We start from the raw sequence: 95,976 nt of genomic DNA, 5'->3' as shown, positions 1-95,976 counted from the left end.
CGGGTCCGCGGGCCCGGCGGCCGACCGCGCACCCGTCCGGACGCGGTCGCCGGGGACAAGGCCTACTCGTCCCGCGGCAACCGGGTCCACCTGCGGAAACGCCACATCAAGGCAGTCATCCCGGAGAAGTCGGATCAGGCCGCCAACCGGAGGAAGAAGGGCTCCCGGGGCGGCCGGCCCGTCAGCCACGACGCCGACCTGTACAAGGAGAGGAACACCGTCGAGCGCCTGATCAACAAGCTCAAGGCCTGGCGAGGCATCGCCACTCGGTACGACAAGACCCCAGACAGCTACCTCGCCGGCCTCCACCTGCGCGCCTCAATGATCTGGCTCAAGGACCTCACCCGGACGACCTGTTGATCACAACCAAATACGCGCCCTAGTTGGTGTTGACGGTGATCTTGCCGTCGATGATGTCCTGCTTGGCCTTCTCGACCGCCGCGACGACGTCCTTCATCGCCTGGTACTTCGGGTTGGTGTCCGCGAAGCCGACACCGCCGGACTTGAGGTCGCCGCGCTGCTCACCGGTCAGCGGCTTGCCGTCGACGACGGATTTGGCCAGGTCGTAGACCGCACCGCCGACGTTCTTCAGGGCCGAGCCGAGGATGTAGTCCTTGTACTTGGCCAGCGCGCTCTGCTCGTACTGGTCCGAGTCCACGCCGATCGCCCAGACCTTGTGCTCGGCGGCGGACTGGATCACGCCCTGACCGGAGAGGCCGGCCGCGTGGTAGATCACGTCGGCGCCCGCCGCGATCTGGCCGTTGGCCGCCTCCTTGCCCTTGTCGGGGCTGGAGAAGCCGCCCTCCTGGGGCGTCTGGGTCAGGTACTGCGACTCGATCTTGATCTTCGGGTTGACGGACTTGGCGCCCTGGTCGAAGCCCGCCTCGAACTTGTGGATGAGCGGGATGTCCACACCGCCGATGAAGCCGATGTGGTTCTTCTTGGTCGTCTTCGCCGCGGCGACACCGGCCAGGTACGAGGACTGCTCCTCGTGGAAGACCAGGTCGGCCACGTTCGACGCCTGGACCGTGTTGTCGTCGATGATACCGAAGGTGATCTTCGGGTACTTGGCCGCGACCTCCTTGACGGCCGGCCCGTAGACGAAGCCGACACCGATGATCGGGTTGTAGCCCGCCTTGGCGAGCTGCTCGAGTCGCTGCACCTTGTCGGCGTCCGACTCGTTGTCGTTCGGCTCGACGTCCCGCCCGCCGATCTTGAAGTCCTGCTCGGCCTTCTGGAAGCCGGCGAAGGCGGCGTCGTTGAAGGACTGGTCGCCCTTGCCGCCGATGTCGTAGGCCAGACCGATGCCCTTGCCCGTGTAACCGGACGAGCTCTTGCCAGAGTCGGAGTTGCTGTTCGACTCCGTGCTGGACTTGCCGCACCCAGCGGCCGCGAGGGCGATGACCGCCACGGTCACCGCAGCTTGGGAGAACCTCGTCCTCCGAGAGATCACACGCACAGCAAGCCACCCCTTCGTCCCCACGGCACCGTGACCGGCCCGCTTCCCCAATGCGCCGCCACAGCAGCGATTCCGGCGCACAGTAACGCGCGTAGAAGGGGAGGGGAACGGGGTTCCTCGCGGCCGTTATCGATTCGTGCCGCCACCGGGTCACGTTTGAGCGACGGCCGTTACCGAGGAGTGTCACAAGGGGGCGAAAGCCGCGGATCGGGAGCCGGTTCCGGCCACCTCCGTGGGTGCCCCGAGGGACACCCCGACGGCGCCCCGCGGCACCGCCCTGATGTCCCTCGGGCCCACCGCTCCGGAACCCGGGGACGCGCGGTCGGCGCCCCCGGAACCGCCCGCTCCCGTACGGTCTACCGCTCCGCGTCCAGCAGTGCCGCCGCCGTCATCAGCTCGACGCCCACGGTGATGGCGTGCTCGTCCACGTCGAAGTCGCCCTGATGGAGATCGCGGATCAGGCGGTCCCCGGGCCGGCGGACACCGAGGCGGGCCATGGCACCCGGCACGTGCTCCAGGTACCAGGAGAAGTCCTCGCCGCCGAGGCTCTGCTCGGTGTCCTCGACGGAGTGGACGCCGCGGCGCGCGACCATGGCCTCGCGCAGCAGCTCGGTCACGATGGGGTCGTTGACGACGGGCGGCACCCCGCGGATGTAGTTGATCTCGGACTTGGCCCGGTACAGGTTGGCGATCTCGTCGATCGCCGCGTGCACGAGGTCGGGCGCCTGCCGCCAGGCGTCGAGGTCCAGACAGCGCACGGTCCCGGACAGCTCCGCGTGCTGCGGGATGACGTTGGGTGCGTGGCCCGACTCGATCCGGCCCCAGGTGACGCCGAGTCCGCTCCGGGCGTCGACGCGGCGCGCGACCAGCGCCGGCACCTCGGTGGCGACACGCGCGGCGGCCGTGACGAGGTCGGTGGTGAGGTGGGGGCGCGCGGTGTGGCCGCCGGGGCCGTTCAGCGCGATCTCCAGCCGGTCGCAGGCGGAGGTGATGGGGCCGTGCCGCAGCCCGATGCGTCCCGCGTCGACCCTGGGGTCGCAGTGCACGGCGATGATGCGCCCCACACCGTCCAGGACACCGGACACGATGGCGTCGGCGGCGCCGCCCGGGAGGACCTCCTCGGCGGGCTGGAAGACCAGCCGCACGGGCTGCGGCAGCCTGCCCTCGCGGTGCAGTGCGGCGAGGACGAGTCCGGCGCCGAGGACGACCGTGGTGTGCACGTCGTGCCCGCAGGCGTGCGCGCGGTCGGGCACGGTGGAGCGGTAGGCGCAGTCGGTCTTGGTGTCGGGGATGGGGAGCGCGTCGATGTCGGCGCGCAGGGCGAGCATGGGGCGTACGCCGTCCCCGTCGCCGATGTCGCAGAAGAGCCCGGTACCGGCGTCGAGCACACGCGGCGCAAGTCCGGCCTTCTCGAGGCGTTCCTTGATCGCGGCAGTCGTGCGGAACTCCTGATTGCCGAGTTCCGGGTGCATGTGCAGGTCGCGGCGGAAGGCGACAAGTTCAGCGCGCAGTGCCTCGGGCAGCGCGCCGGGGAGCAGGGCGTCCCCGGGGTGATCGGCCTCGGACTCTCTGGACATCAAATGGTTCACCCTTTGAAGGGTAGGGCGACCGAGCGGTCGACCGGCCCTCGATGGCGAAACTTCAGCCCCTCAGGCGAAGAAAAGTCGGCCGCCCGCCGCATATCCGGCGGTTGGGATGGGTACACTCACCCGGCTTTTCCGGGCGGTGGGATCAACGGATGTCGACCGGGTCCGTCGGGGTGGCCGCGGAGCCGTCCGGCGCCGCGGAGGGCGCCCCGTGATCCCTGCACGGGACCGCTCCCGAGTCCGAGCGTCCCGTCGCGGGGAACGTCCGGAGGACCGGGCTCCATTCCCGCGTACCCCACGGATACCACGCCACGCCCCCGTTCCTCTCCCTTAAGCACCGCTCCATACGCCGGTTCGGCTTCCAAGGCCGAGACCGACGTCCACATGGCGGGACGGTGAACCCTCGAAAGCCCGCCCCCGGTCCCCCGTCCGGCCGAGTAGCGTGCGCCAGCGTGAACGCCCAGGAACCGGACTTCATACGCGCCACACGGGTCTCGTACGACGCCATGGCCCCCCACTACGCCGCCCGTTTCCCCGACGGTCTCGCCACCCGCCCGGTGGACCGTGCCCTGGTCACCGGGTTCGCGGACCTGGTGCGGGAACACGGTCCCGCCCCGGTGGCCGATCTGGGCTGCGGCGCCGGTCATCTCACGGCGAGACTCCACGCCCTCGGGGTGCCCGTGTTCGGGGTCGACGTGTCCCCCCGCATGGTGGCCCTGGCCCGGCGCACGCACCCGGATGTCCGCTTCCATGTGGGCACGATGACGGCCCTGGACCTGCCTCCCCGGACCCTCGGCGGCATCGCCGCGCTGCACTCGATCATCCATGTGCCGCAGGAGTACCTGCCCACGGTCCTCGCCGAGTTCCACCGGGTCCTGACCCCCGGCGGGCACGCCCTTGTGGCGTTCGAGACAGGTGACGATGAACACGTAGCGGCGACGGAGGGCCTCGGGCACCAGATGGCCCTGGACCACCACTGGCACGCCCCCGACACGATCGCGGCACATCTCGCGAAGGCCGATCTGCCCGTCCGGGCGTACACGCTGCTGGAGCCGGAGGCGGACGGGAAGCGGCAACGTGCCTTCCTGCTGGCCGGCAAGCAGCAGGACGCTCAGGACGACGGGGCCTGAGGAGCCCCTGAAGGCTCCGGCGGGGCGCCACGGGCCCCGGAACGGGGCCGCCCGGCCGGTCGGCGAGAAGCGCCGAGGGGCCGGGCGGAGGCGTACGGAGTCGGCGGCTGGTCCGCCCCTCGGGCTCAGTGCCGGCGGCCGGTCCGCACCTGCGGCTTGGCAACGGCGACGGGCGCGCAGACGCCGGCGGCCGGTCCGCGGCACCGGCTCAGCATCGCGTCGGACGCCGGCGGCCGGGCCGCGCCTCCGGCTCAGCGACGGCGACGCGCGCGGAGACACCGGCGGCCGGTCCACACCACCGGCTCAGCGACGGTGACGGGCGTGGCCGGGCCAGCGGTCGGTTCGCGCCTCCGGATCGACGACGGCGACGGGCGCGCAGACGCCGGCGGCCGGTCCACACCACCGGCTCAGCGACGGCGACGGGCGTGGCCGAGCCGGCGGTCGGTTCGCGTCTCCGGCTCAGCGACGGCGACGGGCGTGGCCGAGCCGGCGGTCGGTTCGCGCCTCCGGCTCAGCGACGGCGACGGGCGTGGCCGGGCCGGCGGTCGGTTCGCGCCTCCGGATCGACGACGGCGACGGGCGCGCAGGCGCCGGCGGCCGACCCGCCGTTCGCGCACCGTCGCTCTCTCCCGCGGCGGGCACGCGCCGACTGTCGCGGTCTATGTTCCTCGACCGGGCAACGGAGCGCGAGCCGCCGGGATGTCGTCCGGACCTGCGCCGCCGGAGCGGTCCGTCAGCCGAAGCGGCCCTCCACGTAGTCGGCGGTCCGGGGGTCCGTCGGGTTGGAGAACATCGCCGGTGTCGGTCCGTGCTCCACGATGGCGCCGGGGGTGTTCTGTTCGGCCAGGAAGAAGGCGCACTGGTCGGAGACGCGAGCGGCCTGCTGCATGTTGTGGGTGACGATCACAATGGTCACCTCATGGGCCAGTTCGCGGATGGTCTCCTCGATACGGCGCGTGGAGGTGGGGTCCAGGGCCGAGCAGGGTTCGTCCATCAGCAGGACCTGCGGGCGCACGGCGAGAGAGCGGGCGATGCACAGACGCTGCTGCTGGCCGCCGGAGAGCGCGCCACCCGGCTGGCGGAGGCGGTCCCTGACCTCCTTCCACAGGCCTGCCTTGGTCAGGCACTCCTCCACCAGGTCGTCCTTGGCGTCGCCGCTCACCCGGGTGCCGGTCAGCTTCAGACCGGAGGTGACGTTGTCGTAGATCGACATCGCGGGGAACGGGTTCGGCTTCTGGAAGACCATGCCGACCTTCCGCCGCGCCTCGGTCAGCCGCTGCCCGTGGGCGTAGATGTCCTGGCCGTCGACCAGGACCTCGCCGGCCAGCGAGGCGGACGGGACGAGTTCGTGCATCCGGTTGAGGATGCGCAGGAACGTCGACTTGCCGCAGCCGGAGGGGCCGATGAGTGCCGTGACCAGGCCGGACGGCATGGTCAGCGACACGCGGTCGAGGACTTTGTGGTCGCCGAACCAGGCCGAGATCTTGCGGGCTTCGAGAGACGCTCCGGTCACTTCGGCCGCCGCGACCGGGGGCAGGGGCAGCGTGGTCTCGGTCTGGATTGTCTGGTCGGTCACGGCTTGTCCTTCATCAGCTTCAGCGGTGGGGTACTCGGTCACGGCAAGGGGTCACAGCAGGTTGGGCAGGAGCAGCATCGCCTGGTCGGCGACCATCAGGCCCAGCGCGCCCAGCAGCGGGACACCGACCACCCAGGTGTGCGGCCGGCCCCAGCGGGCGTGCGCCCAGGCGAGGGCCGCGGCGGCCAGGACGAGGGCCTGACCCCACAGCACGAGCGGCAGCCAGGCCGTCTGCTGGGATGCCATCGGCTTCTCGTCGTCCGGCAGGGAACCGGAGGCGACGGCGGGCGCGGGGGTGGGCTGGGCGGTGGAGACCAGGTCCGCGTCCACCCGCAGGATGCCCCGGGGCACGAAGGGGGTGCCGTCGGCCGTGATGAGCGTGAGGCGCCCGTGGCCCTCGGCCGGTGCGGGCGGCTGGGGGTCGCCGGACCGGCGCGGCCCGATGACCCGGTAGGTGTGCTTGCCCTGCCCCGTCGTGAGGGTGAGGGTGTCGCCGGTGCTCAGCTCGCCCAGCCGGCGGAAGGGTCCCCCGTACGTCGCCTGACGGCCCATGATCACGCTGACCCCGGACTGACCGGGCAGCGGCGTGTCCCGGCGGTGACCGGGGCCACGGGACAGGTCGTCGGCGGTGGTGCCCTCGCGGACCACCTCACGCAGGTGGAGCGCGGGGATCTCCAGGAGCGCCACGGGCTCACCGGGGTTCGGCGCGCGACCGCCGCCGGTGGACCGGCCCACCGGAGCGACCCCATTGGCCAGGGCGGAGCGGAAGCCGGCGTAGTCGACCTGGCGGTCGCGGGCGTGCCGCAGATCGCTGACCAGGCCGGCGTCGGCGACAAAGCCGAGCAGCAGCGCGGCGAGGATGCTCAACGCGGCGCTGAGAATACGCAGTCCGGGCCCGGCGGCCGGGCGTGCCGGACGGGGGGGCCGGACCCGGCCGGGCCCGGCAGCCGACGTGTTGTCGGCTGCCAGGGTCCCGGACGGGGAGGCGGTCGGTGCCGTCATCCGATCTTCACCGACGCCGTGGTTGCGGTGCCCTTGCTGTACCCGGTGCGCTTCGCCGTGATCGTCACGGTGAGCTTGTGACCGCGGTCCGAGCGGGTGGCGGTGTACGTCGAGTGCGTCGCACCGCTGATCGTCCAGCCGTCACGCTTCCAGACGTAGCTGTACGACGTGGCTGACGGGGACCAGGACCCGGGACGGGCCGTCTGCCGGTAGCCGACCCGGTGGGTGCCGGCGATCGAGGGCTTGGCCACGTTCTTCAGGGCGGGGCCGACGGCCACGGTCACGGACGGGCTGGTCGAGGCCGTGCTGCCCGTGGTGTTCGTGGCGGTCGCCCGGCAGGCGATCTTGTGCGCGTAGTCGGTCGAGGTCAGCCCATGGGTGCGAGCGGTGGCGCCGCTGACCGTCTTGCCGTCACGGAGCCAGGCGTACTTGGTGGACGACGCGCCGCTGAACGACACCGAGCAGGTCACCGTGGAAGCGACCCGCACCGTGCCGGTCACCTTCGCGGCCGTGACGACCGCCGGGGGCTTGATCTTGACCGTGTACGAGAGCGGAGCGGACGCCGAGGCGCCGTACACCGCCGGGTCGGACGGGGTGAACGCGGCCTTCAGCGTGTGGGTGCCGACGGCCAGGGCGCTGGTGGTCAGGGTGGCCGTTCCACCGGACACGGCGACCGGGGTGCCGAGCTGGGTCGTCCCGTCGAGGAAGCGCACCGTGCCGACCGCGGCAGCCGGGGCGACGGTCGCCGTCAGCTTCACGGCCGTCCCCTGCACGGCCGAGCTCGCCGGGCCGGCCGCGAGCGTGGTGGTCGTGGCGGTGACGGGCGCGGTGTTCTGGTACGTGGTGTTCGAGGTGAACCAGATCGGCGCCGTGAAGTCGCCGAGGCTGGTGCCGTTGAACGCCGTGCGGCAGGTCAGCGTGAAGTCGTAACGGCCCTCGAGCGTGGTGAAGCCGGCCACGTTGGCGTAGTCGCGCATCGTGAACGTGAGCGGCACCTCCATGCCACCGTTCGGCGCGGTGTTGTAGATGGTGGTCGGCGCGTTGCCCACCACGTTCTGGCCACCGTCCGGGAAGCCCTTGCCCTTCACCGTGACGATGATGTTGGTTGCGGTGTCCGGGCAGGCGCCCGAGGTGGTGAGGAGGATCCCCTGGGTGTCCGTGCCGGTGGCCGGGGTCACTTCCATCGAACCGATGACGTCGGCCTCAGCACCGCCGGTGCCCAGCACGAACGCTCCGGCGGCGAGCACGGACACGAGCGTGGCCGCCAACGAGCGGCGTACAGCCTTGACATGCATGATGTGTCGTTATCTCCCAGTCTTTTCCAGCTCAGCTGTTCGAGGTGTCGGCGGTGGGGAAGTCCTCACGCGCACGGGCGCGGCGGACGACGACGACACCCGCGAGGACCAGCGCGGCCGACAGGGTGCCGAGCACGCCCGCGTTGACGCCGGTGGCCGCCAGGGAACCGCCGTTGCCCGAGCCGCCGGACGCACCACCGTTGACGTTGGTCGAGATGTCCTGGGACCCGTCGCCCGTCGAGGTGTCCGTCGGGGTGGCGGTGTCGGTGGGCACACCCGTGTCGGTGGGCACACCCGTGTCGGTGGGCACACCCGTGTCGGTGGGCTCACCCGTGTCGGTGGGAGTCGCGGTGTCCGTCGGCGTAGCCGTGTCCGTGGGGGTCGCGGACGTGCTGGACGTGTTCGTCGGCGAGCTGGTCGGACCGGCCGGGTCGGTGGCCTGGTACGCGGTGTTCGAGGTGAACCAGATCGGCGCCGTGAAGTCGCCGAGGCTGGTGCCGTTGAACGCCGTGCGGCAGGTCAGCGTGAAGTCGTAACGGCCCTCGAGCGTGGTGAAGCCGGCGACGTTGGCGTAGTCGCGCATCGTGAACGTGAGCGGCACCTCCATGCCACCGTTCGGCGCGGTGTGGTACGTGGTGATCGGCGAGTTGCCCACCACGTTCTGGCCACCGTCCGGGAAGCCCTTGCCCTTCACCGACATGATGATGTACGACGCGGTGTCCGGGCAGGCGCCCGACGTGGTCAGCGACATGCTTTGCGTGTCGGTGCCGGTCGGCGGGGTGACCTCCATCGAACCGGCGTCCGCGGCCGAGGCCTGGACAGCGGTCACCGCGGTGACGAGCAGCCCCGCCACGCCGCAGGCCGCGATCAGCGAGCCGACGCGGACGGCGGCCGCCCGGGACATCCGGGAACTGTGGGGTGTGAAGGACACGGTGTATCTCTCCCTTGGCAATGGGTCAGGACGTGGTGGCGGTGGTGTTCACTCGCCGGTGTCGGTGTTCGGTTGCTCGGTCCGGGCTCGGCGGCCGCGCACCCACAGGGCGAAGCCCGTCAGGAGCGCGAGGAGGAAGACGGTGAATCCGCCGACCGACCATGCGGTGAGCGCGGTGCGGGAGCCCTGGTCGGCGCTCGACTGCACTCCGTTCAGGGACGCGGCGCCCGGACTCCCCGGGCCGCCCGGCACGGCCGACGGTGCGGTCTGCCCCGGCTGTCCGGCCCCCGGTGCCGCCTGGGACGACGGAGCCGTCCCACCCGGAGCCGGTGCCTCGGAGGCAGGACTCTGCGGGACCGCCGCCTTGGGGAGCGTGACCTTGGTCCCGTCCTTGTACGAGGTGTTCGTGGCGAACTGCAGCGATCCCGTGAAGTCCCGCGTGCTCCGCAGGTCGAAGGGGCCCTTCAGGCAGCTCACGGTGAAGGTGTAGGTGCCGCGCAGGGTCGTGAACCCCACCATGGTGGCGTAGTCCCGCATGGTGAACGTCAGCGGAATCGCGAGGCCGCCGGCCGGCACCTCCGGATACGTGGTGAGCGGCGCGTTGCCGACGACGATCTTTCCGCCGCGCGGAAAACCCGCTCCGGTGACACGGGCGATGACGTTGGTGGTCTTCGCGGGGCAGGGCGCGTCGGCGGTGAGGGTGATGGGCTGGGTGTCGGTGCCCTTCGCCGGGGCGACCGCGAGCTTCCCCGCGTCCGCGGCCCGTGCGTCTCCCGGTGTGCCCGCCACGACAGCGCCGGCGGTCAGCAACGCGACCGCCGCCAGGCCGACCGCCTGCTTCGCACCGGACTTCTTGCCGATCGTGCGCGTGGACTTGGTGGCGGTCCCGGTCGGGGGGTTCCGGCGACGTCGGCGGCGTACCAGCCACACCGTGGCGGCGCCGGCGAGGACGAGCAGCACGGCGAGCAGCGCCCAGGGCACGGCGGAGAAGGCCACGGTGCGGGTGACACGGGGGAGGATGCGGAACTTGACGTCGCCGCGCACAGGCTGGGGGTCGACCATGACCGTCGCGGTGTCGCGGAACGCCGGGAAAACGCCGGTGGCCGTCGTCGTCATCGTCACGGCGTCGCCCGGAAGCAGTTCGGGGAGATCACGGAGCTTCGCCACCTTCGCCGTGCCGCCGAAGGCGTCGCGGACGCTGACCGCCTGATGGGCCGCCAGCCGCACGTTGCCGGTGTTGCGGACGGTGTACGTCACGGTCGCAGAGCCGCCGCCGAAGGGGTTGGCGGTGCCGTGGTACTCGGTGTGCAGGTTCTCGACGGCGAGCCGGGACGTGATCTCACCGGAGACACGGAGGTAGATACGCGCGCCGACCCGCTGGTCGACGGCGACCTTGTTGCCCTTCTTGTCGGTGGCCGAGGCCGCGAGCGAGGCGACGATGCCGCCGGTGTGATCTCCGGGGGTCGCCTTCGTCGGGACGGTCAGGGTGAAGGGCACGATGACTCGGGAGCGGGCGGGTATCTTCACCCGGTTCTTGGCCAGCTTGACCCAGGCACCGGCGTCAGTGGGCTTGCGCTTGGCGGCGTAGAGGTCGAAGCCACCGTCGGCGGTGGTGAAGGCGTCCTGTGCGTACACCTTCAACATGAGGGGCTTCGTGCCGTAGTTGAAGACGGCGATGTGGTCCTTGACGATGGCGCCCGGGGTGGCGCCGTACGAGAAGTTCGGCCGCGCGTCGGGCTTCTTCGCGGCCGCGGGCTGGACGCCGAACGTCGTACGTCCCGTACCCCCGTGCCCCGCGTCGCTCCGTTGCGTGGCCGGTGCGGTGGCCGAAGCGGCCGCGGCCGGAAGGACGGCGAGAAGGCAGGCGGCCAGGAGGGCGGCGATGCGGCGGGCTGAGGTGGTGATCATGTCGGGTCGTCCGTTCGGGCGCGGGCGGTACCTGGTGTGCGGAGGGGCGGAGGTGGCCGGGACGGGCATCACTGCCCGTCCCGGCCCGGGGCGGATCCTCAAAGGGGCTGAGGTTCTGCCCCGTCACCCAGCGGCCCGGATCAGATGGCCGTCAGGGTCAGCGTGGCGGTGTAGGTGCCGGCCACAGTCGAGGTCGGCACGTTGAAGGCCAGGTCGGCGCCGAGGTGCGCGGTGCCCAGACCGGTGCCGTTGGCCAGGGAGTGGGAGGCCTTGAGGCCGGCCGCACCCGAGTCGGAGGGAGCGACACCGTGGGCCGCGTCCACCGACGAACCGGCGGTGACCGTCTGGGACGTGCCCTTGTCGATCACCTTCGGGGACCAGCCGAGGTTCTGGCCGTTGATCTGGTGCGAGCCACCGTCGGAGAAGTCGGTCACCTGACCGCTGACGGACCAGCCCGGGTTACCGGCGCGGGTGTCGGTCAGCGTGACCGGGTTGATCGCGCCCGCGGTGGTGAGCAGGTCGCCGTCGGCGTTCAGCTGCGGAGAGGGCAGCGTGACGTGCGGGTTGTCGACGCTGATGACCAGGGCACCGGACTGCACGGTGGTGGTGATGTCCTCGGAGGCGGTGACGCCCTTGAAGGCACCGATCACGTACGGGACGGCACCGGAGGTGGATCCGGCGTACGCGTCGGGGTTCGTCGGGACGAAGACCGCCGTGAAGGAGTGGTCACCCTCCGGCAGGCTGCTGGTGCTGAAGGACGCCTGGCCGGCCGCGACCGGCACGGTGCCCAGCGTGGTGGTGGTGCCGCCCACGGTGTCCTGGAACTTGATGGAGCCGGCCGCCGAGGCGGGCGACACCGAGGCCGTCATGTTGACGGGGCTGAACTTGTCCGCCGAGCCCTCGGGGGAGACGGCCAGCGCGGTGGTGGTCGGGGTCGCCGGGGCGGCCTCGACGGTGTAGTCGACAGCGCTGGACGTGGAGCCGTTGAAGGCGGTGCTGGTCGGGGTGAACACCGCGGTCAGCGAGTGGTTGCCGGCACCGAGGGCGCTCGTGGTGAGCTGCGCCTGGCCGCCGGAGACGGTCACCGGGTTGCCCAGAGCCGCGCCGTTGTCCTTGAACTGGACCTGGCCGGCGGCGCCCGCGGGCGCGACGGACGCGGTCAGCGTCACCGGGCTGCCCGCGGTGACCGGGGAGTTCGGGGACACCGCGAGGGAGGTGGTGGTGTCGGTCTTCACGGCCGGGTCGGTGTCCTGGTACGTCGTGTTGGACGTGAACCAGATCGCGGACGTGAAGTCACCCTGGCTGGTGCCGTTGAACGCCGTGCGGCAGGTGATGGTGAAGGTGTACTTGCCCTGGAGCGTGGTGAAGCCGGCAACGTTGGCGTAGTCGCGCATCGTGAACGTCAGCGGGATGATCATCCCGCCGTTCGGGTCCGTGTTGTAGGTGGTGATCGGCGAGTTGCCGACCACGTTCTGGCCGCCGGCCGGGAAGCCCGAACCCTGCACCGTGGCGATGATGTTGGTCGCGGTGTCCGGGCAGGCGCCCGACGTGGTCAGCGACATGCTCTGCGTGTCGGTGCCGGTCGACGGGGTGACCGTGGCCGTACCGATCTCGGCGGCCTGCGCGGTGTTGGCCATGACCAGGCCACCCGCCATCGCGGCGACCAGGCTCGCGAGACCGCCCACCAAGGCCCGCGAGAGAGTTTTCTTCAGCACTGTCGTGCTCTCCTTCTAAGAGGATCTAGTGAAGAAATGGGAAGGTCAGGGGGTCTGCTTGCTGGTGTCGCCGCAGTTCGGGTTGGCCGCGAAGCCGTAGGTGTTGATCACCGAGGTCTGCTGGCAGATCGCGGAGTTGGGGCCAACGAAGACGGCGTTGTACGGCGCCGTACCGATCTTGCTGGTCGGAATGACGTTGTAGACGTCGCGCTTCACGCCGAAGTTGCTGTTGAGGACGTTCGGCGCGAGACCGTCGATCGTGCCGAGGATGGCCCGGCCGCGGAGGTCGGGGATGGTCTGCGAGGCCTGCGCGTTGTACTGGGCGATGGAGAACGGGGCGATCGAGGTGTCGTCGATGATGCGGCCGTCGTGCTCCTCGACGATGGAACCGTTCTTGTGGTCCTTGATGCAGGGGTAGACGCCGGCGACCACGTCGGCGTCCGTGATGCCCATCTGGGACTCCCAGAAGCTACGGGTGCCGGAGCCCGCCTGCGGCAGGTACGGCGTGAGGCTGTAGTTGGGGCCGGTGCCCACGAAGTTGGGGTCGCAGTGGTAAATGGCCTTGAGGTCGGCCAGGCTGAGCTTGCGCGGCACCACGCCGGTGGCCGTGATCGCGTAGGTCACGGCGTCCACGGCGAACGGCACATAGGTCAGGCCCGGGCTGGCGGCGGCCAGGTTGAGGCTGGAGGAACGCGCGAAGTCCACGCAGCCGTCGCCGGCTCCACCGTTCGCCTGCAGCGAGTTCAGCAGGGCGGTGCGGCCCGCGCCGGAACCGTTCGGACGGGCGAGGGTGCAGCCCGGCTTGGTGGCGGGGTCCTTGGTGGTGATCTGGGCCGTGCCGACGGCGTTGTACGAGCCGAGGACCTTGGTGCCGTTGATGGTGATCTGGCCGGCCATGGCGTTCATCACGTCCTGCGTGGTGTCGGAGCCGACACCCGCGAGCTGACGGTAGGTGGGCGTGCCGGACGGGTCGGCGGACGCCTGCTGGGCGCCGATGGCACCCGTAAGCAGACCGGCGATGCCCACGGCGGTGACGGCTGCCATTCTCTTGTTCACGTGCGATACCTCTCGGGTTAGGCTTTTGCCGGGTGATGCCCGGCGCGGTGTTCGGACAGTTCGTTGGCGCGGACCTGTCGGTGTTTCGGGTTCGGGCATCACCTCTCTTGTTTCGGGGACGTCTTGTCCCTGGTGCGCCAGGCCGCGACGCCGGCCGCGAGGCGCGGCACGACCGTCGGAAGGACGGGGCCGCAGATCGCAGCGGCGATGCCGGTGACCAGGGCGATCAGTAGGGCGTAGCGCACGGCGCCGAGCGCCCAGTGCGGGGTCCGGAGCAGCGGGCTGCCGGAGGCGGCAGCGGGCGCGGTGGACGGCGATCCGGACGGTATGGAGGAAGCTGACGGGGAAGCCGCGGTGCTGCTGGCCGCGCTTGAGGGCTCGCCGGACGTTCCGGCACCGCCGCCCGAGCCCGTGGTCCCGCTGTTGCCCGTTCCGCCCGTGCCGTTGCCGCCCGTCCCGCCGTCGGTCGACGGGGTGGACGGCTTGGTGCCGGCCCGGGTGGCGATGGCGTCGGCAGCCGCGCGGGTCTGGGCGCGGACTGCCGCAGGCAGCGGGACGTAGCCCGCGGGCAGGGTTCCCGACGACACACCGGGCCGCTGCCCGTTGCCCACCGCGTACCGCAGCAGGGCCGCGTAGTCCTGGCCCTCCGCCTTGGTGAGCTTCTCCGGCACGGTCGCGCCGTAGGTGAGCAGCGTGAGCGGGTAGGCGTCAGGACTCTTCGTGGCCGGGTCGGGGCTGAGCACCCCACTGACCCCACTCGGCTTCATCGCCGCCTGCGCGGCGAGCAGTCCCCGGGTGTCGGGGGCGACGAAGCGGCCGGCGGCGTTCTGCAGCTTCGCCGTCACCAGGCCGTAGCGCGCCGCGGTCGCGGTGTCGGTGAGGGCGAGGACGGCCCGCTTGCCTGCGGCCTGGGGCGGGTCCTTCTTGTAGGCGGGGGGCGTGAGCGTGTTGTCCCAGGAGGTGCGGGCCTGCGTGTCTCCGCGTGCGGCGCCCCGGGCGGCCGAGTGCAGGTCGGAGGCGTACGGGTGCTTGTCCTGGATGCACAGCGGGTTGTCGGGATGGTCGTCGAACGTCTGGCAGAACGGGTCGCTCTTCGGGAACTCCTCCCGGGGCAGCGCCATCTTCCGGTAGTTCGGGTTGACCTTCATGCCCGAGAAGGCGGGGTCGCCGTACCGCCCCTCGTTGTCGGGAGTGCCGTTCAGGAACTCCCGGGCCGCCGGGTCCTGGCCCAGCCAGGTCCACAGGTCCCATGCCGCGTCGGACAGGGCCTCGGGCACGAGCACGTCGCCCATGCGGCCGGGGAAGTCGAGGTCCTTGTAATCGGGGTTGTACTTGAGGAACTCCGGGTCGCGGCCCAGGTTGAAGGGATTGCTCTCGGTGCTCTTCGCGAAGCGCGAGTTGCCGTCCTGGTACGACTCCGTGAGCAGCTTGGCGACCAGGCGCGGGGTGAGGTTGAGCGAGGTCAGCCGTGCACCCTCGCGCGCCCTGACCTCGGCGGACGCATTGAATCCCGCCTGGCTCTCGATGAAGAAGCCGATGGTCAGACCCGACAGCGAGACGGGCGCGTACACCGGTTTCTGGTCGAACGGAACCTGGTCGCCTGTGGCCGGGCGGCCGAGGAAGACCATCCCGGGCGTGCCGGAGACCAGCTTGGCGCGGGCGGTGTCGTCGGTGACCTGTGCGTAGCCGTAGATCGTCTTGCTCGAGGACTGGCACAGGGTCGGCTGCCAGCGGGTGATCGCCTCGGCGACCATCTCGTTGCCGAGCGTGCTGCGCTCGTCGGCGCCGATCGGGCAGAAGCTGCCCATCGGTTCGAATCTCAGCGGAACGACGAGGCGGTGCGCCCAGTTGCTCGCGCTGAGCGGCGACGACTGGAGCATTCCGCTGGGCTGCGAGGTGTACACGCTGCCGTCCACCTCGGTGTCACCCCGGGGCACGATGACCAGCCAGCACTTCCGCCCGGAAGTCGCTCCGGACTTCCCGGCGGGTACCTCGCCGCAGCCGAGGCCGGGTGCCTCGAGTCCCGTCTGGGCCTCGAAGTAGACCTCGCCCTTGCCGTTGGGGCCGGTACGGGCGTAGGGGACCTCGTTGGTGGTGTTGACGTCGTAGAACTCGTTCCAGTTACCGAACTTGATCAACTTGCCGGCGACCGGTTGGAAGGGGACGTACGAGATGCCGGTGCTGCTCGGCGGCGGCATCTTGTCCTTCTGCGCCTCGTCCACCAACTTGCTGCCGTAGTTCAGCTGCCGGGTGTTGGTGTACGCGCCCGCGCCCTGCTGTCCCGCGACCGGGCCGGGCCCCCCTGCGGAGGAGCCGCCGAACTGGCACTGCTCGGGGTCGGGTCCGTTCTTGCCGTCGCCCCAGCACTGCATGATCTGCAGGTAGTTCGCGGCGTAGGTGGTGTCCGTGGTGGTGGGGGAGGCACCCTTCCACGTGATCTTGAGGACCTGGTTGACCAGGTTGCGGGTCTGACTGACCGTCACCTTCAGGTCGGCGTACGGGCCCTGACCGGAGACGGTCACGGGCGACGCGGAGTCGGCCGCCACGGCGGGCGAGGGAGCCGAGACCAGCACGGCGGTGCCGATCACCGAGAGCAGGGCGACCGCGACGGCGGCGGACGTGGCGACGAAGCGGCGGAGCGCAGCGATCATGACTTGCCCCGCTTCAGTCGCCGGTTGAGCAGCGGAGGCCCTACCGTGACCGCGAGCAGCAGCACGCCGGCCATGGCCATCAACGCGGTCCGGGAGCCGCTGCTGATGCTCCGGGAGGTGCTGACGGGCTGGGCGAACGCGTCGACTCCCGTGTCGCCGGCCGCGGCGCCGTCCGTCCCGACGACCTGGCCGGTGTCCGGGTCCACGGTGGCGCCGGCGCCCGCGGTGGGGGTTCCTGAGGCGCCGCCGCTGCCCTTGCCCGTGCCTGAGGACGGACCACTCGAGCCGGCGCCCGTCGTACCCGTGGTGCCGGTGCCCGAGCCGCCCGTACCGCCGGAGGAGCCTGAGTTGTTCGATCCGCCGGCGACGTTGGTCGGGGTCTTGGCCCCGCCGGTGCCGGTGGCGCACTGGCTCTGGCCCTGCTTGTCACAGGCAGGCGGGTAAGGGGCCGTGTTGGCCAGGGTGTTGGTGCCGTCGGTGGAGAAGGTGGGGTTGTGGCAGCTCTTGATGTCGATGCTCTGGACGTCGACGCCGGGAATCCTGCGGACCTGCTTGAGGCCGGCCTCCACGAGGTTCCTCGGCAGCGGCGAGTAGCCCAGGTTGTCCACGTGCTGCTGCCCCTGGCAGAGGAAGTAGTACGCGAAGGCGCCGAGCGTCTTGCCCTTCTGGTTGTTGAAGTTCGACTCCAGCTTGGTCGGGATGATCATGTAGCTGTAGCTGGAGAGCGGATAGGCGCGCGGGTCGCTGTCGTTGTAGACGTCGTCGAGGATCTGCGTCAGATAGGCGGGCGAGGAGCTGTCCTCGTTGATCCGCGCCTTCAGCAGCGCGACCGCCACGTTCTTCGCGGTCGGCTCGGTGTAGTACCCGGCCTTGTTGAGCACCTTGGCCACCGGGAAGCCGGTGGTGTAGACCGCGTACGAGTACTCGACGTACGTGATGGTGCCCACGTTGCCGGCCTGCGCCACATAGCCGGAGACACCGTTCGAGCCCGCCTGGCTCACCATGCGGCTGCCCGGGATGACCGGGTAGTTCGAGGTCGTACCGCACGGGGTGCTGCGGCCCGCGCGACGGCAGTAGTCGTCCCACAGCGACGGGTACTGCTTGCTCATCCAGGTGGTGAGCTGGGCCGTGGTGCCGGAGCCGTCGGAGCGCACCACCGGGACGACCTGGCGGGCGGGCAGGGCGTTCTTGAGCGCGGGGTTGTCGGCCTTGATGGCGGGGTCGTTCCAGAGCTTGATCTGGCCGGTGAAGATCTTGGCGATGACCGGCCCGGACAGCCGCAGGTTGGTCACCCGCTTGCCGCCGATGGTGAGGTTGTACATGAACGACGTACCACCGGCCACGATCGGCATGTACGCGTACTTGCGGGACGGCGCCGAGTCGACGACGCCCGAGTCCTTGACGCCGTAGGGGATCTCGGAGACGGCGTAGTCCACGGTTCCGTTGCGGAACTGGTTGCGGCCGTCCGACGAGCCCGTGCCGTTGTAGTTCACGGTCATGCCGTACTGCTTGACGTTGGCCCGCCACTGGTCGAGAGCGTTCTGGCTCCAGGTGGAGCCGGCACCCGAGATCGGCACGTAGGTCGCGGCGGTTGCTGGGGCGGCGCCGAACAGGAGGGCGGCCAAGAGGAAGAGAGCAGTGACGGCTCTCAGGCGTGCGAAGGGTGCCGGAGGCGATCCGGGCATGGCTGGTGACTCCTGGTCAGTGTGGGTGAGTGCGGGCCGTGGTGGTGGAGCGCGGCTATTCGGTGTCCGGGGTGCTGGCGGGGGTCCTGAGGTGGACGCGCCTGCTCATGCGTTCGGCGTCCCGGCGCGAGGCCAGCACACGCCGGTGCCGCTGGTTGCGGGTCAGCTCGCCGGGGCCGCGCCCGCCGATCACTCGGGCCAGCACGAACAGCAGCAGGACGAGAGCCATCAGCAGGGCGGCGGTGCCGAACCCCCGGACGATGTAGTTGGGCTGAGGCGAGCGCACCAGATCGAAGGTGGCCAGCGGCAGCGAGATCTGCGGCCCGTGGAGCGGGTCGGCGTTCATTCCGGCGTTGATCCCGGAGGTGAGCAGCACGGGCGAGGTCTCACCGATGCCGCGGGCGGTGCCCAGGATCACCGCGGTGGTCAGACCGGAGCGCGCGGTGGGCAGGATCACCGTCCACACCGTGCGCCACCGGCTCGCGCCCAGGGCGTACGAGGCCTCGCGCAGCGAGCCCGGCACCAGCCGGATGACCACGTCGGAGGCGCGGATGATGATCGGAAGCATCATCACACTGAGCGCCAGCGCGGCGGCGAACCCGGACTTGTCGACACCGAGGATGAGGATCACGGTGGCGTAGATGAACAGACCGGCCACGATCGACGGCAGCGCCGTCATCGCCTCGACGATGGTGCGCACGAAACGCGCGTAGCGTCCGGGCACTTCGTTGAGGAACACCGCACAGGCGAGCCCGAGCGGCACGGTGATGGTCAGGGAGATGGAGATCTGCTCCAGGGTGCCGACGATCGCGTGCAGCAGGCCGCCGTCGCTGAGCGGCTGGAGCGGTCCCGTGCTCGACATGTCCTCGGTGAAGAAGTTGAGGTGCACGAGAGCGGACTTGCCGCGCCACAGTGTGTAGACCACCACCATGACCAGTGCGCCCACCAGGAGCGCGGCCAGGCTGTGCCACAGGACGGCGGCGACCTTGTCCCGCACCGCCGTGCTGTTCTCGTCGAAGGAGACCAGCACGGCGTACAGGGCGATGAAGAGCAGGTACGCGACGACGACGAAGCCCAGGAACGCGTCGAACGGGGCGATCCAGACGAACAGCAACGTGGTCAGCGAGAGCGAGCCCACCGCCGCGCCCACCAGGGCGAACAGGTCCGAACCCTTGAAGGACGTGGTGTTGCGGCGGACTTCGGGCGTGTTGTCACGGCCGGCGGCGGTCGGCAGTACGGTCTGCCCCGCCGGCTCTTTGAGGACTTCGGTGGTCATGGTCAGGCCTCCGTTCCCACACCCGACCGGCTGCGGGCCGCGATCGTGGACGCGATGAAGTTCACGACGAGGGTCATGAGGAAGAGTGCGAGGCCGGCGGCCATCAGGGCCGACATGCCGAACTGGCTCGCGGAGCCGTAGCGCAGTGCGATCAGCGCGGAGACGGAGTTGGCACCGTTCTGCAGGATGTGCCACTGCACGGCGAAGACGGGCGAGATGATCATGTAGATGGCGATGGTCTCGCCCAGGGCCCGTCCGAGGCCGAGCATGGTGCCACCGATGATGCCGCCCCGCCCGTACGGCAGGACGACCGCGCGGATCATTCCCCAGCGGGTCGCGCCCAGCGCCAGGGCGCCCTCACGCTCTCCGGCCGGCGCCTGCGAGAAGGTCTCCCGCATCACCGAGCAGGTGATCGGCGTGACCATGAGCGCCACGACGATTCCCGCGATGAAGGTCGAGGACGTGTAGACCGTCGTCGCCTGCAGCGGGTCGCTCGGGTCGGCCCCGTCGACCTTGAAGATCGGGATCCAGGAGAAGTACGTGGAGATCCAGCGGGAGAGCCCGACCACATGCCCCTGGAGGAAGAAGGCGCCCCAGAGGCCGAACACCACGCTCGGCACGGCGGCCATCAGGTCCACCAGGCTGACCAGAGTCCGCTTCAGCCTCCGCGGCGCGTACTCCGAGATGTAGAGCGCGGTGCCGAGCGCCAGCGGCACGGCGATGGTGATCGCCGTCAGGCCGATGAGCACCGTGCCGGTGAGGACAGCGGCGATACCGAAGTGATGGGAGTCCGGCTCCCATGCGGAGGTGGTGAGGAACGACCACTTGGCGACCTTCAGCGCCTGGAACGCGCGGAAGGTGAGGAAGACACCCACCAGCAGCATGATCGCCAACACGATGGCGCCGCTGCCGCGGAGCAACCCGCGGAAGGCGAGGTCCACCGGTTCGGGTTTCCCGCGCGAGGCACGTCTCGCCTCGTCCGAGTGACCGGGTTCCGGATCGGGTTCCGCCGGTCTCCCGAGTCGGGGTATGACCACGCTCATCTCACACTCACTCCAGCCCGGTCAGGGGCATCGGTACCGTCGTCCTCGCCGGAACGGGCGCGCCCTGCGCCATCCGACTCTGCTCGGGAGAGGCCCGCCTTGGCCGGACCGGACCGGTCGCCGGAGGCCTGGCCGGACTCGTGCGGACGCGAGCCACCGATCCCCCGCGGCGCGTGCGCCGTCGGCTCCGTCAGCTCGGCGACCGGGACCGCGTTCAAGAACTGACCCACGTTGTACTGGCAGTCCCGCTGGCGCTGATACGGCCGCCCTGCGACCGCGACCGCCTGGCCGTCGATCTCCAGGCGCCAGCTCCAGCCCCCCGCCCCCTCCGACGTGGTCAGCAGCATCCTGGCGTCCGCGATCCGTTCCCGGAGCCGCTGCACGGCGGCCCGGCACTCTTCGAATCCAGCGAACGTTTCCGCGCTGCGCCCCAGTTCACGGTGGTTGGATCCGATGAGCCGCCAACCGACCGACGGTTCACCCCCCACGGGTCTTCGCTGCGCCCCGCGAACTACGTACAAGAACCGCGACGGAACCATGGAAACCACCCCCTCTCCCCTTCACCGCATTGAGCAGTTTTTCGCCAGCGGCGGAATCACCACCCAAAGCGAACCGAGAGTCGCCGAGTTCTGTACGAGCTGTGCCCACAGATGGGTAAAGGCCGAACGCAGGGGAGATGAACGAAAGAGTTCGAGGGCTTGGGGGAGATGTGGGGGAGATGTGGGGGCTTCCCGTACCGGGCGCGCACATGGCGATCACGGCCCAACGGAGGTGCACGGCAACGGGATCGAACCGAAGCGGAGTCCGTTCGGGGAGGGCGCCCCGATGACATCACCGCAGCGGCGCCAAGACGGTTGGCAGAGCGAACTCGATCACTTTTGAACGATGCCGCGCAGGCAGATGAGCATCCCGGCGACGGCCCGCCGGCGGCCGCCATGACGGCCGCCGCCGTGGCCGCCGGCCGGAAGCGGAAGACGCGGGCAGCGAAGCGACACCCGGCATGACGCCGGGCCGGCCGGGCCCGGATCAGGCGAGGAATCCGCCCTTCCGGAGCCCGGTTCGCCCTGATCCGGTCGGGCCAAGTCCCTACCGCGGGCTCCCTGTCCACGGTGCCCGCGGGGGAAACGACTCTCCCCGCGCGGCGCCTGTCGGCTCCACGCGGGGAGAGTGAATGGCCGGAGCGCGCCGGTGCGACGCGCGGCCTGGGGGGATCCTGAGGGCTCGGCGGCGCTAACCCGCCGCGACATCCTGTCCGGCGGACACATCCCGCTCCGCCGTCGAGGGCAGCCGGTCCACGTCCCGCGCCGCACCCGTGACTCCCGACAGGAAGCCCTGGGCCCGCGGCGACGCCCCGTTGGTCAGCCATGCCGGGTCGATGTCGCACACCGCCACCCGCACCTCCGTGCCGGCCAGGGCCAGCGGCAGGGTGTGGACGACCGTGGACGGGAAGCTGAGAACCGTACGGCCGATGGGACCGCGACGCGCGATCAGTTCCAGCGGCAGATCGGGGCGGACCACCTCGAGGCCGGTCCGCACCGCCAAGTTGTGCAGTTTCTCCGGACTTTCACGGCGGTGGGCGAAGTAGCGCCGCGCGCCGTGTGCCTGCGCGAGTGCCATCACCGCCTCCAGGTAGCGCTCGCCGTCCACCACGCCCGTCTCGACGAGGGAGGTGCCGACCAGGTCCGCGCCCTTGGTGATGCGCGGCGGCCCGAAGCGGGCGCGGGTGAAGGAGAAGTCGTTCGCCGTGACCGTGACCCCGGCGGGTACCTCCTCGATCGGCATCGCCGAGAAGACCTCCACCGTGCGCCGGGCGCTCGGCGTCAGACGGCGCCGCGCCGACGACGACACCGGTGCGAAGAGCAGGTCACGTGGGCCCCGGCGGCCGCCCTTGCGGTGCCAGCGCACCAGACGCTCGCCGCGGGCGAGTTGGGCGACGAACTCCATGGTCGCCGTGCCGTCGTCCACCACCACCAGTTCGCGCGCCCTGGTGATCGTCAGCAGCAGCTGGACGTAGCGGGAGAAGGGGTCTCCCATCACCACCCGGTGCGCCCGGCGCAGCAGCCGGGTGAGGCCGCCGATCGTCTGGAACGGCGCGGCCGTACCGCCCCGCGCCTCCTCCCAGCGGACCACGTAGCCCTCGTCGCGGGCCAGCTCCGCCATCCGGCGGAGCTGGCCACGGGTCATCGGGTCGGTCGGGGACAGCACCACGAGGGTGAGTCCCCCCGGCGCCGGATGTCCGGCCGCCCCCGCGTCGTCCGCCGATGTACGCCCCTCGCCGGACCGCGGGCCACCCTGTGCGGGGATCGCCGCAGGGCGCCCGGGCGCACCGCTCCCCGCCGTGCGGAGCGCGTGTGCGTGCGCCCACTCCAGCACGTTCAGGAGCTGCACGGGGCTCTCGACGAAGGCCAGCGTGTGGTGGCCGGCGGATCCGGCGCGGGGGCTCATCGGCGTACGACCGTCCCGTAAGGTGCTCAGACCGACATCGGCTCGCCGGCGGCCGCGGCGATCTCCGCCTCGGCGACGACGCCGGCCACGCGGCGCAGCTTCTTCATCGGGCCGAGCTCGGAGTCGTAGACCTTCTTCACACCGTCGCCCAGCGAGGCCTCGATGGTGCGGATGTCACGCACGAGGCGCTGCAGGCCCTGCGGCTCGACGGAGGCGGCCTGGTCGGAGCCCCACATCGCGCGGTCGAGGGTGATGTGACGCTCGACGAAGGTGGCGCCCAGGGCGACCGCGGCGAGCGTGGTCTGCAGACCGGTCTCGTGGCCGGAGTAGCCGATCGGGACGTTCGGGTACTCCCGCTCCAGGGTGTTGATGACGCGCAGGTTCAGCTCCTCGGCCTTCGCCGGGTAGGTGGACGTGGCGTGGCAGAGCAGGATGTTGTCCGAGCCGAGGACCTCGACCGCGTGGCGGATCTGCTTCGGGGTCGACATACCGGTGGACAGGATCACGGTGCGGCCGGTGGCGCGCAGGGCGCGGAGCAGCTCGTCGTCGGTCAGGGAGGCGGAGGCCACCTTGTGCGCCGGGACGTCGAACTTCTCCAGGAAGGCGACGGCCTCGGTGTCCCACGGGGACGCGAACCAGTCGATGCCCTTCTCCTTGCAGTACTCGTCGATCTGACGGTACTCGTCCTCGCCGAACTCCACGCGGTGGCGGTAGTCGATGTAGGTCATCCGGCCCCAGGGGGTGTCGCGCTCGATGTCCCACTGGTCGCGCGGGGTGCAGATCTCCGGGGTGCGCTTCTGGAACTTGACGGCGTCGCAGCCGGCCTCGGCGGCCACGTCGATCAGCTTGAAGGCGTTCTCCAGCTCACCGTTGTGGTTGATGCCGATCTCACCGCAGATGTACACGGGCTGACCGGGACCGGCGGTACGCGTACCGAACTGACGCAGACGGGAGTTGGTGCTCATGGCAGGGAGATTCCTTACTTGTCGAGGGAGTCGAGAGAGGGGCCGAGGATCCAGCTGGCGATCTCTCGGATCGCGCCGTCGCCGCCGGGTACGGTGGTGACCGCGCGTGCGGCGCCGCGCACGACGTCGTGGGCGCTCGCGACCGCCACGGGCCAGCCGACGAGGGCGAAGCACGGGAGGTCGTTGACGTCGTTGCCGACGTAGAGCACGCGCTCAGGCGCGATGCCCTGCTCCTCGCACCACTGCTTCAGTGCGAGGTCCTTACGGTCGATGCCGTGCAGGACCGGGATCTGCAGTTTTCGGCCTCTGGCGGCGACGACCGGGTTCTTCTCCGTGGACAGGATGAGCATCGTCAGACCGCTCTTGCGCAGCGCGGCGATGCCGAGGCCGTCCCCGCGGTGCACGGAGACGAACTCACGTCCGTCGGAGTCGATCAGCACCCTGTCGTCGGTCTGGGTGCCGTCGAAGTCGAGTACGACCGCGTCGATGTCGGCGCGGGTCGGCAGCGCACCGGGACGGTTCGAGTCGAAGAGCGGCGCGAGGGCCCGGGCGCGGGCCAGGTCGTGCGGATCGTCGATCTCCAGCACACGGGCCGGGTCGGTGCGCACGAGTTCGGTGTGGCCGAAGAAGCGGTGCCGGTGCTCACGCAGCCCGGCCGCGTCCATGGCGTACGCGGCGCCGGTCTCCAGCAGGTCCTGCGGGCGGTCCTGGCGGCGCGGGCGGAACGACTTGTCGTGGTTGACGCCGTACCCGCCATGGGTGCCCGTGGAGCCGGCGACCTTGGTGCTGCCGCCCATTTCGCCGGTGCGCTGCGATCCGATGACCGGAGCCGGCTCGTCCGCCGCGTCGCGCCAGATGAAGCCGTGGAACGGGGCCACGGTCAGCGCCGTGTCCGCACCGTTCTCGACGACCGCGGCGGCGACCCCGTCGATGTCCTCGCGGACGATGAACGGGCTCGTGCACTGGACCAGCAGCACCACGTCGACCGGCGAGCCGTGCAGCGCCTCGTGGGCGTCCATGGCGTGCAGGACCGCGTCCTCGGAGGTGGCGGTGTCGCCGGCGATGGCGGCGGGACGCAGCACGATCTCGGCGCCGGCCTCACGGGCGGCGGCGGCGATCGCCTGGTCGTCGGTGGAGACCACGACATCGGTGACGAGGCGGGCGGCGCGGCACTCGCGCACCGCACGGGCCACCAGCGGCGCCCCGCCGACCGGGGCGAGGTTCTTCGCGGGCACGCCCTTGGAACCGCCGCGCGCGGGAATCACCGCGAGCACACGGCGCACCGGCGCCGGGTGTCCCGCTTCCGGGTTGGACATGGGCACTACTCCTAGGGGTCCTTGGCGTGGGATGCGCTCGCTCACAGCTCCCCCATCCGCCGGATCACGGGCGCGACGCGCTGCACTCCGTGGCGGTAGGCGCCACGGGCGGCGCGGCGGACGATCTGGCGCACCGGGCCGGGCGCCTTGTCGGCGGCGGGCGCGCCGGGCAGCGGGCTGCCGTCCGGGGCGAGGTGGTGGCGGGCGAGAACGCCGGGCAGATAGCCGGGCGCGGTGACGGGCGTGTAGTAGGGCTTCAGCGGCGGAAGCTCATCGGTGGCGAGCAGCTCGCTGATGCGCCTGCGCGCCTCGTCGAAGGCGGTCGCGTACGACCCGTCGGCGGCGACACCCTGGCGGGCGACCCAGCCGGGGTCGGGCGCCGGCTCGTACCCGGCGTCGAGCTGATCCCAGGAGGCGAGGCAGCCGGAGCCTACGAAGTGGTGGTTGCCGAGTCCCTCGCGCACCCCGAGGTCGGTCAGGACGACGGTGGGGATGCGGCGGTGCAGGGACTCCAGGGCCGCCGTGGAGCTGACGGTGACCAGCAGGTCGGTGCGGTCGAGGACCTCGCCCATGTTCCCGTACACCAGACGGAAGTTGGCCGGCAGGTCGTGCTTCTGGGCCAGCTTCTGGTAGGGCAGTTCCTCGATGTGCGTGGTGTGCTCGCCCGGCCTGGAGCGGAGCTTGAGCAGCACCTCGCGCTCGGGGTGCCGGCGGGCGTGCTGGATCAGCCGGTCCAGCAGGTACGTACGGTCCTTGCGGTTCTCCGGTACGGAGGGCTGCGCGGCGAAGACGACCGTGTAGGGGTCCCTCTTCTCGTACGGGGCGCCACCGAGGAAGGGCAGCGCCACCTCGGTCACCGACGAGGCGTCGGCGCCCACCCCCTCGTACACCGCGCGGAAGCGCTCGGCGTCCTGCCGCGAGTTCGCGAGGACGAGGTCCGCGCCGTGCCGCAGCAGCAGGCCGTCGGCGAGCTTCTCGTACACGACACCGACATAGCCGGTGACGACCAGGGGACGCCGGATGCGCCCCTGCCAGGCGTGGGCGAGGCCGTGCAGCATGGCCTGGACCCCACCGCCGACGAGAGCGAGGACGAGGACGTCGTACGTCTCCTTCGTCATCTCGCGCAGGAACTCGACGGCCGTGACCTCGCGCAGAGAGTCCGCGCGGACACCGACTTCTTCGAGCTGGCGCACGGTGGGTGTGGCACGACCGCGCAACAGAAAGCCGGCCATGAGAGGGGCGGCTTGCGCGTCACCGCCCGACCCGGCTTCCATGGACGGGCCCGCAGCGATGCGGCTCGCGGTCAGCGCACCCCATTTCCAGCGGGTGTCGGAGTCCGCGAGTACGGCAATCCGAAGGGGCTTCGTAGTACTTGCTGGCACACCACAGACGCTAGGAAGCAAATCCAAGGCTTCACCCAACCGTGACTAACCAAAAGGTTAACAGCAGCTCACCGAGAGCCGAACTGGCTCGTCAAAGCCCTGAAAGCGCACGGGATGCACCGTTCCGACACATTGAGTTCACCCCCCGTATCCGTACCGGAAAGTTCACTTGGCGGGCAGCACCCTACGCTTTCGCAGGTGCCAAAGCTTTCCGTGATCGTGCCGTTCTACAACGTGCAGCAATACGCCCCGGACACTCTGCGGAGTCTCCGGCTCAACGCCCGACCCGAATTCGAGTTCATCCTCGTCGACGACCATTCCAGAGACGACACGCCGGCCATTCTCGAACGCGCGGCCGAAGAGCTCTCGGACGTCGCGAGCGTGCGTTTCATCCGCCGGGAGGAGAACGGCGGGCTCGCCACCGCGCGCAACACCGGCCTGGACGCCGCGCAGGGCGAGTACCTGACATTCCTGGACGGCGACGACTGGCTCGCCCCGGGCTACCTCGGGGAGCTCGTGTCCGCCCTGGAGGATCTGGGCTGCGACTTCGTCCGTACGGATCATGTCCAGGCCACCGCGCGGGCCCGTGCCGTGTTCCGCGCCCCGCACGGACGCCGCTGGGAAGTCATGAACCCGCGTGACGCGATCCTGCCCGCCACCCGCTCCACCTCTGTCGACTACCCCTACGCCTGGGCCGGCGCCTATCACCGCCGTCTGCTCGACAAGGGCCTGCTGCACTTCACCGACGGGCTGCGCACGGCCGAGGACCGGCCGTGGATCTGGAAGCTGCACCGTCAGGCGGAGTCGTTCGCCGTGGTGAGCCTGATGGGTGTCTTCTACCGCCGCGGCGTGGCCGGCTCGCTCACCCAGATCGGCGATGTGCGCCAACTCGACTTCATCCGCGCGTTCGACCAGGTGATCGAGGAGACCGCGACCGACCCCGACGCCGACCGGCTGCTGCCGAAGGCGGTGCGCACCTACTGCGCGATCATCGCCCACCACCTGTCGGAGATCGACAAGTTCGAGCCGGGGGTGGCCAGGCAGCTGCGCGCGATGAGTGCCGCGGCGATCAAGCGCATGCCCCAGGAACTGGTCACCGACGTCCTCGACACCATGGACCTGAACCGTTCGTCCAGGCTGCGACGACTGCGCCGCCGGGTGACCACACCGAAGGCGGCCGCCTGATGCCCCGCACCACTCAGATCTTCTGCGCCTCGACGCTGTACGGCGCAGCGACCCTGGCCGCCGCGATCGAGGCCGACAGCTTCCCCGAGGCCGATCGCCGGGTGCTGCTGGTGTGCAACAACGCCGGCATGCCCGAGACCACCCCCGCCGTCGACGAGATGCCGGGCTTCGCACCGCTGCGCGATCACTTCGACGCCGTCCTGTCCTGGAACGACGCCATCCGCCCGTTCCACCCCGGCGCCTGGTCGCCGCGCCCCGACGACATCCCGCTGTTCGAACGCTATCTGCGAATGCTGTGGGACCTGGGCGACGACCGGGTGTCCCTGGTCCTGGAGTCCATCCAGGTCAACCCGGCCCTGGCCATCGCCCAGATGTTCACGGACGCGCCCATCGACGTCTACGCCGACGGGCTGATGAGCTACGGCCCCACCCGCAACAAGATCGACCCGCTGGTCGGCACGCGGGTGCGGCGGCTGCTCCACCTGGACCTGGTCCCCGGGCTGACCCCGCTGCTGCTGACCGAGTTCGGCGTGCCCGCCCAGATCGTGCCGACCAGCGCGTTCCTGAAGGTGCTGAGCCGGCTCGGCGACGCCGTTCCGCAGCTTCCGGCCCTGCCCGAGAACGCCGCGGTCCTGCTCGGCCAGTACCTGTCCGCGCTCGACATCCTCTCCCCGCAGGAGGAGGAGGACCTGCATGTGCGGATGATGCGGGGCGCGGTCGCCCGCGGGCACCGCTCGATCGTCTTCAAGCCGCACCCGACCGCACCGGCCCGCTATAGCCGGGCCCTGGAGACCGAGGCCGAAAAGCTCGGCGTGAACCTCAGCGTCATCGACCTGCCGGTGCTCGCCGAGACCCTGTTCGAGAAGGTGCGGCCCGGCCTGGTGGTCGGATGCTTCTCGACCGCGCTGTTCACCGCCTCGACCTTCTACGACCTGCCGGTCGCCCGGATCGGCACCGAGCCGCTGCTGGACCGCCTCACGCCGTACCAGAACAGCAACCGCGTCCCCCTCAGCCTGGCCGACGCCGTGCTGCCGGAGCTGGAGGACAAGCGCGGGCCCGACACCGTCCTGGCCGATACGCTGACCGATCTGGTCACCGCGATCGGCTTCGTCATGCAGCCGCAGATCTACCCGGAGCTGCGGCCGGCAGCCGAACGCTTCCTCTCCGAGCACTTCGGCCCGCGCACACAGCGCTACTTCAAGCGCCGCCGGCTGACTTCGCTGGGGCTGCCGGGCGGCATCCCCGAGCGGCTCGCGTTCCTGCCGCGCAACGCCACGGCGCGCAGGGTAGTCCGGCGGGCCCGGGCACTGCGCAAGGCGGTACGCCGCTGAACGCGTCCCTTCGGCGCCGCCGGAAAGCGGGTGGATCACCGGGTGATCCACCCGCTTTGTGTTTCCCTGCCCCCCGGCGGTGGGACATCGAAGAAGTCAGCGAAGATCGCACAATCCGAATACCCGAAGAGAAACGGGGACGACGATTCCTGGACGCGGTCTGTTTGGCTGCGGTTCACGCATCTTCTTTAGTTTCCGACAATGCGTCATTCAGGTATTGCTTACACAGCGTTCGGACAGGCGGGCAGACTGGGATGACCCAGCAGGACATCCGCCCCTCCGTGGAGACCGTCGCCTCCGTCCCGCTCGCACAGCGCGAGTCCCCGGCCGGCCGACGGCCGCTGATCTCTTACGTGCTCCCGGTCTACAACGAGCAGGAAGGTATATCCGCCTTCCATGCCGCGCTGACCGCCGCCCTCGCGGAGCGCAAGGACCTCGACTACGAGCTGGTCTACATCAACGACGGCTCCGCCGACGGCTCGCTCGCCCTGCTCGAGGCACTCGCGAAGAACGACAGCCGCGTCCGGGTGATCGACTTCGCCCGCAACTTCGGGCACCAGATCGCCATCACGGCGGGCCTGGACATCGCCAAGGGCGATGCGGTGATCGTCATGGACACCGACCTCCAGGACCCGCCACAGGTCAGCCTGGAGCTGGTGGACGCGTGGCGCGAAGGCGCCGAGATCGTGCACGCGCGCCGTCGCTCCCGGCAGGACACCGCGTTCAAGCGGACCACCGCGCACATGTTCTACCGGCTCCTGCGGTCCTGGACCGACGTGGACATCCCGGTGGACACCGGCGACTTCCGGCTGCTGGACCGGCGGGTCGCCGACGAACTGCGCAGGTACCGCGAGCGCAGCCGGTTCGTGCGCGGCATCGTGGCCTCGATGGGCTACCGGCAGAAGGAGATCTCCTTCGACCGCGACGAGCGGTTCGCCGGCGAGACGAAGTACCCGCTGCGCAAGATGGCCCGCCTCGCGATCGACGGCGTGACCAGTTTCTCCACCACCCCGCTGAAGCTGATCACGCGGCTCGGCTTCGTGGTGCTGATGCTCTCGCTCGTCGGCATCGTGTACGCGCTCGCGATGAAGTTCTTCCGGCCCGACATCACCGTCTCCGGCTGGACGATGCTGATGGTCGTGGTGCTCTTCCTGGGCGGCACCCAGATGCTGTCGCTGGGCGTGCTGGGCAGCTACATCGGCCGCATCTACAGCGAGGCGCAGCGACGCCCGCTGTACCTGGTGCGCGAGGTCATCGGTGGGGACGACGACGGGCGGGACGGTCGTCGTGGCGTCTGAGACCGCGGCCGAGGAGGCGTCCGCGACCGGCTCCGGTGACACGGTCACCGAGAGCCGGTCGCAGATGCTGCGCCAGCTGGTCCGTTACACCGTGATCGGCGGCAGCGGCGTCGCGCTGGACATGGTCGTCTTCCTGCTGCTGCACAACTGGGCGGGAATGAACGAGCAGACCGCCAACGTGCTCAGCACGACGCTCGCCATCACCAACAACTTCATCCTGAACGCCCTGTTCACCTTCGAACGGCGCGACCGGCTCGTGATGCGCTTCCTGCGCTTCTACGCCGTCGGTCTGACCGGGATCGTCTTCACGGACCTGCTCTTCCTCGTCTTCACCGACGCACTGGGGATCGACGCCAACCTCGTCAAGGCGGGCTCGCTGCCGCTGGTCCTGGCGCTCCAGTTCGTGCTCAACAGAAAGTGGAGCTTCGCATGAACCTCGGCATCATCGGCGCCGGCGCCACCGGCCTGACCGCCGGCTGGGACGCCGTACGCGCCGGCCACCAGGTCACCATCCTGGAGGCGGCCGGAGAACTGGGCGGCCTCGCCGCCTCGCTGGACGTGGGCGGTGTGCCGCTGGAGCGCTACTACCACCACATCTTCCGCAGCGACCGGGCCATGATCGCCCTGATCGAGGAGCTGGGGCTCGGCGACGCACTGCGCTTCCACAAGCCGACCACGGGAATCTACCGGAGCGGCAAGCTGATCGACTTCACCTCGCCGGTCGACATGCTGCGCTTCCCGGAGTTCTCGCCGGTGGACGCCGTGCGTTTCGCGGGCTCCTCGGCGGTGCTCAAGGCCGTGCGCAACGGAGAGCGCTACAACGACCTCACCGCTCTGGCCTGGCTGCGCAAGCGGGCCGGCAAGAAGGCGACGGCGGCGATCTGGGAGCCGCTGCTGCGCGGCAAGTTCGGCGACCGCGCCGAGCAGGTGTCGATGGCCTGGCTGTGGGCCCGCATCCACTGCCGTACGTTCGAACTCGGCTATGTCGACGGCGGGTTCGAGCGGGTGTACGCGGCGCTGGGCGACGGCATCGAGGAGCGCGGCGGCAAGGTCGAGTTCGGCAAGGCGGTCGACACCATCCGGCAGGACAGCGACGACGCGGCGGCCGTGGTGCACTGCGCGGACGGCTCCCGCTACGAGTTCGACCGGCTGATCGTCACCACCCCGCAGCCCGCGTTCGCCAAGGCGGCAGGTCTGCCCGCCGACGACGCCGTGTGGAAGAACCAGTACCTGGGCGCGACCTGCTTCGTGCTGGAACTGGACCGCAGCGTGATCCCGTACTACTGGCTCAACATCAACGAGCCGGACTTCCCGTTCCTCGCGGTGGTCGAGCACACCCGGATGATCGACCCGTCCGTCTACGGCGGCCGGCACGTCCTGTACGTGGGCAACTACGTGGAGCGCGAGGACTGGCGGTTCACCACCGAGCCCGGTGAGCTGCTGGACAGGTTCGTGCCGTACCTGCAGCGGATCAACCCGGAGTTCGACCGCTCCTGGATCCAGAAGTGGCACTTCTCGAAGGCCGGGTTCGCCCAGCCGGTCGTGACGCCCGAGTACCGCGCGCTGATCCCCGGCCACGAGACGCCGATGAGCAAGGTCACGCTGGCGACGATGGCGCAGATCTACCCGCAGGACCGGGGGCAGAGCTACTCGGTGGCGATGGCACGGAAGGTGACCGCGTCGCTCGGGCTGCGCTGACCCGCGGAAACGACGACGGGGCCCCGGTGTGCCGACCGGGGCCCCGTCTTCTTTGTGCCTACGGGGTTCCGGTGTGCCGGCCGGGGCCCCGTAGTCCTTGTGCTCGGGTCAGTCGACTCCGGGCCTGCGCACGCACACCACGATCTTCGACTCGCCGTTCGGCGGGCAGTCGTACGTGGCGGTGATGCGCCGCTTGAGCTCCGGGTCGACCTTGCCGGGCCGGAACCAGACCCGGTCGAGGACCGCGTACCGAGCCGGATCGTGGTCGACGCAGTCGGCGTTCTCCTTGAACGACTTCAGCCCGGCGACGTCCTTCAGGAAGCGGCTGCGCTGCAGGAACGTGGCGATCGGGTACCGGCACTGGGCCGGGTGGTCGATGTAGTACACCGAGTCGCCGAAGGCCAGGTAGAGCACGGGGGCGCCGGCGGGGATCTGCGCGCGCAACTCGTTTGCGACCTGCTCCCTGCGCTCCATGCTCCGCAGGTACGAGGCGCTGGTCGAGTTCACCTTGCCGTGCGACACCAGGTGCGGGGAGTCGGGCCAGATGCCCCCGGTCACGCACACCACACCGGCCAGGGCGATGAGTGCGCCCGGCCACACGCCCCGGCGCCCGGGCCGGGCGCCGTTCCTGACGCGGGCCTCGCGCCAGGTGTCCACGCCGGCCGCCAGCAGGGCGACCAGGCCCAGCGCCCAGACGGTCGCCGGCCGCTGCAGCCCCTTGGGCGCGTGGGTGTACAGCACGGGAAGCGCTCCGAGCAGCAGCGACACGACGCCGAAGCACCACGGCGGCGTGCGCCGTGCCCCACCCACGGCGAGGCCCCAGGTCGCGGCGGCGACCACGGTCAGCTGGAAGGCGTGGTAGAGGAACCAGTTGCCCTGCACGACCACGACGGCCAGCGAGCCGCAGCCGATGGCCAGGGCGATCACCGAGAGTTCGAGCCGCCGGCCGCGGCCGCGCACCCGGGCGAGGAGGAGCAGCAGCGCGCCCGGGAGCAGCAGCAGCATGGGGCTGAGCACCGAACGGTCGGCGAGGAAGTCCACCGAGCGCTCGAAGATGTACGCGGGATGGATGCCGGTTCGGCTGAGCGCAGACTGGTTGATCTGCGGCATGTCCTTGGTCCACTGCAACTCGTGGGACCCGGCCAGCACGCTCAGTCCGAACAGCCCCACCGCGCCGACCACGGCGACGAGCGCCACCCGGACGGCCCGGCCGCGGTCGGCGACGTAGACCAGCAGGATCCCGAAGGCCGCGGTGGAGGCGGTGGAGTACTTCATCATCACCGCGAGCCCGAGCGGCACCGCGGCGAGCAGCGCCGCCGGCCACGGCCGGGCCGGGCCGAGCGCCGCGGCCACGCCGAACACGCTCAGCACCACGGCCGCCCACTCCGGCTGGAGGAAGTCGGTGCGCGGGGTCAGGATCATCAGCAGGCCGGCCGCGCCCGCGGCCAGAGCCGCCTCGCGGCCGCTCACCCAGCGCCGCAGCGCGATGTAGAGGGCGTAGGCCGCCGCGGCGGCGAGCAGGGCGCCCGCCGCCTCCATCACGGTCTCCCGCTCGACCGTGTCGCCGAAGGTGATCTTGTCCAGCAGCGCGATGAACCACCGGTAGAAGAAGGGCCGGTGGGTGAAGACCTCCGACGGCGAATAGCCCGCGTCGCCACCGGTGCGCAGTGCGCCGAGGACGTACTGCAGGTCACCGGTGAGGCGGCGGGTGAGCACGGTGTACACGACGGCGGCCGCCGCGGGAACCGCGACCACCGGCCACCACAGGGGTGACCGGCGGATGCGCGGCTTCGGCGCGGCGGGCGCGTCGGCCAGAAGAGTGGCCATGGGTCAGCCGCCCAGGATCTTGCTGAGGTCGGCGGCGTTGGCCTCGGTGACCTTCCAGAGCTCCTGCTGGCGGCCGTGCACGTCGGCCACGGTCGCGGCGTGGTCGGCGAGCAGGTCCCGGGCGCGCTCGACGAGCAGTGCCCCGAGGTTGCGGTCGTGCACGGACACGCCCCACTCGGGCCGCTCGATGTCGCTCAGGAAGTACGCCATCTTCGGGTGCGAGATGAGGCTGATGATGGGCGTGCCGCAGCCGAACGGGATCATGCCGGCGTGCCCGCGCATGCCGATCACCAGCTTGGTGCGGGCGTACAGGTCGCGGATCTCGTCGTTCTCGAAGTTGTACATCGGGATGACGGGCATCGAGATGCCGTGCTCGCGGCGCAGGTCGAAGGCGATCTTCTCGTCGTCCAGCGAGTGCGCCACGCACTGCACCTCGGCGAGCTCGCCGAGGCCTTTGACCGCCTTGGCCATCTGCGCCAGGAAGTAGGCGTAGTCGTGGCCGAAGCGCAGCCCGGCGCGGTCGTAGGCGGCGTTGATCAGGATGGTGTCGTCACGCCTGGCCGGGTCCTGCCAGCCCGCGACGATCTGCCGCGTGACCGTGGTGGGGCACGGCTGGAAGCGCACCTTGTCGTGCAGGTGCGCCGGGAGCATGGCGCGCACCTTCTCGATCGAGCCGTGGTTGCGCAGGCCGAAGAAGGCCGACCGCTCCACGAGCAGGCGCAGCGAGGTGCGGAACCGCTCGGCGCGGTAGGACTGGCCGTCGAAGGCGTTGAACCCGACGGCGAACACCGCGATGGGTACGTCGATGCGGTTCAGCAGCTCGTCCGGGACGTTCCACTGCCAGGCGCTGTTGCCGTTGGGCATGGTGTCCGGGATGAACAGGCCGCCGCCGCCGATGACCAGGCCCTTGCGGGCGTTGACGCGCTCGAGGGCCGGCTCGTCGAACAGCCGGTGGGCGTGGACCGAGTGCCAGCGGCGGCCGGTGGTGTCGGGTCCGAAGGCGAGACGGACGCTCTCCGGCAGCAGCTTGTCACCCGCGTTGCCCTGGCGGTCCATGTAGAAGGCGACGTGCGCCAGCTGGTCCTCGGGGCTGCCCTGCTGCTGGGCGGGGACGCCGGTGGTGCGCTGGTTCCAGATGCGGTTGGCGCGGTGGGTCGGGTCGACGGAGAGCCCGGACAGCGCGTACTGGCGTGCGGCGTCGTCCTCGCCGTGCACCCAGGCGATCTGGGCGAGCCGGGAGAAGGCGGTCGCGGCGCGGTTGGGCGCGGCGGTGGCCAGCAGCAGCTGGGTCCGGGCCTCATCGTTGCGGGAGACGCTCATCAGGGCGTGCCCGTAGACCTCGTGCGGCCAGGCCTCGTCGACGGGGATGTGCACCCGCTCCATGATGTCGACGGCGGCCTGGTAGTCGCCCGCACCGATGTGGGCGAGGGCGACGCGGCGTGCGACGTCGACGTCACCGGTGCGCTCCACGTGCGGCATACCGAAGTGCACGAGCAGGTCGTGGTGGAGGGCCCCGTTCAGGGCGACGTAGGCGGCGTGCAGCTCGGTGTCGTCGATGTCGAACTCGCGCCAGCGCTCCTGCGCGAGCTCGTAGCCGACCTCGCCGCCCTGCCACGGCTTGTGCCGTCCGGTGAAGTGCAGGATGGTCGTGTCGTCAGGCACCGGCAGGTTCCCGGACAACCGGCGCTTGACGAAGTTGTACTTCGGGTCGAGGCGGACGAAGTCGCCGTCGAGCACGGCGTTCAGGATGCCCTGGTCGTGCTTGTCCAGCTCGTAGGTGCCCGCGCGGCCGACCTTGTCGATCTTCGCGCAGAACTCGTCGCTGAGGTATTCCTTCTGGATGACCAGGAGCCCGCTGTTGAGCTTGTGCTGGCCGTAGAAGAACTGCGGCACGGCCGCCAGTCCCTCGCGCAGCGAGAGCAGTTCCTTCAGCGATCCGAGGACCACCATGTCGGTGTCCAGGGTGATCACGGTGTCGTAATCACGGATGCGGAAGATGTCGAGGATGAAGTACGCCTTGCGCACCAGGTAGTTGTCCTGGTCGCCCTTGACGTACGAGTCGTAGTGGTCGGCATCCACCCGGCGCAGCACGATCCGCGGGTGCAGGGCGCGTATCCGGGCTATGGACGAGGGGCGCAGGTCGTCGTGCAGGACGATGAAGTCCTCGCACACGTCCGGGTTGGACAGCGCCAGGGAGCGCAGCAGGGCGAGGAACCCGGGAAGGTAGTTCTCGTCCACGAAGCTGGCGAAGGCGATACGGCGCTTGCCGGTGAGCGCCCGGGCGGAGCCCGCGTCGGGTGCCGCCGTCCGGGCCGCGGCGGCGACGGAGCCGGAGGTGGGGATGGTGGTCATCGCAGGGAGATCCTCATGCCGGAGACGCTCTGGGCCCGTTCCATGACCCACGCCTTCTCACTGGTGTATTCGTGGACGGACGTGATGGGCATTTTCATCGCGGCGTCGATGCGATAGGCGCCGCTCTCGTAGAAGTCGAAGCCGATCAGGTCCAGGGCGGGGCTGACGTCGAGGAAGTCGAGCAGCCACAGCATGTTGAAGCCGCTCGTGGGGATCCCGGGCCACACATCGGAGCCGATGTTGCCGATGTTGCGGACGGGCCAGCGCAGCGTCTCGTCACCGAGGTACTGCTGCGCGCCCGGCACCAGCCGGTTGCGCAGGGAGTACTTCCAGTCCCCGGAGAGCCCGCCGAAGACGAGGCGGGTGGTCACCGGCTGGTCCCAGTTGAAGCCGTGCTTGTGGATGGTGACATGGATGTCGGTCCGCTTACCGGTGTGGACGGGGTCGAGCTTGTACGAGTTGAAGCGTACGACGAGGTCGTAGCCGTCGATCTCGGAACCCATGGAACTCGCCCCGACCTTGCCCGAGTTGGCGATCAGGCAGGTGGACTTCCCGGCGATCTGGTTGCGGAACTCGCCCAGGGTGAGCCACTGCACACCGCCGAACAGCGGGTCCTCCAGGGGGCCGCGCATCCGGTTGCGGCGCTGCTCCGCGAAGAGCGCGACGGTCTCGATGAACCCGGGGGTGGGACGGCCGTGGCCGGCGGTGGCCAGGTCCAGGTACTGGCTGAGCGCCTCCTGGAAGTCCTGCTCGGGCGCCTCGATGCGGTCCATGGTCAGGAGCGCTCCCACCAGGCGGGCCTGCGCTCCGTCCCAGTCGCCGTCGGCGTGCGCCTGGAGACCTTCGGACCACGCCTCGGTCGGGGGCCGCTCGGTGAAGGAGGCGGCGGCCGGGACGTCCCGGCGGAGCACGGAGAGGAGTTCCCCGCGCCGCTCCTGGGCCGTCCGGATGCCGGTGACCCGGGCGCGGACGCCGAATCCGTCCTCACTGGTGAGGTCCAGGTAGCGCTCGTACGCCTCGACCGCGGCGGTCGGCAGGCCCATGGCCTCCAGCAGCCGCGCGCGCAGCCGCCAGCCGGCGCGGGAGTTCTTACGCAGGGTAAGAACGGCGTCGGTGATCAGCAGGGTGAGGTTCAGCTCGTCGTCGTAGCCGCAGTCCAGCGCCTTGTTGCCGACGGCGAGGAGCGCGTCGAGCAGCTCGTTGCCGACACCTCCGCCGGTGGCCGCCTTCGCGCCGCGGCGGAGCAGATTGCCCGTCGTGGCCGCCGTCGGCTGCTGCTGTCCGGCCCATGCGGCGAGCAGCTGGCGCAGCTGTTCAGCCAGAGCCGCACGCCGGGGGTCGAGGCTTCCGACGACCTTGCCGCTGTGCACGGCGCATGCGCGCAGACAGTCCTCAAGTTCGGTCGGCGTGACCTCGGCACTCGGCGGTCCGGCGTCCGCCGCTGCCGAGATTGGTCCCCCGGGCCGGGAAAGTGACCATCTACTGCGAACCCTCGTCATGGTGCTCCTGCTCTGCAAGGTGTGAAAGCCGCATGGAATCGGCAAGGCCTGGGGGGAAGGTTGAAGAACAGTAAGGAACCAATACGACGTCCCGGTTAACCGACAGGGACCGACAGGCAAATGGCGATCTCGCCGAACATGAGTACTCAGGGGGACGTCTTAGGGTGCTCATAGACGCCTCTTCTCCGACCTGGGCGCATTCGGTCAGGAGTATGCAAAACAGACCCGCGCATGAGGGGGACCAGCGTGACCGAAACGGTCGTGAGTACAGCCAAGCCGCAGCCCGCCAAGGCCGCGGCCATTCCGGACCAGAGTGCTCCGGCCGCTCCTCCGCGAGCGAAGTCCTCGGGTGGCCGGCTGCGCGCCCTCGACGGGCTGCGACTCGTGGCGGCACTGATGGTGGCGCTCTACCACTACGGCGGCCGCGGCGGCGACGTCACCACCGCCTGGGGGAAGTCGGCGAAGACGCTGTTCCCGACACTGCACTCGTGGTTCGCCTACGGCTGCCTCGGAGTCCAGGTCTTCTTCATCATCAGCGGCTTCGTCATCTGCATGAGCGGCTGGGGGCGGCCGCTCCGCTCGTTCTTCGCATCGCGCGCCGCGCGTCTGCTGCCCGCCTACTGGGCGGCGGTGATCATCGTGACCGCGGTGTTCGCCCTGCCGATTGTCGTCTACAAGACCGTCTCACCAAGTGACGCGCTGGTGAACCTGACGATGCTCCAGCAGCCCCTGGGCGCCCAGCGTGTGCTGGGTGTATGTTGGACGCTTTGGGCGGAAATTCGGTTCTATGCCCTTTTCGCCCTGTGTATCGTGCTGCCGGGGGCGAACCGCCGACGGGTGATCATGTTCTGTGCCGGCTGGACGCTGGCGGCGGCGATCACGCACGCCTCCAAGAACCCGCTGCTCGAGGTCGTCCTGATGCCCGAGTACGCGCCGTTCTTCGTCGGCGGTGTCGGGCTGTACCTGGTGTACCGGAACCGCAAGGACGCGTACGCCTGGGGCATCGTGGCCGTGAACTGGCTGATCGGCCAGCACTACGCGGTGCAGAGCCTGTGGCACCACCACAACGCGCACGAGTTCTCCTACCGCAGCGCCTACGGCATCATCGCGGTCGTCACCTTCGGCTTCCTCGCGGTCACCGTGATCGCGCTGGGCTGGCTCAGCTGGGCCAACTGGCGCTGGCTGACCGTCGCCGGCGCACTGACGTACCCGTTCTACCTCGTCCACGAGCATCTCGGATGGGTCGTCATCAAGGAACTGCACCGGGGGCTGCACATCCCGCCGTCGGGCACCTTCGCGCTGACCATCGCCTCGATGCTGGTGCTGGCGTGGCTGCTGAATCGGTGCGTGGAGGAGTGGCTGACCCCGAAGCTGCGGACCGCCCTCTCGAAGCCCCTGCTCTAGCCGGACGGGGGGCCGTCAGGCACTGGCGAGGGACAGCTTGACGGCGAACCCCAGGAACAGCGCACCCGCGGCCGAGGTGGCCCCTGCCGACAGCCGCTTGCGGCGGCGGAAGGCCTCGGCCAGGCGGGTGCCGCTGAATATCAGCGCGCTGAGGTAGAGCACGCTGGCGAGCTGCGCGAAGGCGCCGAGCACGACGAAGGACAGCGCCGGGTAGGCATACCCGGGGTCGACGAACTGCACGAAGAAGGCGACGAAGAACAGGATCGCCTTGGGGTTGAACAGGCTGACGACCAGCGCGCGGCGGTAGGGCCGCTCCCCGGCGGGGCCGGCGGGGGCCGGGACGTCCTCCACGGTCTTCTCCCGCCGCGTCCGCCACATCCCCCAGGCGGCCCGCAGCATCCCGATCGCGAGCCACGTCAGATAGCCGGCGCCCGCGTACTTCACGATGCCGAACAGCACCGCGTTCGCCTGGAGCAGGGAGGCGACGCCGGCCGCGGACAGTGTCATCAGCACGGTGTCCCCGCACCAGACACCGGCCGCCGCGGTGTACCCCGCCCGCACCCCGCGCCGGGCGGCAACGGACAGGACGTACAGGGAGTTGGGACCGGGCAGGAGCACGATCAGGACGAGTCCTGCCAAATAGGTGGGGAGATCGATGACACCGAACATGGAAAGGAGTGTCGCACGGGGATCCGACACTCCGGTCCGGGTTTCGGGGGGTGAGACGGTCAGCCGTCGCCGTCGAGGAGGGTGTCGACGGTGAGTTCGACACGAACGCCGACGCTCTGCGGCACGGCCACACTCTGGCCCCGCTTGAAGCCAAGCGGGGCCAGGGTAGTTGCCGTCGACCGGGCCGGCGTAGAGAAGCACGACGTTGCCCAGGTCAGAAGACGTCCGAGGGCACGTACGTCCCCCACACCTCGCGCAGCGCGTTGCACACCTCGCCCACCGTGGCGCGGGCCTTGAGAGCGTCCTTCATCGGGTACAGCACGTTGTCCTCGCCCTGGGCGGCCTTCTTCAGGGCCTCCAGTGCCAAGTCCACCGCCGACTGGTCGCGCTCGGCGCGCAGCTTGGCGAGGCGCTCCGCCTGCTGGGCCTCGATGGCCGGGTCGACCCGCAGCGGCTCGTACGGCTCCTCCTCGTCCAGCTGGAACCGGTTGACGCCGACGACGACCCGCTCGGCAGCGTCCGTCTCCTGCGCGATGCGGTAGGCGTTGCGCTCGATCTCGTTCTTCTGGAAGCCGTGCTCGATCGCCGACACCGCGCCGCCGAGGTCCTCGACCTTCTGCATCAGCTCCAGCGTCGCCGCCTCGACCTCGTCGGTCATCTTCTCGATCACGTAGCTGCCCGCGAAGGGGTCGACCGTCGCCGTGACGTCCGTCTCGTAGGCGAGCACCTGCTGGGTGCGCAGGGCCAGCCGCGCGCTCTTGTCCGTCGGCAGCGCGATGGCCTCGTCGAAGGAGTTGGTGTGCAGCGACTGGGTGCCGCCGAGGACCGCGGCCAGACCCTGGACGGCGACCCGGACCAGGTTCACCTCGGGCTGCTGCGCCGTCAGCTGGACACCCGCCGTCTGGGTGTGGAAGCGCAGCATCATCGACTTCGGGTTCTTCGCCCCGAACTCCTCCTTCATGACGCGCGCCCAGATCCGGCGGGCCGCACGGAACTTGGCGACCTCTTCCAGGATCGTCGTGCGCGCCACGAAGAAGAAGGACAGCCGCGGTGCGAAGTCGTCCACGTCCATGCCCGCGGCGACCGCGGTGCGGACGTACTCGATGCCGTCCGCCAGCGTGAACGCGATCTCCTGCGAGGGAGAGGCGCCCGCCTCGGCCATGTGGTAGCCGGAGATCGAGATCGTGTTCCACTTCGGGATCTCGGCCTTGCAGTACTTGAAGATGTCCGCGATGAGGCGCAGCGACGGCTTGGGCGGGAAGATGTACGTCCCGCGCGCGATGTACTCCTTGAGCACGTCGTTCTGGATGGTGCCCGTCAGCTTGTCGGCGGAGACGCCCTGCTCCTCCGCGACGAGCTGGTACAGGAGCAGCAGCAGAGCGGCCGGTGCGTTGATCGTCATGGACGTGGACACCTTGTCCAGCGGGATCCCGCCGAACAGCACCCGCATGTCGTCGACCGAGTCGATCGCGACGCCCACCTTGCCGACCTCGCCGTGCGCGATCGGGGCGTCGGAGTCGTGGCCCATCTGGGTGGGCAGGTCGAAGGCGACCGACAGGCCCATCGTGCCGTTCGCGATCAGCTGCTTGTAGCGCGCGTTGGACTCCGTCGCCGTGCCGAAACCGGCGTACTGACGCATCGTCCAGGGACGGCCCGTGTACATCGACGGGTACACGCCACGGGTGAACGGGTACGCCCCGGGCTCGCCCAGTTTCCCGGCCGGGTCCCAGCCCTCAAGGGCTGCCGGCCCGTACACCGGCTCGATGGGCAGTCCGGACTCCGACTCGCGCGCCATGGTGTGTGCCTCCGCGTTGCTCTGTTACTCGGCTTGGTGGCCTGGCTCGGTTACTCGCCAGTACAGACGACCCTCGCGACGGACTGTAGCGGCGGCCGTGCGCCCGGTGGAGTGCCGCCCGCTGGGACCTTGCTCACAACCATGCAGCGTAGTTCGCCGGCGGTCACGCATGGGGAGCATCTGAGGGGACACGACCGGACCACGAGGGCCGGTGAGACGACAGGGGCCCGGATGCGTACCAGGGACATGGGCAGATCGCAGGCCGCGGCAGCCGCCGTGGCCACCGTACTGGCCGCGATCACGGGCTGCACGGTGCAGCCCGTGGACGCGAACGGGACGGACGGCAAGCACCGTTCACCCGTACACATCGAGATCCCCCGGGCGCCGTCCCGAAGCGGCACGCCGGGCACGACGCCCGCCCCGAAGGCCCCCTCCGGAGCCGTCCTGTGGGAGCGTGACGACTCCGGCCCCGGCGTGCGCGAACTGCAGGCCCGGCTCCGCCAGGTCGACTGGCTGTTCGACGGCCCGACGGGAACGTACGACGATCTGACCGAGGACGCCGTCAAGGGGTTCCAGGGCAAACGCGGACTGCCCCGGACGGGCCGGGTCGACTCCGTCACCTGGCGGCGGCTGCTGGGGATGACGCACGAGCCCGGCACGTGGGAGCTGTACCTGATGGGCGGCCAGCCGGCCGCCGCCCCGGACCCGCGCTGCATGACGGGCCGGGTGCTGTGCATCAGCAAGACCAGCCGGACCCTGCGCTGGATGATCGACGGGCGGACGGTCTCGACGATGTCGGTCCGGTTCGGCGCCCAGTACACGCCCACCCGGGAGGGCGTGTTCCACATCTACTGGAAGTCGCGCTACCACGTGTCCACGCTCTACCACTCGCCCATGCCGTACGCGATGTTCTTCAGCGGCGGCCAGGCGGTGCACTACTCGTACGACTTCGCGGCGCGCGGATACGCCGGAGGTTCCCACGGATGCGTGAACGTACGGGACGAGGCCGCGATCTCTGCGCTGTTCTCCCAGGTGCGGAACGGCGACAAGGTCGTCGTCTACTGGTGAGAAGCGCGGCGCGGGCCGTGCGGGGCGCGGGCGGGACCGGGGGAACGTGTCCCGCCCGCGCCGGGGTGCACCGAGCCGTGGGTACGGGGGGAACCCCGGCTCTGTGCTACGGCCGATGACCAGTCGGCTCACTCAGTACTGCGCCACAGGGGCCGAAAGTGTCACACCCTCTCCGAAGAAAATTGAAAGCTCTACGAATCCGCAGGTCAGACGGCCGCGGGAGGGATCAGTTCCGTTTCGCGGCGAGTGTCGGCGAACCCTGCGGCCGACGGATCGGCGGCCTTGGTCCGGCGGTCTTGGCCCGGCGGTCTTGGCTCGGCGGAGGGTGGATACGCCGGACGAGGGGCCGACGGATCGGCGGCCTTGGTCCGGCGGTCTTGGCCTGGCGGAGGGTGGATACGCCGGACGAGGGGCCGGCGGGTCGGCGGCCGGGAAGATACGCGACGGGTACGGGCCGGTAGGCGGCCCGGACAGATGGCCGTCGGAGGAGCGGTGCGGGGCAAGGCGGCCGATGGGCAGCCACCTCGGCCGGACAGGCGAGCGACGGCTCGGCTACCGGTGGGTCACTGCCCGTCGGACGGGCTCAGCGCGCTGTACGTCGGGCTCGGGGACGCCGTCTTGTCCGGGAGGACGGAGGCCGGGGCGCGGGACTTGGCCGTCGGCGGGGCGACGAGGCTGTTACCGCCCGGCCATATGTGGCCCTCGCCGTCACCTGCGCTGCCGCCCTGGTCGCCGTCGCCGCCGTCCTTGCCGCTGCTGCCGTTGCCGTCCGTGCCGGCGTCCTCGCCGCCGTGGTGCGTACGGTCCTCACCCCGGCCCAGGACGCCCGTGCAGAACTCCTTCACCCGCCCGCTGCCGCCGGCCGCGTCCTCCAGGCCGCGCAGTCGCCGGGTGCCGAGGTCCCTGCCGTTGACCAGGTCACGGCAGGAGGAGCGCACCCTCGTCCACCATTCCTCGTTGCGGCCGTCGGTGCCGTTGTCGGTGGAGCCAATCCGGTGGCTCGGGCGGGACCCGGCGTTCGCCTCGTCGTGCGAGGAGTCGCCCTGCGTGGGCGCGCCGCTCGTACCGCCGGGCGTCACGGAAGGGGAGCCGTCGGTCTCCGAGCCGCTGGGCGTCGGCGTGAGCAGCGGCTGCTGGGAGTTCACGGCGGCCGACACGGACGCGGCGGGGCCCGGTTCATCACCGAAGGGCGTCCGCAGAATTCCGGTTCCGGCCGCCACCGCGACGCCGCCGATCATTGCCGCGGCCACCGCCGCGGCGAGACCGAACCGCACCGGCCGCCCCCAGCGGACCTTACGGCCACCGGTGGCCGGACGGCCGAGGCGGACCAGGCCGGCGTCCAGGGAGTGGGCCGCGGGCTGCCGGTGCACGGGCCGGCCGGGCGTCGTCCGCTCGCCGTCGCGGGCGGTGCGCACGGTCCGGAAGGCGGCCAGCGCCTCGGCCTCGCCCGGGAGTTCGACGCCGGTCGACAGGGGTGTCGCGGCGAGTGCGGCAAGGGCCTCCGCGAGCCTGTCGGCGTGTGCGCGGGTGTCGTCGTCGACGGCGTCCAGCGGCTCTCCACGGAGCAGACGCTCAGCCGCGTCACCGTCCAGCCACTTGTACTGCTCGTCGGCCATCACATGTCCTTCTGCGTCCGCGAACGCGTATGCGTCACACCGGCGGACGACACCGTGCGCCTGTGCATGTCTCGTTGGGAAGGCAGGGCGCCGAGCGCGCCGGCGGATTCCGGATCGGTCTCCGCGCCCGCATCGATCAGCTCCGCGAGTCGTTTGAGGCCACGATGCGCCGCCGTGCGCACGGCTCCGGGCCGCTTGCCGAGCGTGTCGGCGGCGGTCTTGGCGTCGAGGCCCACGACGACGCGCAGCACGACGGCCTCCGCCTGGTCCTGCGGGAGCTGGGCGATCAGGGAGAGGGTGCGTCCCGTGGCGAGGGACTCGATCGCCTCGCCGGCCGTGTCCGACTCGGCGGCCTTCCCGCTCAGTTCGGTCTCGTCGCCGCCGATCGCGGGCCGGCGTCCGCGCATGCGTATGTGGTCGAGTGCGCGGTTGCGGGCTATCCGGGCCGCCCAGCCGCGGAACCGGTCGGCGTCACCGCTGAACCGCTCGAGGTCACGGGCGATCTGCAGCCATGCTTCGGAGGTGACGTCCTCCGCGTCCGGGTCGCCGACCAGCGTCCGCACATATCCGAGCAGCCTCGGGTGCACCGCTCGGTACACAGTCCGGAACGCGGTCTCGTCCCCGTCTTGTGCCGCAAGCACCGCGGCCGTCAGCTCCGCGTCGTCCCCCAGCAACCCGAACTGCCCCTCTGTGCGCTTGAGCCGACACTGCTGTGGCGTGCCGGATCTCGCCGTCGTGATTCTCATCGTGGCCTGCGGCCTGTGGCCCGCTCGTGGTCTGCGGCGGTTGTATCACCCGTATTGCTGATCGTCCGCGGTCGGCGCGAAAGGCACGTTACGGCCTGAAACCGCGCTACGTCCACGACAGTACAACGTGCAACCAACTCGTGACGCGGTGAGGTGTGACAGAAAACGCATCCACGGCGCTGTAGTGAGTACGGGCCGCCGCGCGGCCCGTGCCGCGCGACGGCCGGGGCCTCTCCTGTGGGGGGTGGCGGCCCCGGCCGTTGCCATCGGCCGCTCCGCGGACCCCGGTTGGACGGATCCCCCGCCCCGGAAGAACCGACACGGACAGCGCGCGCTTTCTCTCCGCCTTCTTACCGCGCGTCCTTCTTACTTACCGTCCGCGGATGCGGAGTTCCCGGACGGCTTCGCGGCCCACCCGGTGTCGGCTTCGCCTACATCCCGGCCGACTTGACGGACTTCCCGCTCTCGTCCGACTCCCCCGGCGTTGCGGGGCAGTCCTCCGGTCTTGTGTCACGCCGGGGCGCGCCGAGCTCACGGGCGAGACGCTTCAGACCCCGGTGGGCGGCGGTGCGGACCGCTCCGGTGCGCTTGCCGAGGACACGGGCGGCCGCGGGCGCGTCGAGGCCGACGACCACGCGCAGCAGCACGGCCTCGGCCTGGTCGCGGGGCAACCGCGAGACGAGCTCCACGGTGCGCTCGGCGGACAGGGACTCCAGGGCCTGATCGTGGGTGTCGTGGCGGTCGGCCGGTTCGAGTACGTCGCTGTCGGGCGCCGTGGAACCGGGGCGGACGCGCCGGTGGCGCAGATGGCCGAGTGCGCGGTGCCGGGCGACGGTCGCGGTCCAGCCGCGGAAGCCGGCGCCGTCGCCCCGGAACCGCCGCAGGTCGTGGGCGATCTCCAGCCAGGCGTCGGACGCCACGTCCTCCGCGTCGTCGCCGACGAGCCCGCGCAGATATCCGAGCAGCCCCGGTTGCACGATCCGCTAGGCGACCGCGAAGGCGGTCTCGTCCCCCTGCTGGGCCCGTACGACGGCCGTCCCCAGCTCTCCGTCGCGCTGCTGTGCGCGGCGGGGTTCCCCTGCCTGGCCCAACGCTGTCCTCGTTCGTGGCGAGTGGTCCCGCATCCCCACGCGTACGGCACACCGGTCGTGCCCACGCCCAAGGTCATCAGCGTCGGCGTCCACGGAAATGTCACTGCCCGTCAAGTAGCCCGGCCCGCCGCGCCGTCCGGTGTCCGTCAGGACCCGGCCGTGCCCGTGGCGTCCCGGCACAGCAGTCGCAGCGAACCGTCGCCGTGGTAGCAGCGGCGGGCCTCGTCGACGGGGTCCCAGAGGCGGCCGTCGGGCGTGCGCACCCAGTGGTCGCTGCCGGCCGTCCACCACTCGCCGCCGGTCAGCCGGATCACCACTTCGCCCGCGTACGCGCCGAATCCGCGCAGCACCGTCTCCACGGCGGCGTACGGCGCGCGCTGCCGGCGTATGTCCTCGATCGTCCGGTCCACCCGCCACAGGCTCTGCGCGGAGTAGTCGAGCCGCAGCCGGGCACCCTCGCGCATGGTCGTGACGACGTCGGCGGCCCAGCGCACGGGCTTGTTCGCGGCGTGAGGCCTGGTCAGCTGAGTTGCGTTCACAACCAGGAGAGCGTGGCCCGGCCTCCGGGTGTCACGCCGTCCGGAGGGGGTCCCCGACACCGGTGCAGGACCGCCGCAACGAACCACAGGACGGACACAGGATCCTTGCACCGAAGGGGGTTGACCCAGGTGGAGGAGCGTTTCCCGGGGTTACGAGCGGCCTCGTGCGCGCCGGGACACCACGGCCCGCAGCACCCTGCGCCCCTCGGTCGACACGTCCAGGGCCCGGCGCAGTCCGCCTGCCCCGTGGCCGGTGACCAGCTCCAGTACGGCGACCTGGCGCCGCAGTTCGGCGGCGACCAGCGGCGGCACCCCGTCCGTGCGGCCCTCTCGGCAGTCCGCCACCGAGAACTCGCCGTCGTCGGCGGCGGGGTCCAGCAGCCGGTGTATCCGCAGCGCGGCGACCGAGCAGGCGTCGGCCCACTGACGCAGGGCGTCCACGGACACCTCCGCGGGGACCGCCGCCAGCATGCCGCGGGCGAGCTGCGCGGCCTCGGCCTCCGAGGCGCAGTCCGCCTCGTCCCCGGTCTCCTCCTCGATCCCGAGTCCAACGCGCGCCTTGGCGAGCCGCTCCTCCCAGTCATGACCCTCGACGAGGCTCGCCCAGAGCGGGCGCAGGACCTCGTCGTCGCCTCCGAGCAGCGGGACACAGCGATCCAAACAAGCCAGACCGCTCGCCGCGAGTGCTCGCTCGTCGGCCTGTTCGATCAGGTCAACCAGGCTCATCACGCCTCCTCGGAACGCCGCGTGGGGGCGTTTCACGTCTACGGATCCCGCACTTCCCCTTACTGCGTGCAACCTACCGGGAGTGTCACCGGGGCACCACGCCCAGTCGTCCGGGAGTTCGAGGAAGAGGTTTTCGGCCAACTGCGGCTCCGCGGCGGAGGTCTCAGCCGAGGCGGTTCGCCAGTTGCTGGAACTGCGTCCAGGACAGCGCCGGCGTCCTCGGGTCCCAGAGCTTCTGGATGGTCGCCCGCAGCGGCATATGGATCCCCGCCGCCACCTGGTCCTGGGTCTGCGCGTAGGCGCGGTCGCTCCACACCGCGAACACCCCGCCGAGGATCTGCCCGTCGTACGTGGAGGACACCGCCGTACTGCCCCGCAGCACGCGCGGGTTCCACTGCTCGTAGATGCGCCGGCCGGTCGGGTAGACGAAGGTCTGCGGCTGGCCGAGCACGTAGTAGAGGTACTCGTCGTTGTAGTTGATCACCTTGCGGCCCCCGGCCAGGTAGCCGTCGGGCTGCCGGGCGCCGATCTCCTTGCCGGTCCAGTACGCGGCCTCGAGATCCTTGGCGGGCTGCACCGAGGCGGTCCGGTAGAAGCCGTCGTTCCAGGCACGCATCGTCCGGCCGTGCCCGCGCATCACGTTCGCGCGGTCGTTCAGCCAGCCGGTCGCGAGGTCGGTGATGCCCGCGTTCGGCCCGTACTTCGCCCTCGCCGCGGCGGCGAGCTGAGGGTAGGACGCGGCCGGATTCGCCACCGTCAGCGCCTGGTACTCGTCACCGCCCAGATGCCAGTACGCGCCCGGGAACACCCCGGCGAACTCGTTGAGGAGGTCGTCCACGATCTTCGCGGACTCCGGCTTGGAGATGTCGAGCGTGCCGCGTGGCGCGGTGCCGTAGACGCTGCGCAGCTGCAGTTCGGGGTGCGCGTCGATGACCGCGCCCAGATGCCCGGGCGAGTCGATCTCGGGAACGATGGCGATGTGCCGGCTGGCGGCGAGGTCCACGATCGCCTTGACCTCGGCCTTGGTCAGGTGCTCCCTGGACACGATCTCCGGATGCGAGGAGGACTCGATACGGAAGCCCTGGTCGTCGGAGAAGTGCAGGCCGAGCTCGTTGTACTTCAGATCACCCAGTTCCCGGATGCGGTCCTCGATCCAGCTCGCCGTGTAGAACTTGCGGGCGATGTCGATCATGAACCCGCGGCGCGGCTTGGCGGGCGCGTCCTTGACGACGCCCTCGGGGGCCGTCCCGCCGCCGTGCACCTCCTGCTTGAGGGTGCGGGTGCCGTAGAAGACACCGGCCTCGCCCGGACCGGTGATCCGCACCCGCCGGTTCTGGACGGTCAGCGTGTACGACTCCTGGTCACCGCTCCCGCTCAGGCCCAGTTCCACGTCGCCGTCGCGGGCCCCGGTCTGCCCCGCGTACGTCATGCCGAGCTCACCGGCCAGCAGCTGCCCCTCGTCGGCGAGCGGCGCGTTGTCGATCACCACGCGTGCGCCGGAGGCGGGCCGCCAGCCCGGACCGTGGGCGGGGGTGTGCTCGCGGACGGCGGGGATCGTGGCAGGCGCCTGGGACAGCGGATAGGTGGCCGTCGGTGACGGAGTCCTGGCGCCGCCCGGCGGGCTGACGGACGGGCCGCCGCCGGAGGGCCAGAACGCCACGGCCGCGGCGACGGCGCCCGCCACGACGATTCCGCCGCCCACAAGCAACCCGTTGCGCTTTCGGTGCGTCTCCTTCACAGGAACCCGTCGTCTCCGGCCGGTCACCGCAGCACACCTCGCTCCACACCCGTATCAGGCCCCGTCGTGGGCATGCGCCGGTGAGGCGCCCGACGCACCCCGCACGTCCGTATCGGTCCGGCTTTCCACCGCACGTCGTCCACCTCCACGCGCCTGTCCCCTTCCGAACCTACGACCCCCGCCCGCCCCACCTGTCCACTGGACGCACCAGGACTCTCCCATCCGGGTGATTTCCGGGCAGCGCCTGGACGGGCACCCGACCGCCGCGGATAACGTGGCGCCGGTTTCCCGCACACTCCCCTGCCGACCCGCATGTGGCGTCCGCCCGACGCCGCGCCCGCCACTCGCCGAGGACCCACGCTGCCTTCGCACCGTCCCCCGCACCTCCCCGGCTCCACCGCCCTCCCGGCGCAACGCCGCAGCAAGGCCCCCACGGGTCTTGTGCGGTTCAACTCCGCGCCCGCCGAGGACGTCCGGCGTGCCCTGCTCAGCTGCTGCCGGAGCCCGCGCTGGGCCGACCGCGTCGCCGACCACCGTCCCTACCCCGATCTGGACTCCCTGCTCGCCGCGGCCGACGAGGCGGCCTACGACCTCACGTCCGCGGACATCGCCGAGGCCCTGGCGGGCGAGTCGCTCACCCTACTGCCGGCCGGCGCGTACTCCGCCGCCCGTACGGCACTGAGCGCGGCGCACGCGGCCTACGAAAGCAAATTCGGGCACATGTTCGTCATCTGCCTGGACGACGTGACGCCCGGGGAGGCGGCCGACCAGGTACTGGCCGCCATCCGGTCACGGTTGACGAACGATCCGGAAGAAGAGCGTCCGCTCGCGGCGGAGGAGCTGCGGCGACTGGCGCGAGGACGACTCGCACGTATGGTCCAGGACTCCCGTGAGCGGCCCGTGGTCGAGCACGCCCGATAGCCCGTCCGTGCTCGTTTCATTGCCGGTTCGATCACATCGGCAGGGCCGCCGTGAGCGTTCCGACAACACGTCGCTACGATGCTGGGGGCCGGTGGACCGTACCCGGCTGGGCCCGACCGACACAGAAGCCGGCGCGGCCCTAGTCCCCGCTCCCGGAGGGTTCTTCCGTGCCGGCTGGAACGCTGTACCGCGGCCGGGAAGGAATGTGGTCCTGGGTGGCTCACCGAGTCACCGGCGTCCTCATTTTCTTCTTCCTGTTCGTACACGTGCTGGACACCGCTCTCGTCCGTGTCTCCCCCGAGGCCTACGACAAGGTCGTGGCCACGTACAAGACGCCGATCGTCGCCGTGCTGGAGTACGGCCTCGTCGCCGCCATCCTCTTCCACGCGCTGAACGGCCTGCGTGTCATCGCCGTCGACTTCTGGTCGCAGGGCCCCCGCTACCAGAAGCAGATGCTGTGGACCGTCGTCGGCATCTGGGTCGTGCTGATGCTCGGGGCCATCTACCCGGTCCTCGGCCACGCCGCTCGTGAAGTGTTCGGGAGCTGACGCGCATGTCCACGACTGAAACCACCCCCTCCGGCATCGGCCCCGTCGAGGGCGCCACGTTGTACGACGTCGACAACCCGGCGCCGCTCATCGAGGCGCCGCGCAAGCGGACGCTGAAGACCCCGAAGTCGACCCGCGGCAACTTCGAGATGTACGGCTGGCTGTTCATGCGCCTGTCCGGCATCGTCCTGGTCGTCCTGGTCCTCGGCCACCTGCTGATCCAGCTCGTCCTCGACGGCGGCGTCTCCAAGGTCGGCTTCGCCTTCGTGGCCGGCCGCTGGGCCTCCCCGTGGTGGCAGGTCTGGGACCTGGCCATGCTGTGGCTCGCCATGCTGCACGGCGCCAACGGCCTGCGTACGGTCATCAACGACTACGCCGAGCAGGCGAGCACGCGTCTGTGGCTGAAGGCGCTGCTCTACACCGCCACGGTGTGGACCATCCTGCTGGGCACGCTGGTGATCTTCACCTTCGACCCGAACATCCGCTAGGCACGGGGCTGCGAGAATCATGAAGATCCACAAGTACGACACCGTCATCGTCGGCGCCGGCGGCGCGGGCATGCGCGCCGCCATCGAGGCGACGAAGCGCAGCCGCACCGCCGTGCTGACGAAGCTCTACCCGACCCGCTCCCACACGGGCGCCGCGCAGGGCGGCATGGCCGCCGCGCTGGCCAACGTGGAGGAGGACAACTGGGAGTGGCACACCTTCGACACGGTCAAGGGCGGTGACTACCTGGTCGACCAGGACGCCGCCGAGATCCTGGCGAAGGAGGCCATCGACGCGGTCCTCGACCTGGAGAAGATGGGCCTGCCGTTCAACCGGACGCCCCAGGGACGGATCGACCAGCGCCGCTTCGGCGGTCACTCCCGCAACCACGGCGAGGCCCCGGTCCGCCGCTCCTGCTACGCGGCCGACCGCACCGGCCACATGATCCTCCAGACGCTGTACCAGAACTGCGTCAAGGAGGGCGTGGAGTTCTTCAACGAGTTCTACGTCCTGGACCAGCTGATGACCGAGGTCGACGGCGTCAAGACGTCGGCCGGTGTGGTGGCCTACGAGCTGGCCACCGGCGAGATCCACATCTTCCAGGCGAAGGCCGTGATCTACGCGTCCGGCGGCACCGGCAAGTTCTTCAAGGTGACGTCGAACGCGCACACGCTGACCGGTGACGGCCAGGCCGCGGTGTACCGCCGTGGTCTGCCGCTGGAGGACATGGAGTTCTTCCAGTTCCACCCGACCGGCATCTGGCGCATGGGCATCCTCCTCACCGAGGGTGCGCGCGGTGAGGGCGGCATCCTCCGCAACAAGGACGGCGAGCGCTTCATGGAGAAGTACGCGCCCGTCATGAAGGACCTGGCGTCGCGTGACGTCGTCTCCCGCTCCATCTACACGGAGATCCGCGAGGGCCGGGGCTGCGGTCCCGAGGGCGACCACGTCTACCTGGACCTCACCCACCTCCCGCCGGAGCAGCTCGACGCCAAGCTGCCCGACATCACCGAGTTCGCCCGTACCTACCTCGGCATCGAGCCCTACACGGACCCGATCCCGATCCAGCCGACCGCGCACTACGCGATGGGCGGCATCCCGACGAACGTCGAGGGCGAGGTCCTCGCGGACAACACCACGGTGGTCCCGGGCCTGTACGCGGCCGGCGAGGTCGCCTGCGTGTCCGTCCACGGCGCCAACCGCCTCGGCACGAACTCGCTCCTGGACATCAACGTCTTCGGGCGTCGTGCGGGCATCGCCGCCGCCGAGTACGCGGAGGCGGCGGAGTACGTGGAAGTGCCGGAGAACCCCGCGCAGCTCGTGATCGACCAGATCGAGCGGCTGCGCGCGTCCACGGGCACCGAGCGCGTGGCGGAGCTGCGCCGCGAGCTGCAGGAGACCATGGACGCCAACGTCATGGTCTTCCGCACCGAGCAGACGATCAAGACGGCAGTCGAGAAGATCGCCGAGCTCAGGGAGCGCTACAAGAACGTGGCGATCCAGGACAAGGGCAGGCGGTTCAACACGGACCTGCTCGAGGCCATCGAGCTGGGCAACCTGCTGGACCTCGCCGAGGTCATGGCGGTGTCGGCCCTGGCCCGCAAGGAGTCCCGCGGCGGTCACTACCGCGAGGACTACCCGAACCGCGACGACGTCAACTTCATGCGCCACACCATGGCGTACCGCGAGGTGGGCGCCGACGGCACCGAGTCCATCCGTCTCGACTACAAGCCGGTCGTCCAGACCCGCTACCAGCCGATGGAGCGTAAGTACTGATGGCTACCCCTGTTCTGGACAAGGTCGAGGCGGAGTCCGCGGCCTCTCCGTACATCACCGTCACCTTCCGGGTCCGCCGTTTCAACCCGGAGGTCTCGGCGGAGGCGACCTGGGAAGACTTCCAGCTGGAGATCGACCCCAAGGAGCGCGTCCTCGACGGTCTGCACAAGATCAAGTGGGATCTGGACGGCACGCTGACGTTCCGCCGCTCCTGCGCCCACGGCATCTGCGGCTCCGACGCCATGCGGATCAACGGCAAGAACCGTCTGGCCTGCAAGACGCTGATCAAGGACATCAACCCCGAGAAGCCCATCACGGTCGAGCCCATCAAGGGCCTCACGGTCCTCAAGGACCTGGTCGTGGACATGGACCCGTTCTTCCAGGCGTACCGGGACGTCATGCCCTTCCTGATCTCGAAGGACAAGAACGAGCCGACCCGTGAGCGTCTGCAGTCCCCGGAGGACCGCGCGCGCTTCGACGACACGACGAAGTGCATCCTGTGCGCCGCCTGCACGTCCTCGTGCCCGGTGTTCTGGAACGACGGCCAGTACTTCGGCCCGGCGGCCATCGTCAACGCGCACCGCTTCATCTTCGACTCGCGTGACGACGCCGGCGAGCAGCGCCTGGAGGTCCTGAACGACAAGGACGGCGTGTGGCGCTGCCGCACGACGTTCAACTGCACGGACGCCTGCCCGCGCGGCATCGAGGTCACGAAGGCGATCCAGGAGGTGAAGCGAGCGCTGATCACGCGCCGCTTCTGATCTCCTCGATCCGGCTTCAGGGCCCTGTTTCCGTCACTCCGGAAACAGGGCCCTCGGGCGTTTTTGGCGGGTTCTCGCTCCTGCCGATCCGTTCCTTCCGCGGTCACACTGCGACATGGGACGACGCCGAGACCTCGGCGAAGATCTCCTGCTCCGACTCCTGGTCGGCCGGCAGCGGATGGTGCAGGGCCTCCAGCAGTTCGAACCGGTGCAGGTCGTACACCACATGCATCAGGCCGGCATAGGCCTGCGCGGCGACCACCGCGCCCCGGTAGGCGACCACGGCGAGGAGCACGGACCCGCCGCACAGCCACCAGCGGTCCTCTTCGTCGTACAAGGCGACCCCGGACATGACGGCCACCGCGAGAAAGCTCCAACAGAGGTTGACCGCCGTGTCCAAGGCATCCCTCGTCGAGCGAAGGGCGTCAGCCATACGGTCCGAGACCTGCATGTAGATGCGCGGCCAGGAAGCGAGCGTGGAGAGACCGTAGCGCTCACCGGCGCTGAGCTCGCCGGCACGCAACGCGTTGCCCAGTGACGTGGGCAGCAGGACATCGGCGGCGGCCGGGTGCGCCCCCACTCGGCGTCCGGCGTCCGCGCGCACCCGGCGGGCGGCCTCGTCCCGCGCCGCCCCCTCGGCCCGCTCGCGCAGTGCCTCCCACCGCCGCCGCTGGACTTCGATCAGCGCCCCGGCCAGTCCGGCCGTCGCCGGCCAGCGGTCCCAGTACCCTTCCAGCACCCGCACCGCCCGGACCTGAAACGGCTGCAGCAGCAGGGCGAGCAGCGCCGCGCACACGATGAGGGCCAGCACCGTGGCCGTCAGACCGCCGGCGGTCACCGGAAGCACGCGCCGACAGTCACCGCGTCCTGTGAAGCCGCCGGCGCGTACGAGTCCCCGGACACAGGTGACGAAGATCCCTCACGGGGCGAGACCGGCCGTCAGTAGCCGCCGCACGAAGCCGCCTCCCCCATGAACCCGCTCTCACGGGCATCACACGTCACACGCCCTTGAGGCCCCTCAGTATGACCGTCACACCGGGCGGCAGTACGAGCCGCCACCCGCAATGGATCCGGACACGGATCGAGGGCCCGCCCCCCCGGGGAGCAGGCCCTCGCATCGCGAAGCGTGTCCGGACACGCTCAGCCGCGCAGCACGCGCCCCTGCTTGTCGGTGCGGTCGTTGCTGGTGAGGAACAGGATTCCGTCGATCAGCGCCCAGATGCCGAAGCCACCGCAGGTGAAGAGCTGGGCGATCGCCACGCCGGTGCTGCCGACGTAGAAGCGGCCGACGCCGAAGCCGCCCAGGAAGATCTGCAGGATGCCCGCGACGATCTTGGACTTGTCGGAGTACGGGCGGCCGAGCGGGTCGACGCCGTAGGGGGCCTCAGGGGTGGGGACTGTCATGGATGTTGCTCCTGGATGTGCCGTGTGGAGTCACGAACCGGAACGGACGTGCTCCGGACTGGATGAGCCCAGGAGGGATCCCACGACGAAGTCACGCACAGCCATCCCCCCTGCGACCCGCGAGCTTAGGGAGGCGGGCGGGACGGGCGGGAGTGCGATCGAACGATCGTTCCCATTCTGTGATCAAATTCCGGTCAACTTCCCTGCAAATCAGGCCTGGTCACGTCGCATCAGCCGACGTGGCCGCCCGGCCGGTGCACGGCTCAGAAGACGTTGCGCACCACGGTCCACACCACGGCGGTCACCAGCACAAGGGCCTGTCCCCGGCGGCTCAGCCGCGGCTGCCAGCGACGTCCCCGCAGGCCTTCCACCATCCAGCGCCCCAACAGCGCCAGCGCGTAGGGCGAGGCGAGCAGCAGGGCCCGGTTGTCCGCCCAGGCCCCGGCGAAGTGACCGTGCATCAGGTCGTACACCATGCGGGTGCCTCCGCAGGCGGGGCAGAGCAGGCCGGTGACGAGCCGGAACGGGCACTGGGGCAGGAGATGGCCGGGCTGGTGCGGATCGGTGACGTAGAGGTACCCGGCGCCGGCCGCCCCGGCGGCGAGCACCGCGAGGGGTGCCGCCGCCGGATGCCCGAGCAGGGACCACGGGCGCGGCAAGGCCTCAGCCACGCAGGATCCGGCCCTGGGCGTCGGTCTGGCTGTCGCTCGTCAGCAGGATGATGCCGTCGATCAGGGCCCAGATGCCGAGGCCGCCGCAGGTGAAGAGCTGGGCCAGGCCCATGCCGACGTTGCCGATGTAGAAGCGCCCGACGCCGAGAGTGCCGAGGGCGAGCTGCAGTACACCCGCCACGATCTTCGACTTGTCGGAGTACGGGCGGCCGAAGGGGTCGTAGCCGTAAGGGGCGTTCGGGTCACCGGTGTACGTCCCCGGCGGGACGGGACCGGCGGCGTACCCGTACGGCCCGGGCGGCTGCTGGGGATACCCGTACCCGCCGGGGCCCTGCCCGTAGGGATTCGATCCGTAAGGACCCGGCTGCTGCGGCTGCTGCGGCTGCTCGCTCAAGGGGACTTCTCCTGGGGCCGACGCGGAAGAACCGCGAAAACACGAAAAGATGATGAGGCCGGACATCATGCACGAGGCACCCGGCCGTGCAGAAGCCGGGGCCGTGTGAATCGGCGTCGTGCACCCCGGCAGGGGCCGGCGCGCGGGTCGTCGCCCTGGCCGGATTCCGGTGCTGCGGGCCTTGGTCCACGAGCTGCACAGGCTGTGCATCCGCTTCCTGCCGGGGATGACGAAGATGCTGCCGGATCCGGCGGCCGGAGGGCAGGGCAGGTGATCACTTTCGGGTGAAGCCCACCGAAAGGATCACCTGCCGTCCAGCCTGCCGTCGATGATGCTCTCGCCACCGGCCCACGGGAGGCCGCCCACATCCCCGGGGAGCTCGTCACGCTCCCCGGGGATGTGGGCGGCAGAGTCGTACCTGACGTCGTGCGCGTCCTCGAGCCGGCCCGACCTGGGTCAGTTGACGGCGTCCACCTCATGGCCCGTCAGTTCCACGTCGTGCACCAGCGGTTCCTCCCCGACGACGACGTGCCGGGCTCGGGAGCCGTACGCGGACGCCGTCGCCGCCACCATGTAGGTGCCGGGCGCCGGGACCGAGACGATGTACGAGCCGTCGGCCAGTGAGGTGACCCGGTCCAGCTGACGGCCGCCCTTCGACAGCACCGTCACCGCCGCTCCCTCGACCGGGTCGCCCTCCGCGTCCCGTACGAACCCGTGCACCACGCTCGCGATGCCCGGCTGCGGCGTCTCCTCCTCCGCCGCCGCCTCCTGCGGCTCCACCGCCAGATGCGGCAGCCGCTTCTCCAGCCACCCGGGCAGCCACCAGTTCGCCCGGCCGAACAGATGCATCGCCGCCGGTACCAGCGCCGTCCGCAGGATGAACGCGTCCAGCGCCACCGCCGCCGCGAGACCGACGCCCGCCATCGCCGCGCCCGAGTTGCCGCTGAGCACGAAGGCGAGGAAGACGCAGACCATGATCAGGGCCGCGGAGTTGATGACCCGGCTGGTCTCCGCGAGGCCCACCCGGACCGCGCGGGCGTTGTCCTCGGTGTGCACCCACTCCTCGTGCATCCGGCTCACCAGGAAGACCTGGTAGTCCATCGACAGCCCGAAGAGCAGCGACAGCATGATGATCGGCAGGAAGGCCTGGATCGGGCCCTCCTTGCCGAGGCCCAGCAGGTCGAGGCCCCAGCCCCACTGGAAGACGGCGACGAGGACCCCGAAGGACGACGCCGCGGCGATCAGGTTCATCACGCCGGCCGTGAGCGGTACCACGAGCGAGCGGAAGGCGATCAGCAGCAGCAGGAAGCCGAGCCCGATGATGGTCGCGATGAAGTACGGCAGACGGTCGCCGGTGACGGACGCGAAGTCCTTCGAGACCGCCGTGACACCGCCGACGTGCGCCTGTGCCCCGGCCTTCGGGATCACCTCGTCCCGCAGGGTGTCGATGAGTCGGTCCGTCTGCACGGACTGCGGTGAGGTGGTGGGGACGACCTGGATGACGGTGACGCCCTGAGCGGGCGGCAGCGCGGCGACCCGCGCCACCCCGTGGGTCTCGCGGATGCCCTTGACCAGCGTGGCCGTGTCGCCGCCGACGGAGACCACCTGGAGCGGGCCGTTGAAGCCGGGCCCGAAGCCCTCGGCGAGCAGGTCGTACGCCTTCCGGGTCGTCGTGGAGGCGTCGTCGTTGCCCTGGTCGGCGGCTCCCAGCCGCAGCGAGAGCACGGGCAGCGCGAGTACGGTCATGACCACCACCGCGAGCACGGCGATCGTCCGGGGGCGCTTCTGCACCGTGGCCGACCAGCGCGCCGCGAGACCGCTCGCCCGCTCCGGCTCCGGCCCCTGTGCCTCGAGCCGCCGCCGCTGCCGCCTGCTGAGCACCCGCGGGCCGAGGAGCCCGAGCAGTGCCGGCAGCAGGGTGACCGCGGCGAGCACGCTCAGCACGACGGTGAGCGAGGTGCCGATGACCACGCCGTCCAGGAAGCGCAGGTTCGTCACCAGCATCCCGGCGAGCGCGATGCACACCGTGCCGCCCGCGAACAGCACCGCCCGGCCGGAGGTGTTGAGGGCGACGACCGCCGACTCCTCCGGTTCCAGACCGCGCAGGATGCCGCGCCGGTGCCGGGTGACGATGAACAGGGCGTAGTCGATGCCGACGCCGAGGCCGATCAGCGAGGCGAGCAGCGGCGCGATGTCGGGCACGGCCGTGACATGGCTGATCAGCTGGGTGCCGAACAGCCCGATGCCGACGCCGAACACCGCGACGGCGATCGGGAGCAGCATCGCGAAGAGCGAGCCGAAGGCGAGGAACAGCACGACGGCCGCCGCCACGATGCCGACCGACTCGGACAGCCCGGCGGGCGGCTGCTGGATCCGGGTGATCGCCTGGCCGCCCAGCTCGACCTGGAGTCCGCCGCGTTCGGCACCCTGCGCGGTGTCGACGACGTCCTGCACAAGCTCTGTGGGCACCTCGTTCGCCCGCTGGGTGAAGGTCAGCTGCGCATACGCGATCTGTCCGTCCTCGCTGATCTGCGCCGCGCCATGGGCGCCCGCGTACGGGCTGCCGACGGCGCCGATCCCCGGCATCCGCGCGATCTTCGCCAGCGCGGGTTCGATCCGCGCCCGGACCGCCTCGTCCCTGACCGACCCCTCGTCGACCTTCCACACCACCGTGTCGGTGTCGCCCGACGCCTTCGGGAAGGCCTTCGCCATGAGGTCGTACGCGGTCTTGGAGTCCGTGTTCGGCAGGGAGAAGACGTTCGCGTAGTCCGTACCCCTGGCGGACGCGGTCGCGCCCACCCCGAGCAGCGCCACCACCCACAGCAACAGGACCAGCAGCCGGTGTCGATAGCACCACCGCGCCAATGTCGTCACTCTCTACGCTCCTTCATCAGGTCCCCCGAGTCCTGGAGCTCCAGCATCCGCAGTGGCGGGCGCGGACGGGCGTTCCGCGCCATGACTCTCAAGGAACTCCAAAGCGCCCACGGACCCACCGTCGGTGCCGCCGCGGATACTGGTGGACATGACCGTCAACGAGGCAGCGCACGAGGGGGCCACGGTCCTCGTCGTCGAGGACGAGGAGAGCATCGCGGACGTCCTCGCCATCGCCCTGCGCTACCACCGCTTCCAGGTGATGACCGCGGGCACCGTCCGCGAGGCGCTGGCGCTCGCCGAGCGCACCCGGCCCGACGCGGCCCTGCTGGACGTGATGCTGCCGGACGGCGACGGCCGTGCGCTCGGCCGCGAACTGCGCGCCCGGCGGCCGGATCTCGCGCTGGTCTTCGTCACCGCGCGCGACGCGCCCGCGGAGATCGTCGGGGCCCTCGGCTTCGGCGACGACTACATCACCAAACCGTTCAACATAGACGAGGTGATCGCCCGGGTACGGGCCGTGCTGCGCCGCACCCGCCCCGCCGACGTCCTGCCGCAGCGCCCGCCGCTGCGCTACGGCGACCTGGAGCTGGACGAGACGACGTACTCGGTGCGCCGGGCGGGCCGCACGGTCGAGCTGACCCCCACCGAGTACGCGCTGCTGCGCTTCCTGGTGCGCAACGGCGGGCGGATCGTGCCCAAGGAGCAGTTGCTGCGGCATGTGTGGCAGTACGAGCACACGCCGCCGGAGTCGACGGTCGTCGAGACCTACATCAGCTATCTGCGCCGCAAACTCGAGGTGCTCGGCCCGCCGGTGATCACCACGCGCCGCGGTGTCGGATACGGACTGGCATGAGGCTGCGCACGCTGCTCCCGGCGCCCCGGCCCCGAGGCGTCCGCTCCCTGCGGGGCAAGCTGACGCGGGCGAACGTGGGCCTCCTTGCGCTCGGCATCGTCGCCGCGACGGCCATCAGCCTGATGGGCATGCGGCACTACGTGCTCGGGCAGATCGACACCGAACTGACCAAGTCCCGTGACTCGCTCACCCGTTCGCACCTGACGCTGCGGGAGATCGACTCGCTCAGCGCGGTGGCGGTCGTCCGCGACCGGCTGCTGCCGCACAGCCGCGGCGACTCCCCGAACCCGGACACCGTCTTCGCGGCCGTCGACCGGCACGGCGCGGTGCTCGGCGTCGCCGGTCTGAAGCCGACCGCCGCCCAGGAGGCGCTGGCCTCCGCCGTCCACGACCCGGCCTCCCTCACCAAGGAGCCGCAGCCGCGCGACATCCAGCTCGGCGGCGTCCCGTACCGGGTGACCGGGGCACGGCTCGCCGACGGCACATACGTCCTGCTCGCCCGGTCGACCGGTGTCCTGCACACAGGCATCGCCAAGGCGCTCAAGCTCGATCTCGCCGTCGGAACCCTGCTGCTGGCCCTGCTCGCCGCGCTGACGATGATCAGTGTGAGCCGGCGGATGCGGCCGCTGGAGGACATGGTGGAGACGTCGTCGGCGATCGCGGAGGGCGATCTGACCCGGCGCGTGCCCTCCAGCAGGGAGACGTCCCTGGAGGTGGAGCAGCTGCGCACCGCCCTCAACTCCATGCTCCACCAGGTGGAGTCGGCGTACCGGACGCGTGAGCGCAGCGCCGCCCAGCTGCGCCGCTTCGTCGCGGACGCCTCCCATGAGCTGCGCACCCCGCTGTCGGCGATACGCGGCTATCTCCAGCTGTACGACAAGGGCATGCTGACCGATCCGCAGGAGCGCAAGCGGTCGTGGGAGCGGATGATGGCCGAGGCGGACCGCATGGGCCGCCTCGTGGACGAGCTCCTCACCCTGGCACGCCTCGACCAGCGGCCCGAACTCCGCTTCCGGAACGTCGATGTGAACCGCCTGGTGCGGGACGCGGCGGAGGACCTGCGGGCCCAGCAGCCGGACCGTCCGGTGACCGTGGACGCGGAGGGCGCGCTGCTGGTGCGGGCCGACGAATCGGGGCTGCGGCAGGTGCTCGGCAACCTGGTGGCCAACGTCCGCGTCCACACGCCCGCCGACGTGCCGGTACGGCTCGGTCTGGAGCGGGAGGACGGTGTGGTGCGGCTGTGTGTGGCGGACAAGGGACCCGGACTGGCGGAGGAGGACGCGGCGCGGATCTTCGACCGCTTCTTCCGCGCGGGCGGGGGCGCGGGCAGCGGGCTCGGCATGGCGATCGTGCAGGGCGTGGTGGCGGCGCACCACGGCGAGGTGTCGGTGCGCACGGCGCCGGGCGAGGGCCTGGCGGTGACGGTGACACTCCCGGCGCGGGCATCCGACCACCGTCACGGGTGAGCGCCCGGACCCCTCGGTGCACCGCGGCGGCTCACCCGTCCCGGACCACCAGCGCCCACACCGTCTTCCCGTGGCGCCCCCGGCTCCATACGCCCCAGGCCGCCGCGATGTGCTCCACGAGGTGCAGGCCTCGGCCGGTCTCGGCCAGGTCGTCGGCGACCCTCAGGCGAGGTCCGGTCCGGCCCTCGTCCGACACCTCTATGAAGCAGGAGCCGTCGGCAAGGGCGGTAACCGCCACCTCGAACTCCTGCTCGTGATGCGGTCCGTGGCGCACGACGTTGGTGGCCAGCTCGGAGACCAGCAGCAGCGCCGCGTCCAGGGCCAGATCCCCCGGTGCGTGTCCCCAGTCGGCCAGGTGGTCGCGCACCCGGCGCCGGGCGAGGCCGACGGACGCCGGGTGGCGGGGCAGCCGGAAGGAGTTGCGTCTGACCACATCCGCTCCTCACCCCGCCCACCCCTCGTCAACACATGGTGGTGGGTGAGGGTGGGCGCCCGCTGTCACTCCCGCGGATTCGCCTCCGCGGGACCACGCCGGCCGACGGCTCCGGTCCGGCCGCCGTGCGTCAGATCCAGCCGAGCCGCCAGAGGCGGAAGACCCCGGTGCCGTCCGACAGGTACTGTCCGCCGCCGACGTCCTCGCTGGTGACCACGTACTCCTTGCGCTGCCACAGCGGGACCAGAGGGACGTCCTGGGCCACGATCTTCTGGATCTGCTTGAAGTCGTCGGCGGCCCGGCTGCGGTCCGAGTACCGCTGGCTGTCCAGGATCAGGTCGTCGACGGCCTGGCTGCTGTAGCCGTTCTTCATGCTGTTGCCGGTACCGATGAGCGGAGTGGTGAAGGTGTCCGGGTCGGGGAAGTCGGCCACCCAGCCGACCGCGTAGGCGTCGAGCTCGCCGTTCGCGTACCGCTTCTGGAAGTCGGTCCACTCATAACCGTGGAGGTCCACCGTGAACAGCCCGGTCGCCTCCAGCTGCTTCTTGAGCTCGGCGGCCTCCTCGGCGGCGGCGCCGCGGCCCTTGCCGTACCCGTACGTGAAGTGGACGGGCACGTGCGCGCCCGCAGCGGTGAGCAGGGCGCGGGCCTTGCTGATGTCGCGCTTGGCGTAGGCGTCGAAGAACGAGGTGGTGTGCCCGGTGATACCGGCCGGAATGAGCGAGTACAGCGGGTCGGTGGTGCCGTCGTACACCTTGCCGACCAGTTCCTCGCGGTTGATCACCATGGCGATGGCCTGGCGGACGCGGACGTCGTGCAGCGGCGAGTGGGCTCCGGTGTTCAGGACCAGATTGCGGATCTCGGCGCTGTCGGCCTCGCTGACGCGCTGGTCGGGGTCGCTCGGCGAGAGGCCGGCGAGCATGGAGGGCGGCAGCTGGCGGGTGGCCACGTCGACCTCCTTCGCCTTCCATGCCGTCAGCAGGGCGGCCGGATCGGGGTAGTAGCGCATCAGGATGGGCTTGCCCGTGCCGTTGATGTCGCCCCGGTAGTGCAGGTTCGGCGTGAGGGTGGCCGACTTGTCCTTCGTGTACTGCGTGAGGGTGTACGGCCCGGTCCCGTCGGCCCCGGTATCGGTGCGCAGCGCGTTCTTCGGGTACTTCGTGCTGTCGACGATCGAACCGGCTCCGGTGGCCACCTTGAACGGGAACGTCGCGTCCGGCGACGACAGATGGAAGGTGACGTTGAGGCCCTGCGCGTCGACCGAGCCGAGGGTGTCGAGCAGGGTCGCGGGGCCGACGTCCGAGTTGATGCGCTTGACCCGGTCGAAGGAGTACTTGACGTCCTCGGCCGTCATGGTGCGGCCGCTCGGAAACGTCAGTCCCTTGCGGAGCGTGCAGCGGTACGTCGTCAGGTCCGTCCCCATGAAGGAGCAGCTCTCGGCGGCGTCCGGCACGGGTTCCACACCGTCGGACTCGAAGGTCAGCAGTGACTGGAAGACACCACTGAACAAAGCCCAGGACCCGGCGTCGTAGGCCCCCGCAGGATCGAGCGAGGTGACGGCGTCCGTCGTCCCGACCGTAATCGTCCTGTTGGTGTTCTCCTTGGCCGGCAGCAGTTGCCACCCGCCCACTCCCACGCCCGCCAGTACCAGCACAGTCGCGAGAATCCGCATGCGAACCGATCGCATCGGCGCCCCTCCCCAGGCCCTCAGCGCATGCCACTCCCCGGTGGCGCGGATTACCTAATCACAGGTGTTTCACGTGAGGGAAGGGAGATCCGTTGAGATGCAAAAGAACTTGACGGGCGGTTGCTTCCATCAGGTTTCGGCCACGGTTCACGCATTCTCCAGCTGGATCGGCCCCGGAAGCCCACAGCGCCACCCGGCGGGCACGGGCCGGGTGGCACCAGGTGCGTTGCCCGAGCAACGCCGCATACGAAATCGCGTCTTGGCATCCTGGCACATCTTCCCAGGGGTCGACTTTCAGCCCGGTGGAAACGTTTCTCCATTCGGCGTCGAATTCATCCTGCCGTTGATAGCGGGCGCAATCGCCAAGACCGGTAAGGCCAATGGGACCGCGGCACGGCTCCTCCCCGGTCGTGGGAAGGGCCGCGCGATCACGTCCGTCACGCCTGCTTCGAGGCCAGTTCCACGATCGTGATGTCCGAGGGCGCGCCCACCCGTGTCGGCGGCCCCCAGGCGCCCGCTCCCCGGGACACGTACAACTGCGTGTCGCCGTAGCGGTCCAGGCCCGCGAGGGTCGGATTGGCGGCGGCCGCGACGAAGTTGCCCGGCCAGAGCTGGCCGCCATGGGTGTGGCCGGAGAGCTGGAGGTCCACCTGGTGTTTCACGGCCTCGTGGATCTGGACCGGCTGATGGGCGAGGAGCACCACCGCGCGTGAGGTGTCGCGGTCGCCGAGCGCCTTGGTGAAGTCGGGGCCCTCGCCCTCGCTCTCACCCGCCAGGTCGTTCACCCCGGCCAGGTCGAACGCGGGCAGTTCCGTGCGCGCGTTCTCCAGCGGATGCAGGCCGAGCCGGCGTACCTCCTCCAGCCACGCGTCCGCGCCGGAGAAGTACTCGTGGTTCCCGGTGACGAAGTAGCTGCCGTGGCGCGCCTTCAGCCCGGACAGCGGCGCCGCCGCCGGGCCCAGGTCCTTCACGCTGCCGTCGACCAGGTCGCCGACGACCGCGATCAGGTCCGGCTGGGTCGAGTTGATCGTGTCCACCACACGCTGGGCGAAGCCCCGGCCCAGGACCGGGCCGAGGTGGATGTCGCTCACGACGGCGATGCGGAAACCGTGGGCGGCGCGCGGGAGTTTGGCCAGCGGGATGGTGACGCGTTTCACAGCGGGGCCGCGGAGGACCCCGTAGGTGCCGTAGCCCACCGTGCTCACCGCGGCGGCGGCCACCGCGCCGCCGACCACCCGGGAGACGAGGAGGCGGCGCGAGACGACGGCGGGAACGGGCGAAGAGGTGGCCTCCGGTTCGTGGTCCGTCGCCGCCGTCCCCGCGGATACCGGTACGGGCGTCGGGGCCGTCTCCCGCGTCGGCACCCGCCGGTGCGCGAACCCGCGCACCAGCAGCGGACGTACGAGTTCGCCCGCGAGCAGCGCGAGCAGCAGGTAGAGCGACAGGGCCAGCCACAGGAAACCCGGCCATCCCAGGGCGCGCTGGAGCCAGAAGGGAGCGCCCGCGCGCTCGGTGACCAGGGCCGCGACGGCCAGTACCGGCCCGGCGACGAGCACCGCGGTGCCGAGGCGCCGGGCCGGGCCCGGGCCTCGTGTCGTGTCGCGGACCAGCCGGCGCCACGCGTACCAGTGCAGCGCCGCGAACGCGGTGAGGACGGTCAGGGCGATGAGCACGAAGACGAAGACGGCCACCGTGTTCGCGTCCCGCGCTATGACGTTCGCCGCAACGCGCGCAGTCCGCGCAACCCGATGACCCCGACGACAGTCCCCAAGACAAAGGAGACGACGGCGAGCGTCAAGTGCACCCAGAAGTACGCCGTCGGGTTCCCCGCGTCGTCGAACGCGAGTCCACTGCCGTCCTTCCACAGGTTCTTGACGAAAGTGATCCAGATGACCCAGCTCCACACCCCGAAGGCGAGCAGGAACCAGGAAACGGGGCGGCTGAGCTTCATACGTCCAGTATCGCCGCTCTTGGCCCGGCGCTCGCTCGGGGGTGGGCGGCTTCGGCCGGGACCGGGCGGGACTTCCCGTCCCGCACCCGGTACTTTCGCGATCGTGTTCGCCTTGAAGAAGATCGCCGGGCGCCGCGCGGCGCTCGCCTCCGCAGCCGTGTTGTCCTTCTCGCTCACCGCACCCGCGACCGCCGTCGCGGCCACACAGAGCCCGTCGGCGTCCGTCACACCCCCGGCCGTGATGTCGGCCGTCGGCGGCGCGTCGCTCGCCAAGCCCGGAACGCAGGTGAACCTCGGCAGCGGTGCCCCGGTGCTCCCGAAGGACCTGACCGGGCGCTCCTGGATCGTCGCCGACGCCGAGTCCGGTGAGGTCCTGGCCGCCCACAACGCGCACTGGCGGCTGCCTCCGGCGAGCACCCTGAAGATGCTGTTCGCCGACACCGTGCTGCCCAGGTTCCCCCGGAACGAGACACACAAGGTGGCCCCCACGGACCTGGCCGGCATGGGCGCCGGCTCCAGCATGGTCGGGATAAAGGAGGGCGAGACCTATACGGTCCACGACCTGTGGCTCGGCGTCTTCCTTCGCTCCGGCAACGACGCGGTGCACGTGCTGGCCGCGATGAACCACGGTGTCGCCCGGACCGTCGAGGACATGCAGGCCCACGCCGAGGAACTCCAGGCCCTCGACACCCACGTGGTCAGCCCGGACGGCTACGACGCCCCGGGACAGGTCTCGTCCGCCTACGACCTCACGCTGTTCGCCCGCTCGGGGCTGCAGAAGAAGGACTTCAGGGAGTACTGCTCGACGGTGCGGGCGAAGTTCCCCGGCGAGACGACCACGAAGGGCCACAAGAAGACCCGTGGGTCCTTCGAGATCCAGAACACCAACCGGCTGCTGTCCGGAGACAGCGACATGACGCCCTACCGCGGCATCGCGGGCGTGAAGAACGGCAACACCACCAACGCGGGCGCGACGTTCACGGGCGTCGCCGAACGAGGCGGCAGGGTGCTCCTCGTCACGGTCATGAACCCGGAGAAGAAGGACCACAACGAGGTCTACAAGGAGACCGCCCAGCTCTTCGACTGGGGATTCGCCGCGGCCGGCAAGGTGACACCGGTGGGTGAGCTCGTCGCCCCGAAGGACGCACAGGTGCAGTCGAGGCCCGGCACCACTCCGTCGGCCACCCCCGCGGGCGGGGAATCGACCAAACCGGTGGCCGCCACGGTGACGCAGAACGGTTCCAGCGGCGTCGGGACCGCGCTCGCCATCACCGGCGGCGTCCTGGTGCTGCTCGCGGCGGGCGTGTACCTGGTCAACCGCCGCTGGCCGCTGCCTGATCTGGTGCGTCGCCGGGCGCGTCCCTGACCTCCTCGGCCCCGTTGTGCTGCGTCGCCGTCCAGGCGGCGCAGAACAGCACGAGTTTCGAGGTGAAGTTGATCCACAGCAGGAGCGCGACCGGCACCCCGAAGGCGCCGTACATGCTCTTCGAGGCCACGCCCTGGATATAGCCGCTGAGCAGCAGCTTGAGCAGCTCGAAGCCGACCGAGCCGATCAGGGCGGCGGTCAGCAGCCGGCGGCGCGGCGGTTCCACGCCGGGCAGCAGGGTGAGGACGTAGAGGAGGACCAGGAAGTCGGCGAGGACGGCGACGAGGAAGGCGGCGATCCGCAGCAGGAGGCTGCCCCAGCCGCCCTTGTCGAGGCCCATCTGCCCGGCGATCCAGTCGACCAGCGCGGAGGCGACGGTGGACGTGGCGATGGTGACCAGGATCGCGCCGCCCAGGCCGACGAGCACCACCGCGTCCTTGACCTTGGCCAGCACCGGGTTCTCCGCGCCCTCGGGCAGCTCCCACACCGCCCGCAGGCAGTCCCGCACCTGGCCGACCCAGCCGATGCCGATGAAGAACAGCGTGGCACCGGCGATGAACCCGACGGTGCCGGCGTTCGCGACCAGAGCGTGGATGTCGAGCTGGTCGGAGATCCCGGGGACCTGCTCGGCGATCTTGCTCTGCAGCTTGTTCTGCTGGGCCACGCTGAGCGTCGCGGCGCTGATCGCGGCGGCGACGGTGAGCAGCGGGAAGAGTGCCACGAAGCTGACGAACGTCATCGCCGCGGCGAGACGGCTCCACTTCACCCGGTCGAGGCGTTCATAGCAACGCCAGGCGTGCGTGGTCATGAGCCGCGTCACGATCGGCCCGATACCGGGGAGCTTCTTCAGCCAGTCCATGATCTGACTCTCCCCTCGTCCCCCTCCACCAGTCCCCGAGTACCCCCTCAGCCACGGATACGGCATCCCCGGTCCACCACGGCTGGTCACCCATTCCGGTGAGGAGCCGCACCGAGTGGAGATATCCGTACCACCGTGCCCCTTTTACGGCGATACGGTCACGGTCATGCCTTCCCACAAGGACGCCTTCAGCTCCCCGAAGTCCCTGCTGATCCTCGGCGGCACGTCCGGGATCGCTTTGGCCACCGCACGCCGCCTCATCGCCCGGCGCGCCCGCACCGTCTGGCTGGCCGGACGCCCCTCCCCCGAGCTCGACCGGGCCGCCGAGCACCTGCGGGAGCTCGGTGCCGACACCCGTACCGTCGCCTTCGACGCCCTCGACCCGGAGGGGCACGAGGCCGCCCTGGGCAAGGTGTTCACCGAGGACCACGTCGACATGGTCCTCCTCGCGTTCGGCGTGCTCGGCGACCAGGCCACCGACGAGCGCGACCCGGTGGCCGCGGCCCGCGTCGCGCAGACCAACTACACGGGCGCGGTCTCGGCGGGCCTGGTGTGCGCCCGCGCCCTCCAGGACCAGGGCCGCGGCTCGCTGGTCGTGCTGTCGTCGGTCGCCGCCGAGCACGCCCGCCGCACGGACTTCATCTACGGCTCCAGCAAGGCGGGTCTGGACACGTTCACCCAGGGCCTGGGCGACGCGCTGTACGGCACCGGTGTGCACGCCATGGTCGTGCGCCCCGGTTCCGTCCACCGGCGCGGCACACGGGCCCGGGACGCGGGACCTTTGGCCACGACGCCGGAGGAGGTGGCCGCGGCGATCGAGCTGGGGCTGCGCCGGCGGTCGGAGGTGGTGTGGGTGCCGGGGACGCTGCGGCTGGTGATGTCGGCGCTGCGGCTCGTGCCGCGGACGCTGTTCAGGCGGCTGCCGATTCAGTAACGCGGGACCCGGGAGCGCCCGGGTCGTGCGCTCGGCTCGCGTCGTCCGCCCGAAGGGCGACGACCGGGCCTAGGGAAGCGGCAGGGTGGCGTCCTGCGTCGGTGCGCCCGCCTGCGGTGGCACCATCGCGCCCCCGAAGGCGAACTCCCTCAGCTTGCGCCAGACATCGTCCGGGCCCTGCTCGTACAGCGCGAAGCCCGTGCACGGCCAGCCGGCCTCGTAGCCGGCGAGCTCCTCGTACGCCCGGTCCATCGCCGCCTCGTCGATGCCGTGCGCCACCGTGACGTGCGGGTGGTACGGAAAGAGAAGCTCGCGCGCCACCGGCCCGGAAGCGTCGCGGACCTGCTTCTGCAGCCATGTGCACGCCTCGGAGCCCTCGACGACCCGGACGTAGACCACGGGGGACAGGGGCCGGAACGTGCCCGTGCCGCACAGCCGCATGCGGAAGGGGCGTGCGGCGGCGGCGACCTCGAGGAGGTGGTCCTCGATCGCGGGCACCTCGGAGGCGTCGACCTCCGTGGGCGGCAGCAGGGTGACGTGTGTGGGGATGCCGTGAGCCGCGGCGTCGCCGAAGCCCGCGCGCAGCTCCTGGAGGTGGCTGCCCTGAGGCTCCGGGACCGCGATCGACACACCGATCGTTACGGTCCCCACGTCGTCTCCTGTCGTCGTGTCGGTGTGCGCGGCCGGTGTGCGGGACGAGCTGCCGCTGCGGTGTCCGCCCCTTCCGACTGTACGGCCACGACCATGCCGTCGGGCAGGCGCGGACGGAGTGGAGTGCAGCACCTCCAGGGCGCGCCGGGGCCCGGCATGGGTCGCGGCGGTGGCGGTCAGTGCTTCGCGGGCAGGAAGCCCACCCTCCCGTACGCCTGGGAGAGGGTCTCCGCGGCGACGGCGCGTGCCTTCTCCGCGCCCTTGGCCAGGATCGAGTCCAGCGTCTCGGGGTCGTCCAGGTACTGCTGGGTGCGGTCCCGGAACGGCGTCACGAAGTCGACCATGACCTCGGCGAGGTCCGTCTTGAGGGCGCCGTAGCCCTTGCCCTCGTACCTCTGCTCCAGCTCCTCGATCCCGGTTCCGGTGAGGGTGGAGTAGATGGTCAGCAGGTTGCTGACACCGGGCTTCTCCTGCGTGTCGTACCGGATCACGGTGTCCGTGTCGGTGACCGCGCTCTTGACCTTCTTGGCGGTCGTCTTCGGATCGTCCAGCAGGTTGACGAGCCCCTTCGGCGTGGACGCCGACTTGCTCATCTTGATCGACGGGTCCTGCAGGTCGTAGATCTTCGCCGTCTCCTTGAGGATGTACGGCCGCGGGACGGTGAAGGTCTCGCCGAAGCGGCCGTTGAAGCGCTCGGCCAGGTCGCGGGTCAGCTCGATGTGCTGGCGCTGGTCCTCGCCGACCGGGACCTCGTTGGCCTGGTACAGCAGGATGTCGGCGACCTGCAGGACGGGGTACGTGAACAGGCCGACGCTGGCCCGGTCGGCGCCCTGCTTGGCGGACTTGTCCTTGAACTGCGTCATACGGCTGGCCTCTCCGAAACCGGTGAGGCAGTTCATGACCCAGGCGAGCTGGGCGTGCTCGGGGACATGACTCTGGACGAAGAGCGTGCAGCGCTCCGGGTCGAGCCCCGCCGCGAGCAGCTGGGCGGCCGCCAGGCGGGTGTTGGCGCGCAGCTCCTTCGGGTCCTGCGGGACGGTGATCGCGTGCAGGTCGACGACCATGTAGAACGCGTCGTGGCTCTCCTGCAGGGCCACCCACTGGCGGACGGCGCCGAGGTAGTTGCCGAGGTGGAACGAGCCGGCGGTGGGCTGGATTCCGGAGAGCACGCGAGGACGCTGCATGGCGGAGCCGTTCCCCTGCGGGTTGTGATGGGAGCCGTGCGGACTGTCAGAGGCCATGCCCACCATTCTCTCAGGTTCGGGGGGCCGGTCCGGAACTGGTGGGCAACAGGTGTGCCCCCGGTGCGTCCCTGCGGTGTAACCCCGGCGGTGTAAAAGGAGTCATGACGATGGAGGGGGTCCGCGTGCAGTGGCTCGGCAGGCTGGTGGCGGCGCTCGCGGTGGCGGTCACGGCACTGACGGGAGCCGCCGCACCGGCGCGGGCCGTGAACAAGGACATCCCCGATCTGGCGCTCGTCGTGGCGAACGGCACCGGCCGTACGACCACACTGCGCTCGGGGGACCGGGACTTCGTGCTGCTGTGGCAGCTCCTGGCCCCGACGGAGACCAGGACCGAGCGGGTACCGGACGCATGGGCCCAGGGGAGCTACCCACGGGTGCGGGCCACCGTGACGTGGGCGCTGACCGGGATCGGGGGGTGGCCGTACACCACCCGGGCGCCCGGGGGCGACGTGGCCGTCGAGCGGCAGGACCAGGTGTTCCTCGCCGAGGACGGGACGGCGTGGGTGCGGTCGGATCCGGCCCCCGACGTCGCCGACGACGACATCAGATGGCACCGGGCGCCGCGGTCGGTCTTCGACCGGCTGGAGAAAGCCGGGCTGCTGGAGCCGTCCGGGACCGCCGCCGGGGACGGCTCCTCGGCAGACCTGCGCTGGGCGGGCGCGGGGCTCGGAGCGGGACTGGCGCTGGGGTCCGTCGCCACGCTCGTCGCGGTACGGCGTACGGCGGCCCGGCGGGAGGCCGGGCCGCCGCGGCACGAGCTCATCGATCTCGGCGAGCTCCGGTGACCGACGCCGTCAGGTAGGCCGCGGGCCGTCCGTGGCCGGCGGCGCGGGGACCCGCGCCGCCGGACGGAGTCCGGTCAGCCGAGGTCGATCTCCGGGTACAGCGGGAAGTCCGTCAGCAGGTCGCTCGCGCGGTGCGCCACCTCGTCCGCGATCTTCAGGTCCAGGACGTGCTGGGCCTTCGACGGGGTGCCCTTGCCCGTGGTACCAGGGACGGCGGTCGTCAGGACACGGTCGATCAGGGCGGCGATCTCGTCCATCTCCGCCGTGCCCAGACCGCGGGTGGTGAGCGCGGGCGTGCCGACGCGGATGCCGGAGGTGTACCAGGCGCCGTTCGGGTCGGCCGGGATGGCGTTGCGGTTGGTGACGATGCCCGACTCCAGCAGGGCCGCTTCCGCCTGGCGGCCGGTGAGGCCGTAGGACGAGGCCACGTCGATCAGGTTCAGGTGGTTGTCCGTGCCGCCGGTCACGAGCGTGGCGCCGCGGCGCGTCAGGCCTTCGGCCAGGGCGCGGGAGTTGTCGACGATCCGCTGGGCGTAGTCGCGGAAGGACTCCTGGCGGGCCTCCGCCAGGGCGACGGCCTTCGCGGCCATCACGTGCGGGAGCGGACCGCCCAGCACCATCGGGCAGCCGCGGTCGACCTGGTCCCGGAGGGAGTCGTCGCACAGGACCATGCCGCCGCGCGGGCCGCGCAGCGACTTGTGGGTGGTGGTCGTCACGATCTGGGCGTGCGGGATCGGGTCGAAGTCGCCGGTCAGGACCTTGCCCGCGACCAGGCCCGCGAAGTGCGCCATGTCGACCATGAGCGTCGCGCCGACCTCGTCGGCGATCTCACGCATGATCCGGAAGTCGATCAGCCGGGGGTAGGCCGAGTAGCCTGCCACGATGATCAGCGGCTTGAACTCGCGCGCCGACGCGCGCAGCGCCTCGTAGTCGATCAGGCCGGTGGCCGGGTCGGTGCCGTAGGAGCGCTGGTCGAACATCTTGCCGGAGATGTTCGGGCGGAAGCCGTGGGTGAGGTGGCCGCCCGCGTCCAGGGACATACCGAGCATGCGCTGGTTGCCGAAGGCGCGGCGCAGTTCGGCCCAGTCCTCCTCGGAGAGCTCGTTGACCTGGCGGACGCCCGCCTTCTCCAGGGCGGGCACCTCGACACGCTGGGCGAGGACGGCCCAGAAGGCGACCAGGTTGGCGTCGATGCCGGAGTGCGGCTGTACGTAGGCGTGGCGGGCGCCGAAGAGCTCCTTGGCGTGCTCGGCGGCGAGCGACTCGACGGTGTCGACGTTGCGGCAGCCGGCGTAGAAGCGGCGGCCGATGGTGCCCTCGGCGTACTTGTCGCTGAACCAGTTGCCCATCGCCAGCAGCGTGGCCGGGGAGGCGTAGTTCTCGGAGGCGATCAGCTTGAGCATCTCGCGCTGGTCGGCGACTTCCTGGCCGATGGCGTCGGCGACCCGCGGCTCGACGGCACGGATCACGTCGAGGGCGGCGCGGAAGGCGGTGGACTCGGTGGTCAAAGACTGCTCTGGCATGTCGGCCTCCGGTGCGGCGTGGCTACAAGCGTTCACGGTTCACGGTCGGCCCAGGCGCACGGCACTCGCTTGCATCCGGGCCGCTCCCCGATGGTCGGTCCCATCCCAGCGCGCCAGTCACGGCCCGTGGTCAGCCTACCGGGCATGTGCCACGGCCCGGTTCCCGCGTCCACCATGCGAGCGACGATAGGAGAGGCAGCACACAGCCCCGTACGGCCGGAAGGGGAGCCACCGTGAGCACGACAGAAGCCATGGTCGCCGCGGCCGAGGCACACACCGCGCACACCTACCACCCTCTCCCGGTCGTGGTGGCGACGGCGGAGGGGGCCTGGATGACGGATGTCGAGGGACGCCGCTATCTGGATCTGCTCGCCGGCTATTCGGCGCTGAACTTCGGCCACTGCAACCGGCGGCTGATCGACGCGGCCAGGGCACAGCTGGAGCGGGTGACGCTGACCTCGCGGGCGTTCCACCACGACCGGTTCGGGGCGTTCTGCGAGCAGCTGGCCGAGCTGTGCGGCATGGAGATGGTGCTGCCGATGAACACGGGCGCCGAGGCGGTGGAGACGGCCGTCAAGACGGCCCGCAAGTGGGGTTACCGGGTCAAGGGCGTGCCCGCCGGGATGGCGAAGATCGTGGTCGCGGGCAACAACTTCCACGGCCGCACCACGACGGTCATCAGTTTCTCCACCGACCCGCAGGCACGCGCGGACTTCGGCCCGTACACACCGGGCTTCGAGATCGTGCCGTACGGGGACATGACCGCGATGCGCGCGGCGGTGACGGAGAACACCGTGGCGGTGCTGCTGGAGCCCATCCAGGGAGAGGCGGGGGTGCTGGTTCCGCCGGCCGGGTATCTGCCGGCGGTGCGCGAGCTGACCCGGGAGCGGAACGTGCTCTTCGTCGCCGACGAGATCCAGTCGGGGCTCGGCCGGACCGGACGGACGTTCGCGTGCGAGCACGAAGGCGTCGTACCGGATGTGTACGTGCTCGGGAAGGCCCTCGGCGGGGGGATCGTGCCGGTGTCGGCGGTGGTGTCCAGCGCCGAGGTGCTCGGGGTGTTCCGGCCGGGCGAGCACGGCTCGACCTTCGGCGGCAACCCGCTGGCCTGCGCGGTGGCCCTCGAGGTGATGGCGATGCTGCGGTCCGGCGAGTACCAGGCGCGGGCGGCGGAGCTGGGCGTGCATCTGCACCGCGAGCTGGGCACGCTGACCGCCTCGGGCCGGGTCACCGGGGTCCGTGGGCGGGGGTTGTGGGCGGGCGTGGACATCCACCCGGACTGCGGCACGGCACGCGAGGTCTGCGAGAAGCTGATGGACCGGGGTGTCCTGGTGAAGGACACCCATCAGTCCACGATCCGGATCGCCCCGCCCCTCGTCATCGCCGAGGAGGACCTTGACTGGGGGCTCGGCCGGTTGCGGGCGGTCCTGGACGTCTGAGGCCGGCCCTCACAGGATCACGTGCGGCAGGAAGCGCGCGTACTCGTCCGTGACCAGGCCGGAGGACTCCCGGATGCCGAGCCCCGCCGACTCGTCCTCGACGACCCAGGCGCCGAGGACGACACGGTTGCCGTCGAAGGACGGCAGGGGTGCCAGCTCCTGGTAGCAGCAGGCGTCCTCGCGCACGGGGACCGGAGCACCCGGCTCGTGGACCGTCACCCCCTCCCCCTCGCGGCCGAGGAGCGGCTTGGCGACGTAGCCCGTGGTGTGCGCCAGCTCCCGCGGCCCGTCGAGGTAGGCGGGAAGCAGGTTCGGGTGGCCCGGATACAGCTCCCAGAGGATCGCGAGGAGCGCCTTGTTGCTGAGCAGCATCTTCCAGGCGGGCTCGATCCACAGCGTGCTGCCCGTGCCGCCGCCGTTGTCGAGGCTGTCCAGGACGTGTCCCGCGAAGCGGTCCGTGGTGAGCCACTCCCAGGGATACAGCTTGAAGCAGCTGCGGATGAAGCGGAGCTGGTTGTCGACGAAGCGCTCCGACAGCGGGTCCCAGCCGATCTCCTCCATGGAGATCCATTCGGTGCCGAGCCCGGCCTGTTCGGCGGTCTCCTTCAGGTACGCCACCGTCATCAGGTCCTCGCCGAGTTCGTCGGCGGCGGAGTGGGCGAAGTAGAGCGGGCTGCCGGGCGGGAGGAGGGCGGCCTGATTCTTCCAGGCGGCGATCAGCCGCTCGTGCAGGGAGTTCCACTGGTCGCCGTCCGGGAACCGCTCCTCCATCCAGAACCACTGGGGCGCGGCGGCCTCGACCAGCGACGTGGGTGTGTCGGCGTTGTACTCCAGCAGCTTCGCCGGACCCGTGCCGTCGTAGCGCAGGTCGAACCGGCCGTAGACGGACGGCAGTTCGGCCCGGCGGTGCCAGGCCTCGGCGACCGCGCGGGCGACGCGCGGATCGGTGATGCCGAGGTCGGCGAAACGGTCCGCGGCGACGATGTGTCCGGCGGCGGCCAGGCACATGCCGTGCAGCTCCTCGACGACCTCCTCCAGCGCCTCCGCCTCGGGAAGGGTGAAGACGTAGTACGCGCTCTCGTCCCAGTACGGGCGAAGCGAGTCGTCCGGGTAGCGGGTGAGCGGGTAGATGAGGCCCTGCGCCTCTACGGTCTGCTGCCAGCCGGGGCGGGGCTCGATGGTACGGCGCTCCACGGGCCGCTCAGCCGCCGCTCTTGCCGTGGCTGCCGAAGCCGCCGCGGTCGACGCCGCCGTGGCTGCCGCCGCTGGAGCCACCGGAGCCCTTGCCGGGCTTGGTGAAGGAACCGCCGTTGACGAAGCCGCTCTTCTTCTTGCCGCCGTAGTACCAGGAACCGTGCCCGGACGTCTTGACGGACGTGCAGTTCTTGTCGGACACGACCTTGTAGCCCTTGCCGAGGGTGTAGCTGTCGCGGTCGACGCAGCGCTTGTCCGGGGCCGAGGAGCAGGCGGTGAGGGCGGCGGCGAGAAGTCCCATGCCGCCGAGGACGACCGTGCCCGAGCGCAGTTGCCGGCGTGTGTCCGCCATTTCGTGTTCCCCCGTCGAGTGAGACTTCGTTGAGACGTCGGTGAGAGGTTTTCGGGCAACAGACTAGAGAGCGTCAATCTGGTGTTCGAGCGCGCCCCGGCCGTGACACCGTCCCCTACAGTCACTCTGTGTTCTTTGGAATGGTGTGCGCGCTCGGTGCGGCGGTCTGCTTCGGTACGGCGACCGTGCTGCAGGCGGTCGCGGCACGAGCGGCGGGCACCGGTGGGGGCGGGGAGGCGGCGCTGCTGCTGCGAGCCCTCAAGCAGTGGCGGTATCTGGCGGGGCTCGCGCTGGACGGGATCGGCTTCCTGCTGCAGATCGCCGCGCTGCGGTCCCTTCCGATCTACGCGGTGGGCGCGGCCCTCGCGTCCAGCCTCGCGGTGACGGCGGTGGTCGCGGCCCGGCTGCTGCGGGTGCGACTGACCTCGAGCGAGTGGGCGGCGGTCGCCGTGGTGTGCGCGGGCCTTGCGATGCTCGGCCTGGCGTCCGGGGCGGAGGGCGGCCAGGACGGATCCACGGTCCTGAAGTACGCGATGCTGGCGACGGCGGTGGCCGTGCTGCTGCTCGGACTCGCCGGAGGACGTCTGCCGGGGCGGGGACGAGCGCTGGTGCTGGGCCTCGGCGCCGGGTTCGGGTTCGGGGTGGTCGAGGTGGCCGTTCGGCTGATCGGTTCGCTGGCGCCCGGATCGCTGCTCACGAATCCGGCGACGTACGCGCTGCTGCTGGGCGGCGGGGCGGCCTTCCTGCTGCTGACGACGGCGCTGGAGCGGGGTTCGGTGACGGTGGCGACCGCGGGCATGGTCGTGGGCGAGACCGTGGGGCCCGCCGCGATCGGGGTGGTGTGGCTGGGCGACCGCACCCGCGAGGGGCTGACCTGGCTGGCGGTGCTGGGATTCGTGGTGGCGGTCGCGGGGGCACTCGCGCTGGCGCGGTTCGGGGAGGCACCGGTCGCGGAGGGGTGAGCAGCCGGACGCCCGGTCGGGACGGCCTACGGCAGCACCCTGCACAACGCGTTCAGCGCCTCCGCCCACCCGTGGTCGGGCGGCGTCCCGTAACCGACGACCAGGGCGTCGGGCGGCTCGGCACTGGCTCCTTCGTGGCGGAAGCGGTGCAGGCCTTGCACCGCCAGGCCCTGCCACGCCGCCGCATGGACCACGCTCTGCTCAGTGCCTGGCGGAAGCCGCAGGACCGCGTGCAGACCCGCCGCGATGCCCGTGACGCGCACGTCGGGGGCGTGGGCCGCGACGGCCCGGACCAGCGCGTCGCGGCGGCGGCGGTAGCGCAGCCGGGCAGCGCGTACATGCCGGTCGTAGGCACCCGACACGATGAACTCCGCCAGGGTCAGCTGGTCCAGCACGCCGCACGTGTCGGTGGGGCCCTTCGCCGCGCAGGCCTCCTCGGCGAGCGCCGGCGGCAGCACCATCCAGCCCAGGCGCAGCCCGGGAGCGAGGGACTTGCTGGTGGTGCCCAGATACACCACATGGTCGGGGTCCAGGCCCTGCAGCGCCCCGACCGGCCGGCGGTCGTAGCGGAACTCGCCGTCGTAGTCGTCCTCCAGGATCAGCCCCCCGGTGCGCCGCGCCCAGTCCACGACGGCCGCCCGCCGCTCGGGGTGCAGCGGCACACCCATCGGGAACTGGTGGGCGGGAGTGAGCAGCACGGCGCCCGCGTCCGCCAGCCCCTCCACGCTGGTGCCGAGCCCGTCGAACGGCAGCGGCCGGCTGTGCAGCCCGGCGGCCGCCAGCAACTCCCAGTGGACGTCGAGTCCGTACGACTCGACGGCGACCGTCCGGACGCCGCGCGCCCTGAGCACCGCGCCGAGGATCTGCAGCCCCTGCCCGAAGCCCGCGCACACCAGGATGCGGTCGGGGTCGGCGCGCACACCGCGCGCCCGGGACAGGTACTCCGCGAGCGCGGTGCGCAGTTCGGCGAGGCCGCGCGGGTCGCCGTAGCCGAGGGCCCGGTTCGGCGCCGCCGTCAGAGCGCGGCGGGCGGCCCTGAGCCACTCGGCGCGCGGGAAGGAGGCGACGTCCGGCCTGCCGGGCTGCAGATCGTGGGCCGGACTCCGGACTGTGCGGGGGCGGGTCGCGGTGGGTGCGGTCCCGGGCCCGGCTGAGGTGCGCTCGGCCACCAGGGTGCCCGAGCCCTGGCGTGCGGTGAGCCAGCCCTCGGCCACCAGGTCGGCGTACGCGTCGGCGACCGTGTTGCGCGCGATGCCCAGGTCGGCGGCGAGCGAGCGGGAGGAGGGCAGCCGGATGCCGGGCGCCAGCCGCCCGGAGCGGACCGCCTCCCGCAGCGCCTTCGTCAGCCCCTTGCGCAGACCTGGCCCGGTCGGCTCGACATGCAGATCGAACCCCGGGGTGGCCCAAGGTTTCCCCATGGAAATGGACCATACTCCTGGGCTGCTCCGCTCCTAAGGTCGGAGATATGACGACGAACGAATACGCCGCCGAACACACCCCCCGCATGAACTGGGCCAAGCACGCCCCCGAGGTCTACCGGGCGATGGTCCGGCTCGACGCGGCCGCCGGGCAGGGTCTGGACCCCACGCTGCGCGAGCTCGTCAAGATCCGCACCTCTCAGCGCAACCACTGCGCCTTCTGCCTGGACATGCACACCAAGGACGCGCTCGCGGCGGGCGAGAGCGTCGAGCGGATCGTCCAGCTCAGCGCGTGGGAGGAGTCTCGGCACTTCTACACGGAGAAGGAGGTCGCGGCGCTGGAGCTGACCGACGCCGTCACGGTGCTGACGGACGGGTTCGTGCCGGACGAGGTCTACGAGCGGGCCGCCAAGCACTTCGACGAGGCGGAGCTGGCCCACCTGATCGCCTCGATCACGGTGATCAACGCGTGGAACCGGTTCGGTGTGACGACCCGCGCGGTGCCGGGCCACTACACGCCGGGCCAGTACAGCTGACGGAGCGCACGACGCATACCGCAGGCCTTCGCACCGGGGCTTGAGCCGCCGGGTGCCTCGGGGCGAGGCACCCGGCGTGACGCTAGTGGGACAGCCACGCCTTCCATGTGGAGGTGTGGCCGTCCACCCATTCCTTGGCCGCCTGCTCCGGGGTCAGCTTCCGGTCGGCGATCATCAGGGCGACCTCGTTCTGGTCCTCGGTCGTCCAGTTGAACTTCTTCAGGAAGTCGGCCGCCCTGCCGCCGCTCCCGGCGAAGTCCGCGTTCAGGTACTTCTGCAGCGGCGTGTGCGGATAGGCGCAGGCGACCTTCGCCGCGTCCGCGTCGCAGCCCTCCTTGTACGGCGGCAGCTTCACCTCGGTCATCGGGACCTTCTTGAACAGCCACTGCGGCGCGTACCAGTACGTCAGGAAGGGCTTCTTCTCCTTGGCGAACTGCCTGATCTGCGTGATCTGCGCCGCCTCCGAGCCCGCGAAGATCACCTGGTAGTCCAGCTTCAGGTTCTTCACCAGCGCCTTGTCGTTGGTGACGTAGGACGGCGAGCCGTCCATCAGCTGGCCCTTGCCGCCGCTCTCCGCGGTGCGGAAGAGGCTCGTGTACTTGTCGAGGTTCTTCCAGTCGGTGATGTCCGGGTGCTGCTCGGCGAGGTAGGTCGGGACGTACCAGCCGATGTGGCCGGTGACCCCGAGGCCGCCGCCGTGCACGATCGTCTTCTTGTCCTCGACGTAGCGCTTCTCCTGGTCGGGGTGGCCCCAGTCCTCCAGGATCGCGTCCACCCGGCCCTGGCTGAGGGCGTCCCAGGCGGGGATCTCGTCGACCTGGACGGTGTCCACGCGGTAGCCGAGCTCGTGCTCGAGGAGGTACTGGGCCACGGCGACGTTCGCCTGCGCGCCCACCCACGACTGCACGGACAGGGTCACCGTCTTCGAGCCGCGCGCAGCCGCGAACGGCGAGGCCTGCTTGGTCATGTCGGCGGCACCGCAGCCGGTGGTCATCGTCAGCACGGCCAGGGCCGTGGTGATCGTCGTACGGGTACGGGGCATCTCACGCTCCCTTCTTCGCGCGGCGCTCGGTGGGCTGCGTCACCCGGTCGAGCGTCAGACCGAGGCAGACGATCGCGGCACCGGCCACCAGACCGGTCGCCAGGTCGCCCTGGGCGAGGCCGAAGACGACGTCGTAGCCGAGCGCGCCGCCGCCGACCAGACCGCCGATGATGACGACGGCGAGGACCAGGACGACGCCCTGGTTGACGGCGAGCAGCAGGGCCGGGCGGGCCAGCGGGAGCTGCACCTGGCGCAGTTGCTGGACGCTCGACGCGCCGAGCGAGCGCGCCGACTCCAGGGCGGCCTGGTCGACCTGACGCAGGCCCTGGGTGGTGATGCGGACGACGGCCGGGAGGGCGTAGACGATCGCCGCGACGGCGGCGGGCGCGCGGCCGACGCCGAACAGCGCGACCACCGGGATCAGGTAGACGAACTGCGGCATCGTCTGGAAGACGTCGAGCACCGGGCGCAGCAGCCGTTCGAACCGGTCGCTGCGTGCCGCGGCGATCCCGGTCGCGAGCCCGAGGACCAGGGTGACGGCGACGGCCGCGAGCACCTGCGACAGCGTGTCCAGGGACGGCTTCCACACGCCGAGCACGCCGGTCGCCGACATCGCGAGGACGGCGGTGAGCGCGGTGCGCCAGGTGCCGATCAGCCAGGCCAGCGCGGCCACCACGAGCAGCACCGACCACCAGGGCAGCCACTGCAGTCCGGTGCGCAGCGGGTCCAGGATCCAGGTGGTGTAGTGGCCCGCCCAGTCGGCGGTGCCGCCCACATAGGGGACGCCCGAGTACAGGTGCGCGGTCATCCAGTCGACGGCACGGTTGACCGGCTCGGCGATGCGCACGGTCCAGGACAGCGGCCAGTCCAGGAGACCGGCCAGGCGTGCGGCGACGGCCACGGCCACGGTGGCCGCGGCGGCGTACACCCAGCCCGCCCGGCCGGTGGACGGCAGGCCCTCGCCCGCCGCGCCGGTGACACGGTCGAGGACGACCGCGAGCAGCACGATCGGGATGCCGGCGGCGAGCGCGGCGCCCACGTCCACCGAGGCCAGCGCCTGGTAGACGCGGTCTCCGAGGCCGCCGGCGCCGATCACGGAGGCGATGACGGCCATGGACAGCGCCATCATGATCGTCTGGTTGAGGCCGAGGAGCAGCTCCTTGCGGGCCAGCGGGAGGCGGGCGGTGAGCAGACGCTGGCGCGCGGTGGCACCGAGCGAGTCGACCGCTTCGAGGACCTCCTTGTCGGCGCCCCGCAGACCCAGCGCGGTGAGCCGGGCCATCGGCGGGGCCGCGTAGACGACGGTGGCGAGGACGGCGGCCGGAACACCGATGCCGAAGACGAGGACGACGGGCAGCAGATACGCGAACGCCGGGAGCACCTGCATGGTGTCGAGTACGGGGCGCAGGGCGCGGAAGGTGCGGTCGGACAGGCCCGCGGCGAGACCTAGCAGCGCTCCGAGCACGACGGACACGAGCACCGCGATCACCATGAGGGCGAGCGTCTGCATGGTGGGCACCCACATGCCGAGCAGACCGCAGGCAAGGAGGGCGGCCGCCGTGCCGAGTGCCAGGCGCACACCGGCGACGCGCCACGCGAGCAGCGCCCCGGCCGCCGTCACGCCTGCCCAGCCCGCGGCGAGCAGGACGAGGTAGACGGCGCGCACGGACAGCACGACGGCGTTGCTGACATAGCCGAAGAAGTAGAGGAAGAGGGGGTGGCTGTCCCGGTTGTCGATGATCCAGTCGCTGGCACCGGTCAGCGGCTTGGACAGGTCGACCGTGAGCGCGTGCGGCCAGCTGCCGCTCGCCCAGCGGGCGTCGGCGAGGGGGACGAGGACCGCCGCGACGACGGCCAGCACCAGGAGCTTGCCGAGGGCGCGGTGCTGGAGGAGACCGGAGCGGGAGAGACGGGGAGCGGCGGGTGCGGTGAGAGTCGCCATCACACCGCCTCCTTGATGTGCCCCGTCCCGGCCACGACGCCGAGCAGCCGCTCGTGGTCGACCACGCCGAGGCAGCGGCCGCCGTCCATGACCCGGGCCGGGGAACCCGTACGGGCCACCGCCTCGATCGCCTCGGAGACCGTGGCGTCCGGGGACACCGCGGGGCCTCCTTCGGTCTCCATGGGGGACGCGGTGCGCATGGCCGAGCGGACCGTGATGACCTGCTCGCGGGGGACGTCCCGGACGAACTCGCGGACGTAGTCGTCGGCGGGAGCGCCCACGATCTCCTCCGGAGTGCCCAGCTGCACGATCCGGCCGTCACGCATCAGGGCGATGCGGTCGCCGAGCTTGAGCGCCTCGCTCAGGTCGTGCGTGATGAAGACCATCGTGCGGCCCTCCTCGCGGTGCAGCCGGACCACCTCCTCCTGCATGTCGCGCCGGATCAGCGGGTCGAGGGCGCTGAACGGCTCGTCGAACAGGAGTACTTCGGGGTCGACCGCGAGCGCGCGGGCCAGGCCGACGCGCTGCCGCTGGCCACCCGAGAGCTGGGCGGGGCGCCGCTGCTCCATGCCCTCCAGGCCCACCTTGGTCACGAAGCCGGCGGCCCGCTTCCGACGTTCGGCCTTTCCGACGCCCTGGATCTCCAGGCCGTAGGCAACGTTGTCGAGGACCGTGCGGTGCGGCAGCAGTCCGAAGTGCTGGAAGACCATCGCCGCGCGGTGCCGGCGCAGTTCGCGCAGCCGGGCGCGGTCCATGGCGCGGACGTCCTCGCCGTCGATGGCGATGGTGCCGGCGGTCGGTTCGATCAGCCGGGTCAGACAGCGCACGAGGGTGGACTTGCCGGAGCCCGACAGGCCCATCACGACGAACACCTCGCCCTTGCGGACGTCGAAGCTCACATCGCGCACCGCGGCCGTGCAGTCGGTGCGCTCACGCAGCGCGGCGGGGTCCAGCGTGCCGAGTTCCGGGTCGGCGGGGACGCGGTCCGCCTTGGGGCCGAAGACCTTCCACAGGTTCTCGACGCGGAAGACGGGGCTCTGCGCCCCGGCGTGGGTGGGCGGCTTGCGGGTGGGGACGGTGGCGACCATCAGGCCTCGCCTCCGATCAGCTCGGCGGCCTTCTCCCCGACCATGAGCACCCCGATCATCGGGTTCACGGCGGGGATGGTCGGGAAGACGGATGCGTCGGCGATCCGGATGCCGTCGAGGCCGCGGATCCGCAGCTCCGGGTCGACGACGGCCAGTTCGTCGGTCTCGGCGCCCATACGGCAGGTGCCCGCCGGGTGGTACACGGTGTGCGCGACCTTGCGCGCGTACGCGCTCAGCTCCTCGTCGCCCGTGATGTCCGGGCCGGGGCAGACCTCCCGTTTGAGCCAGCCGGCCAGGGGCTCGGCCTTCGCGATCTCACGGGCGATCTTGATGCCGTCCACGAGGGTGCGGCCGTCGTGGTCGTCCTCGTCGGTGAAGTACCGGAAGTCCAGCGCGGGCTTCTCGTCCGGGTCTGCGCTCTTCAGCCAGAGGCGGCCGCGGCTCCTCGGTTTGGGGATGTTCGGCGTCATCGAGACACCGAACTGCGGCCGCTCGTAGCCCAGTCGCTCCGGATTGTCCGTGAACGGGATCTGGTAGAAGTGGAACATCAGGTCGGGGCCCGCGCTGCCGGGGTCACGGCGCACGAAGAGGCCCGCGTCGCTGTCCATCGCGGAGTTCTCCGGAATCGGGCCGTGCGTCTCCCACACGATCACCGACTCGGGGTGGTCGAGCAGGTTCTCACCGACACCCGGCAGATCCCGCACGACGGGTATGCCGAGCTTCTCCAGATCCTCCTTCGGGCCGATGCCGGAGTGCAGCAGCAGTCGGGGCGAGTCGACGGCACCGGCGCACAGCACGACTTCGCGCCGGGCCCGTACGAGGATCTCCTCGCCGTCCTTGGTGCGCACATGCACGCCCTGCGCGCGCGTGCCCTCCAACTCCAGCCGGTACGCCCAGGTCTCCAGCAGGATCGTCAGGTTGGGGCGCTCATCCATCACCGGGTGCAGATACGCCACCGACGCGCTGGAGCGCTTGTTGTCCTCGGGGTGGTAGGCCAGGTCGAAGAAGCCGACGCCCTCGGTGAACGGCTTCTTGTTGAAGCCCTCGACGCGCGGGACGCCGAGCGCCGTCTGTGCCGCGTCCACGAAGTCGCGGGCGATCGCGTTCCGGTCCTTCTCGTCGACGGGGACGATGTTGTTCTGGAGCCGCGCGTAGTAGGCCTCCATCGGGACGGCGCCCCAGCCCTGGGCGCCGGCCGCCTCCCACTCGTCCCAGTCGGACGGCAGGGGCTTGAACGCGATCAGCGTGTTGTGCGAGGAGCAGCCGCCGAGCACCCGGGCGCGGCTGTGCCGGATGTGCGAGTTGCCGCGCGGCTGCTCGGTGGTGGGGTAGTCGTAGTCGAGTTCGCCGCCGAGCAGGCCCATCCAGCGGCGCAGGGTGAGGACGTCGTCGCGGCCGACGTCGCTCGGGCCGCCCTCGATGACGGCGACGGTGACGTCCGGATCCTCGGTGAGGCGGGAGGCGATGACGGAGCCCGCCGTGCCGCCGCCGATGACGACGTAGTCGTAGGTGTGCTGCTCGGACATGGGGTGCTGCTCCTCGATGGGGGTTGGAGGAAGGTGCTGCGCGCGCCGGGGGGAGACCCGGGTGGGGGATGGGGGACGGGAGGTCAGCCGGCGAACCAGCGGACCGGGCGCGGCGCGAGGTTCTGGTAGACGTGCTTGGCCTCGCGGTACTCGGCGAGGCCGGCGGGGCCGAGTTCGCGGCCGACGCCGCTCTTGCCGAAGCCGCCCCACTCCGCCTGCGGGAGATAGGGGTGGAAGTCGTTGATCCAGACGGTGCCGTGGCGCAGCCGGCCGGCGACACGGCGGGCGCGGCCCGGGTCGGCGGTCCAGACGGCGCCGGCGAGACCGTACTCGGTGTCGTTGGCGAGCGTGACCGCCTCGTCCTCCGTACGGAAGGTCTCCACGGTCAGAACGGGGCCGAAGACCTCCTCCTGTACGACCTTCATCTCCCGGTGGCACTGGTCCAGCACGGTCGGCTCGTAGAAGTAGCCGGTCGCCGGCCTGGTCCCGGACGGCTCGGGGCGCCTGCCGCCGCAGCGCAGCACCGCGCCCTCGGCGAGCGCGGAGGCCACGTACGCCTCTGTCTTGGCGCGCTGCTGCGCGGAGACCAGCGGGCCGCACTCGACGTCCTTCTCGGTACCGCGGCCGAGGCGGATCCGGCTTGCCCGGCGGGCGAGCTCGGCGACGAAGCGCTCGCGGACGGACTCCTCGACGATGAGCCGGGAGCCCGCCGAACAGACCTGACCGCTGTGGATGAAGGCGGCGTTGAGGGCCTGGTCGACGGCGGTGTCGAAGCCGTCGTCGGTGGCGCAGGCGTCGGCGAACACGACGTTGGGGTTCTTGCCGCCGAGTTCGAGGGCGACCTTCTTGACGCCCACCGCGGCGGCCTGCGCGACCTTCGTACCGCTGACGAGTCCGCCGGTGAAGGAGACGAGATCCACGCCCGGGTGCTCGGCGAGCCGGGCGCCGACCGAGTGGCCGGGTCCGGTGACGAGGCCCGCCACACCGGTGGGCAGTCCGGCCTCGATGAGCAGTTCGATCAGCGCGATCGTGGTCATCGGGGTGATCTCGCTCGGCTTCACGACGAAGGTGTTGCCGGCGGCGAGGGCCGGAGCGATCTTCCAGCTCGCCTGGAGGAGCGGGTAGTTCCAGGGGGTGATCAGGGCGCAGACACCGACGGGCTCGTAGCAGACGACGCTGTGCACATCGGGCGAGCCGGCGTCGACGACCCGGCCGGCGCTCTCGGCGGCGACGAGGTCGGCGAAGTAGCGGAAGGCGTCGGCGACGCAGTCGATGTCGACCCGGCCCTCTTCGACCGTCTTGCCCGCGTCCCGGCTCTCCAGGAGACCGAGCTCTTCGCGATCGCGTACGAGCAGATCGGCAACGCGACGCAGGAGCGCGGCACGCTCGGCGGCGGGGGTGCACGGCCAGGGACCTTCGTCGAAGGCTTGGCGGGCGGCTGCGACGGCTGCGTCGACGTCCTTTTCGTCCCCCTCCGCAACCACGGCGAAGGGCTCGGCGTCCGCGGGGTCGATGATCTCGCGCGTCGCTCCTGAGAGCGCCGCGCGCCACTCGCCGGCCACGTGAACCGTCTGTTCTGCCTGCCGCGCCTGCTGTCCGGCCATGATTCGGTACTGCCTTCCGTTCCTGTTCCGCGCCCCTGAGTCACACAGGTGTGACTCCCGGAGGCCGGGGCACCTGCCCCCGCGCCGCACGTGCATGCGCACTCCGTGTCCGAAAGTGCGCCGCGTCACTGAGAATGCGGTCGAAAAGGGTGAAAAGTACGCTGCCGATCAAGCACTCATGGAGGTGACGCGATGTCCACGCCCCGTGGCTTCACCATTGCGACCTGCGCGGCGACAGCCGCGGCAGCGGGTCTGATGCTCTGCACCGGCACGGCCGGCGCCTCGTCGGACGACACCGGCGGCAACCAGGACCCGCAGCGGCTGCTCGCACAGGCACAGGAGGGGCTGCGGACGGCGACATCGGTGCGCCTCGCCTACCTCGACCGGAGTACGACGGCGACGACGAGCACTCGCCTGCCGACGTCGATGCAGCTCTCGATCGACCGGAGCGGAAACTGCGCGGGCACCCTGACCCTGGGCGGGCACGGCGGCTCCGTCGAGATCATCAAGCGGGGCACCGAGGTGTGGCTCAAGCCGGACCAGACGTTCTGGAAGGCCGAACTCCCCGGCCAGCGGGGCGTCACCGCGAGCAAGGAGTTCATGGGCCGCTACATCCACGGCTCGACGTCCGACTCGCTGCTGAGCGGCGTCGCGAACGCCTGCGACCTCGAGTCCCTGCAGAAGGCCGCCATGGTCTCCGCGCCCTCGTCCCTGACGGAGGGGCTCGCGACGACCCTGAACGGCACCCGGGTGGTCCCGCTGTCCTTCAAGGTGAACGGCCTGACGTCCACGCTGTACATCACGACGGGCAAGGATCACCGCCTGTACCGCGCGGCGCAGAAGGGCCCGGACACGGACCTGTCCCTCACCTTCACGGACTACAACAAGCCGGTCCTGACGAAGGCGCCGCCGGCCAGCGAGTCGGTGGAGATCTCGCAGGTCCAGGGCCTGCCGACCGCCTGAATCCCGTCAGCCGGGACAGGGAACGGCCACGGGTTCACCCGGACGGCCGTTCCCTGCTGCCCGCCGGCTCGATTCACCCGTCCGGAGCAGTGCGCACCGAGCCCGTCAGTCGCCGGACGCGTCGCAGGTGGCGCCGGGCGGGCAGAACCAGGCCAGGGCCGTGGTGAGCAGCTTCAGTTCGTCGTCGCGGCCGTCCGCGTCGGGACCGTACACGGCGATGGCGTAGATCTTGCCGTCCACGGCGACGAACCGCTCGTCGAAGACGTGCCAGGTGCCCACGTCGGGTTCACCCCTGATGGTGTCGGCCAGGTACTCCAGTCGCGACCCGGTGAACTCGCCGTCGTCGAGTTGTTCGAGGGCCAGCTCCCGGAAGCCGGCGGGCTTCGCGGTGTCCGGGGACAGGTACAGCTGGAAGGACGCGTCCGGGGACGGCTCCGCCACCTGGTACACCTGCAGCCGGTGCCTGCGGTCGGGGCTGCGGTAGTTGACCACCGGTATGCCGTACGAGGACTTCACCGTGGAACGCTTCCAGCCCTCGGGGAGGGCGATCCGGAAACCCTCGGCGTCAGCGTAGGACCGGTAGCCCGCCGGGAGTGCGCTCGGCGAGGCGGTCGGCGACAGCGACGCGTCGGTGGGCGAGGGCGGTGCGGGGATGTCCGAGTGCTGCGTGGGCACGGTGGACGTGGAAGGGCTCGCGGCGGCGCCCCGGTCGTTCTTGCCGTCGTTCCCGGAGTCGACCACCAGCGTCAGCACCAGGCTCACGGCGACTCCGACCGCCGCCGCCCCGGCCACCACGGACCACACGAGCCGGCGGCTCGGGCCGCCTGGTGCGGCGGGCGCCGACGGCTGGGGCAACGTCTCGGGGGTGGGCCAGGCGCTGTTGTCGGCCGGCCACGGCGGGAACGGCGAAGCACCGCCGTCCCCGGCCCACCACTGCGGGGCCGGCTGCGCCCCGCCCTCGGTCACCCGGGTGGGCCACCAGGCGGCGTCCGCGGTGGAGGCGCCCGGGTCCGCCGCCGGCCCTCCGCCCGCTCCCCCGGGGCCGGGCGCATCCGGCGCCGGCGTTCCCTCGCCACCCGCTCCCCCGGACCCCGCATCCGGCGCATGCTGCGGGCGCGCCGGTGGCGGTGGGGTCGCCGGAGCCGGGTTGCCCGCCGCGTCGCCGTCCTCCCAGCGCTGGGTGTCCTCGTTCCAGTACCGGCCGCCCCCGCTCATCGTCTTCCTCTCACATTCCGAGCAGGCCGGCCACGGCCCCGGCGGACGCGAGCACGCTCAGCAGGGCCTGCGAGTCGCTGAGCAGCTCGCGCAGCCGCTCCCGGCGCGACGGGGCCGCCTGGCCGGTACGGGTGATCTCGTCCTCTGTCTGGGCGAGCGCCGCGTCGAGCGCGGCCGTCTGCTCGCTGCCGCGCACCCGCGCCAGGTCGGCGCGCAACTCGCGCACTGCCTTCAGCAGTTCCTCGGCGGCCTCGTCGCGCTGCCCGGCCGTGCCCTGGTGGCTCACGGCCTGCGCGTGGCTGCCGATGGCGAAGGTGCTGTGCGAGACGTCGCCGATGCTGACGTTCGGCTCATCCGTGGCCATCGGTGTCGGATCCCTTCTGCGGTGTGGGGCCGTTGGTCGTGGCCGAGGCGCGGGCGTGCTCGCCGACCGCGAAGGTGCTGCCCTCCACCCGGCCGATGTGTACGCCGCCGTTGCTGATGTTCACGATCTTCTGCACGAACTCGCCGGTCTCGTAGCCGGATTCGGCGAGCGCCGCCCGCACCCCGTGCGCGATGCGGTCCTGCACGGCCTTCAGGTAGCGGTCGACGTCCATGTCCTGGAAGAGCGACCGGTCGGGCGCCGAGCCCAGCTCCCGCACCGACAGAGCGGGACCGTCCGGCAGCGCGCCCGCGTAGCCGCCGGTCAGCATCCGCCACCCGTACACCACGGCCCTGCCGAGCGTGATCAGGGCCCGGGCCGGGGAGCCCGGCACCCGGGCGAGGGACCACGCGGCCTGGCCGAGCAGGTTGTTGTGGCGGAAGCGGTGCGCCGTCCGGTCGGCGTCCTTGAAATCCTCGCGCACCGGGGTCAGCACATGCGGGGCGATCTCCAGCATGAGCATGCGCCCTTGGGTGTGGATGCGCACGAACACGGTGACGACCAGCTCCTCCTCCCATCCGCCGACCCGGATGCGCAGGAAGTGCCGCCGCTTCTCACCGCCCTCCTCGACCGCCCGCGCCCGGTGCTCCTCGAACGCCTGCGGGTGGTACGGCGCGTCCTCACGGCGCAGCAGCCCCTCCGCGGGCAGGAACACGCACTCGTCGATCTCCAGCCAGCGCAGCCGGTCGCGGACGCCGGGGCCGGCGTACTCGGCGGGCACGCGCAGCCGGTCGAGCAAGGGGCGCACCTTCTCCAGGACGGCCCGGTTGCTGAGCGGCTGCTGCTTCTTCAGCGAGTCGGGTGCGAGCTCCACGGCGAGGACCCAGGGGTCGTAGGCCCAGCCGGCGCCGCAGAACGGCCGTGCCTCGTGGTACATGATCAACGGTGCGTGCTGTTCGAACCGGATACGCTGCCGCATCCGCTCGAACCGCGGTCCCGGTGCCTGCTCCGCGGGGTCGCCGGCGGCGTCGGCGAAGCGCTGCGAGGACAGTTCGGCGGCCATGACGCGGGCGAACTGCCGGCGCTGCTGAGCGAGGCACACCGCGATGAGCGCGAGGGCGCCGAGGGCGAACCACGCCTGCCAGGGCGTGTCCGACCTGCTGCTGCCCGGCAGCAGCAGGTCGGACACGCTCGGCGCGTCGGAGGAGTTCAGGCCGTAGGGGTCCAGGGAGCCGGAGGAGGACGACCGGTACGGCGAGGCGTCGTCGGAGCCGCCGAACGCCAGCATGATCGTGAGGACGAGGAACCCCGCGACCGCGAGACGGCCCCACCAGCGCAGGATGAAGGCCGTCACCCGCCGGTACAGGGGCGGCTCCGCGGCCCGGCCCCTGATCCAGGACGCGATCGTCAGCATCAGGCTGGGCCCCAGAAAGAAGACCAGCAGACCGCCGGAGAGCGCCGAGCCCACCAGCCACAGGCCGATGACCGCCCCGGCCCACGCCAGCTCCTGGCGCCGGGCCCGCAGCGCGTGCGCGAGCACCCGTGCCGCGTCGTAGCCGAGCGAGGGCGCCGCGATCCGCTGTTCGTTGAGGTGCAGTTCCTCGATGACCCGGTCCCGGTAGCCGGGATCCAGATACGCGCCCGAGCACAGCAGCCGGGTGGCCTCGCTGGCGTGCGGTGGCTTCTGCGCCGGCGCCGATGGCGGACCGGCCTGTGTCGGCTGTGGTTGCTGCGGCACGTAGGCGGTGCTCACGCCACTCCCCCGATGATGGAACCGGGCCCCAAGAGACCTGGATCACAAGCAACTTGACAAATCATCAGCATAGGGGGACGTCCAGGCCCGGGAAAGCGGGATGTTCACGATCGTGACGGGCCGGCCGCGCTCCGTACGCGGCGGACCTCCCCGATAGACTCCGGCCATTCCTTTGACTAAAGTCAAAGAAATATGGAGTCAGTGTCGAGCGAGGACATCACGGCCCTCCGGCGGTTCAACCGTTACTTCACCCGCCGGATCGGGGCCCTGGACGACCACTACCTCGGGCAGGACCGGCCGCTTGGCCAGGCGCGGCTGCTGTACGAGATCGGGGACGGGGTCTCCCTGCGCGAGCTGCGCGGCCGGCTCGGTCTCGACGCCGGGTATCTGAGCCGGATGGCACGGACGCTTCAGGCGCAGGGACTCGTACGGACGAGCGTGCACCCCGACGACAGCCGGCTGCGGCTGGCGGAACTGACCCCGGCCGGGCACGTCGAGGTGAAGGAACAGAACCGCCGTGCCAACGCCCTCGCGGAGAGTCTGCTCGGCGGCCTCAGCGAGGCTCAGCGGGGCGAGCTGAGCGCCGCGCTCGGCACCGCGCGGCGGCTGCTGCGCCTCGCCGCCATCACGATCGAACGTGTCGACGGCGGCTCCCGGGACGCCCTGGCCTGCCTCGACGCCTACGCCGCCGACATCGACGCCCGCTTCCCCGAGGGCTTCGATCCCGCCGCCCTGGTACGTCCCGAGGAGGTGTCCGGCACCGCGGGTGCCTTCCTGGTCGCCTACGAGGAGGGGCGGCCCGTCGGGTGCGGGGCGCTGCGGACCCTGGAGCCCGGTGTCGGTGAGATCCGGCATGTGTGGGTGCATCCCGATGCCCGGCGGCTCGGTCTGGCCCGGCGCCTCCTCGACGGCCTCGAAGACCAGGCCCTCGAGCGCGGCCTCGGCGTCGTACGCCTGGACACCCACGCCGTTCTGACGGAGGCCCAGGCGATGTACCGGGCCTGCGGGTACGCGGAGATCCCGCGCTACGACGAGAACGTGTACGCGGCCCACTGGTTCGAGAAGCGGCTGCCGGATCCCGGTCCGCACTGACCACCACGCCCTCGGGTCCTGTGCGCCCGCCCGCACGGGACAGGCCCCGTCCGGGCGATACCGGAACGGGGCCTGCGGGAACGGATGACCCGTCGAACGATCAGATGAGGCCGAGGGAGCGGACCGCCTCGCGCTCCTCCTCCAGCTCCTTGACCGACGCGTCGATGCGGGCGCGGGAGAACTCGTTGATGTCCAGCCCCTGGACGATCTCGTACTTGCCGTCCTTCGTGGTGACCGGGAAGGAGGAGATGAGGCCCTCCGGGACGCCGTAGGAGCCGTCCGACGGGATGGCCATCGAGGTCCAGTTGCCCTCGGCGGTGCCGTTGACCCAGGTGTGGATGTGGTCGATGGCGGCGTTGGCGGCGGAGGCGGCCGACGAGGCACCGCGGGCCTCGATGATCGCGGCACCGCGCTTGGCGACGGTGGGGATGAAGTCCTCGGCGAGCCACTTCTCGTCGTTCACGACCTCGGCGGCGTTCTTGCCGGCGACCGTCGCGTGGAAGACGTCCGGGTACTGGGTGGCGGAGTGGTTGCCCCAGATCGTCAGGCGCTGGATCTCGGAGACCGGGACGCCCGTCTTCTTCGACAGCTGGGTCAGCGCGCGGTTGTGGTCGAGGCGGGTCATCGCGGTGAAGCGCTCGGCCGGCACGTCCGGGGCGGCGGCCTGGGCGATCAGCGCGTTGGTGTTCGCCGGGTTGCCGACGACGAGCACCTTGACGTCGTCCGCGGCGTGGTCGTTGATGGCCTTGCCCTGCGGCTTGAAGATGCCGCCGTTGGCCTCGAGGAGGTCACCGCGCTCCATGCCCTTGGTGCGGGGGCGCGCACCCACGAGGAGGGCGACGTTGGCGCCGTCGAAGGCGACGTTCGGGTCGTCGCTGATCTCGATGCCCTGCAGGAGCGGGAACGCGCAGTCGTCGAGCTCCATCGCCGTGCCCTCGGCGGCCTTCAGTGCCGGGGTGATCTCCAGGAGGCGCAGCTTGACCGGCACGTCCGCGCCGAGCAGCTGGCCGGAGGCGATGCGGAAGAGCAGTGCGTAGCCGATCTGGCCGGCCGCGCCGGTGACGGTGACGTTCACGGGAGTGCGGGTCATGGCGTTCTCCGTTTGACAGCTGGCGGTAGGGCTTCGTCGCCCGGGGTGCGGGATCCGGCCGCCGGCTCGTGACCGGCGCCCCGCCACGATGATCGATCACGGGTACAGACGATCGATATCTTGGCGTCAAGAGAGATCCAGCCGTCAGGCTATCGCGCATCCGGGATCCCGGATGCGCGGGCCCCTGTGGCCCGCCCCACAACAGAACGGACGGCGGCCGCCCGTCCGGGAGAGGGGGGACTCGAGGCGGCCGCCGTGTGGGGGTGTCCTGCCGGGGGGTCTCTCGGCCTCCCGGACTGCCGGACTCCCGTGGGGGTACGGTGCGCCTGCCCCGCAGCGCGTGGGTCATGCGTGCTGTGCGGGGATTGTTTTCGGCGAGCGGCGTGCGACATCTGTCCGCGCGCCCCCGTGCGGCGTGTCGCCGACCGTCGTGGGTCCGTCGGTCGTCGGGGAACTCGTCAACACATCGACACCACGGGGACGCAGCGGTGGCCTCGAAGGGCACAGGCGGATCGGGTCACCCGAACGTCACGGCACCCGCGAGGGCGACGACGAGCAGCGCGCACAGGGCGACGAGCGCGGCCAGCAGAAGACGGCGCTCGGCGGACCGGGGCCGGGTCTCCTGCTCCGGCAGCTCCCACCAGGGGACCGTCGGATCGTCCTCGTACTCCCCGGGCGCCGGGCCGTCCGCCGGGGCGGGCGCCGGAGCCGGCGTACGGGGCCAGGCGTGCACGGCCAGCTCCCATCGCACCCCGAAGCGCTCCGCCTCCTCGTCCACCAGCCCCGCCACCCGGCAGAGCGCCGCGACCGCCTGACGGGGCGGTGGCTGGGTGGCGTTGAGGTAGCGCTGCCAGGAGGACTTGCTGTACGCGGTACGCGCGCCGAGGGCGACGAGGCTGAGCCCGGTGCGGTCCTTCAGGAGCCTCAGTTGCTCCACGAAGTGGCGCACCTCCGGTGGAAGATCGTCCGGCAGGGGCTGCCACGCACCCATCGCTCACCCCTCCGCGTTCCCCGGCCCAAGAGCCTGTCTCCGTCCGATGGACGGCTTCAGGAGGCGCACCGGTTCCGTTGCGGGGCGCCGGCACCGTAGCGGAACGGTCACTTCCGTGCCACAGCGGACTGCTGGGTGTTGAACGGCTCCCGCACGTACATGAGGGTATTTCCCGGGCGGTCCGGACCGCCCGGGGCGCCCGGCCTTCCACGGGGGAGGGGCCGGACGCCCGCGCCTTTTCTCCATCACCGGAGGGAGCCGGCCCGAGCGGAGTACCGCCGCGCGCAGGGCGAGCAGCCGTGCCGGATCCGCCTCGGCCGCCTCGGCCGGCGACCGCGGGGCCGAACGCGGCGGGATCTGGCGGCCGTTGAGGCAGCGCTGCCAGGACGACTTCGACGGCGATCACCTACGACGACGGCGGGCCGTCCCCCGCCGAAGGGGGACGGCCCGCCGATGTGCCGGTCCGTGAACGCGCGGTCAGGTGCGGACCGTGAAGTGCAGGGTGTCGTCCAGGAAAGGTATCTCCAGCCACGGTTTCGGCTGGGCCATCAGGGCGAGCAGCACGATGGCGAGGCCCAGCACGCCGTAGGTGACCAGGTCCGTGAAGCGGGAACGCACCGCGAGCATGCCCACGTCGGGCAGCAACCAGCGCATCGCGGCACCGCCCAGCAGTGCGACCCCGATCAGGATGGTGCCGACGCGGAACATGTCCAGCGCGGTCAGCAGCAGCCCGAGGCCGACGACCGACAGTACGGCCAGGATCGGCCACTGACGGGCCGGCGCGGGCGCGTCACGGCGCGCGGCCCTGCCGCCGCCCTCGGGTCGCGCGGTGTCCCGGGTGACCCGGGGGAACCGCCGGGTCGCCCGCCGCGGCGTGCCGTCGGCGTCCGGGGCACTGACGGCGTCCGTCACCACGGGCTCGGTACCGTCCGCCCGCTGCTCTTCACTGGTGCCCTCAGGCCTTTCTTCAGTCGACACTGCGCTCCGCCGCCTCGACCACGTTGACGAGCAGCTGGGCACGGGTCATCGGGCCCACACCGCCCGGGTTCGGAGAGATCCAGCCGGCCACCTCGGCCACGTCCGGGTGGACGTCACCGACGATCTTGCCCTCGGCGCTGCGCGAGACGCCGACGTCGAGGACGGCGGCACCCGGCTTCACGTCCTCGGCCCGGATCAGGTGCGCGGAGCCGGCCGCGGCGACGATGATGTCCGCCCGCCTGAGGTGGGCCGAGAGGTCGCGGGTGCCGGTGTGGCACTGGGTGACCGTGGCGTTCTCGCTGCGCCGCGTCAGCAGCAGCGGCATCGGTCGCCCGATCGTCACGCCCCGGCCGACCACCACGACCTCGGCGCCCTTGATCTCCACGCCGTGGCGGCGCAGCAGGGTGAGCACACCGTTCGGGGTGCAGGGCAGCGGCGCCGGCTCGTTCAGGACCAGGCGGCCGAGGTTCATCGGGTGCAGGCCGTCCGCGTCCTTCTCCGGGTCCATCAGTTCCAGGATCCGGTTCTCGTCGATGCCCTTGGGCAGCGGCAGCTGGACGATGTAGCCGGTGCAGGCCGGGTCCTCGTTCAGCTCGCGGACGAGCGCCTCGATCTCCTCCTGCGTCGCCGTCGCGGGCAGTTCGCGCTGGATCGAGGCGATGCCGACCTCGGCGCAGTCGCGGTGCTTGCCCGCCACGTACTTGCGGCTGCCGGGGTCGTCCCCGACCAGGATCGTGCCGAGTCCGGGCGTGACGCCCTTCTCCTTCAGCGCCGCCACACGGGCGGTCAGCTCGGACTTGATCTCGGCTGCGGTGGCCTTGCCATCGAGAATCTGGGCGGTCATGGGTCCCATCCTCGCGGATGACCCGCTCCCGGTTCCAATCCGGGCACCACCGTGCCGCTCCTGTCCGCTTCGACCCATGATCAGCGAGGTTGCACTTGCACAACACCTTCGAAATGCCGCTGGACAAGACACAGGCGCTTTACAACGATGACAGCACGGTGCAGCGGGCAGTATCCGGGGGGACGGACCGCATCTGCAGGACTTTCCTCCGAACCGTGCCGCGCGCGTCCCCGCACTTGAGGCAGACGGAGGAAAGACCGCTCATGAGTTTCGGAGACTCGAACAACCCGTACGGCGCGCCCCAGGGCCAGCAGCCCGGCTACGGCTACCCGCAGGGTCAGCAGCCCGGCTACGGCTACCCGCAGGCGCCGCCGGTGCCGCAGGGCGGGTACGGTCAGCAGCCCTTCCCGACGACCATGCCCGGCACCGTCAGCGCGGCCCGCGCACTGCTGTGGGTCATCGTCGGCCTGCAGGTCGTCGGTGTGGCCCTGTTCGCGATCGGGGCGGCCGGCGTCAACGCCGCCAAGAACGACGACAAGCTCAAGGACAACGCGAACTTCCAGCAGCTCGCCGACTACTCCTCCGGCATGCTCTGGGCCGTCGCGGCCTTCGCCGTGGCCTGGGCGGTGTTCGCGATCGTGCTGGCCGTGAAGTTCAACAGCGGCGGCAACGGGGTCCGCATCACGACCCTCGTCTTCGCGATCATCACCGCGATCCTCGGCATCTACCCCTTCATCATCGTGGGCCTGCTGCACACGGTGCTCGCCATCCTGATCGCCGTGTTCGTCGGCAACTCCGCCGGCTCCGCCTGGTTCAACCGCCCGCGGCAGCCTGCCTACTGACCCCGCCGGGCGGCGCATCCGCCCGCCGACACGCCACGGGCCGTGTCCCCTCCGTACGAGGGGGCCGGCACGTCGGCGGTGATCCCGAGCAGTTTCTCCACCGCCAGGCAGTAGGCCGTCTCGTTGAACAGCGGCATCAGGTAGTCCATGCGGG

General features: G+C 70.8%; 81 protein-coding genes, 2 pseudogenes and 1 riboswitch. Of the genes and pseudogenes, 26 read left to right on the top strand and 57 right to left on the bottom strand.

All coding sequences use genetic code 11. The annotated features are described in order from the left end of the window. The coding region (locus ABZ904_RS27550; RefSeq protein WP_361826006.1) for a transposase at positions 1-360 on the top strand (360 nt) is incomplete at its 5' end. A gap of 19 nt (positions 361-379) precedes the next feature. On the opposite strand, the gene ABZ904_RS27545 is transcribed toward ABZ904_RS27550, so the two are convergent. After that, on the bottom strand, positions 380-1,417 hold the full coding sequence (locus ABZ904_RS27545; protein WP_359393761.1) for a BMP family ABC transporter substrate-binding protein: 1,038 nt from the start codon (positions 1,415-1,417) through the stop codon (positions 380-382). A 398-nt stretch (positions 1,418-1,815) separates the two neighbouring features. Continuing rightward, positions 1,816-3,036, bottom strand: a complete 1,221-nt coding sequence (locus ABZ904_RS27540) for a M20 family metallopeptidase (protein ID WP_359393763.1) — start codon at positions 3,034-3,036, stop codon at positions 1,816-1,818. 461 nt (positions 3,037-3,497) lie between these two features. Here ABZ904_RS27540 and ABZ904_RS27535 point away from each other — a divergent pair, with 461 nt between their 5' ends. Beyond that, positions 3,498-4,175, top strand: coding sequence for a class I SAM-dependent methyltransferase (locus ABZ904_RS27535; RefSeq protein ID WP_360998077.1), 678 nt, complete (start codon positions 3,498-3,500; stop codon positions 4,173-4,175). Between the two features lie 733 nt (positions 4,176-4,908). On the opposite strand, the gene ABZ904_RS27530 is transcribed toward ABZ904_RS27535, so the two are convergent. The 16 genes from ABZ904_RS27530 to ABZ904_RS27455 form a co-directional block, all read right to left on the bottom strand. Then, positions 4,909-5,688, bottom strand: a complete 780-nt coding sequence (locus tag ABZ904_RS27530) for a phosphate ABC transporter ATP-binding protein (RefSeq protein ID WP_360998160.1) — start codon at positions 5,686-5,688, stop codon at positions 4,909-4,911. Between the two features lie 114 nt (positions 5,689-5,802). Next, entirely contained in the window at positions 5,803-6,753 is a 951-nt protein-coding gene (locus tag ABZ904_RS27525; RefSeq protein ID WP_360998079.1) for a sortase, read from the bottom strand. Continuing rightward, on the bottom strand, positions 6,750-8,048 hold the full coding sequence (locus ABZ904_RS27520) for an Ig-like domain repeat protein (protein WP_361826003.1): 1,299 nt from the start codon (positions 8,046-8,048) through the stop codon (positions 6,750-6,752). Before ABZ904_RS27520 ends, ABZ904_RS27525 begins: the two co-directional genes overlap by 4 nt. 31 nt (positions 8,049-8,079) lie before the next feature. Next, complete coding sequence (locus ABZ904_RS27515) at positions 8,080-8,979, bottom strand: hypothetical protein (protein WP_359393772.1); 900 nt, start codon at positions 8,977-8,979, stop codon at positions 8,080-8,082. Between the two features lie 48 nt (positions 8,980-9,027). After that, complete coding sequence (locus tag ABZ904_RS27510; RefSeq protein ID WP_361826001.1) at positions 9,028-10,887, bottom strand: DUF916 domain-containing protein; 1,860 nt, start codon at positions 10,885-10,887, stop codon at positions 9,028-9,030. 140 nt (positions 10,888-11,027) lie between these two features. Further along, complete coding sequence (locus ABZ904_RS27505) at positions 11,028-12,602, bottom strand: Ig-like domain-containing protein (protein ID WP_360998086.1); 1,575 nt, start codon at positions 12,600-12,602, stop codon at positions 11,028-11,030. A 45-nt stretch (positions 12,603-12,647) separates the two neighbouring features. Beyond that, positions 12,648-13,658, bottom strand: a complete 1,011-nt coding sequence (locus ABZ904_RS27500; protein ID WP_360998088.1) for a substrate-binding domain-containing protein — start codon at positions 13,656-13,658, stop codon at positions 12,648-12,650. 98 nt (positions 13,659-13,756) lie between these two features. Beyond that, entirely contained in the window at positions 13,757-16,309 is a 2,553-nt protein-coding gene (locus ABZ904_RS27495; protein ID WP_360998090.1) for a hypothetical protein, read from the bottom strand. Continuing rightward, a complete protein-coding gene (pstS, locus tag ABZ904_RS27490) occupies positions 16,306-17,934 on the bottom strand; it encodes a phosphate ABC transporter substrate-binding protein PstS (protein WP_361825998.1) in 1,629 nt (542 codons plus the stop codon). Before pstS ends, ABZ904_RS27495 begins: the two co-directional genes overlap by 4 nt. 115 nt (positions 17,935-18,049) lie before the next feature. Continuing rightward, entirely contained in the window at positions 18,050-19,270 is a 1,221-nt protein-coding gene (gene pstA / locus ABZ904_RS27485) for a phosphate ABC transporter permease PstA (protein WP_360998094.1), read from the bottom strand. Positions 19,271-19,272: 2 nt separating this feature from the next. Next, positions 19,273-20,211, bottom strand: coding sequence for a phosphate ABC transporter permease subunit PstC (gene pstC / locus ABZ904_RS27480; protein ID WP_359393787.1), 939 nt, complete (start codon positions 20,209-20,211; stop codon positions 19,273-19,275). A 98-nt stretch (positions 20,212-20,309) separates the two neighbouring features. Further along, positions 20,310-20,801: a hypothetical protein gene (locus ABZ904_RS27475; RefSeq protein ID WP_360998097.1), complete on the bottom strand. Its 492-nt coding sequence runs from the start codon at positions 20,799-20,801 to the stop codon at positions 20,310-20,312. Between the two features lie 742 nt (positions 20,802-21,543). Then, positions 21,544-22,758, bottom strand: a complete 1,215-nt coding sequence (locus ABZ904_RS27470; RefSeq protein WP_359393792.1) for a hypothetical protein — start codon at positions 22,756-22,758, stop codon at positions 21,544-21,546. 26 nt (positions 22,759-22,784) lie between these two features. Next, positions 22,785-23,723, bottom strand: coding sequence for an N-acetylneuraminate synthase family protein (locus ABZ904_RS27465; RefSeq protein ID WP_360998101.1), 939 nt, complete (start codon positions 23,721-23,723; stop codon positions 22,785-22,787). A 14-nt stretch (positions 23,724-23,737) separates the two neighbouring features. Next, complete coding sequence (locus ABZ904_RS27460; protein ID WP_359393797.1) at positions 23,738-25,039, bottom strand: N-acylneuraminate cytidylyltransferase; 1,302 nt, start codon at positions 25,037-25,039, stop codon at positions 23,738-23,740. Between the two features lie 41 nt (positions 25,040-25,080). Continuing rightward, positions 25,081-26,421, bottom strand: coding sequence for a DUF6716 putative glycosyltransferase (locus ABZ904_RS27455; RefSeq protein WP_360998103.1), 1,341 nt, complete (start codon positions 26,419-26,421; stop codon positions 25,081-25,083). A 198-nt stretch (positions 26,422-26,619) separates the two neighbouring features. Between ABZ904_RS27455 and ABZ904_RS27450 the strand changes: the two genes are divergently transcribed. From ABZ904_RS27450 to ABZ904_RS27430, 5 genes are all read left to right on the top strand, one after another. Further along, positions 26,620-27,606 carry a glycosyltransferase family 2 protein gene (locus tag ABZ904_RS27450; protein ID WP_359393801.1) on the top strand — a complete coding sequence of 329 codons (987 nt, stop codon included), beginning with the start codon at positions 26,620-26,622 and terminating at the stop codon, positions 27,604-27,606. Continuing rightward, positions 27,606-28,937, top strand: coding sequence for a polysialyltransferase family glycosyltransferase (locus ABZ904_RS27445; protein ID WP_360998105.1), 1,332 nt, complete (start codon positions 27,606-27,608; stop codon positions 28,935-28,937). The genes ABZ904_RS27450 and ABZ904_RS27445 overlap by 1 nt, the downstream gene beginning before the upstream one ends. 254 nt (positions 28,938-29,191) lie before the next feature. Next, on the top strand, positions 29,192-30,235 hold the full coding sequence (locus tag ABZ904_RS27440) for a glycosyltransferase family 2 protein (protein WP_359393805.1): 1,044 nt from the start codon (positions 29,192-29,194) through the stop codon (positions 30,233-30,235). Beyond that, positions 30,225-30,668, top strand: coding sequence for a GtrA family protein (locus tag ABZ904_RS27435; RefSeq protein ID WP_361825993.1), 444 nt, complete (start codon positions 30,225-30,227; stop codon positions 30,666-30,668). The genes ABZ904_RS27440 and ABZ904_RS27435 overlap by 11 nt, the downstream gene beginning before the upstream one ends. Next, positions 30,665-31,933 (top strand): NAD(P)/FAD-dependent oxidoreductase, encoded by a 1,269-nt coding sequence (locus ABZ904_RS27430; RefSeq protein WP_361825991.1) that lies wholly within the window; start codon positions 30,665-30,667, stop codon positions 31,931-31,933. The genes ABZ904_RS27435 and ABZ904_RS27430 overlap by 4 nt, the downstream gene beginning before the upstream one ends. 108 nt (positions 31,934-32,041) lie before the next feature. On the opposite strand, the gene ABZ904_RS27425 is transcribed toward ABZ904_RS27430, so the two are convergent. The 3 genes from ABZ904_RS27425 to ABZ904_RS27415 are packed head-to-tail and all read right to left on the bottom strand — an operon-like array spanning position 32,042 to position 37,482. Then, positions 32,042-33,760, bottom strand: a complete 1,719-nt coding sequence (locus tag ABZ904_RS27425) for a hypothetical protein (protein ID WP_361825989.1) — start codon at positions 33,758-33,760, stop codon at positions 32,042-32,044. A 3-nt stretch (positions 33,761-33,763) separates the two neighbouring features. Further along, the gene (locus tag ABZ904_RS27420) at positions 33,764-36,112 is read right to left on the bottom strand and encodes a glycosyltransferase (RefSeq protein WP_361825987.1); all 2,349 of its coding nucleotides are present in this window, start codon (positions 36,110-36,112) and stop codon (positions 33,764-33,766) included. Continuing rightward, complete coding sequence (locus ABZ904_RS27415; RefSeq protein WP_361825985.1) at positions 36,109-37,482, bottom strand: glycosyltransferase family 29 protein; 1,374 nt, start codon at positions 37,480-37,482, stop codon at positions 36,109-36,111. Before ABZ904_RS27415 ends, ABZ904_RS27420 begins: the two co-directional genes overlap by 4 nt. A gap of 375 nt (positions 37,483-37,857) precedes the next feature. Here ABZ904_RS27415 and ABZ904_RS27410 point away from each other — a divergent pair, with 375 nt between their 5' ends. Continuing rightward, complete coding sequence (locus tag ABZ904_RS27410; protein WP_361825983.1) at positions 37,858-39,015, top strand: acyltransferase; 1,158 nt, start codon at positions 37,858-37,860, stop codon at positions 39,013-39,015. Positions 39,016-39,030: 15 nt separating this feature from the next. Here ABZ904_RS27410 and leuE read toward each other — a convergent pair whose 3' ends face one another. Beyond that, entirely contained in the window at positions 39,031-39,684 is a 654-nt protein-coding gene (gene leuE / locus ABZ904_RS27405; RefSeq protein ID WP_359393819.1) for a leucine efflux protein LeuE, read from the bottom strand. Positions 39,685-39,898: 214 nt separating this feature from the next. After that, positions 39,899-41,479, bottom strand: a complete 1,581-nt coding sequence (locus ABZ904_RS27400) for a methylmalonyl-CoA mutase family protein (RefSeq protein ID WP_359393822.1) — start codon at positions 41,477-41,479, stop codon at positions 39,899-39,901. Positions 41,480-41,710: 231 nt separating this feature from the next. On the opposite strand from ABZ904_RS27400, the gene ABZ904_RS27395 reads away from it, so the two are divergent. Continuing rightward, a complete protein-coding gene (locus tag ABZ904_RS27395; RefSeq protein ID WP_360998116.1) occupies positions 41,711-42,547 on the top strand; it encodes a L,D-transpeptidase family protein in 837 nt (278 codons plus the stop codon). 563 nt (positions 42,548-43,110) lie between these two features. Here ABZ904_RS27395 and ABZ904_RS27390 read toward each other — a convergent pair. The 6 genes and pseudogenes from ABZ904_RS27390 to ABZ904_RS27365 form a co-directional block, all read right to left on the bottom strand. After that, positions 43,111-44,163 carry a hypothetical protein gene (locus ABZ904_RS27390; protein ID WP_360998118.1) on the bottom strand — a complete coding sequence of 351 codons (1,053 nt, stop codon included), beginning with the start codon at positions 44,161-44,163 and terminating at the stop codon, positions 43,111-43,113. Then, the gene (locus ABZ904_RS27385) at positions 44,163-44,837 is read right to left on the bottom strand and encodes an RNA polymerase sigma factor (protein ID WP_359393927.1); all 675 of its coding nucleotides are present in this window, start codon (positions 44,835-44,837) and stop codon (positions 44,163-44,165) included. Before ABZ904_RS27385 ends, ABZ904_RS27390 begins: the two co-directional genes overlap by 1 nt. A gap of 503 nt (positions 44,838-45,340) precedes the next feature. Then, positions 45,341-46,000: pseudogene (locus ABZ904_RS27380) on the bottom strand (RNA polymerase sigma factor). 146 nt (positions 46,001-46,146) lie between these two features. After that, entirely contained in the window at positions 46,147-46,539 is a 393-nt protein-coding gene (locus tag ABZ904_RS27375) for a hypothetical protein (RefSeq protein ID WP_359393828.1), read from the bottom strand. A 150-nt stretch (positions 46,540-46,689) separates the two neighbouring features. Continuing rightward, positions 46,690-47,265 carry a hypothetical protein gene (locus ABZ904_RS27370; RefSeq protein ID WP_359393830.1) on the bottom strand — a complete coding sequence of 192 codons (576 nt, stop codon included), beginning with the start codon at positions 47,263-47,265 and terminating at the stop codon, positions 46,690-46,692. 163 nt (positions 47,266-47,428) lie between these two features. Continuing rightward, a complete protein-coding gene (locus ABZ904_RS27365; RefSeq protein WP_359393929.1) occupies positions 47,429-48,925 on the bottom strand; it encodes a glycoside hydrolase family 20 protein in 1,497 nt (498 codons plus the stop codon). Between the two features lie 390 nt (positions 48,926-49,315). Here ABZ904_RS27365 and ABZ904_RS27360 point away from each other — a divergent pair, with 390 nt between their 5' ends. The 5 genes from ABZ904_RS27360 to ABZ904_RS27340 all read left to right on the top strand — a co-directional run bounded on the left by ABZ904_RS27360 (position 49,316) and on the right by ABZ904_RS27340 (position 53,495). Beyond that, positions 49,316-49,924, top strand: coding sequence for a 2-oxo-4-hydroxy-4-carboxy-5-ureidoimidazoline decarboxylase (locus ABZ904_RS27360; RefSeq protein ID WP_359393832.1), 609 nt, complete (start codon positions 49,316-49,318; stop codon positions 49,922-49,924). Between the two features lie 167 nt (positions 49,925-50,091). After that, positions 50,092-50,472, top strand: a complete 381-nt coding sequence (gene sdhC / locus ABZ904_RS27355) for a succinate dehydrogenase, cytochrome b556 subunit (RefSeq protein ID WP_359393834.1) — start codon at positions 50,092-50,094, stop codon at positions 50,470-50,472. Positions 50,473-50,477: 5 nt separating this feature from the next. After that, positions 50,478-50,960, top strand: a complete 483-nt coding sequence (locus ABZ904_RS27350) for a succinate dehydrogenase hydrophobic membrane anchor subunit (RefSeq protein WP_359393837.1) — start codon at positions 50,478-50,480, stop codon at positions 50,958-50,960. A gap of 19 nt (positions 50,961-50,979) precedes the next feature. Further along, entirely contained in the window at positions 50,980-52,734 is a 1,755-nt protein-coding gene (gene sdhA / locus ABZ904_RS27345) for a succinate dehydrogenase flavoprotein subunit (protein WP_359393840.1), read from the top strand. After that, positions 52,734-53,495, top strand: a complete 762-nt coding sequence (locus ABZ904_RS27340) for a succinate dehydrogenase iron-sulfur subunit (protein ID WP_359393843.1) — start codon at positions 52,734-52,736, stop codon at positions 53,493-53,495. Before sdhA ends, ABZ904_RS27340 begins: the two co-directional genes overlap by 1 nt. 103 nt (positions 53,496-53,598) lie before the next feature. Here the strand turns inward: ABZ904_RS27340 and ABZ904_RS27335 are convergent, their stop codons facing one another. From ABZ904_RS27335 to ABZ904_RS27320, 4 genes are all read right to left on the bottom strand, one after another. Next, positions 53,599-54,342 (bottom strand): hypothetical protein, encoded by a 744-nt coding sequence (locus ABZ904_RS27335; protein ID WP_360998124.1) that lies wholly within the window; start codon positions 54,340-54,342, stop codon positions 53,599-53,601. Between the two features lie 293 nt (positions 54,343-54,635). Then, positions 54,636-54,899 carry a TM2 domain-containing protein gene (locus tag ABZ904_RS27330; RefSeq protein ID WP_359393847.1) on the bottom strand — a complete coding sequence of 88 codons (264 nt, stop codon included), beginning with the start codon at positions 54,897-54,899 and terminating at the stop codon, positions 54,636-54,638. A gap of 263 nt (positions 54,900-55,162) precedes the next feature. Continuing rightward, positions 55,163-55,570 (bottom strand): DUF2752 domain-containing protein, encoded by a 408-nt coding sequence (locus ABZ904_RS27325; protein WP_359393849.1) that lies wholly within the window; start codon positions 55,568-55,570, stop codon positions 55,163-55,165. After that, a complete protein-coding gene (locus tag ABZ904_RS27320; protein ID WP_359393851.1) occupies positions 55,563-55,964 on the bottom strand; it encodes a TM2 domain-containing protein in 402 nt (133 codons plus the stop codon). The genes ABZ904_RS27325 and ABZ904_RS27320 overlap by 8 nt, the downstream gene beginning before the upstream one ends. Positions 55,965-56,133: 169 nt before the next feature. On the opposite strand from ABZ904_RS27320, the pseudogene ABZ904_RS27315 reads away from it, so the two are divergent. Continuing rightward, positions 56,134-56,238: pseudogene (locus tag ABZ904_RS27315) on the top strand (TetR/AcrR family transcriptional regulator); the annotation flags it as partial. A gap of 182 nt (positions 56,239-56,420) precedes the next feature. Here the strand turns inward: ABZ904_RS27315 and ABZ904_RS27310 are convergent. Beyond that, entirely contained in the window at positions 56,421-58,829 is a 2,409-nt protein-coding gene (locus ABZ904_RS27310; RefSeq protein WP_361826009.1) for an MMPL family transporter, read from the bottom strand. Between the two features lie 157 nt (positions 58,830-58,986). Here ABZ904_RS27310 and ABZ904_RS27305 point away from each other — a divergent pair, with 157 nt between their 5' ends. Both ABZ904_RS27305 and ABZ904_RS27300 read left to right on the top strand, forming a co-directional pair. Continuing rightward, positions 58,987-59,691: a response regulator transcription factor gene (locus ABZ904_RS27305; RefSeq protein WP_359393853.1), complete on the top strand. Its 705-nt coding sequence runs from the start codon at positions 58,987-58,989 to the stop codon at positions 59,689-59,691. After that, complete coding sequence (locus ABZ904_RS27300) at positions 59,688-61,157, top strand: HAMP domain-containing sensor histidine kinase (RefSeq protein ID WP_359393856.1); 1,470 nt, start codon at positions 59,688-59,690, stop codon at positions 61,155-61,157. The genes ABZ904_RS27305 and ABZ904_RS27300 overlap by 4 nt, the downstream gene beginning before the upstream one ends. Positions 61,158-61,188: 31 nt before the next feature. Here ABZ904_RS27300 and ABZ904_RS27295 read toward each other — a convergent pair whose 3' ends face one another. From ABZ904_RS27295 to ABZ904_RS27280, 4 genes are all read right to left on the bottom strand, one after another. Then, positions 61,189-61,590: an ATP-binding protein gene (locus ABZ904_RS27295; protein ID WP_360998128.1), complete on the bottom strand. Its 402-nt coding sequence runs from the start codon at positions 61,588-61,590 to the stop codon at positions 61,189-61,191. A 130-nt stretch (positions 61,591-61,720) separates the two neighbouring features. After that, positions 61,721-63,277, bottom strand: coding sequence for an ABC transporter substrate-binding protein (locus ABZ904_RS27290; protein ID WP_359393860.1), 1,557 nt, complete (start codon positions 63,275-63,277; stop codon positions 61,721-61,723). Positions 63,278-63,714: 437 nt separating this feature from the next. Further along, entirely contained in the window at positions 63,715-64,968 is a 1,254-nt protein-coding gene (locus tag ABZ904_RS27285) for a metallophosphoesterase (RefSeq protein ID WP_359393862.1), read from the bottom strand. Positions 64,969-64,985: 17 nt separating this feature from the next. Then, positions 64,986-65,228, bottom strand: a complete 243-nt coding sequence (locus ABZ904_RS27280; protein WP_359393864.1) for a hypothetical protein — start codon at positions 65,226-65,228, stop codon at positions 64,986-64,988. 103 nt (positions 65,229-65,331) lie between these two features. Between ABZ904_RS27280 and ABZ904_RS27275 the strand changes: the two genes are divergently transcribed. Then, positions 65,332-66,594: a D-alanyl-D-alanine carboxypeptidase gene (locus ABZ904_RS27275; RefSeq protein WP_359393866.1), complete on the top strand. Its 1,263-nt coding sequence runs from the start codon at positions 65,332-65,334 to the stop codon at positions 66,592-66,594. On the opposite strand, the gene ABZ904_RS27270 is transcribed toward ABZ904_RS27275, so the two are convergent. After that, positions 66,542-67,453 carry a YihY/virulence factor BrkB family protein gene (locus ABZ904_RS27270; RefSeq protein ID WP_361825974.1) on the bottom strand — a complete coding sequence of 304 codons (912 nt, stop codon included), beginning with the start codon at positions 67,451-67,453 and terminating at the stop codon, positions 66,542-66,544. The two genes, ABZ904_RS27275 and ABZ904_RS27270, sit on opposite strands and share 53 nt — an antisense overlap. A 166-nt stretch (positions 67,454-67,619) precedes the next feature. On the opposite strand from ABZ904_RS27270, the gene ABZ904_RS27265 reads away from it, so the two are divergent. Then, on the top strand, positions 67,620-68,387 hold the full coding sequence (locus ABZ904_RS27265; protein WP_361825972.1) for an SDR family NAD(P)-dependent oxidoreductase: 768 nt from the start codon (positions 67,620-67,622) through the stop codon (positions 68,385-68,387). A 69-nt stretch (positions 68,388-68,456) separates the two neighbouring features. Here ABZ904_RS27265 and ABZ904_RS27260 read toward each other — a convergent pair whose 3' ends face one another. Both ABZ904_RS27260 and trpS read right to left on the bottom strand, forming a co-directional pair. Further along, a complete protein-coding gene (locus ABZ904_RS27260; RefSeq protein WP_360998133.1) occupies positions 68,457-69,038 on the bottom strand; it encodes a 2'-5' RNA ligase family protein in 582 nt (193 codons plus the stop codon). A gap of 176 nt (positions 69,039-69,214) precedes the next feature. Then, complete coding sequence (trpS, locus tag ABZ904_RS27255; RefSeq protein WP_360998164.1) at positions 69,215-70,222, bottom strand: tryptophan--tRNA ligase; 1,008 nt, start codon at positions 70,220-70,222, stop codon at positions 69,215-69,217. Between the two features lie 167 nt (positions 70,223-70,389). On the opposite strand from trpS, the gene ABZ904_RS27250 reads away from it, so the two are divergent. After that, positions 70,390-71,067, top strand: coding sequence for a hypothetical protein (locus ABZ904_RS27250; protein ID WP_359393936.1), 678 nt, complete (start codon positions 70,390-70,392; stop codon positions 71,065-71,067). Between the two features lie 74 nt (positions 71,068-71,141). Here ABZ904_RS27250 and ABZ904_RS27245 read toward each other — a convergent pair whose 3' ends face one another. Beyond that, positions 71,142-72,590 carry a glycine hydroxymethyltransferase gene (locus ABZ904_RS27245; RefSeq protein ID WP_359393875.1) on the bottom strand — a complete coding sequence of 483 codons (1,449 nt, stop codon included), beginning with the start codon at positions 72,588-72,590 and terminating at the stop codon, positions 71,142-71,144. Between the two features lie 41 nt (positions 72,591-72,631). Further along, a riboswitch (ZMP/ZTP riboswitch) is annotated at positions 72,632-72,721 on the bottom strand. Between the two features lie 102 nt (positions 72,722-72,823). Here ABZ904_RS27245 and rocD point away from each other — a divergent pair. Beyond that, positions 72,824-74,029: an ornithine--oxo-acid transaminase gene (rocD, locus tag ABZ904_RS27240; protein WP_360998135.1), complete on the top strand. Its 1,206-nt coding sequence runs from the start codon at positions 72,824-72,826 to the stop codon at positions 74,027-74,029. A 9-nt stretch (positions 74,030-74,038) separates the two neighbouring features. Here the strand turns inward: rocD and ABZ904_RS27235 are convergent, their stop codons facing one another. Both ABZ904_RS27235 and ABZ904_RS27230 read right to left on the bottom strand, forming a co-directional pair. Further along, positions 74,039-75,223, bottom strand: coding sequence for a glutathionylspermidine synthase family protein (locus tag ABZ904_RS27235; RefSeq protein WP_359393879.1), 1,185 nt, complete (start codon positions 75,221-75,223; stop codon positions 74,039-74,041). A gap of 7 nt (positions 75,224-75,230) precedes the next feature. Then, positions 75,231-75,575 (bottom strand): hypothetical protein, encoded by a 345-nt coding sequence (locus ABZ904_RS27230; RefSeq protein WP_359393882.1) that lies wholly within the window; start codon positions 75,573-75,575, stop codon positions 75,231-75,233. 140 nt (positions 75,576-75,715) lie between these two features. Here ABZ904_RS27230 and ABZ904_RS27225 point away from each other — a divergent pair, with 140 nt between their 5' ends. After that, a complete protein-coding gene (locus ABZ904_RS27225; protein ID WP_359393938.1) occupies positions 75,716-76,537 on the top strand; it encodes a hypothetical protein in 822 nt (273 codons plus the stop codon). Between the two features lie 26 nt (positions 76,538-76,563). Here the strand turns inward: ABZ904_RS27225 and ABZ904_RS27220 are convergent, their stop codons facing one another. After that, the gene (locus tag ABZ904_RS27220) at positions 76,564-77,955 is read right to left on the bottom strand and encodes a PLP-dependent aminotransferase family protein (protein WP_361825969.1); all 1,392 of its coding nucleotides are present in this window, start codon (positions 77,953-77,955) and stop codon (positions 76,564-76,566) included. Between the two features lie 47 nt (positions 77,956-78,002). On the opposite strand from ABZ904_RS27220, the gene ABZ904_RS27215 reads away from it, so the two are divergent. Then, entirely contained in the window at positions 78,003-78,491 is a 489-nt protein-coding gene (locus ABZ904_RS27215) for a carboxymuconolactone decarboxylase family protein (RefSeq protein WP_360998140.1), read from the top strand. An 82-nt stretch (positions 78,492-78,573) separates the two neighbouring features. Here the strand turns inward: ABZ904_RS27215 and ABZ904_RS27210 are convergent, their stop codons facing one another. From ABZ904_RS27210 to ABZ904_RS27190, 5 genes are all read right to left on the bottom strand, one after another. Continuing rightward, positions 78,574-79,533, bottom strand: a complete 960-nt coding sequence (locus tag ABZ904_RS27210) for an ABC transporter substrate-binding protein (RefSeq protein ID WP_361825967.1) — start codon at positions 79,531-79,533, stop codon at positions 78,574-78,576. Position 79,534: 1 nt separating this feature from the next. Continuing rightward, positions 79,535-81,475, bottom strand: a complete 1,941-nt coding sequence (locus ABZ904_RS27205; RefSeq protein WP_359393890.1) for an ABC transporter permease subunit — start codon at positions 81,473-81,475, stop codon at positions 79,535-79,537. After that, a complete protein-coding gene (locus ABZ904_RS27200; protein ID WP_359393892.1) occupies positions 81,475-82,563 on the bottom strand; it encodes a betaine/proline/choline family ABC transporter ATP-binding protein in 1,089 nt (362 codons plus the stop codon). Before ABZ904_RS27200 ends, ABZ904_RS27205 begins: the two co-directional genes overlap by 1 nt. Beyond that, a complete protein-coding gene (locus tag ABZ904_RS27195; RefSeq protein WP_361825965.1) occupies positions 82,563-84,089 on the bottom strand; it encodes a GMC oxidoreductase in 1,527 nt (508 codons plus the stop codon). Before ABZ904_RS27195 ends, ABZ904_RS27200 begins: the two co-directional genes overlap by 1 nt. 83 nt (positions 84,090-84,172) lie before the next feature. Continuing rightward, the gene (locus ABZ904_RS27190; RefSeq protein WP_361825963.1) at positions 84,173-85,693 is read right to left on the bottom strand and encodes an aldehyde dehydrogenase family protein; all 1,521 of its coding nucleotides are present in this window, start codon (positions 85,691-85,693) and stop codon (positions 84,173-84,175) included. Between the two features lie 192 nt (positions 85,694-85,885). On the opposite strand from ABZ904_RS27190, the gene ABZ904_RS27185 reads away from it, so the two are divergent. Next, positions 85,886-86,656, top strand: a complete 771-nt coding sequence (locus ABZ904_RS27185; protein ID WP_359393898.1) for a hypothetical protein — start codon at positions 85,886-85,888, stop codon at positions 86,654-86,656. A 105-nt stretch (positions 86,657-86,761) separates the two neighbouring features. Here ABZ904_RS27185 and ABZ904_RS27180 read toward each other — a convergent pair whose 3' ends face one another. The 3 genes from ABZ904_RS27180 to ABZ904_RS27170 are packed head-to-tail and all read right to left on the bottom strand — an operon-like array spanning position 86,762 to position 89,985. Beyond that, the gene (locus tag ABZ904_RS27180) at positions 86,762-87,871 is read right to left on the bottom strand and encodes a hypothetical protein (protein ID WP_361825961.1); all 1,110 of its coding nucleotides are present in this window, start codon (positions 87,869-87,871) and stop codon (positions 86,762-86,764) included. 10 nt (positions 87,872-87,881) lie between these two features. Beyond that, positions 87,882-88,235 (bottom strand): hypothetical protein, encoded by a 354-nt coding sequence (locus tag ABZ904_RS27175; RefSeq protein ID WP_359393902.1) that lies wholly within the window; start codon positions 88,233-88,235, stop codon positions 87,882-87,884. Beyond that, the gene (locus tag ABZ904_RS27170) at positions 88,222-89,985 is read right to left on the bottom strand and encodes a hypothetical protein (protein WP_361825959.1); all 1,764 of its coding nucleotides are present in this window, start codon (positions 89,983-89,985) and stop codon (positions 88,222-88,224) included. Before ABZ904_RS27170 ends, ABZ904_RS27175 begins: the two co-directional genes overlap by 14 nt. 192 nt (positions 89,986-90,177) lie before the next feature. Between ABZ904_RS27170 and ABZ904_RS27165 the strand changes: the two genes are divergently transcribed. After that, positions 90,178-91,077, top strand: coding sequence for a helix-turn-helix domain-containing GNAT family N-acetyltransferase (locus ABZ904_RS27165; protein ID WP_361825957.1), 900 nt, complete (start codon positions 90,178-90,180; stop codon positions 91,075-91,077). A gap of 100 nt (positions 91,078-91,177) precedes the next feature. Here the strand turns inward: ABZ904_RS27165 and ABZ904_RS27160 are convergent, their stop codons facing one another. The 4 genes from ABZ904_RS27160 to ABZ904_RS27145 all read right to left on the bottom strand — a co-directional run bounded on the left by ABZ904_RS27160 (position 91,178) and on the right by ABZ904_RS27145 (position 94,980). Further along, positions 91,178-92,167 (bottom strand): malate dehydrogenase, encoded by a 990-nt coding sequence (locus tag ABZ904_RS27160; protein ID WP_359393908.1) that lies wholly within the window; start codon positions 92,165-92,167, stop codon positions 91,178-91,180. Positions 92,168-92,684: 517 nt separating this feature from the next. Further along, positions 92,685-93,158: a helix-turn-helix transcriptional regulator gene (locus tag ABZ904_RS27155; RefSeq protein WP_360998153.1), complete on the bottom strand. Its 474-nt coding sequence runs from the start codon at positions 93,156-93,158 to the stop codon at positions 92,685-92,687. A gap of 477 nt (positions 93,159-93,635) precedes the next feature. After that, a complete protein-coding gene (locus tag ABZ904_RS27150; protein WP_359393940.1) occupies positions 93,636-94,073 on the bottom strand; it encodes a DUF3017 domain-containing protein in 438 nt (145 codons plus the stop codon). Between the two features lie 52 nt (positions 94,074-94,125). Further along, positions 94,126-94,980 carry a bifunctional methylenetetrahydrofolate dehydrogenase/methenyltetrahydrofolate cyclohydrolase gene (locus tag ABZ904_RS27145; protein WP_359393912.1) on the bottom strand — a complete coding sequence of 285 codons (855 nt, stop codon included), beginning with the start codon at positions 94,978-94,980 and terminating at the stop codon, positions 94,126-94,128. Positions 94,981-95,243: 263 nt separating this feature from the next. Here ABZ904_RS27145 and ABZ904_RS27140 point away from each other — a divergent pair, with 263 nt between their 5' ends. Beyond that, positions 95,244-95,822 (top strand): hypothetical protein, encoded by a 579-nt coding sequence (locus ABZ904_RS27140; RefSeq protein ID WP_359393914.1) that lies wholly within the window; start codon positions 95,244-95,246, stop codon positions 95,820-95,822. Positions 95,823-95,976 lie beyond the last annotated feature (154 nt).

It is taken from the genome of Streptomyces sp. NPDC046900, from assembly GCF_040644975.1.
Classification (GTDB): Bacteria; Actinomycetota; Actinomycetes; order Streptomycetales; family Streptomycetaceae; genus Streptomyces.
Note: the sequence above shows the minus strand (reverse complement) of the source record. Positions and strands in the feature narration are given on the sequence as shown.

Bases quoted from the DNA above. Each gene is read 5' to 3' on its own strand.
- ABZ904_RS27305 (WP_359393853.1), top strand. From the start codon at position 58,987: ATGACCGTCAACGAGGCAGCGCACGAGGGGGCCACGGTCCTCGTCGTC.
- ABZ904_RS27425 (WP_361825989.1), bottom strand. From the start codon at position 33,760: ATGGCCACTCTTCTGGCCGACGCGCCCGCCGCGCCGAAGCCGCGCATC.
- ABZ904_RS27155 (WP_360998153.1), bottom strand. From the start codon at position 93,158: ATGGGTGCGTGGCAGCCCCTGCCGGACGATCTTCCACCGGAGGTGCGC.
- trpS (WP_360998164.1), bottom strand. From the start codon at position 70,222: ATGCAGCGTCCTCGCGTGCTCTCCGGAATCCAGCCCACCGCCGGCTCG.
- ABZ904_RS27230 (WP_359393882.1), bottom strand. From the start codon at position 75,575: ATGGCGGACACACGCCGGCAACTGCGCTCGGGCACGGTCGTCCTCGGC.
- ABZ904_RS27160 (WP_359393908.1), bottom strand. From the start codon at position 92,167: ATGACCCGCACTCCCGTGAACGTCACCGTCACCGGCGCGGCCGGCCAG.
- ABZ904_RS27200 (WP_359393892.1), bottom strand. From the start codon at position 82,563: ATGGTCGCCACCGTCCCCACCCGCAAGCCGCCCACCCACGCCGGGGCG.
- sdhA (WP_359393840.1), top strand. From the start codon at position 50,980: ATGAAGATCCACAAGTACGACACCGTCATCGTCGGCGCCGGCGGCGCG.
- ABZ904_RS27340 (WP_359393843.1), top strand. From the start codon at position 52,734: ATGGCTACCCCTGTTCTGGACAAGGTCGAGGCGGAGTCCGCGGCCTCT.
- pstA (WP_360998094.1), bottom strand. From the start codon at position 19,270: ATGACCACCGAAGTCCTCAAAGAGCCGGCGGGGCAGACCGTACTGCCG.
- ABZ904_RS27180 (WP_361825961.1), bottom strand. From the start codon at position 87,871: ATGAGCGGGGGCGGCCGGTACTGGAACGAGGACACCCAGCGCTGGGAG.
- ABZ904_RS27460 (WP_359393797.1), bottom strand. From the start codon at position 25,039: ATGTCCAACCCGGAAGCGGGACACCCGGCGCCGGTGCGCCGTGTGCTC.
- ABZ904_RS27525 (WP_360998079.1), bottom strand. From the start codon at position 6,753: ATGACGGCACCGACCGCCTCCCCGTCCGGGACCCTGGCAGCCGACAAC.
- ABZ904_RS27395 (WP_360998116.1), top strand. From the start codon at position 41,711: ATGCGTACCAGGGACATGGGCAGATCGCAGGCCGCGGCAGCCGCCGTG.
- ABZ904_RS27370 (WP_359393830.1), bottom strand. From the start codon at position 47,265: ATGAGCCTGGTTGACCTGATCGAACAGGCCGACGAGCGAGCACTCGCG.
- ABZ904_RS27140 (WP_359393914.1), top strand. From the start codon at position 95,244: ATGAGTTTCGGAGACTCGAACAACCCGTACGGCGCGCCCCAGGGCCAG.
- leuE (WP_359393819.1), bottom strand. From the start codon at position 39,684: ATGTTCGGTGTCATCGATCTCCCCACCTATTTGGCAGGACTCGTCCTG.
- ABZ904_RS27280 (WP_359393864.1), bottom strand. From the start codon at position 65,228: ATGAAGCTCAGCCGCCCCGTTTCCTGGTTCCTGCTCGCCTTCGGGGTG.
- ABZ904_RS27360 (WP_359393832.1), top strand. From the start codon at position 49,316: ATGTGGCGTCCGCCCGACGCCGCGCCCGCCACTCGCCGAGGACCCACG.
- ABZ904_RS27420 (WP_361825987.1), bottom strand. From the start codon at position 36,112: ATGACCACCATCCCCACCTCCGGCTCCGTCGCCGCCGCGGCCCGGACG.
- ABZ904_RS27350 (WP_359393837.1), top strand. From the start codon at position 50,478: ATGTCCACGACTGAAACCACCCCCTCCGGCATCGGCCCCGTCGAGGGC.
- ABZ904_RS27540 (WP_359393763.1), bottom strand. From the start codon at position 3,036: ATGTCCAGAGAGTCCGAGGCCGATCACCCCGGGGACGCCCTGCTCCCC.
- ABZ904_RS27510 (WP_361826001.1), bottom strand. From the start codon at position 10,887: ATGATCACCACCTCAGCCCGCCGCATCGCCGCCCTCCTGGCCGCCTGC.
- ABZ904_RS27470 (WP_359393792.1), bottom strand. From the start codon at position 22,758: ATGAGCCCCCGCGCCGGATCCGCCGGCCACCACACGCTGGCCTTCGTC.
- ABZ904_RS27225 (WP_359393938.1), top strand. From the start codon at position 75,716: ATGGTGTGCGCGCTCGGTGCGGCGGTCTGCTTCGGTACGGCGACCGTG.
- ABZ904_RS27250 (WP_359393936.1), top strand. From the start codon at position 70,390: ATGGAGGGGGTCCGCGTGCAGTGGCTCGGCAGGCTGGTGGCGGCGCTC.
- ABZ904_RS27440 (WP_359393805.1), top strand. From the start codon at position 29,192: ATGACCCAGCAGGACATCCGCCCCTCCGTGGAGACCGTCGCCTCCGTC.
- ABZ904_RS27430 (WP_361825991.1), top strand. From the start codon at position 30,665: ATGAACCTCGGCATCATCGGCGCCGGCGCCACCGGCCTGACCGCCGGC.
- ABZ904_RS27300 (WP_359393856.1), top strand. From the start codon at position 59,688: ATGAGGCTGCGCACGCTGCTCCCGGCGCCCCGGCCCCGAGGCGTCCGC.
- ABZ904_RS27165 (WP_361825957.1), top strand. From the start codon at position 90,178: ATGGAGTCAGTGTCGAGCGAGGACATCACGGCCCTCCGGCGGTTCAAC.
- ABZ904_RS27400 (WP_359393822.1), bottom strand. From the start codon at position 41,479: ATGGCGCGCGAGTCGGAGTCCGGACTGCCCATCGAGCCGGTGTACGGG.
- ABZ904_RS27290 (WP_359393860.1), bottom strand. From the start codon at position 63,277: ATGCGATCGGTTCGCATGCGGATTCTCGCGACTGTGCTGGTACTGGCG.
- ABZ904_RS27445 (WP_360998105.1), top strand. From the start codon at position 27,606: ATGCCCCGCACCACTCAGATCTTCTGCGCCTCGACGCTGTACGGCGCA.
- ABZ904_RS27265 (WP_361825972.1), top strand. From the start codon at position 67,620: ATGCCTTCCCACAAGGACGCCTTCAGCTCCCCGAAGTCCCTGCTGATC.
- ABZ904_RS27195 (WP_361825965.1), bottom strand. From the start codon at position 84,089: ATGTCCGAGCAGCACACCTACGACTACGTCGTCATCGGCGGCGGCACG.
- ABZ904_RS27205 (WP_359393890.1), bottom strand. From the start codon at position 81,475: ATGGCGACTCTCACCGCACCCGCCGCTCCCCGTCTCTCCCGCTCCGGT.
- ABZ904_RS27190 (WP_361825963.1), bottom strand. From the start codon at position 85,693: ATGGCCGGACAGCAGGCGCGGCAGGCAGAACAGACGGTTCACGTGGCC.
- ABZ904_RS27220 (WP_361825969.1), bottom strand. From the start codon at position 77,955: ATGGGGAAACCTTGGGCCACCCCGGGGTTCGATCTGCATGTCGAGCCG.
- ABZ904_RS27390 (WP_360998118.1), bottom strand. From the start codon at position 44,163: ATGGCCGACGAGCAGTACAAGTGGCTGGACGGTGACGCGGCTGAGCGT.
- ABZ904_RS27520 (WP_361826003.1), bottom strand. From the start codon at position 8,048: ATGCATGTCAAGGCTGTACGCCGCTCGTTGGCGGCCACGCTCGTGTCC.
- ABZ904_RS27330 (WP_359393847.1), bottom strand. From the start codon at position 54,899: ATGACAGTCCCCACCCCTGAGGCCCCCTACGGCGTCGACCCGCTCGGC.
- ABZ904_RS27215 (WP_360998140.1), top strand. From the start codon at position 78,003: ATGACGACGAACGAATACGCCGCCGAACACACCCCCCGCATGAACTGG.
- ABZ904_RS27465 (WP_360998101.1), bottom strand. From the start codon at position 23,723: ATGAGCACCAACTCCCGTCTGCGTCAGTTCGGTACGCGTACCGCCGGT.
- ABZ904_RS27175 (WP_359393902.1), bottom strand. From the start codon at position 88,235: ATGGCCACGGATGAGCCGAACGTCAGCATCGGCGACGTCTCGCACAGC.
- ABZ904_RS27245 (WP_359393875.1), bottom strand. From the start codon at position 72,590: ATGCCAGAGCAGTCTTTGACCACCGAGTCCACCGCCTTCCGCGCCGCC.
- ABZ904_RS27210 (WP_361825967.1), bottom strand. From the start codon at position 79,533: ATGCCCCGTACCCGTACGACGATCACCACGGCCCTGGCCGTGCTGACG.
- ABZ904_RS27270 (WP_361825974.1), bottom strand. From the start codon at position 67,453: ATGGACTGGCTGAAGAAGCTCCCCGGTATCGGGCCGATCGTGACGCGG.
- ABZ904_RS27185 (WP_359393898.1), top strand. From the start codon at position 85,886: ATGTCCACGCCCCGTGGCTTCACCATTGCGACCTGCGCGGCGACAGCC.
- ABZ904_RS27145 (WP_359393912.1), bottom strand. From the start codon at position 94,980: ATGACCGCCCAGATTCTCGATGGCAAGGCCACCGCAGCCGAGATCAAG.
- ABZ904_RS27495 (WP_360998090.1), bottom strand. From the start codon at position 16,309: ATGATCGCTGCGCTCCGCCGCTTCGTCGCCACGTCCGCCGCCGTCGCG.